The following is a 115,343-nucleotide window of genomic DNA, read 5'->3' as shown; positions in this document are numbered from 1 at the left end:
ATCGTCAGGCAGGTTCCCGGCGTCACTTCGGCGCTGGCCGAAAGGCTGGAAGGCGGCCGTTATGTTGATATTGATATCAACCGGCGTGAAGCTGCACGTTACGGTGTCACGGTTGCTGAACTGCAATCATTGGTCTCGACGCTGGTCGGCGGGGAAAATATCGGCGAAACGCTGGAAGGCCGCGAGCGTTATCCGATCAACCTGCGCTATCCGCGTGAATTGCGTGACAACGTGCAGGCGCTGCGCGATTTACCGGTGCTGACCGCTTCCGGTGCGCAGGTGCCACTGTCGGCGCTGGCTTCCGTCAACATCACTGACGGCCCGCCGATGCTGAAAAGCGAAAACGCCCGCCTCTCGGACTGGATCTATGTGGATTTGCGCGGCCGGGATTTGAAATCTGCCGTCGAAGACATGCAGCAGGCGGTGAATCAGCAGGTGACATTACCGGAAGGCGTCACGGTGAGCTGGTCGGGGCAATTCGAATATCTCGAACGCGCCACGGCAAAACTGAAAATCGTGCTGCCGGTGACATTGATGATCATCTTCGTGCTGCTGTACGTCACGTTCAGCAACGTGCGCGACGCATTGCTGATCATGGCGACCCTGCCGTTCGCCCTGACCGGCGGCGTCTGGCTGTTGTATTTACTCAGCTACAATCTGTCGGTCGCTGCCGCCGTCGGATTTATCGCCCTCGCCGGTGTCGCCGCCGAATTCGGGGTGATCATGGTGCTGTATCTGAATCAGGCCGTACAGCGCCAGCAGAAAACCGGTGATGCGCTGAGTGAAGCCGAACTGTGCGACGCCATACATCACGGCGCGGTGCTGCGCGTGCGTCCGAAAGCCATGACGGTCGCCACCATTATGGCGGGTTTGCTGCCGATCATGTGGGGCGGCGGAACCGGTTCGGAAGTGATGCAGCGCATCGCCGCACCGATGATCGGCGGCATGGTGAGCGCCCCGTTATTGTCGATGGTGGTGATCCCGGTGGTGTATTTGCTGATGCATCGGAGGCGAAGAAACAAAACGGGTTAAGGAAAAGCAGAATGGGGGTTGCTTTGCTCCTCCCCCTGCGAAGGGGGAGGACGGGAGGGGGTTTTAAGGGCTGACACCGGGTCAAAGCACACTTCAACCTATTGATTTTCCTTTAATACCCCACCCCAACCCTCCCCTTCGCAGGGGAGAGAGCCGACCGGATTATTCTTTGGGTTTTACTCCGCTACCGGAATCCCCCTCTCCCCCGGTTTCTCCAGAATCATCGTCTGTGTCTGGCTCAGACTGATCCCCGCTGCGCGCAGCATTTTGAGGATTTCGTACAGCAAGTCACTGCGTGTGGCGCTGACCATACGCGGGCTGTTGACGTAACCGGTGACGCTCAGCACGATCCCGGTCGGGCCGAGTTCTTTAAAACTGACCGACGGCGCAGGCGCTTCCAGAATGGATTCATGCAGGTTGTAGGCTTCCAGCAATAATGTGCGGACCTGCTCGGGGTCGATGTCCAGCGGGAACGTCAGGGTGATGGTTGCCACGCCCTGCGCATTCCCCATGGTGGCGTTGCGGACGTTCTGCGAAATCAGCTGTGAGTTCGGCACAATCACCGTCGATTTGTCACCCAGCTGAATTTCCGTTGCGCGGACGTTGATACGACGGATATCCCCTTCCACACCGCTGATGCTGATCAAATCGCCCACTTTCACCGGACGCTCCGTCAGCAGGATCAGGCCGGAGATAAAGTTCTTCACTATCTCCTGCAAGCCGAAACCGATACCGACCGACAAGGCGCTGACGATCCACGCCAGTTTGTTCCACTCGATGCCCAGCGACGACAGCGTCAGCAGGATCACCAGCACGTAACCGACGTTGGTGAACAGCGTCACCAGCGAGGCGCGCATACCGCGATCCATCATGGTTTTTGGCAGGAAATCGTTATCCAGCCAGCGGCGTGCGGAACGTAAAATATACCAGCCGACCACCAGACACAGCACCGCATTCACGGCATGTGCCGGAATGATGTTCATGCTTTCGAGGCCCTTTCCGCCCCAGATGTCGATGATTTTTGCCAGCAGTTCCAGCGGCGTGGTGGTTCCGAAAGTGCCGTTGAGCAGCGCCACGGCAGCCATCAGTAACAGCGCGGTTTTACCGATCGCCGAGAATAGCGTCGCGGCCAGCGATAAATGGCGGTCATTGACGCTCAGCGTGCTTTTGAGGATTTTGCCACTGTGGGTCGCCGGCGCAAACACGCTTTCACACAGGTCAACGACGAAGTGAATCAGCAGATACAGGCAACTGACCACCAGTCCAATCCACAGCAGTTCGAAGGTCACAAAGCGCGCCAGCGGAATATAACCAATCAGCAGCGCCATCAGGATCACGAACGCCGTCAGGCTGATCACCAGGTGAATCAGCCCGGCCAGCGTGGAACGGGCTTCGGTCTGCTCGCCCTCCGCCTTCATTTTACGGCGCATGCGGTTTATGCGCACCGGAGCAATCAGGCAATTGAGCGCAACCAGCAGGGCCGCTAATCCGTTACCAAACAGGGTGGCGGAAACGCTGGCTCCGACCAGATTGTTCAGCTGTTCGACAATACCGAACAGGAAAATAAAGCCCGCCAGCAGAACCGGGAAGGATGCCAGCGTTTTTGCCAGCGGATCGGCGATGCCCGGCAGACGCCATGACGGGTGATTATTGGAAAGCAAGGCGATACCGAGACCGGCGATCACTGCGCTGAAATAGGTCAGTTCAACCAGCTGTTCGGCAAATTCATTCACCCACGGCGAGGTATCCGGCAGGCGGGTAAAAATGTAGCCCAGCAGCTGCACGCTGATGCCGAGCGTAAAGGTGGTGCTCAGCGTGGTGAAACAGGCCAGGAAGCTGCGGCGGAAACGCCCCTGCGGCAACCAGCGCGGCAGGATCCAGTTCATCGGTTTGTCCAGCACACGGCGACCGAACAGACCAATCACCAGCGCCAGCAGCAGATAAATGCCGGTGCCGATGCGCCAGTCTTCGCTCCACGCCTGACTCCAGGCATCACTGACTTGTGAACCGAACTCCTCAAACCGCGCCGCGTCGTTGTCGTTTGGCGTGATCAGCGGCGACCAGAAATTACCGCCAAGAATGCTGCCGGTGTTCAGCGCAATCTGGGTTTTCAGCGCGTCACGGCGCAATCCGGAGATTTGCGACGACAGGTTTTGCGCGCCGACGGCGATGGCTTTGCTTTGCTCGATTTGCGTGGTGAGCAGCGTCTTGTTGTTGTTGAGCTTATTACGCTGGCTGATCACCTGCGGCGTTTCGGTCAGCGTGCCCGGCGCGGGGGCTGGCCCCAGCACATCGAGCTGCGCCTGAACCTGCGCAAGCTGAGGCGTCAGCGCGGCGGCCAGCTTGTCGGCTTCTTCCGACAGTTTCTGCGCGGCATCCGTCAGACCGGTAAATTTTTTGTCGGTTTTTGCCGAGGATACCTGCTGTTTCAGCTGGTCGAGACGTTTCTGCAATGCCGGTAAGGCCGTCGTGGCATTAACTTTAACCGGTTGTTCTGTCGTGTCAGGCTGACCTGTACTTTCATCCGCCTGACTCAGCGCAGGCGTTATCAGCAGACATGACAATAATGCCAGCAACAACGGCACTCTTAACATTTTTTGCATAGAAGGAGGTTTCCGGGAGTTCGGGAAATTAGTGTTTTAAAAATCCGGCTAAGAATACGCTTTCTCAGCCGGAAAAATAGCGTTTATCACTCCGAAAAGGGATTCGAATTCAGTTCTTCTGACCAAGCATCATTCTGAGTATAGCCGCCGAATCCGCTGGCTGGAGCGCCAGAATGCCGGAGTACAGGCTGATGGAGATTTCGCACACTTTCTCGCGATCCACATCCGGTTTGGTCAGGTCACTGAACATCTGCAACTGCTCGCCGTACATAGTGGCCAGCGCCTCACGCACCGGGGCCATCAGTTGCACCACTTTTTCGGTGCTGACCGGCGCGGGCTGAACGGTCTGGTTGCTGCCGGTCGCCAGCAGCAAATCGTTCATGGTGCTGAGGTCTTTCTGGAACAGCTGTGGCGGCAGCACTTCTGCGGTATTCACCCCGCCGCTGACCTGCGGATAGAGAAATTTAAAGCAACTGCCGTCTTTGCGCGCCTGCAAGGTTTGCATCTCTTCCAGATTGACCTGCATTGCCTCGTTCACATTGGCATCCGGCGCGTGCGTGATGCGCTGCGAAAGCAGCACCGACACCATCGGTTTCACGGTATCAATGGCTTCCTGCTGCGATTTACCCTCTTTCTTCATGTTCAGAATGTTGCTGCGGATCTGCGCATACAGCGCCGGTTCCTGCGCTTTGATGGTGTTGTACATCGGCAGCGCCGCCAGCGCCTGATCGATTTTCTGCTCTTCGCTGTTGCCTGCCAGACGCGGCTTGATCACGCCGCCCCACAGCAGGTTGCCGCCGATGATCACCACCAGAAATAAGATCACCGCCGGGATGCGGCCGATTTTGCCTTTTTTATGCAGCGCCGCGATCAGCGAGCCAGCCACCACGCCGATGACACCCCACACCATCACTTCAGTCCAGTTCATTTTCCAATGCCTTCCGTAAACAATTTAGTGACTTCCAATCTGTGCGACCGCATCGCGGCTGGCGTCAATGCGCGCCTGCCCGTGCAGTTCGTGTAATTTGCCCTGTCGCATTTCCAGCAGACGATCGGCGTGTTCAAAATAGTGATCATCGTGGCTGATTGCCAGCACGGTTTTGCCCATATCCCGCAATTGCGGCAACAGTTCGCGGTAGAAGGTACGGCGGAATTGCGGATCCTGATCGGCGGCCCATTCGTCGAGCAGCAGGAAATCGCGCCCCTCGGCGGTAGCCAGCAGCAGCGCCACGCGCTTACGCTGCCCGGCGGACAGTTGCAGGTTGGTCACTTCGTTGCCGCTGAAGGTCAGTTTTTCTTTCATTTTCAGGCGTTGCAGCCAGTCTTCCACCAGCAGCGGATCCGGCTGTTGCCCTTGCGGCCCCATCAGCTGGCCGAACAGATGGAAATCGGTGAACACCGCCGAGAACATCTGCCGGTATTGTTCGGCAGTGTCAGCGGTGACCGGCACGCCGTCGAGCAGGATTTGCCCGGCGCGCGGCTGATACAGGCCGGTCAGCAGCATCGCCATGGTTGATTTGCCGCTGCCGTTGCCGCCAATCAGAAACACCAGTTCGCCACGGGTGATCGTCAGGTTAAGCGGACCGACGCCAAAACCGGCGTCCTCTTCTTTGCCCGCATAACTGAAGCTCAGGTCGCGCAACTCAAGGGTTTGCCATTTTTTAGCGACAACCGCAGGCGTAAAGGCCTCGTGGTATTCCGCCAGTTTCAGGGCTTTCAGTTTGCCAAACGCTACCTGTGCGCTGAGCAATGTCGGCAGCGCCCCTACCGCCTGTAACATCGGCGTGCGCAGGAACAGCAACGTCAGGGAATAGGTCGCGGCGACGTCAGTATTCGACCAGCCGAGCGTATTCGCCATAAAGAACACCAGACCAATCGCGCCCAGCATCATGATATTCGACCAGTTCACGGCGCTCAGATGGAAGGTATCGGCGCGGATAATATGATGGCGATACTCTTCGGCATCTTTGCGGTAGACATCATCAAACAGATGGCGTGCGCGTTCGCGGTTCAGCGCCAGCTCCTTGCGCCCTTCGATCACTTTCTGATAATCGGTTTGCAGCTTGTCTTCCGCATCACGCACTTTCGCCAGATGGCGGTAAACATGCGACACCAGTTTGAAACCGCCGAATATGGTGATCAGCAGCCAGACAACCGTCACCAGCAGCATTTCCGGTGACAGCCATGCCAGATAACCCGCACAGCCAATGGTCAGGATAATCCCCTGCACCAGCTCCGGCAGGCGAACAAACGCCAGTGTGATGTTACGGATGTCGCTGCCGAGGCTGGCGAGCAGTTGCGCGTTACCGATTTGCTCGATGCGTTCGATGTCGGTATCGAGAATACGTTTGATGAACTGGCCGCGCAGGCGGTAAATGAAGTGGTGGCCGAGCACGGTCAGCGCCAGTTGCGAACCCAGCGTGACCGCCATCAGCAACAGCAGAAGCCCGAGGAATTGCGGCAGAACCATCAGGGAGCCTTGCGTGGTTTCAATCAGCTTAAGATTGATAAACGCGATCAGCCCGATACCCAGAACGGCGCTGAGCAGACTCAGCGCCATAACCCCTAAAAACGGCCAGCGATATTGCTTAAAGACAACGCGTAACAACTCCATGAATTTTTCTCGTTCTGAATGCAGGTAAATGATGCTGCACGCAGTTTAATGACACACATTGTCATATCAAGAACAATTCTCATTTTAGGCGCGTATCCGGGCGGATCACCATGCGTTCGAACTTTCCAGCCACCACCAGATAGCCAAACATGCCCAGCAGGCCGTGCGCGCCGACAAACCACAGCGCGAGGTTAAAGGAGCCGGTGGCCGCCACGATATAACCGATCACCACTGGCGTGATGATCCCGGCGACATTCCCGAGGCAGTTAAACACCCCGCCGCTCAGGCCGATCATTTTCTCCGGCGCGGTATCCGACATCACCGCCCAGCCGATGGCCGACAGCCCTTTACCGAAGAACGCCAGCGTCATCAGCGCAATCACCGCCGCATCGGTGGAGACAAAGTTCGCCATCGCCAGCATCGCCGCAAAGAACATGCCCAGCACAAACGGCGTTTTACGCGCTTTCGACGGGCTGATCCCGCGGCGGATCATGTAATCAGACATCACGCCGCCGAGCACACCGCCGGAAAAACCGCAGATGGCGGGCAGCGCCACCACCCACCCGGCTTCCATGACCGTCATCCCGCGCCCTTTGATCAGGTAAATCGGGAACCAGGTCATGAAGAAGTAACTCATCGACGTGATGCAATATTGCCCGATATAAATGCCCCACAGCGTGCGGCTCTGGAACAGTTGCATCACTTCACGGAAGGTGAATTTCTGGCGCGAGGCGCGGCGGTTCAGCTCCAGATCGACCAGCGCACCGTTGGCGCGGATGTGCTCGAGTTCAGCGGGTTTGATGTGCGGGCTGCTGTGCGGTTCTTTGTAGAAGGCGAACCACAAAATCCCGGCGATCAGCCCGACGCCGCCCATCCACAGGAAAACATGCTCCCAGCCGAGCGCGTGGGTCAGCCACGCCATGATCGGCGTGAACACGCCAATCGCCATGTACTGCGCCGAGTTAAACAGCGAGGTTGCCGTGCCGCGCTCATGGGTCGGGAACCAGCAGGCGACGATGCGCGCATTGGCCGGAAACGCCGGAGACTCCACCAGACCGAGCATAAAGCGCAGAAAAAACAGCATGATGGCCGCCGACAGCCCGCTGACACCAAACCAGCCCACGGTGCCCTGCAACATGGTGAACACCGACCACAGCACCAGACTGCACCCGTACACCCGCCGTGCGCCAAATTTATCCAGCAGCCAGCCGCCGGGGATTTGCCCGATCATATACGCCCAGGCAAACGCCGAAAAAACCATGCCCAGCATCACCGGATCCAGACTCAGCACCCGCGAGACTTCCGTACCGGCGATCGACAGCGTGGCGCGGTCGGCGTAGTTGATCACCGTGATGGCAAAAATCATCCCGAGCACCACGTAACGGAAGTGACCCGGTTTCGCCGCCTCTGCCGCCGTTTCACGACACTGCGGTTTCGCGTTATCTGACACATCTGTAGGGGACGTCATGTTTTCTCTCCAGACTTATGATTGCATTCCCTGCTTTTTGTGACCGGATGCACACTTTTTACCGTTCCGGCCACGCCATTGAGATCTAAAAAATCCAAATTAATTAACAGAGTAGAAACATTTGACGATACGGTCTAAGTTAAAAAGACAATGGAACAAGTCAAAAATTGAATGATTGAATTAAACCAGTTGCGCTGTTTTGTGGCGGTGGCAGAGGAATTACATTTTGGCCGGGCGGCCAAAAGATTGTTTATGACGCAGCCGCCGCTGAGCCGTCAGATCCAGCTCCTTGAGCACGCGCTGGGCGCCCGACTGTTCGAAAGAAGCAACCGCCATGTCAGCCTGACCGCCTCCGGCAAAACGTTTTTGCGCGATGCCAGACTGATCCTCGAATTCACCGGTCAGGCGCAGGAAACGGTAAAACGGGTGGAGAAAGGGGAAATTGGCCGGCTGATGCTCGGATTTACGGCCGTCAGCGGATACTGGCAAATTCCGCAGATCATCGCGCTCGCCGCAAAGACCCTGCCGGAAATCACTCTGGTGATGAAGGAAATGGTGTCGTCGGCGCAGCTGCAGGCACTGGCGGCGCGCACGCTGGATATCGGCTTTGTGCGTCAGCCGGTGGCGTTATTTCCGCTGGCTTATCATCGGGTATTGCGCGAACCGTTGTGCGTCGCCCTGCCCGCCGCCTCCGCGCTGGCGGCCAGACCGCGACTCCGTCTGCGTGATTTTGCCGGACAGCCCTTCATCATGTATTCCGCCACCGAGGGGAAATACTTTTACGACTGTATCGCCGGACTGTTTGCGCAGGCCAACGTCGTGCCGCATTACGTGCAACATTGCAGCCAGACTCACACCATTCTCGGGCTGGTGCGTGCCGGTGTCGGGCTGGCGATTGTGCCGGACAGCGCCCGCCAGCTGGGCTTTCCCGATATTGAATTTCGTCCGCTCAGCCACCCCGACGCCTTTGCTGAAATCTACATGGCCTGGCGACAGGACGGCGAAACCCCTGCCCTCGCGGCTTTCCGGGAGATGGTCAGGGAACATTGTTCAGCGACCGGCGCATCAGAAAGAAAAAAGCTGACAGGCCGCCGCACGCTTCCTAAACTGAGGTAATGGATAAAGAACAAGAACTTCGCCGAAGTAAACGTAACGCGCTGGGGCTGCTGCTGATTGCCGCCGCCCTGTTTGTCATCACCCTTTTCCTGCCGCCCAATTTCTGGGTGTCCGGGCTGAAAGCCATTTCTGAAGCCGCGATGGTCGGGGCAATGGCCGACTGGTTTGCCGTCGTGGCGCTGTTCCGCCGCGTGCCGGTGCCCTTTGTTGCCTCGCACACGGCGATCATCCCTAAAAACAAAGACAAAATTGCCGACAATCTGGCGGTGTTTGTGCAGGAAAAATTCCTCGCGCCTGCGACGCTCATCACCCTTATCCGCCAGCATGACCCGGCGCGGATGCTGACCGACTGGCTGAACACACCGGATAACGCCCAGCGGTTCGCAAAATATGCCGTCAAGATGATCCGTGGATTTCTGGATGTCACCGACGATCAGCGCATCGCGCAGCTGATGCGGCGTGCGCTGTATCGCGTGATCGACAAGATTGATCTGTCGGCGTCCATTGCGACCCTGCTGGAAAGCCTGACCAAAAATGGCCGCCATCAGGAACTGCTGGATCAGGCGATGGATCAGCTGGAAATCCTGCTGGCGAAAGACAGCACGCGGCAGTTTATCTCCACCCAGATCGTCGGCTGGATGAAACGCGAACATCCGCTCACCGCCAAACTGTTACCCACAGGCTGGCTGGGACGTAACGGCGCGGATCTGGTGTCTAATGCGGTGAATTCTGTGCTGGATGATATGGGCAACGACAAAACCCACGCTTTCCGCAAAGGCTTCGATCAGTCTGTTCAGCGTTTTATCTGGAAACTGCAAAACGACCCCGCAACCGCGCAGAAAGCGGAAGAGATCAAGCAGTACCTGAAGGATGACGAGAAGCTGAATATTTACGTCTTACAGCTGTGGAGCGACATGCGCAACTGGCTGAAAGAGGATCTGGAAAGCGAGGATTCGCGGGTGTTTGCCAAAGTCACCGAATCCGGCCAATGGCTGGGCAACGCGCTGGCGCAGGATGAAAAGCTGCGTATCTCGCTCAATCAGCAGCTGGAAAGTATTGCAGAAAGAGTCGCCCCGGAGTTCGCTGAATTCCTGACGCGCCACATCAGCGACACGGTAAAAGGCTGGGATGCGCGCGATATGTCACGACAAATCGAGCTGAATATCGGCAAGGATTTACAGTTTATCCGCATCAACGGCACACTGGTCGGCGCCTTTATCGGCCTGATGCTGTACCTGCTTTCACAACTGCCGGTGGCGCTCCCCTGGATAATGGCGCGGATTTAATATTTTAGCGCCTCCCCCTTCACAGCGGGAGGCGCTAAAAGCGAAAGCCAAAATAAGCAGCCGCACTTTTTAATCGGATAACCTGATTGCCCGATGAATTCTAAAAGAATAGAATCACCCGGCTTAAATATAACAAAACACTTTTATTCAGATTTTTATTATCAGCAAGGATGCGGAAATATGATGTATTCATTCAGGAAAGCCTTCCTGTTTGTCGCGATTATATTATCGGGATGCAGCTCGCAACCCAATTTATCGCAGCAAAAAGCATTACAGCCTTCTGTCAGCACCTCGACATTACAGATGCAAAGACTGTCCACGCTGGAGGGGCAGGATGCGATCGCGATCGGTGCGGAGCAGCTTCAGCCGGGGGATATCCTGCTTTCCTCCGCGACCGGCGTGACGTCACTGGGTATCCGTTTATTCAGCCTGACCGGCGTCAGTCATGCCTCGGTCTATCTGGGCAAGGGCGAAGTTGCTGAGGCCGTCGGCAGCGGCGTGCAGATTATTTCTTTAGAAGAGGCATTAACCCACAGTAATTCGATGGTGAGTTTACGTAATCAGAAATTAACGGACTTGCAGGCGGAGAAATTAAGAATTTTCTCTCAGAATAATCAGGGTAAGAAATATAATTATAAAGGCATTGTGATTATTGCGCCTTATACATTGACGCGAAGAGTGTGTGATTTACCCCTGTTTTTCGGCAAAGGACGTAATACCTGCTTTGATACGCTGGCGACCGTTCAAATCGGTGATACGCCAGCGCCACAGGAAACGTTTTTCTGCTCCCAGTTTGTCATTGAGGCGTTCAATTTTGCCGGCAACCCGATTACCGCCTCGAATGCCCTGTGGATATCACCGGCCGACCTGTTGCATATGCGCGAAGGCGATGTGTCTTCTTTCGCTCCGGTTCAGCCGCTGCAATATGTCGGTCATCTTAAAAAGTGGAATTTATACGACGCGGTGTTTGGTTAAGCATGATGGCTCCCCTTGTCAGGGGGAGCCGTGACAACCCTTACTTCACGGTTTTACTGAACGCATCCACGGCCAGAATGGCGTTCGCCACGTCTTCGGCGGACAGATTTTGGTTCAGGTTACCCAGCGTATCGCCCTCACCGCCTGCCAGCGCACCGACTTTCACCAGGTTGGCGAAAGATTCGTTTTCCAGATGCATCTCTTTCAGCGTGGTCGGCATTTTGATGGCGCGGTAGAAACGCACGTATTTCGCGATTTCTTCGTCAGGGCGCTGTTCCAGCACCATTTGCGTCAGCGTGCCGTACGCCACTTTTTCACCGTGGGTCAGGTGATGGATATCGCCGGAAATGGCGGTGAAACCGTTGTGGATCGCATGGGCGCCCGCCAGACCGGCATTCTCAAAGCCGAGACCGGAAAGCAGCGTGTTGGCTTCCACCACGGCTTCGACCGCTGGCGTCACCAGTTTCTGCTCAACCGAGGTGTAGGCGCTGTAGCCGTAAGTCAGCAAGGTCTTCTCGCAGGCTTCGGCAATCGCCATCCCGGCAATGGTCGGCGCGCCGCCTACCATGGATTGCGAATGGGAACGCAATACCGCCTGCGCTTCGACAAAGGTCGCCAGACCGTCGGCGATACCGGAAGCGAACAGACGTACCGGTGCCTGCGCGCAGACATGGGTATCGACCAGCACCAGATCCGGGTTTTTGTTATAGAAACGGTAGGATTCGAACACGCCTTCATCGGTGTAGATCACCGACAGTGCGCTGCATGGCGCATCGGTGGACGCGACGGTGGGCACGATCACCACATTCTGTTGCAGTTCATCGGCAATTGCCTTGACGGTATCGAGCGTCTTACCGCCCCCCAGACCGACCACCACCTGCGTTCCGGCTTGACGGGCGATACCTGCCAGACGAGTAATTTCGCTGGCGGAAGCCTCGCCGTTAAAGCGTTCGTAATGGAATTCTACATCGGCTTTGTTCAGTGACGCTTTTACGCGATCACCGATAATTCCCCAAACAACATCATCAGCAATCAGGAATGATTTTCCGCCCAGCGCAGGCAGATAATCCCCTAACTCATCCAGTACACCACTGCCCTGAACGTATTTCCTTGGCGAAGAGAAGATAAATTTACTCATGATAAAAGCCTCTTTTCGTTGATAATGCGAAAGTGAATCACTCATCCGAGGGTAACGCAGCACGACAGGAAGCCCAACCCCTTTCATTCACTTTAACAGCATGACGCGCAAAGAATTTTTTCAATCAGTGCGGAGGGTTAAAATAATATGGCCAGATATTTTCGTTCGATTTAATACCCCTTAATGATTATTAAAATCCGCATGATTCCAGCCTGATAGAAAATATCCAGACTGTTAGCTTTTAACTATTGAATACATCAATAAAAGCGACTTCCGCTTATCAGCGAAATCCGTAGAATTCATCGCATTGGCAGCACGTCGTAAGCAGTGGTCATTAGCCAGCTCGCTGTTAGCCATTCCATTAATATTTCTGAGATTAATAAGGAACAGCATGTACAACTTTCAGCGCTACAACGCCAAAGAACTGGCGCTTGCCTATATGAGCAGCAAACCACACGACTTTTCGCCACAAGAATTTTTACAACAGTTGAAAGAGGTCGAGAAATCTTTCGACGCGGCGCTGAGAAGCCCTCAGCAGCAACCGCAGAACGGCATGCTGGTTAAGGCGTTTTGATTGCCATCTTGGTCTTAGCCAGTTGAGTACCGTGCGTTACCCTTGCTTTACCCATGGAAGCAATTTGCAAGATCCTGTGTCTGGTTCATCTGCAAAAATAAAATAGAAAAAAAGCAAAAGCCCCGAATATTCGGGGCTTTTTGTCTTTATTAATGACAACTCCGCTAAAGCATTCACGTTGTAGGAAGGCGGCAAACGAACGAATCCCGATGCGCTGACTAAAGTCAGTGATTCGGGTGAGCGAATGCAGCCAACGCACCTGCGGCTTGAAGGATGACGGGGACTACTTCGTCATCTGACGGTCATCAATGTACTTGCGATTTTCCGGTGCTGGCGGGAAATACTGATACAGCCAGGTTTCAGACAGCGCGGTCTGGCCGGAGCGCAGGAACATCCGCAGCTCAACCGGCGCGACAGAATCGCTGTCCGGATACCAGTCGAACAGGATGCGGTACCCGTCGAACGGCTGCACATACAGAATTTCGATGTTTTTGATTTGTCCGTGAGAGACATTGATCACCGGCTCGATGCCTTTATCGGCAAAGGCTTTCAGCTCGCCGCCGACAAAATCAATGGCAAAACGACGCGCCCAGACCTGCGGATAATTCTCGCCCGGTGCCCAGCCTTCCGGGAAAGCGCCCATGCCGGTGCGGGTCGCCAGCACGTTAGCCAGCGGGCTGCGGTGCGGCGGCTCGGAACTCCAGTACAGTTTGTAGCTGAAGCTGAATTCTGCCCCCGATTTCACCGGTTTTTCCGGCTGCCAGAAGCACACCACGTTATCCAGCGTTTCACCCGTCGTCGGGATTTCCATCAGGTTAACGCTGCCCTTCCCCCAGTCGCCGACCGGTTCGACCCACAGGCTCGGACGCTTGTTGTACCAGCCAATCACGTCCTGATAATTATTGAACTCGTGATCGAGCTGCAACAGGCCAAACCCTTTCGGGCTGTTATCGCTGAAGGCATTGAACTGTAAACGTTGCGGATTGTTCAGCGGACGGCAGATCCATTCCCCCGTTCCGGTCCACATTTCCAGCCGGTCTGAGTCATGGATTTGCGGGTGAATGGTGTCGCAGCGGCCACGCTCGCTGGTGCCGCAGCTGAACATACTGGTCATCGGCGAAATGCCCAGCTGTTTGATGTCTTCACGGGCATGCAGATGGTTTTCGATTTCCATCACCACGCGGGTCGGCTCGCAGTGGATCACGAATTTATAAGCACCGGTGATGCTCATGCCATCCAGCAGGGCGTAAACCGTGAATGTGGTGTCGCCCGGTTTTGGCGTATCAAACCAGAACGCGGTGAAATCCGGGAATTCTTCCGGCTGATCGGTGAAGGTATCCACCGCCACGCCACGGGCTGACAGACCATACTGATAGGTGTCATCCACCGCACGGAAATAGCTGGCACCGAGGAAGGAAACCACATCGCGGCGGGTTAGTTCAGGCGCTTTGTTCACCTTAAAACCGGCAAAGCCGAGATTAGAGAAGCCTTCCAGCTGTTTGGTGTCCACACCGGCATCGTGATAGTTAAACAATTCCGGGCGAAAGTGAATTTCGCGCGCCATGTGTTTCACCGGATCGACGGAATACATGCGCACACGGCGTTTAAAGCCCATGCCGACGTGGAACAGTTCCACATCCAGCTGACGTTCCGGCAGGCCATTCCACAGGGAATGTGCGTGATCGTACTGAATCGCGTTGTAAGCCTGCGGTGTCAGTTCAGCCAGCGTTTTAGGTAAAGGTTGTGGCGCGCCGCCGTAAGGGTTGTCGGCGAGATCTTTCGCCATCTTTTTCAGCGCGTTGAAATCAAATGGCAGTTCGCCGCCGTCTGCCACATTCGCCTCTGCCGCCTCAGCGGAACGGGTGAACAGTGTGGACATAGCCGGCACACCACACCAGGCGGCGAGTGCCATTGATGCTTTAATAAATGCTCTTCGTTCCATGCCAGAATCGTTTCCTGTACTGGGCAAAAATCTGGAGACATCGTGCTGTGACGCCGTCCCCCGCGTATTCAGAGTTTTCGACCCTAAGGCTAACGTAAAATTCACAAGCCGAGTACAAGAAATTGAATGCATTCAGCTAATATTTTGCTTGAAAAAGTAAGCAAGCCTGACTGCGCTCATGCCCCGTATGACAGGGGCTGAGGCGGTTTTCAGAAACGAAGATTTTACCAGCAATTCCTGCCCCGTTTTGGGGCGCAACAGGCCGGGGACTTTAGGAGCATTCTGTTACCGGCAGGTTATTATTCTTCATAACCTGGCGTGTCATCTGCGCCGGGTTAACACGCCTTTGTGCCCGTCCTGCTATGCTGAAATCTTATTGTTTTATGCTTATTTATTTTACTGCATGGAGGTTTCTGCATGTCCGATGAACTGATTCAGGAGAAAGCGCGTGAGCTATACGCGCAGTTAACCGGCAAGCTTTCGCTTCCCTGCCTGCTGCATGTCAGCGGCGACGGCAACCTGCCCGCGTATTATCCGGTGACGCCGTTGATTGCGGCCTCGGTGGCGCTGGCCGGTATGGCGCTTTCGCGTCTGGTTGCGCTGCAAAGCGGCGTGCATGATGCCGTTACGGTCGATCGCCGTCTGGCCTCGCTGTGGTGTAAAACCAGTATCCGTCCCGGCGGCTGGGAAATACCGCCTGCGTGGGACAGTCTGGCTGGCGATTACGCCACTTCCGACGGCTGGATCCGTCTGCATACCAATGCGCCAGCGCACCGCAAGGTGGTGGAGACTCTGCTGGGGAAAGCAGACAACCGCGAAGCACTGGCGTTGCGGGTGGTGATGTGGAAGAAGGCCGGGCTGGAACAGGCCGTAGTGCAGGCTGGCGGGTGCGCGGCGCAGATGCTGAGCGCCGCCGAATGGCAGAACCATGTGCAGGGAAAATCACTGCTGACGGAACCGCTTTTTCAGTCCTCGCTGTCTCCTGAGGCGGCGGCACCGCAATGGAAATTATCCCCGGAACAACCGCTGGCGGGCGTGAAAGTCCTCGATCTGACGCGGATTATCGCCGGGCCGGTCGCGACCCGTTTTCTGGCCGGGCTGGGAGCGGACGTGCTGCGCATCGATCCTTTCGGCTGGGATGAAACCAGTCAGGAAGCGGATGTCACCCTGGGTAAACACTGTGCACGGCTCAACCTGCACAATCCGCAGGACCGCCACCGTTTTGAGGAACTGCTGCGTGACGCCGATGTGATCGTCCACGGTTACCGTGCCGGGGCGTTGCATAGACTGGGTTATGGCAGCGAACAACGCCGGGCGATTGCGCCGGGGCTGGTGGATGTGTGCCTTAATGCGTATGGCTGGAGCGGGCCGTGGCGCGAGCGGCGCGGTTTCGACAGTCTGGTGCAGATGAGCTGCGGTATTGCGGAACACGGGATGCAGAAATCCGGCAGCCAGAAACCCGTCCCGTTGCCGGTTCAGGCGCTGGATCACGTCACCGGTTATCTGATGGCGGCGGCCGTGCTTCAGGGGCTGGCGCAGCGCGTGGAAACCGGTCAGGGCAGCGAAACGCGGTTGTCGCTGGCGCGCACGGCCCGCGAGCTGACGGAAGATAACCCGCAGGCAGACAACGAACCGCCGATCGGTTCCGCCGGACAGGCCGATTATTCTGCTGAACCGGAACACACCGTCTGGGGAACCGGCTGGCGCTTACGGCCGCCGGTCTGGCTGGAGAACTCCCGGCTGGCGTGGGATCTCCCCGCCTCACCGCTCGGTTCCGCGCCCGCGAACTGGCGTTAAGCCGTCAGCGAAAACGCCGCCTTGCGATATTGCAGCGGCGTTTTACCGATCAGCTTTTTAAAACGGGTAATGAAATACGGCGCGTCGGCGAAGCCGCACTGCAGGCCGATCTCCTCCACTGACCGGTCGGTCGAGCGCAGTAATTCACAGGCCCGTTTTACCCGTCGGGTGGCGAGATAATCCTGGATCGAGCCGCCGGTTTCCTGCCCGAATACCCGCGAAATATAACTTTCCGATAAGCCGATGGCGGCAGCCAGTTCCGCCAGCGAAAATTTCTGCACGTAGTTTTCTTCAATCCACTGCATCACTTTTGAGGCCGTCGTGCGGCTGATGGTTTTGGTCTGCGCATTATCCGCAGGCATAAACGCCATCAGCTGCAAAATCAGCATGGCGATTTCTTCCCACTGATCGGCCAGCGGTTCGGGTAACTGATTGAACTGTTCGAGTATCACTTCAATGTGGCTGGCCTGTTCGCTGAGATCGAAAATGTGCGCGGCGCGGTCGGCATCCCACAGGCTGGCGAAACGGGCACGGCGCTGCGGAAAGGATTGCAGGCAGCCGTCGAGCAACTGGTGATCAAGATGAATGGTGGTGCGCAGGTAGAGATTTTTGTCGCCGGACTCAACAAACACTTTATGCAGTTTGAACGGCGGAAACACGAATAACCTTCCCGGCCGCAGCGTGTATTGCTGGTTATCGACAATCACAATGCCGTAGCCCTGGCTGACAAACAGTAATTCCAGACACTGATGCCAGTGAAAATAATTGGCACTGCCGCGACTCATCCGGTTAAAAGAAACCTGACGTTCATTAAGGGCAATACGTTCAAGATAATCCGATACCGGCATTGCTGTTTTTCTCCGTTCATTTTTACGCCGCTGACAGCCAGGACAACAAAACACAATTTTCGGTCTGCTTTTTATAATTTAAGCCGTTTTGCCGCCCGTTTAATAATCACAATGTTGAAAATCAGCTCATTCTGTGAGGCACATAACAATCAGCGTTTTTCAGTTCTCTATATTCCCTTCGCGGCACAGAGAATTGAAATACTATTTCAAATTATTCATTCCTTATTTTACTGGTTCCCACTCACGTCACCGGGAGAACTTTTATGACGCTGAAAAAAGTGAACACCCATAATCCGTTGCGAACCCGCGACGATGTGCAGCAACTGTTGAATGACATGCTCGCGGCGGTGTCGCCTTATACGGAAGAAGGCAAAAGCGGAATCGATCTCGGCAATTCCACCACCCACTACGGGAAAGAGATTGCCAAAATGGAAGCACTGTCACGCATGCTGTGGGGGATTTTCCCGCTGCTGGCCGGTGGCGGTGACTGCCCGGATTTGCCTTTCTATCTGAATGCCATTCGTTACGGCACCGACCCTGAACATCCGCAGTACTGGGGCAACATCCGCGATTTCGATCAGCGTTGTGTGGAAATGGCCGCGTTTGGCGTCGGGCTGACGTTGCTAAATCACCGTCTGCTCAGCCATTTCAGCGAACAGGAACAGCAAAATCTCGTCCGCTGGCTGGATCAGGGACGTAACGCCACCATTCCGAATAACAACTGGAATTTCTTCCCGGTCATGGTGCAGATGGGCTTTAAGACCGCCGGTCTGGCGTGGGACAAAGATGCCGTTGAAGCGCGGTTTGCGCTGATGGAAGACTATTATCTGGGCGATGGCTGGTATTCCGACGGTCCGGGAAGACCACGTGATTACTATATTTCGATGGCCTTCCATTATTACGGATTGCTGTATGCGCAGAATATGGCCGATGTCGATGCCCCGCGGGCGGCCATGCTGCGTGAGCGGGCGCAGCGTTTCGCCCAGGACTTTATCACGATGTTTTCCACCGGTGGCGCTGCCGTGCCTTTCGGCCGCAGCCTGACCTACCGTTTCGCTGAAGCCGCTTTCTGGAGCGCCGCCGCGTACAGCAAGCTGGACGTCTTCACGCCGGGCATCATTAAAGGGCTGATCCTGCGCCATCTGCGCCACTGGCTGAAAGAGCCGATTTTCGACCGCGACGGCGTGCTGAGCATTGGCTATCACACGCCGAATCTGGTGATGGCCGAGGATTACAACGCGCCCGGTTCGCCTTACTGGGCGTGCAAACTGTTTCTGGTGCTGGCACTGCCGCAGGACGATGCGTTCTGGCAGGCCGAAGAAGCGCCGCTTCCGGTACTGCCCGCCGCGCACTGTATTCCTCATGCTAACCAGATCCTGACCCGCGATGCCGAAGGCCAGCATGTGGTGATGCTCACCTCCGGTCAGCTTGAGCTGAATAACTTCGTCAATACCGAGGCCAAATACACCAAATTCGCCTATTCCAGTCAGTTCGGTTTCACCTTAGATCGCGGACGTTACGGACTGAACCACGCCGGTTGCGATTCGATGCTGATGTTCTCTGAAGGCGACGGTTATTTTCGCGGACGCCGCGACTGCGCCGACACCCGAATCACCGGCGAGATGATCTGTTCCCGCTGGCTGCCGTGGCATGACGTTGCCGTGCGTACCTGGCTGATCCCCTGCGGTGACTGGCATCTGCGGGTTCATCACATTGAGAATCAGCGTCCGCTGGATACCGCCGAAGGCGGATTTGCGGTGATGCAGGAACCGGCTACCCGGACGCAACACACCGCAGACAAGCGGGCAGTGACGGTAACGGCACGGAACGGCATCAGCCGGATTGTCAGTCTGGATGACAGTTCACCCCGCGAGGCCGCCACCGTTATCACGCCGCCAAACAGCAGCATCATGTTTGCTGAAACCGCATCCATTCCGCTGCTGAAGTCGTCACTGCCTGCCGGTTCTCACTGGCTGATAAGCGCCGTGTGTGCGTCTGCCACCCGTGATATCCGCGCGCTGGCCGTGCCGGAAGTCAGTCGTCAGGGGCAACAATTGCGCTGGCAATATCAGGGTAACAGCGGGCACATCACGTTAGGTTAATCCTCAGGATCCGTTTCAGGAGTCACTATGAAAGCCATAAAAACAGCCAGTAAAACGGCTTACTATAAAATGAGCAGCTTTATATTCCTGTATTTCTTCACCTGGTCATCGAGCTTCGGGCTTTACGCCTTGTGGCTCGGACAAAAAGCCGGGCTGGACAGCGTCAGCATTGGCACCGTGTTCGCCATTAATGGCGTATTTGCGGTGATCATGAAGCCGGTTTACGGCTATATCATGGACAAAATCGGCATGAGCAAATCACTGCTCTATTTTGTGGTGCTGGTTTCCGCCCTGATGGCGCCGTTCTTTATCTTCGTCTATCAGCCTCTGCTGGACAGCCATCTGATGGTCGGGATTGTGGTCGGGGCGCTGTATCTGAGTCTTGGCTGGTACGCCGGGGTCGCGGCATCAGAATCGTACGCCGACCGTTTCAGCCGTCTGTATCACATGGAATTTGGTCAGGTGCGCATGTGGGGATCGCTGGGCTGGGCGCTGGCCGCCTCGTTCTCAGGCGTGTTGTTTAATCTGTCTCCGGCCTGGAACTTCGGGCTAAGCAGCGCCACCTCGCTGGTGATGCTGGCGGTATTGCTGTCGCTGAAAATCGGCGATGAGCAACTGAGAAATAACGATGTGATCTCGCAACAAAAAATCGTCTTCAGCGATGTGATTTTGCTGCTCAAAAACCGCAAGTTCTGGATGTTCTCGCTGTATGTCGCCGGTGTGGCGTGGATGATGTTTGTTGCCGAACAGCAATTCTCACGCTACTTCGTCACCTTCTTCGCCACCAAAGAGCAAGGCAACGCCTGGTACGGCTATCTGAGCACCGTACAGTCCGGCCTTGAGTTTCTGATGATGATGGTGATCCCTTTCCTGGTGAACTATTTCGGTGCCAAGAAAAGCCTGTTGCTGGTCGGCGCGCTGGTGGGATTGCGGCTGATTGCGTCCGGGCTGACCAACGATCCGCTGCTGATTTCCATTATTAAGCCCTTCTACGGGCTAGAAATCGCGCTGCTGCTGGTGTCGGTGTTCAAGTACATCGCCGAGCATTTCAGTAAACGCGTCAACGCCACCATGTATCTGCTGGGCTATCAGGCGATGATTTACGTCGGCTCGATTGTCGTCGCGCCCCCAGCCGGTTACTTCTACGACCGCATCGGTTTTGAACACACGTATCTGATTATGGGCGGCATCGCACTGTGCTTTACGCTGATTTCCGCCTTCACCTTATCTGCCTGTCACAGTTTGCGCTCCGGCGTCCCCGCACCGGCGGAACAGGTTGACCTTGAGACTATTGGAATGGAAAGGGAGAAAGTATGACTATCACCATCGCGAAAGAGACGTTACTGCCCGTGGAACTGAATCAGCTGGACAGGATCGCCTTTGCGCAAAAAATGCAGCGGGCGCGCCAGACGGTACTGAGCAAAATTTCCCGTAATCTGGAGAAGTTCGGCGATAAGTTCCCGGCAGAAACCTGCGTGAACGGCCATTATCCGCTGACGGAAAATGTCGAGTGGACCACCAGTTTCTGGACCGGACAACTGTGGCTGGCGTGGGAAATGACCGGCGACGACCGGTATCGTCACGCGGCGGAAAAACAGGTGACCTCTTTTGGTAACCGCATCGCCAACCGCATTGATACCGCGACGCATGATCTGGGTTTTCTCTACAGCCTGTCGTGCGTCAGCGCCTTTAAACTGACCGGCAACCGTCAGGCCCGTGGCTTCGCGCTGCTGGCCGCCGAGGCGCTGATGGAGCGTTTCAATACCACCGCGAAAATCATTCAGGCATGGGGAGATTTGCAGGATCCGGAACAGGCCGGACGGATGATTATCGACTGTAATATGAACCTGCCGCTGCTGTACTGGGCGAGTGAGCAAACCGGTGAACCGCGTTTTGCTCAGGCGGCACGCGCACACGCTGAACAGGCGGCGAAATATATTGTCCGTCCTGACGCCTCGACCTATCACACCTATTACATGGACACCGTCACCGGCGAACCGCGCTTTGGCAATACCCATCAGGGATATGCCGATGATTCCTGCTGGTCACGCGGACAGGCCTGGGGTATTTACGGCTTTCTGCTCAGTTACCGTTATACCGGCGATGCGGATCACGTCGAGTTGTCCCGCCGTCTGGCGCATTACTTCCTCAACCGCTTGCCGGAAGATGATGTCTGCCACTGGGATTTAGCCCTGCTCGGCACTGACGCGGTTCGCGACAGTTCAGCGGCAGCCATCGCCGTGTGCGGCTTGCTGAGTCTGGCCACCACCCTGCCCGTCACCGATGACAAACGTGCCTGTTACGAGGAAATGGCGCTGCGCATTATGGATTCGCTGACTGAGAACTATCTGACGTCTGAGGAAGAAGATTGTGACGGTTTGCTTAAGCATTCGGTCTATCACATGGCCAGCGGCAAAGGCGTCGATGAGTGTTGCAGCTGGGGCGACTACTTTTATGTCGAAGCCCTGACACGCGTGACCCAGTGCTGGCAGTCTTACTGGTGATCGCTGTGACGCAGTGTTTACGCACTGCGTCCGTTTTTCCTGCCATTTTCATTCGTGAATTGTTTTTAAGGATAAGCAAGGTCATCATCGGAATGCTAAGTGTTCCAGCGTGTTACTGTAACATCCCACTCCATAAGCCTTTCTTCTATGTCCTTACATCCATTAAGAATAGTCTGAATTGTGGCGATTTCTTTGTACAGTCACAAAGTTAATCCTGACATAAACCAAATTAATCAAAATCCTCCATGCCCCGGAAGGGGTAAAAAAATCACTTCCAACCGGTCAATTTTCATGCAAAAAGTAGAGCCAGCACGCAGTTTGTGCTTTTTGTGCTGACACCTGAGAATCCAATCATTATGCAGAACAGGGACGTCCTATGGGGACTTACTATGCAAACGATAATCTTGGATCCATGCCGGTATACGCGTCTCGGCTTGCAACAATTTCTTGCCAGTGATCACGACGTCAGTTACGTCAACCATTTCGATCAGTTGCTCAATGGTTGCGCCAGACTGAATCCTTCCATTGTTTTTATTAATGAGGATTGCATATCGTCCCATTCGGGCCATAAAGAACGACTGGGAGAACTGATCAACGAACACCCGGAAACACTGTTTTTTATCTTCATGTCGCGCACACGTATTCATTTCGAAGAGTATATTTTCGTTCGTAAGAACGTGATTATCACCTCGAAATCAATTAAGGCGGGCACACTGAAACTGTTGATGAATCATCCGCTACTGCCGCAGGCGCAGGATCCTGCCATCAGCGGAGTGCTCGATACCCGGCCCGTCATGCTGAGCCGCTCTGAATCGGCGATGCTCAGAATGTGGATGTCCGGCAACGGCACCATTGAAATATCTGACAAGCTACAAATTAAGACCAAAACGGTGTCCTCTTATAAGGGAAATATTAAAAGGAAAATAAAATCACCGAATAAGCACATTATTTATCACGTCGTCCGCTTATGTGATCAGCTCACGAACGGCATCTATGTGAATTAATCCTCTCCCTTTTTGGGTTCCCGCTACAGGCTATGCGATCGCGTGGCCTGTAGTGATCCGGATTAATCTCTGAAAATGAGATCTGCGCCACAAATATAAACTGAATCCCTCCGCCTGAATGCCGATGACACCTTATGGCGTTTTTTTCGTCACGGCCGGACTTGCCCGCTGGCAATGCCTTTATCGCTGTCACTGATCGCCCGGAACAGGCGGTCTACAGGATCACCAGAGCGGAACAAAATAAAATGGATACTCCTACACTTTTAAATACCAGAACCTCTTTTATCAGCAATATTCGCCTTATCACCCTGATCAGCCTGATCCTCACCGGGATACTTTTCCTCTTTGCGGTTTCCATCGGCACCTCCGGTTTCTTCTTAAAGCAAAGTAACGCCGCCCTGGCCAACGCGACGCAGGAACTGCAAATCCGCCTGGCGCTGTCCAACAGCTCTAACCATCTGCGCACCGCGCGGTTACTGCTTATTCAGGCCGCTGCCGCCGCGCGTATCGGCGATCAGGATGTGTTTAAACAGAACCTGACTGACGCCGCCAGCCGCATCAAACAGTCGCAATCGTCCTTTGATACCTACATCAACCGGCCCAATAAAACCGATAAAGACCGGGCGCTGGATGAGCCGCTGAAAGTGGCCTACAGCGCGTACCTGACCAAAGGTATGACGCCGATGCTGGATTCCGCACAACAGGCCCATTTCGAGGAAGTGATTTCTCAGGAAGCCGAAACGGTGCGCGGTCTGGATCTGGCCAATAACGTGCCGTTGCTGGCGGCGATTGCCTATCGCACCGAAACCGCCAATGCCATCAATGATAAAGCGCAGCGTAACGCCGTTCTCGGTTATACCCTGATGGGCGGCGGTTTCCTGCTGGCGCTGGTGCTGACCTTCATTACTTATCTGGTGATGCGCAAAGTCATTATTAATCCGCTGAACAGGCTGGTGACCCGCATCCAGAAAATTGCCGAAGGCGACCTGACACAACCGGCGCAGAGCAATGGCCGCAATGAAATCGGCGTACTGAGCAGTAACGTGGAGCAAATGCAGACGTCGCTGGCTTCCACCGTGCTGACCGTGCGTGAAGGCGCAGTGTCGATCTATCAGGGTTCGACGGAGATTGCGTCGGGCAATACCGATCTTTCTTCCCGTACCGAGCAGCAGGCCGCCGCGCTGGAAGAAACCGCTGCCAGCATGGAACAGCTGACGGCGACGGTGAAACAGAACTCCGAAAACGCCCATCACGCCAGCAAACTGGCCGCTGACGCCTCCGGTAAAGCGCAGAAAGGCGGCAATATTGTGGCGAACGTTGTCACGACTATGGATAAGATTTCCCGCAGTTCGACCAAAATCGCCGAAATCACCAATGTGATTAACAGCATTGCTTTCCAGACCAATATTCTGGCGCTGAATGCCGCCGTGGAAGCCGCCCGCGCCGGGGAACAGGGTCGCGGATTTGCCGTCGTTGCCAGTGAAGTACGCAATCTGGCGCAACGCAGTGCGCAGGCCGCGAAAGAAATCGAAGCGCTGATCGAGGAATCCGTCGATTACGTCGGCGAAGGCAGCATTCTGGTCGGTGATGCGGGCGATACGATGTCTGAAATCGTCACCGCCGTCGGCCATGTGACCGACATTATGGGCGAAATCGCCTCGGCGTCGGACGAACAAAGTCGCGGGATCAGTCAGGTCAGCCAGGCGGTCTCAGAGATGGATGGCGTGACGCAACAAAACGCCTCGCTGGTGCAGGAAGCGTCAGCGGCAGCCGCGTCGCTGGAAGAACAGGCCGCACGTCTGACGCAGGCCGTGGCGGTATTCCGTCTGGACAACAGTACGCGAAGTGCCGCGCCACAGCGTCCGGCGGCATCACGTACCCTACCCGCGCCGGCATCCCGCTCACCCAAAGGTGTCAGCGGGCACCCTGACTGGGAAACCTTCTGATCCTTCATCACGCCTTTTTATCAGGTGACAGGCAAAAAAATACCGGTGGCAATCTGATTGCCCCGGTATTTTTTTATGCGCAGAGGGTGCGAAAACGTTACTCCGAACCTTCGCGCGGTTCGACGAAAGTGCCGTCTTTGGTGTCGCCTTCATTGAAGAACCAGATACCTGCCGGGTAGTCTTCCAGCGACACCAGATACATGACGCCTTCGTAAAATTCCTCTACGGCTAAGACTTTACCTTCGCGGCGTGGTCCGCCATCGGTTTTTACTGTCACAAGATCATTAACTTTCATCAGGTTATCCCATGGTTTTCAATTAGGTATAGTGTAGTACAGACCGCCGTACAAAGGCATGGCAGAAAGGAAAAGTTAACCCGAAAACCCTAAAATAACCCTGCGTGATGAATTTGCATTTTCTTAACACTTTGACGCCAGAATCCTGACTTTCATTTCTTTTATACTGACAGCGTGCTCACCCCCGAGGGAGTACAAAATGAATGTCATAAGAAATATTTTTGCCCGCCACTATGCGGGCTTTTTTTTGTCCTTTTGTCAGGTTCCGGGGGAAATCCGTCAGCCCCTCACAAAAGCACACCGGTCAGTTTGACAAACAACAGACGTAAAAAAACCCGCGCATGCGGGTTTTTGTCATCTTTACGTTTATCGCTGAAACAGCGGTAAAGCAAGATTAGATAGCGGTAACGTTAGCCGCAGACGGACCTTTAGCACCGTTCTCGATAGTGAACTGTACGTTCTGGCCTTCAGCCAGGGTCTTGAAACCTTGATCCTGGATAGCGGAGAAGTGTACGAACACATCTTTGCTGCCGTCAGCAGGAGTGATGAAGCCAAAGCCTTTAGACTCGTTAAACCACTTAACCTGACCTTTCATCATTGACATAGGAATTACCTTTTAAAAATAAATTTCGCCACCATGGGCATGTTATAGCCGGATTTCAGTCGTTACTTATGGAGGCACTAAGAAGGAAATTCGTCAGAGCAGGGTTATCATGGATAACGCTTTAAATTGGAACAACTTTACTCAGGATGTCGTGCATAAATAGGTCTGTACCACAGGCCGGTATGTATTTACTCATGACTGCCCTTTAATAGCAACTCTTTTTAACGCAAAGCCACGGTAAACACCAAAAATAGTCGAAATATGTACCAACCAGTACAATGAATGAGCAATTATCAGGCTATTTTTCAACAGGTTGGGAATTATCTGCCGCCAATACCGCGCCGCAATGCGCGCAAAATTTTGCATCTATTTCATGGCCGGAATGCAGACAAGTCTGACAAGAACGGGCAGCACGCCCTTTTTCTAACTCTTGTGACATATAAGCCGTCAAAATCCCGGTCGGTACCGCAATAATGGAATACCCCAGTAAAATGAGCACCGACGCCAGCATTCTCCCCAGCGCCGTATGCGGCGTAATATCGCCATAACCGACCGTGGTCAGTGTCACCACAGCCCAGTACACCGAGGCGCCCAGCGAGGTGAATCCGTCCTTGCCGCCTTCCACCGCAAACATCAGCCCGCCGAACAGACACAATATAATGGCCACAAAGCCGAAGAAGATGCCCAGTTTGCGCCGCGCACGCATCAGGCTGCGCCACAAAATCCCGGCGTCATTCATATAGCGCAGCAGCTTGAGTACCCGCAGCACGCGCAATACCCTCAGCAGACGCACCAGCACCACCAGGTCCGGCGACACGGCGACCGAAGGCAACAGCCAGATGATATACATCGGCAACACGGTACACAGGTCGATGATGCCGAAGAAACTCAGCGGATAGCGGATTTTTCGCGGCGAGGAAATAACCCGCAGCACATATTCCACTGTGAACAACACGGTGAAGGCCACTTCCATCAGGCCAAAGCGATACAGGATATCCGGTGTATCCGGGAAGAGATCGCTGGCGCTCGATTCGATGAACAAAAACAGCACGCTCAGCAGCGAGATCACAATCCAGAATGTTTCCATCCGGCGGCCGCTGCGGGTGCGGTGTTCAAATAAAAGGGCATAGCATTTGCGTCGTGCTGACGCGAAGAAGCGGTAATCCTGGGCCATATCCGGTACCGGCAGAAGAGAATACTGGCAAGAATAGACGCTTTTGGCCGCCGCGCCTACGGGGAAAAAGTCCATAAAAAAACACCGGTCACAGGGTGTATTCTGATACACGATGTGACCGGTGTTCACTGGCCGGAAGTCAGACTGAGCGGAGCGTTAATCCATTAACTCAGACACGGCGTGACGGACATAGGCCGTGATTTGCGCCACGTCATCAGCATCTGCGCTGCCGCCGCCAATCGACCGTACGGTATTTTCCAGATGGCCGATGTCCTGCTCAACTTTCTTCGCAATCTGCACTTTTACAATGGTGTCGACTGAAGAGATAAAAGCCCGCATGACGGCTTTCAGCGCGAAAATCTCGCCGAAAGAGTCGTACGCAGGTTTGTCAGCAGCCGTTGTCTGCGCTGCCCGTGGTGGCAAGTTTTTCAGGCTGTCCACATGTTCAATCATCAGATCCATGTCTCTGATGAGTTCATCAAAACTCTTAGCCACTGGTTTTCCTTCGCCCGGCGAAAGGCAGCAGGATACCACCGCGCTTTCAAGGGGAGAAGTCACAGAAACGTGTAAAGCACAAATTTCGGCTCAACACGCCCTGTCAGGCATTTTTCAGCGAAGCCATATCCACCACAAAGCGGTATTTCACGTCGCTTTTCAGCATACGTTCATACGCGCCGTTGATGTCCTGCATGTCGATCATTTCCACATCACAGGAAATGTCATGCTCAGCACAGAAATCCAGCATTTCCTGCGTTTCAGCGATACCGCCGATCAGGGAACCGGCAACGGTTTTACGGCCACCGACCAGTTTGCCACTGTGCAGCGCAGGTTCGATTGGCTCGATCAGACCGACCAGAATATGCGTACCGTCGCGTTTCAGGGTTTCCAGATACGGATTCAGGTCATGCGGATTTGGCACGGTGTCCAGAATAAAGTCGAAGTGGCTTTTCACGGCAGCCATTTGTTCCGGGTCGGTAGACAGCACAACGTGGTCAGCGCCCAGACGGTAAGCTTCCTGCTCTTTGCCTTTGGAACGGGTGAACAGTGTCACATCGGCGCCCAGTGCTTTCGCAAATTTCAGGCCCATGTGCCCTAACCCGCCCAGACCGACGATAGCCACTTTATGGCCTTTACCGACTTTCCAGTGTTTCAGCGGTGAGTACGTCGTGATACCGGCGCAAAGCAGCGGTGCGGCAGATTTGATGTCCAGTTTTTCAGAAACGCGCAGCACGAATTTTTCAGAAACCACGATTTGTTCGGAATAACCGCCGTAGGTCATCATGTTGTCATGACGATCGTGGCTGTTATAGGTCATGGTCGCGCCTTCTTCACAGTACTGTTCCAGGTTTTCCGCGCAGGACTCACAGTGCTGACAAGAATCGACCATACAGCCGACACCCACGGTATCGCCGACGTTAAAGCCGGTCACTTTCGCGCCAACCTGTTTCACGCGGCCAATGATTTCATGCCCCGGAACCATCGGATAAATACTCTGATGCCATTCATTACGCGCCTGATGGATGTCGGAGTGACACACACCGCAGTACAAAATGTCGATCACAACGTCGGTATCACGCGGGTCACGGCGAACAAAATTATGAGGCGCAAGAGGCGCATCCGCTGAAAGGGCAGCGAAACCACGAACGTTAAGCGTCATTTTTATCTCCTGATTGGTTTACGGAATACTTCATGCCCGCAAAAAGGCAGGCACCCGTAAAGTATGACGGCTTAAGATGACGAACAGATATAACGATTCTCGCGATTGCTTGCCTGAATCTGTTTTTTTCAGGATGTTTAAGGGAGATCGTACAGAGACCAGACAGTGGCGCCATGAACCTCACGGCGCCACATTTTCAGAAAGGATTAAATCAGACCTGCTTCTTTCAGTTCGCTTTTCAGATAGGCGTAATAGATAGGTGCAGCCACCACGCCAGGGATACCGAACGCCGCTTCAAAGACCAGCATCGCCAGCAAGACTTCCCAGGATTTCGCCTTGATACGGCTGCCGACAATCCGCGCATTGAGGAAGTATTCCACTTTATGAATGATGATCAGATAGGCCAGTACCAGCGCCCCGACCCACAGGGATAGCGACAAGCCGACAATGAAAATCAGCGTATTGGAAATCAGGTTACCAATCACCGGTAACAGCCCGCAGACAAACGTCACCACCACCAGTGTTTTCGCCAGCGGCAGATGAATGCCGAACAGCGGTAAAATGCCGAACAGGAAAATGCCCGACAGCACGGTGTTGATCAATGAAATCTGGAACTGGGCGAAAACCACATTGCGGAAGGCTTCGCCAAGCAGATGCATCCGCTGCAACAGCTCTTTTTTCAGCGGCGCGTGCAGCTCGCCTTTTCGCGGTTGCTGAAGCGAAATGATCGCCCCGAGGATCATACCGATGATCATCGTGAGGAAAACATGCGCGGCGTTCTTGCCCACGGCCTGAATCATCACGATATGCTCGCGCAGCCATTGCAGGAAACTGCGCTGCAACTCTTCAATATTGGCGGGCAGATAATGCAACAGCACCGGCGACAGGCGGCTTTGCGCATCCGTCAGTAACCGCGACACCATCGCATTAAAGGCCACCGGATTGCGCATATCTTCCATCAGGAAATCGGCAATACCGGCAATGGCCAGCGTCAGACAACTGATGACCAGCGTGCCGATAATCGCCACCACCAGCCAGCGGGCACGCTCGCCGCTGATAATTTTCTGAAAGTACGGTGTGAGCGCATTAATGAGTTCAAACACTAAAAAACCGGCGATAAAACATGCCAGTAAATGAAGAGGAAGAATCAGTAACAGCCCGCTCATCACAATCAAAACACTGAGCCAGCGAATTTGATTCGATCTCATAATCTGCATTGCCTGTATCCTTAAATCTCTGAGTACCAGGTCTTGCCCTGGCGCGGCTGACATCATAGCACCTAACCTCAGCGCGCAATCTCCCTGTCACCTAAACAGGTAAGAAAATTTTGACAGTGAGGCTGCGTCTTCTGACATCGCCGGTGAGCAGCGGATAAAGAAAATCCGAAAGTCTCGAAAAGAGTCTGTCTGAATTAAGCCGCGAGAAACTGAAGATGACGAATAAGCCGTCTTTGCTTATCTTTAATTGATCCGCTCAGATGGCCGGGTTATTTATTCTGATATTCCAGCCGCTGCCTGTCAGATTCACCACAAATATTTCCCGCACCAGTGAGATATATTGCCAGATTACACTCCGCCAAATTTAAAGAATAATTTCCTGTGACGCGCCATGTGTTTGCGTCTTGCGTTCACCGTTTACGCTTGTTACTTTCCGCCTCACACTTTTATTTATACGCATCTGTTCTATGTAATAACCCGCAGTTATTACCCGCGTATAGATAAACGTGAAATCCATAAAAAAATAAGACAAACGCAACATTATTGAGGGACAGACTATGTGGGTTTTAATTGGTATTCCGATCGTCGTGCTGGGTTTTGCACTGCGATTTAATCCATTATTAGTGGTCACCGTTGCCGGTATTTCTACCGGTCTGGCGGGCGGCATGCATACCATCGATATCATCAGTGCTTTCGGTAAAGCCTTTACCGATAACCGCTATATGGGGCTGATCTGGCTGACCCTGCCGGTGATCGCCATTCTCGAGCGCAGCGGCCTGAAAGAACAGGCGCGGCATCTGATCTCCAAAGTCCATGCCGCCACCACCGGCCGCGTGCTGATGCTGTACTTCTTCCTGCGTCAGATGACGGCAGCTCTGGGCCTCAACTCACTGGGCGGTCACGCGCAAATGGTACGCCCGCTGATCGCGCCGATGGCAGAGGCGGCGGCGACCACCAAATACGGTGATTTACCGAATGATGTGCGCCAGAAAATTCGTGCACATGCGGCTGCGGCAGATAACGTGGCGGTATTTTTCGGTGAAGATATTTTTATCGCCGTGCAATCCATTTTGCTGATTAAAGGTTTTCTGGAGCAATACGGTATTAATGTGGAGCCGTTGCACCTTTCTGTCTGGGCGATCCCGACCGCCATTGCCGCACTGATTATTCACTTTATTCGTCTGTGGTTGCTTGACCGCTCACTGGCTAAACGTTTTGACGTTCACCACGGGAGCGCCGCGAAATGATCACCTTACAAACAGTCTATATTCTGGCGGGCCTGATGTTCTGCGCCTACGCGTTCTTTAATGTGCGCGATAAATCTAATTCACGCCGTTATGTTAACGCGCTGTTCTGGGGGATTTACGGCGTGACTTTCCTGTTCGGCGCTGAGCTGCCGCATTTTGTCACCGGCTGCATGGCGATTTTACTGGCGATCATTGCCGGTACCGGAAAGCTGGGCAAAGGCAAAACCGACAGCGAACAGCCAGCGTTAGTGGAAAAACGTGAAGCGGGTGCCAAACGCTTTGGTAATAAGCTGTTTATTCCTGCGCTGATGATCCCGGTGGTCACCCTGATTGGCACCCTGACGCTGAAATACACGCCGCTGGTGGAAACCAAAAACGTCACCCTGATTTCACTGGTTCTCGGCACGCTGGTCGCCTTCTTCGTGGCGCTGATTATGCTGCGCGATTCGCCGGTCAAAGCCGTCAAAGCGGGCGGACAAACCATGGATACCGTCGGCTGGGCAGCGATTTTGCCGCAGATGCTGGCCGCCCTCGGCGCATTGTTCGCGCTGGCAGGCGTCGGTGGCGTGGTGTCGGATCTGGTCAAAAACATCATTCCGCTCGGTTCGCCGCTGGCGATTGTGATCGCCTACACCTTCGGCATGGCGCTGTTCACCATGATCATGGGTAACGGTTTTGCCGCGTTCCCGGTGATGACCGCCGGTATTGGTCTGCCGCTGATCGTCAATCAGCTTGGCGGAAACCCGGCGATCATGGGCGCGATCGGCATGTTGTCCGGTTTCTGCGGCACATTAATGACCCCGATGGCGGCCAACTTCAACATCGTGCCCGCCGCATTGCTGGAGTTACAGGATAAAAATGGCGTGATCAAGGCGCAGTGGAAAACCGGCGTCCTGCTGTTACTGGTTAACACCGCCTTTATGTATTTCTTTGTGTTCCGTTTCTGATAAGGAAAGCCGATGACGACGCAACAGAGCACCACCCTGACGCCGGAAATGGCGTCACGTTTTGCCTCACTGGCGCTGAACCATTTAACGCGGGAGTTTCCGAACAAGCTGATGCATGCCATGAGCAGCGCGGCTGACGCCCGGACACCGCGCCAGCTGCACCCGATTTTTTATGGCAGCTACGACTGGCATTCCTGCGTGCACGGCTACTGGCTGCTGCTGCGCCTGCTGGATCGTTTTCCGCAACTGCCGGAGGCGGAAAAAATCATGGCGGTGATCGGTCAGCATTTCACCCCAGACAATGTCGCCGGAGAAATGGCCTATCTGCAACAGCCGCAGCATGCCGGATTTGAAAGGCCATACGGCTGGGCATGGTTTCTGGCGCTGACGCAGCAACTGCATGAAATGGCCTTGCCGCAGGCAGCGGAATGGGCGAAAACGCTGGCACCGATGAGCCGGTTCTTTGAAAAAAGCATGGCGGAATTTTTGCCCAAAGCCACGTATCCGCTGCGCGTCGGCAGCCACTTTAATACGGCCTTTGCGCTGGCGTTAACGCATGATTACGCCCGCAGCGTAAAGCATCACACACTGACCGCGCTGATTGAAGAAACGGCCCTGCGCTGGCATCTCGGGGATGTACATTGTCAGGCGTGGGAACCGGGCGGCGATGAGTTCCTTTCGCCGTCGCTGATGGAGGCCGAACTGATGCGCCGCGTGTTGCCGGGCGAGGCTTTTGTGACCTGGTTCGGGCGCTTCCTGCCGGATCTGGCGCACAGCCAGCCTGCCACGCTGTTCACCCCCGCCACGGTCACCGACCGCAGCGACGGCAAAATCGGCCATCTCGACGGGCTGAACCTCAGCCGCGCCTGGTGTCAGCGTTCGCTGGCTTCGGCGCTGCCGGCGGGTGATCCGCGCGTTGCGCTGCTGCGTCAGGCCGCCGAAGCCCATCTGCACAGCGCGCTGGACCATCTCGACAGCACGTATATGGGCGAACACTGGCTGGCGACCTTTGCGCTGCTGGCGCTCGACGCCTGACCGCCAGCCCTTCCTCCTTCCGTCAGCGCACAATCCCGCGCGCGGAATGGAGGAAGAATTCATTGAAGTGGCACAGTAACGGGTATTCCACGCTGAGCCGCTCAATTTCCGCTTTGACCTCCTCCACCGCCGCCTGCTGGTGATACAGCAAATCGTACAGATAGCGGATCACATTTTGCTGCGCGGCATCTGCCTGCCGGAAAGCGGCGGCCTGTTCATTAATGCCTTTCGGCACGGCACGGTTGCCGCCCGCCAGCACAAACGGCGGCACATCCTGCACGGCACAGGTGCCGGTCAGCAAATGTGAACCGGCCCCGACGATACAAAACTGATGCACCGCGCACATCGCGTCAATCCGGGCATCATCCCCCAGCATCACATGCCCGGCCAGACCGCTGTTTTCACCGATTACTGTCGCGTTCCCTACCTGACAGTCATGGCCGATATGTACGCCGCGTGCAAAGACATTGCCGTGACCGATGCGGGTCATGCCACCGCCCTGCGCGGTGCCGCGATGCAGTGTGGCGTGGCGACCAATGCGGTTGCCGTCGCCGATTTCCAGCCCGGTCGGTTCTCCGGCGTATTTCAGATCCTGACTGACTTCGCCAATCGACGATCCCATATCGATCTGGTTATCTGCCCCTATTTTGGTGTTGCCGTTGATGACGACATGGGAGGCAATGCAACTGCCTTCGCCGATATGCACACCGGCGGAAATGAAACAGAAAGGCCCGATCACAACGTGCGGGCCGATAATGACGCCGGGTTCAATGATACTGCTGGCCGCAATTGTGGCCGAAGATGAAATCAACGCAGACATCCTTCTGACAACCGGCAGGCTGTCAGTGGTGAATTAACCGGTCAGGATTAATCAGGGGAAGGTCAAAATGAGCGGAGAAAAACGCACTCAGAGAGGTATAAACGATTGATGGTTTTTTGTTCACGGTCATCGCTATGCCGCACAGCATAAGGCTTCCGGCCCGCAAACCCTGCCTCTTATATTTTATTTATTTTCTGAACCTTTTCAGAACGCCGTGAGCACGAATCGCTAAGGCCAGACGCACTAAGGCTTTCTTAAGCTTCAGTCACTAGGATACCCAACAATTCATTTACCCCCGTTATGTTTACCTCTGCGTAACCCCGGTTATCGTCATCCTGTTGGGAGTCGTCATTGCGCTATTTATTCCCGAAAATCAGCTACTTTAAGCTGACTTTGCTCCTTAGCCTGTATTTCACTTTCGTTGTTAACCTGCCAATTTTGTTACATTTTTACCGCATCCTGCATGCGTTACCGGCGTACAACCTGGCCTTTGCCATGACCATTCCGGTGGTGCTGTTTGCGGCACTGAACTTTGTCTTCACCCCGTTCAGTTTCCGCCCGCTGCTTAAGCCTTTCTTTATGATTGTATTACCGGTCAGTGCGCTGGCCAGTTTTGCGATGATGACTTTTCAGGTGGTCTTTGATCGCGGCATGATTGAAAACATTCTTGAGACGCAGTCTGCGGAAGCCGGTTCGTATCTGAATATGAAAGTGGTGTTGTGGTTGGTGTTCACCGGCATCCTGCCAGCGATTTTGCTGTTTTTAACCCCGGTCAGCTACGATAAAACACCTTTGCGCCGCCTCGGTGTGCGTCTGGTTTCGATGGTGATTTCGCTGCTGGTGGTCGCTTCGGTGGCCGGTATTTTCTACAAAGACTACGCCTCCGTCGGCCGTAACAACCGCACCCTGAATCTGGAAGTCGTGCCGACCAACTATCTCTACAGCGCCTTCCAGTACATGAATCACCGGTATTTCACCGCTAAGATGCCGTTCCGCACCCTTGGCAACGATGCAAAGCAGGTGCAGCAACCGGGGCAGAAACCGAATCTGCTCTTTCTGGTGGTGGGTGAAACCGCGCGGGCGCAGAACCAGTCATCTGACGGCTATGCCAAACCGACCAATCAGTACACGCAGGCCATTCCCGATGTGGTGTTCTTCCATAAAATGACCTCGTGCGGCACGGCCACGGCGATTTCTGTGCCCTGCATGTTTTCCGACATGAAGCGCACGGATTACGATGCCAACCGGGCGCGTAACAGCGAAGGGTTACTGGATATCCTGCAAAAGGCCGGGGTTTCTGTCTTCTGGAAAGACAATGATGAAGGTTGCAAGGGCGTCTGCGACCGCGTGCCGAACGTGACGATTGATACCCAAAAAGACGGTAAGTATTGCGATGGCGAGACCTGTTATGACATGGCGCTGATGCAAAATATCGATGACGATATCAAGCCGGACGGCAAAAATACCCTGATCGCCCTGCACCTGATCGGCAGCCACGGCCCGACCTATTACAAACGTTATCCGCCGTCGTTTCGCAAGTTCACGCCGGACTGCCCGCGCAGCGACATCGAAAACTGCTCGCAGGAACAGCTGGTAAATACCTACGACAATACCCTGCTGTATACCGATTACATGGTGTCGCAGGTGATTGAGAAGGCGAAGCAGTATCAGGATAAGTACAACGTGGCGGTGATTTACCTGTCTGACCACGGTGAATCGCTGGGTGAAAATGGCCTGTATCTGCACGGCACGCCATACCGCGTGGCGCCGCCGCAGCAGACCCATGTGCCGATGCTGTTCTGGTTGTCCGAAGGGTATCTCAAGGCGCAGGGCATCGACCTGCCCTGCCTGAAAGCCAACGCCGCCACTAAGGATGTATCGCAGGACAATCTGTTCCACACCGTTCTGAGCGCGATGAATGTGCAGACGTCGGCTCGCGATCCGCTACTGGATATTCTGGCGGGCTGTCGCGCTGCGCAAGAAAACCTGAACAATTAAAAAAAGCTGTCCGCTTTTATTCCGCTTTTGCGGGCGTAAGTTAGTTTTACACCCGCTAACGCATGGAGAATAAAAATGGACAGTCTTGAAACAGACCTTAAAAACCTTGAAAAGATGTTTATCCGCAGCGATAAACAGGACAACACGCCAAAAACCGGTATACGCCGCTGGCTGTATATTCCGGTGGAAAAAAGGATGCAAATCCTCCGTGACCTGATGCAGCCTTATGCCCGCAAAAACTTATAAATGGGGTGTGCCGCACTCCGCCAGAATACTTTTTGACAGCGCGCTGACGGTTTTATCATACCGCTCTGATTCATTATCCATCACCATATACAGCGCCGTTTGCCTCACCGTCCGGGCTGATAATGCCAGACGGCTGAGCAAACCGCCCTCCAGCGCGTTTTCCACACTTTCCAGCGGGACCCAGCCGTAACCTACCCCGACCGCAATGGCTTCTGTCGCCGCGCCGACCGTGGTAAATGTCCAGCTGGCCATGGTGCCCGACCGGGGATTTTCACCGGGCGGGGAATGCCGGTCAGCCACGCTGATCAGCGGAAAACGCGCCAGATCCTCTGCAGTCAGCGGCACAGGAAGGCTCATCAGCTGATGATCACTTTTCGCCACCGGCACAAAATCCACATCCAGCAGAAAGCGTCCGTGGATGGCGTGTTCCGGCGCCAGCGTAGTGATATACAAATCCGCCGACCGTTCCCTGAGTTGCTCAATACTTTCTCCGCGCAGAATTTCCGTCAGATGCACGCGGGTATCCGGAAACTGACTCTGGAAATTTTTCAGCGCGCGGAACAAACGGTTTTTCGGAAACACGCTGTCGACCACCAGACTCATTTCGGTGCGCGTGCCGCCTTTCAGCCCGGCGGCGCGATGTTCCAGTTGCAGGAAAGCCGAGATCAGCGGCGCGGCCTGAGTCAGCAAAGCTCGCCCCTGTTCGGTGAGCGTGGCCTTGCGTCCGCTGATTTCCAGCAACGGCAGGCCGAGACGCGTCTGTAAGCTGCTCAGGGCATAACTGACCGAAGACTGACTGCGGTTCAGCACTGTCGCCGCCTGCGCGAAACTCCCCTCCTCAATCACCGTCTGTAATACGACCCATTGTTCCAGTGTGGTACGTGGCAGTGCCATAACGTCGGTTCTCCCGATAATTATCCCATCGGAATTTTAGATGATTTTCATCTGAAATCAGCGTTTTTTTATCCGTTTTTTAGCGCGTACTATTCTCTTTATCGAAACAACAGGTTTCACCCCACACTGAGTTAAGGAGAATAATAATGAGCAACTTTGATAAACATGACCTGAGCGGTTTCATCGGCAAACACGTGGTTTACACCTATGACAACGGCTGGAACTATGAAATCTACGTGAAAAACGCGCAGACCCTGGATTACCGTATTCACAGCGGCCTCGTCGGTAACCGCTGGGTGAAAGACCAGCAGGCGTATATCGTGCGTGTGGCCGCCGACGTCTACAAAATTTCGTGGACAGAACCGACCGGCACCGATGTCAGCCTGATTGTGAATCTGGCCGATAACGTTTTCCACGGCACCATCTTCTTCCCGCGCTGGATCATGAACAATCCGGAAAAAACCGTCTGCTTCCAGAACGATCACATTCCGCTGATGAATTCCTATCGCGATGCCGGACCGGCGTATCCGACCGAAGTGATCGACGAATTCGCCACCATCACTTTTGTGCGTGACTGCGGTGCGGATAACGACACCGTGATTGATTGCGCGGCCAGTGAATTACCGGCTAATTTCCCGGACAACCTGCGTTAATCGCATTACCGCATACATAAAAAAAACCGCAGTCCGACCAGGCTGCGGTTTTTTATGCTGCGGATTTCAGACGGAAAGACGTCTCAGTGTGCCAGCGTTTTCAGCAGCGCCGCATTGAATTTCTCCGGCTCTTCCATCTGCGGTGCGTGACCGAGACCTTTAAATTCAATCAGTTTCGCATGAGGGATCAGTTTTGCGGCCTGTTTACCCAGCACCTTGTAATGACCGATTTTGGCTTTCACCGCAGGTGGCGCAATGTCACTGCCAATCGCCGTGGTGTCTGACGTGCCAATCATCAGCGTGGTCGGCACACGCAGATTTTTGAATTCGTAGAAGACCGGCTGGGTGAAAATCATGTCGTAGATCAGCGCGGAGTTCCACGCCACCAGCTTATGCCCCGGCCCGTTATTCAGCCCCGCCAGCATATCCACCCAACGGTCATATTCCGGCTTCCACTTATTCACGTAATAGGTTTTCAGCTCGTATTGCTTAATGCTCTCCGCAGAGGTTTTCAGCTCACGGTCATACCACTGATCCACCGTGCGGTACGGCACGCCTTTGGCTTTCCAGTCTTCCAGCCCGATCGGGTTGACCAGCACCAGTTTTGAGACTTCCGGTGCGAACATCAGGCTGTAGCGCGTCGCCAGCATCCCGCCGGTGGAATGCCCGACAATCACGGCTTTGGTGATCTTCAGGCTTTTCAGCAAATCATGGGTATTGGTCGCCAGTTGCTGGAAGCTGTACTGGTAATGGGAAGGTTTAGTTGATGAACAAAACCCCACCTGATCCGGCGCGATCACGCGGTAACCGTGGCTGACCAGCGATTTGATGGTGCCCCCCCAGGTGGCGGCGCAGAAGTTTTTCCCGTGCATCAGCACCACCGTCTGGCCGTTTTTGCGACCAGCGGGTGAAACATCGAGATAACCCATTTGCAGCGGCGCGCCCTGCGAGTTAAAGGAAAATTGCTTCAGCGGATACGGATAGTCAAAACCCTGTAACTGCGGCCCGTACGTCGGGGCATCGGCAGCCACAGCAGCCTGACTGGCGGAAAAGGATAAAACAGCGGCACAGAGAAGCAGTTTAAAACGGGGAAGCATCGGATTGTCCTGGTGGTGTTCACTGAACAGACGGCGTAAAGCCTTATGCTACAAACTTTACGCCGTCAGGAAAACCACTTAACGCTGTCTGCGTCAGTCTTTCGATTGCAGAATGTAACGGTAAATCAGTCCCCCCACGACGCCACCCACCAGCGGCATCAGCCAGAACATCCACAACTGCTGGATTGCCCAGGTGCCCTGGAACAGCGCCACCGCCGTACTGCGCGCCGGGTTAACGGACGTATTGGTCACAGGAATGCTGATGAGGTGGATCAGGGTTAACGCCAGACCGATCGCAACCGGCGCAAAACCGGCCGGTGCGCGTTTGTCTGTCGCACCGTGGATCACGATCAGGAACACGGCGGTCAGCACGCCTTCAATGGTCATCGCCGCCGCGAGGCTGTAGCCCCCCGGGGAATGCTCGCCATAACCGTTTGAGGCAAAACCGCTGGCCGTGGCATCAAAACCGGCGTGACCGCTGGCGATCACATACAGCACAGCGGCCGCTGCGATACCGCCCAGCACCTGTGAAATGATGTAAGGCACCACATCCGCAGCAGGAATGCGTCCACCAGCGAATAAACCCAGCGTCACTGCCGGATTGAAATGACCACCGGAAATATGCCCGACCGCAAACGCCATGGTTAATACGGTCAGACCAAACGCCAGTGCCACACCGGCAAAACCGATGCCCAGCGCCGGGAATCCGGCAGCAAAAATCGCGCTACCGCACCCGCCAAAGACCAAAACGAACGTGCCGATGAACTCGGCAGATAATCTCTTCAACATAGTAAAACCCCTGCGTCATATATGGGAAATTTCCCTTTTAGCCACATTTAATTGCCATAGCAAAAGCTAAAAGCGGGATAATACGCCCACTATTTTTGATTAAAACCAAAAATAGTTGAACACTGAAATATTCATGATATGCATCAAAAATGAGATTATTTGAGGTGTGATTTTGGCCTTCTTATCGGGCTGTCGCAGTAGATAACTCTATTATAGGTTATATTAACTGGACGAAATTTCTTTCTCTCGCGCTCACTGGTGGATATCCCTTTGGCTTTAAACTGGTTAAACCGACCGCACATCCGGATTTGCCTCTCTGTACTGGCTTTCATTGTGGTCGCAGCCCTGGGGATATTGGCAATTTCATGGCAAACCTCTCAGGGCTTGCGCCGTGACACCCGCGCGAGCCTGCAACAATCCGTCAGACTGGTTGATATGACGCTCGATAACGCGGCCATCGCCTCCGGCGCGGTCGAACACCTGATCGGACAACCTTGCGACCCGACCACCCTGCAGGCATTGCGCTGGCAGGTCGCCAGGGTACCAAACATCCGCACCGTCAATCTGTACCGCCAGCACACCATTTATTGCACCTCCTTATTCGGCCCGCGCTCGGACAATATCTCGAACGATCGCTACACCGGCGGCCAGCTGATGCTGATGAGCGGCAACAGCGTCACGCCGGACCATCCGCTGATCGCCTACCGCCATGATGTGAACGACAGCGGCATTCTGATCGGCGTCGATGGATATTTTCTGCATAACATTCTCCGGCTGCTCAGCACGCACGCGTATCTGATATTGCAGGTCGGCGATCAGTGGATGGACAGCCAGGGCAAAATTCATCAGGGGACTGACTGGCCGGACGGCGAGAGAATGGCGCTGACGTCGCAGCGTTATCCTTATGAAGTGCGGCTGGTGATCCGCAAAAGTGACCACTGGAATTATATCTTCGATTACGCCAGCCTGAGTCTGGTGCTGTTTCCGCTGGTCAGCATTTTCATCGCATTTATGACCTACATCCTGCTGGGACGCTTTGGCAACCCGACCTCCGCGCTGAAAGCGGCGCTGGAGAAAAAACAGTTCATTCCGTATTTGCAGCCGGTGGTGGACGGCACCACTCATGAGATCACCGGTGCGGAAGTGCTGATGCGCTGGCAGCATCCGCAGTCGGGTCTGATCCCGCCTTACCAGTTTATTCCGCTGGCCGAAGAGAGCGGCCTGATTGTGCCGATGACCCGCTCGATCATGGCCCAGGTGCGGGAGCAGTTCGGTCCGATTGCCGCGCAGTTGCCTAAAAATTTCCATTTCGGCTTTAATATCTGCGCGGGACACTTCAAAGATCTGACGCTGGCGGAGGACTGCAAAGCCTTTATCGATGCGTTCCGGGAGAACCCGATCAATCTGGTTTTGGAACTGACTGAGCGGGAACTGATTGAACCCGGCGAGGTGACACACAGCCTGTTCCGCGCCCTGCGCAGAATGGGCGTGCTGATCGCCATGGATGACTTTGGCACCGGCCATTCCAGCCTGGCGTACCTGCAAAAATTCCATATCGACATATTAAAAATCGACCAGAGCTTTATTGGCCGTATCGGCACGGATGCGCTGGCCGGGCATATCGTCGATAACGTGATCGACCTCGCCAAACGCCTGCAAATGATCATTGTGGCAGAAGGCATCGAGACCCAGACACAGGTCAATTATCTCGCGCCTTACCGGCTCGAATTCCTGCAAGGCTACTTTTTCGGAAAGCCGGTCGCCCCCGATGACTTCATCGACAAATGGCTGACATAACGCTGCGGTGCGGACGCGGTAAATCCCGTCTGCGATCACAGTTCAGACGCCCGGTTCGCTGCACTATATTGTCACGACGGGCGGCGGTTAAATAAGCCCACAAAAACACCTGCAACTCTGTTTTCAATTATTCAGCTCAACGTCATGTTGTGAAGGATATCGATGATGAAAAACATTCCCCTTGAAGGTGAAAGCGTACAGATAGGTTTTAAGAACGGACTTTATGTTTCTTTTTCAGACTGTTACCACGACGGAAAAGTAGAACATATTGACCGGGATGCCTTTATTGCCTTACTGGCAAAAGAATTCAAAACCACCTCAGAGAATATCGAGACCCAGGTCAGCAACTATTTATAGTCCCTGCCTGCACTGTGAATAATAACGGCATTTTCCGGTCGGATTTTTCATAGTCATCAGCATAAGGAGCCTGACGTGCCCGCGCATTTCTCCCGTTGCGGGCACGTTGCGGACTCTGTGACTAGACTAATAACGTGAGCTACGTCTTATAAGATGCGCGCGCTTTTTGCTTAAAATCCGCCGATGTGTAACATCCACACAGTTTCCGTCTGATAGCGAAGCTAACTTGTTGAAGTTACTTGTATTGGAGTACTCTGGCGGGGAACCCTGCTGATAATCCGAATGATCACTTTGCGAGCAAGATGATGATTAAGTGGCCGTGGAAAGCGAATGACCTGAAAATTGAGAAATCAGAGGCGTGGAATGACGCTCTGAATATTCCGCTTTTATCTTCCCTGAACGAGGACGAGCAACAGCGTCTGGTGCAGGTTGCCAGCCAGCTGCTGCAACAAAAACGGCTGGTGCCGTTACAGGGCATTGTGCTGACAGAGCAGATGCAGGCGCGGATCGCATTGCTGTTTGCGCTGCCGGTGATGGAACTCGGCGCATCCTGGCTCGACGGTTTTCATGAGATTTTGCTCTACCCTTCCCCGTTTGTGGTCGATTCCCCGTGGCAGGACGAAAACGGTCTGGTCCATGCCGGTTCGCAAATACACGCCGGTCAAAGCTGGGATCAGGGGCCGATTGTGCTCAACTGGCAAGATATCGAGGACTCGTTTGATAACTCCGGTTTTAACCTGATCATCCACGAAGCCGCGCACAAACTGGATATGCGCAACGGCGGTGAAGTCAGTGGTATTCCCCCTATTCCTCTGCGCGAAGTGGTGTCATGGGAACACGATTTGCAGGCCGCCATGCAGAATCTGCAGGACGAGATCGACACCGTGGGCGAAGAGGCCGCCAGCATGGATGCCTACGCCGCCACCGATCCGGCAGAATGTTTTGCCGTCCTCTCGGAATACTTCTTTAGTGCGCCAGAATTGCTTTCAGAACGATTTCCGCTGGTATACGGTCATTTCACCCGTTTTTATCAGCAGGACCCGCTGGCAAGGCAACTTCGCGGCCACCGCTGCGACTGTTAATCAGCACAATCCCGGGGAATTTTGGCACGTATGAGGGCCTTTTATGGCGACATTGCTTAGTTGCTGAGCAGTCGGCGGGTTTTAGTGATTTTAGCGTTGACACTCCGCAGCCCTCTGGATATCATGCGCCCCGTTCACACGATTCCTCTGTAGTTCAGTCGGTAGAACGGCGGACTGTTAATCCGTATGTCACTGGTTCGAGTCCAGTCAGAGGAGCCAAATTTAGAGAAGCCCGCTTAAGGAAACTTAAGCGGGCTTTTTGTTTTTCTTGCATCGTTGCGATTATTTATATGATTCAGATTCAATAGTTTAGTGTGAAAAATCTTCCAGATGCATTTCTAGTTTATCCTCCGCATCGGGATAATTGGGTGGTCAGATTTGGGGTCATGTTGGTTCGATGACGTAGTGGCCCCCAAATGTCTCTTAAAGACTCAAAAATCCGCAACTTAAAATCATCCATAAAACCCTTCAAAGTTTCCGATTCTCACGGTCTGTATCTGTTGGCCAATCCAGGCGGTTCACGTCTCTGGTATCTCAAATATCGTATCAATAGAAAAGAATCTCGCCTTGGCTTAGGCGCCTACCCTGACGTGTCTTTGGCTGATGCTCGTCAACAGCGTGACGGCATCCGTAAATTGCTGGCGCAGAATATTAATCCAGCACATCAGCGTTGTGCTGAAAGAGCCACTTCCTCGCCAGAAAAAACCTTCAAGTATCTGGCACTAGATTGGCATAAAAGCAACAGAACGTGGTCAGAGAACCATGCAGCCCGTCTGCTTGCCAGTATGAACAATCATATATTCCCCGTGATTGGACACCTGCCGATAAGTGAACTTAAACCTCGTCACTTTATCGATCTTCTGAAAGGCATTGAGCAAAAAGGTTTGCTGGAAGTAGCGGCACGTACCCGGCAGCATATGTGCAACATCATGCGCCATGCCGTGCATCAGGAGTTGATAGATAACAATCCGGCGGCAAATCTGGACGGTATCATCGCCCCTCCCGTTAAACGCCACTACCCTGCCCTTCCACTGGAGCGACTATCGGAGCTGTTGGCTCGCATAGAGGACTATCAGCAAGGACGAGAACTAACCCGCCTGGCAGTATCACTCACCCTGCACCTGTTCATACGTTCCAGCGAACTGCGTTTCGCCCGTTGGTCTGAGATCGATTTCAAAAATAGAATCTGGACCATTCCTGCCACTCGCGAGTCCATCCCCGGTGTCCGCTACTCTGGGCGTGGTGCAAAAATGCGTACTCCACATATCGTTCCACTCTCCCGTCAGTCCATCACTATTCTGGAACAGATACGGGAAATATCAGGTCATCAGGTGCTGGTATTCCCCGGCGATCACAATCCTTATAAACCGATGTGTGAAAACACGGTCAACAAGGCGCTACGCCTGATGGGCTATGACACAAAAGATGAAATCTGCGGCCACGGATTTCGGGCAATGGCCTGTAGTGCCCTGATGGAGTCTGGTCTATGGGCACAGGATGCGGTTGAACGGCAGATGAGTCACCAGGAACGCAATAGCGTTCGAGCGGCTTACATCCATAAAGCAGAATATCTCGATGCCCGTAAAGCGATGATGCAATGGTGGTCGGATTATCTGGATGCATGCAGGGATGCTTTTCTGCCTCCTTATGTATGGAGCCGGGTGCAGAAAAGATAAATATCCTAATTAGGAATATCGGTAATTGACGAATACAATAAAAGCAGAACAGGTCGTTTAGTGTTCTGCTTTTTATATTAGCTAGCATCATGTCTTAAACAGAACTTCTTACATTGCTAAAACAAATTAGCCCGCAAAACTGTGGTTGAACCCCCCACATTTCAGTACATCACTACCGCATAACAAGCAGGTTACTTTAAGCAATAGACAGAGGCCTACTCTGGTAATTTCCTTTTTTGTTTGAGGGACTTGGTTCTGCTAATAAAACAAAGAACAAAGTTACATGTTGCGGATGTTAATGGAAAAAAATAATTTATCACAAATAATTAACTTAAACGGGTGAGAAAAATCACCCCAAAAAATGTTAAGGAGTGATGAAGTCAAATTTTCAATGGAGTAAAACAAATGAAATAATAAATTATTGGAGACTGTATGGCTAACGATGTTGTTATTGTATCAGCGGCAAGAACTGCTATTGGTTCTTTTGGGGGAAGTCTATCAAACTTTCCAGCAATTGACTTAGGGGCAGAAGTAATAAAGGGGCTAGTTGATAGAGTCAAAATATCTAAAGAAATTATTCAAGAAGTTGTTATGGGGAATGTCCTCACCGCAGGACTTGGACAAAACCCCGCCCGACAGGCAGCATTGAAAGCTGGACTACCTATTGAAACCTGTGCCTATACCATTAATGAAGTATGTGGTTCAGGTTTAAAAGCAATAGCGTTAGCATACGATGATATTAAATGCGGCAATGCCGATATTGTCATCGCCGGTGGTCAAGAAAATATGGACATGGCCGCTAGAATTCTGTCAGGTTCTCGTACAGGGAAAAGAATTGGCGACTTAAAACTAATTGACACACTTATTAACGATGGATTAAGTGATGCATATAGTAAATGTCATATGGGTGTAACCGCCGAAAATATAGCAAATCACTTTCATATAACAAGAGATGAACAAGACGAGTTTTCTTATGGTTCCCAACAAAAATGTCGAAAAGCTGTTGATGAAGGGAAATTTATTAATGAAATTGTTCCATTATTTTTGGAAAATAATGTTACAGATACAGTTTTTGATAAAGATGAGTTTCCAAGGCCAAATACGACACTAGAAAAACTTCATTCTTTAAAACCAGCATTTGATAAAAATGGCACCGTCACAGCAGGAAATTCGACTGGTATAAACAATGGGGCATCAGCAGTAATTTTAATGTCTGAAAAAAAAGCCAGTGAATTAATGTTGAATCCTATGGTTAGAATCATCGCCTGGGCAGAAGTAGGGGTTGAACCTAGTTTAATGGGGACTGGGCCAATAGAAGCATCTCTAAAAGTGCTTAAAAAAGCAAATTTAAAAATAGAAGATTTAGATTTAATAGAAGTCAATGAAGCTTTTGCAGCACAGGTGATTTGTATAAACAGAAAATTAGGGTGGGACGTTGAGAAAGTAAATGTCAATGGCGGTTCAATAGCATTAGGCCATCCAATTGGTGCTTCCGGTGCAAGGATCCTTACGACATTAATTTTCGAGATGATAAGAAGAAAATCTCATTATGGATTAGCAACATTATGTATTGGTGGAGGGATGGGAATCGCAATGATTGTCGAAAATATTAATAGTTAAATCTTATATTAATCGAGGTGGGCATGAAAGGAAAAATAGCTTTAGTTACTGGAGGAACCCGAGGCATCGGCTCTTCTATAGCTAAAATGCTACATAATGAAGGATTGAAAGTTATTGTTATATCAAAAAATAAATCATTGGGTGAAAAATGGATAAATGATTCTCATGCAGAAGGATATGATGATTTAATATATTTCCAATGTGATATAAATGACTATACCTCATGTAATAGCCTCATTTCACAAATAATCAATGAATATGGCTCTATAGATGTATTGATTAATAATGCAGGCATTACAAGGGATAGAACATTTAAAAAAATGTCCATTGAAGACTGGTCAATTGTATTAACAACAAATTTAGTTAGCCTATTTAACATCACTCAACCAATTGTAAGTAAGATGATAGAGAGTAAATATGGAAGAATAGTTAACATTTCGTCGGTTAATGCAGAAAAAGGACAGTTTGGTCAAACTAATTATTGCGCGGCTAAAGCTGGAGTTGTAGGTTTTACCAAAGCATTAGCATTAGAACTAGCAAGCAGCGGAATCACAGTAAATGTTGTATCCCCAGGATATACTGAGACCGATATGGTATTGGGGAAAATACCAACGACCACTCTGGGAAATATTTTAAAAGAAATACCAATTAAAAGACTCCTAAAACCTACTGAAATAGCCGAAGTTGTACGCCTACTGATACAAGAGGATTCTACCTACATCACGGGAGCAAATTTCAACATTAATGGGGGTTATTATATGTAGCAGGTGTTATTGAAAACCATTAAGGAGTTAATAATCATGAGCTGTGGAATTACAAGTATCGGGCTATATATACCCCCTCAAACAATAACATCATCCCAAATATCTAAAGAAACTGGGATTCCTGAAAGCATATTGATAAATAAATATGGAATTAGTAAAAAGCGAAGAGCTCGCAGTCATGAAACAAGTTATTTTATGGGAATTAAAGCGGCTGAAGATGCTTTGAAAAAATCCGAAATAACCGCTACAGACTTGGATGTAATAATTTGGGTCGGGAGCCAGAATACCGAGAAGTTTATGTGGGTTACGGCGATTAGTTTAGCTTCGGATCTAGGTGCTGATAATGCCTGGGCATTTGATATGACCGCTTTATGTGGATCAATGCTGGCAGGGATATCCATTGCAAAATCATTATTAGATTCGCACCAAGAGTACAGCAACATTCTTCTTGTTGGAGGATGTAGAGACATAGATTATTTAGATACAAACAACCCAAACACACACTTTCTATTAGATTTAAGTTCTGGGGCAGCGTCAGTTTTAATTAGCAATGAAAATTGTAGCAACACTATATTAGGGGATAGTTTCAAATGTGATGGCTCTCTATCTAATATGTGCTATGCAACGCGAGAAACAAAAAAAACACATGGCAATCGTGACATGCAAATAAGATTTCTCATGAATGATTCTGAGAAATTCAAAAACACGTTGAACATGACATCAATAAATAACTTTGAAACTGTAATAAAAAATGCATTGAAAAAATCCAATATGACTCCGAGTGATATTGACTATCTTGCAATTTTGCATATCAAGAGGTCAGCACATGAAGAAATATTAAAAAGAATAAACTTGGAAAATTCAAAATCATTATACCTGTCAAACTTTGGCCACATGGAGCAATTTGATCCCATTTTGTCATTATTTTTAGCAGAATCAAAAGGTTTAATTAATAAAGGAAGTAATGTGGTATTGGTTAGTGCTGGCCTTGGGTTTATTTGGGGAGCAATTGTAATCTATTATAAATAATTTAATAAAATATCGAGGCTCATATGAATAAAATATTTACTGCAAATGATGCTGTAGCAAGAGGCGCGTTTGAGTCAGGTGTTAAGGTCGCTACTGGTTATCCTGGTACACCATCAACATCAATCATCGATGATATTATGAGGGATTATAAAGATATTTATTGCGAATGGTCTGTAAATGAGAAGGTAGCATTAGAAGTCGCAATGGGGGCATCATTTTCTGGTGCTAGAAGTTTAGCGGTAATGAAGACCGTTGGTTTAAACGTAGCTCACGATGCCTTGATCTCAGCAGCACAATCACAGATAAACGGGGGCCTTGTTATTGTAGTTGCTGACGATGTCGGAAGAATAACCGATGATTATAATGATTGCCGTTATTACGGTAGAAGCGCCGGCGTTCCGATATTGGAACCAAGTGATAGTTTAGATGCACTAAAATTGACAAAACTTGCATTTAAATTAAGTGAATTATACAGTCTCCCTGTGATAATCAGACTTACTACTGTTACGTGTAAAACTAGTTCGCTTGTAAATATAGATGAAAACTATCAATATTCAGCGAGCAAAAACTTGAAATTTAAAAGTAGCTGCTATGCCGTATTAACCACTACAACGATCATGGGAATGAAAAACAGTGATAATCCGAAAGTTACAAGATTCAATAATGATTTTGTTCATTCGATGGATAGATTGACAGACAATTTATCAAATAATAGCAACATCAACCCTATTGAGTTAAAAGATAAAAAAATTGGTTTTATAACATCTGGCGCATCATACCTCTACTTGAAAGAAACGTTACCTGATGCCTCCATACTTAAACTTGGCGCTATACACCCCCTACCCATAGGATTGATAAAAAAAATATCCACCTATGTGGATAAATTATATGTAATTGAAGATGGGCAATCTGTCATCGAAAAAGAAATAAGATCCATGGGCATTAACATTGCTAAAGACGTTGATCTCAAAAAATTCCCAGATTTCACATTCTTCACCCCGGAAATAATAAAAAGCAAATTCCTAGTGAATAATATCGTTGCACAACCATTGCAAGACATTCCATTTAGGCTGCCAATGAATTGCGCTGGCTGCTCTCATCTGTTTGTATATTATATACTGAAAAAATATCACCTTAAGGCAACTACAGATGTAACTTGTGGCGGGTTAGGTATTTTTCCACACATCAATGCATTCACTAATGCTAAACATATGGGAAGTTCTATCGGAATAGCGCACGGTTTCAATTGCGCTAATGATGATAAAGAGAACTATATAGCCGTTATAGGGGATGGAGGTTTTTGGGCTACAGGTATAAATGGTTTAATAAATCTTACTTTCAATAAGGGTAATACAAAAGTAATCATCGTCGATAATCAATGTATCGCAATGACTGGTGGCCAGGATGTCCCATCCTCCAGACCTGAATATTCATCGTCACTCGATATAAAAGAGACTTGTCATGCTTTAGGCATTCAAGATGTAATAGAAGTCGATCCTTATAAAATTGATGATTTTGAAAAAGACGTAATTTCCTCACTCAATAGAGATGGGAACGGGGTAATTATCGTCAAAAAAGAATGCCTAGTTAAGTTCAGACCAGAAGTAAAAGGACAGTGTACAATAGATAACGAAGCCTGTTTGAAATGCAAAGCTTGTCTTCAAATCAGTTGTCCCGCTCTGGAAATATTAAAAGATAATGGTGAAGAGAAGATACATATTGATCCTGGTCTGTGCGTGGGATGTAAATTATGTCAAACAAACTGTAAAAATGGGGCAATAAATTATGAATCAATTCAATAAACTAAATATAATATTTTGTGGTATTGGTGGCCAAGGTATTGTCTCGCTTGCTAAACTAACTCATAAAATACTATTTATTGAAGGGTATGAAGTTAAATGCTTCGATGTCATGGGATTAGGGCAAAGAGGAGGAAGTGTTTCTTCTCATCTTCGGTTCTCTAAAGAAAAAATCTTATCACCTTTAATACCCGTAGGTCAGGTTGATTATCTAGTCGGCCTTGAACAAACAGAAGTACTGAGAAACATACATTATTTATCAACTGATGGATACTTAGTTGCGAGCGATTACAAGTTAACTTCGCCTAGCGTCAATGCTGGCTTGGAACGTGATACCCCTTACACCGTGAATGATGTATGTGCCACCAAAAAAATAAAAAAAACAATTTTTTATAAAAATATTCTAGAGAGTGAAAACATAAGTTACGTGAATCTTAATTTTTCCTTATTGTCTATATTATTATGCTTGCTAGATTATGATTTAGAGTCTGCAAAAGAGACTATAAAGACAATCATTCCACAAAATAGGATCCAAGAAAATATTCTTGCTTTTGAAAAAGGAATAGATTACTTCAAAAAGCAAGCCTAAGTTGAATCATATAACCCGGAGTTAGAAATGGAGCTTATGAAAGATCGATATTCATCTGTGACAATGTACCAAATAAAAACACTTATATTTGCAATTCCATTTTTAATGGGATTAGGAATTGATTTATATGTTCCCTCATTACCTGCAATAGCAAACTCATTTAACTCACCGAAAACTGCGGTACAACTATCTATTGCAACATATATGTTTGGCTATGGGATCGGTCAGTTTTTTTTAGGTATAATTTCCGATTCTTTAGGGAGACGATTAATTCTTAAAATTTGCAGCATAGTTTTTGTCTTATCAAGTTTACTTTGCATTTTTTTATCTCCATCAATTTACTGGTTAAATTTTTGGCGATTTATTCAAGGATTAAGTATTGCCGGACTTGCTGTTGTTGCGCGCGCTATGATTGTTGATGTCTTTTCTGGAAAAGATTTATTTAAATTTACGAATTACTTTGGGCTATGTTGGTCACTCGGCCCAATAATAGGCCCTAATATTGGCGGATATTTACAAAATTATTTTAACTGGCAAGCTAATTTCCTTTTCTTTGCTGTTTATGGTCTCGTTCTGGCCTTTGTATCTTTCAATAGATTCCCTGAGACCAATAATAATTTAAAAAAAATAGGTGAATCATTCAACACGGACAATATAAAAACAGTAGCTTTAGATAATCGCTTCTTGATTTATTGTTTTATAGGTGGTGTCGGGTATGGGGTTATTGTACTTTTTAATGTTGTGGGCCCATTTTTATTACAAAAAAAGTACTTAATTACTCCTATCCAATATGGGCACTATGCTCTATTGCTCGGGTTTGCATATTTTTTGGGTTCATTAACAAATAAAAAACTAGTTGACACACATAAAAATGGTGACATTTTGATGTTAGGGCTTAGTGCATGTGTTGCAATCAGCATTACATTTTCATTATGGTCACAATATTATGTCTCTTCTTTAAAAATCATCATTAGCGGTCTCTTCCTTATTTTCTTTTTCATAGGATTTATTGTCCCAAATACTTTAGCTAACTCAATGAAAATTTTCCCATCAAGAGCCGGCACTGCAAGTTCAATTTTCGGTACGCTAACAGGAGTCATAGTTTCGGTAATATCGTCTGTAGGCTCCGCCACCATATTACTGACGGCAAGCTCACTTTTCTTTAATTACATTTTTTACTTCCTCATTTCTCTTTTTCTTTTTTTAATAATAAAGATTAGATTTATTTCAATGAATGGAGATAACAATGAATAGAGAAGTATTTCAATTATCCATCTATGGAGCAACTTTTGTTGGCCTGCTGGATGGTGTTTTAGATTTAGCACAAATTAAAAAGTATGGCGATTTTGGAATTGGTGCAATAGAAAGATTAGAGGGCGAGCTAACTCTTTCTAATGGTATTTTTTATCACGCAAATTCTGACGGCGACATTCAAACTCCTGAACCACATTTTAAAACTCCAAAGATGACAGTGACGAAATATATTGCTGACAGAAAATTCACTATTGATGAAGAAATTACTTATCCAACTTTTAAAAAAATCCTGATGGGAAAACTACCTTCTTTAAATTACATATATGCAATTAGAGTAAAGGCAACTTATAAATGGGTGAAATTAATGTCTTATCCAAAACAGGTGAAACCTTATCCAACAATTGATGTAATCTCTGGTAACAAGATAATTAATACAATTAATAATATAGAAGGGAGCATGATCGGATTTTATACACCTTTACCACTAGTAGATTTATGTGGCCCTAGTTTACATTTTCATTTCTTTGATAGTGAACATAAGTTTGGAGGACATATTGTTGATTTTTGTTTTTCTGGCATCACAGTCGAATATCAATATAAAAACACGTTAAACATTCAACTTCCTGATAATGATGATTTTCATAAAAGTAATCTAGATGGAGTAAAAGAACAACTTGATAAAATAATTTCTTCTTTAGCTAACTCATAAGAAAATCGGAGGCAACATGCTTAATTCAAATGAAATTGATAGTTACACTCAAATATCCACAAGCCAAACATTGTGCAGCGGTTTGTTAGAAACCAATTTCAAAGTCAAAGACTTATTGAATTACGGTGATTTTGGATTTGGCGCTACGGCAGGAATGCAGCATAATATAATGATCTTGGATGGGGAAATAATATCCCCGACACTTGATTTTATTGATGAACATGTAGCTATTAGTTTTATATCACACTTTACACTAGATGGTAACTTACAGATAAATAATGCGATGGGCATTAAGGAACTGCGCAATAAAATTAAAGATAATTTCAATTCAACAAATATCATCAATTTAGTTAAAATTAAAGGTAATTTCGATTTTGTGAAAACTTCTTCATTTCCTAAGTTTTCAAGGCCATACCCTGTAATCACAGCTGACATTGTTAATCGATCAGTTAATAGCTGCCATTATTCAACATCAGGTACCCTACTGGCTTTCTGGCTTCCTGAATTTTGCAAATGCATTAATGCAGGAGCAGGAGGATTGCACATTCATTATATAAGTAATGATAAAATGATTTGCGGACATGTTTTGGATTGCAATATTTCGTCAGGAACTGCTGAGTTTTCATCCAAGCACACAATATCATTAAAACTACCTGAAAGCTCTGAATTTCAAAACCTAGAGTTAGGAAGTAATGATGAACTTATCGATAATAGAATAGAAGCCTGGGCCAAAGATGGTGTTGGTGGTAAAGAGCTTTGAGGATCTATATGAATACGGACATTGAAAATTCATTCTCTCGTGAAAAGTACTTTCACCCTCCATAATAATTATTTGTGATCCTTATATAATTTATTAGCATATAGAAATGTTTATTGTAACTTATTGAATTTATTGCATTTAAGTTGACATTTTTTTCGCCCTTGCTTTTAAAGGCTTAATGGTATTAATGTAAAGGAAATATATTGAACAATGTTAGGTATATAATGAATTACATACAGTTAAAGAATGGTTATTCATCTCTAGAAGTATCTGATGACAGGCCCAAGCTGCAGCTTTCGGATATGGAAACTCAGAACACTCTTAAAAGAAACAATCATCTAATTCAAAGTACGAAATCATTCTTAATTCATGTTCTTGACAACATTTTGGTAGAAGATAAATTCATTATTTTAAGTGACGAGACAGGAGCAATAATTAATATAATTAGTGACACCCCTATCATGCAACGTTTTTTTGAATGCGGCTTCAAATTGGGCACTAAAATGACTATCGATTCAATAGGAGAAAACGCTCTTGCTCGCTCACTAATAAGTAAAAATATAAATATATCCAGACCTGACCAACATCAAATCAATTTTTTAAAACAATGGACTGAAATTGGAACGCCAATTATTGTAAATGATGACATTGTAGGTGCAATTTCCATATACATAAAATTTGAAGAAGATATATCACACTGTAACCTAGTCATTGATTTAATATCAAGATACATTTCAGCTCTATTAGAAAAAGAAAGTTTATCTAAATATAAAACTGACAAAACCCGTTTTTTTGGATACCTGATATTAAACAATGAGTTCGGATTGACACCTAAGGAAATACAAATTTTATACGAATTATTTCGTGGTGAAAAGTTATCTTCGCTGCCAAAAAAATTATTCGTATCGACTAATACTATAAAAACGCATTTAAAAAACATTTATAGCAAATTAAATGTAAAAGGATATAAGGAATGTTTATCTCTGATTGATGGTGTAATCATGGATAAATTACGAAACTCATAGTAACCGTTTACCATAAAGGCTAATTATTAAATATATTATCGATCTCTTATCTATTATTTATCTGCGTTATGGCGTCATATTCAACTTCCGTCATGGCCGCTGATGCCTGTGAAGTTGTATTATGCATGTACGGTAAAGCAACCGGGAACAATGGGGGCAATGAATTCTATTCTGCTGAACGCGCATTCTTTAATATCTTCAAAAAGACCAAGCACAGTTTTCTTCCGAGCATACTGCCGATATCATAAAATCCTCTTTAATTGAATGTGATCCGGCAAACCCGGCAATTATCAGCAAGATTATCAATAAATTTTGCCGCATGCGTGGTTAATTAACGGAGGTTATCTTTATGACCAAACCGGGTTTTATTCAGCATCCCTGGACACGTCAGCGCGGAGATTCCATGCGCGCAGCCCGTGTTATTGAGCACATTGAAAATGAGGCAATGCACGGATGCGGCCTTTATTATGAAATTTATCACTATCGCGTTGTCTGCCGGTTATTGCAGTTGCTGCAAACGCTGAACGCCAGCGACAGAATAACGCTGACAGAGGAAGCTAACCGGCGTGGGTTTACGCTGGATGAAATCAGCATTAAAGAAAGTCGTCAGTGTTATTCCAACATCATCAGGGAAATCCGCGAGAGCCACTATTAATCCCTGCCTTAATTTTATTCGCAGGTCCCCTATAGCGCCAAAATATTTCAGCCGAGTCCGGCTTGAGGCGTGGCGGTTTTCAGGTTTTTACGGCCCAGCACATTTTTCGCGGATTAAGGCGTGAAGAAATGGGGCCGTAAAAATGAGGCAGCGGACAGAACTATTTTCGCGGGTTAAGGAGCGAAAATAGTTCAGGCACCGCGCCTCACCGGCAAACAGCCGCGCCCACGCGGATTTTGCAGGCCGGGGGGAGCCGAATAAATTTCGCCGCCCCAGCGAGCGGAAAGCTGTCGCCCACGACAGCGGTTTATTTGGGGGGCATCGCCCCGCACACCGTCGCAGCTAAGTCTCCGGCCAAAAGCCGGTCGCGCGTAGCGGGCGACGGTGTGCCGCCGTTGACGTCGGGGGTTTTGGCGCGGCGTCCAGCCGCGACATTACCCCCATGTGACATTACATAAGGGCGTCCAGCCCGCATGTACTGGCGCAGGCCGTTTCGAGCAGGGAAGCATGCTTTCCGGCACATGGCCGCATAGCGGCCACCTTCTTTACCCCATACGCTCGCCCCACCTTTTCGCCCGACACCGTGGGGCGAACTGATGGGGCGATGTCATGGGGCGAACCGCTGACGAAGGAGGCATCGTGATTTTGAATAAGCTGACGGTTTCACTGTCGCCGATAGTGAATGGCGCGCTGAGCTTCATTGGTTTTATGCAACAGCATCAGCTGATGCTGGCGCTGTTATCCGGGCTGATGATGCCGTTTTTCGCGTCAATGAAAAGCGATGAACGGCAAAAAGCCCCGTTGTGGCAAAAGCTGATTATTGCTTTCTCCATGGTCTGTTTTCTTTGCGGTACGATGGGGCCGGTTGTTATCTGGATTTTCCAGTGGCTTTATCGGGGCCGTGTTATCGCCAGCATTCCCGTTCTGGCATGGCCGGTGCTGATTACCTTTACCGTAACAGGTTTTATTTTCCATATTCTGCTGCGCAGGGTATTAACCCCTGAGTTAGACAACATAAAGAAACGCCTCGTCAGGAAAACCACGCTTGAACGGGAATTGCGCACCGATGTCCGCACGGTGAAATCCCTGCTGCCGGAAACACTGCATTATGACCCACTGGATTATATCGACCTGAACAACGGGTTATTTATCGGCATTGACCGCGATAAACAACCGATGTACCTGCCGTTAAAAGACTGGCAAAAACAACACGCGGATATTATCGGGACCACCGGAGCCGGTAAAGGCGTTGCTACCGGGATATTGCTTTATCAAAGCATTCTGGCCGGTGAAGGCGTATTTGTTATGGACCCCAAGGATGATGAATGGGCACCCCACCTTTACCGCAAGGCCTGTGAGGATGCCGGCAAACCTTTTGCCTTAATTGACCTGCGAAAACCCCAATACCAGTTAAACCTGATTGAAGAGATCACCGCCGAGGAACTGGAAGAGCTTTTTGTTGCCGGGTTCAGCCTGGCAGAAAAAGGTCAGGAGTCGGACTTTTACCGCATTGACGACCGGAAAGCGGCCCGGATAGCAGCACAATTTGTCACCCGTAATACTGCCTCAACCATCCGGGATGTTTATAACGGAGACTACGTTCAGGGTATTGCAGATAAGATAAAAGCCTTCTTCGGGAAAATTGAAGAGCTGGCCTTACTCAATGCCATCAATGCGCCGACAGGATTTTCGCTTAATACGATATTTGAGGAAGGCGGTTGCTGCTATGTGATTGGCTCAATGCGCAACAGCAAAATCATTACCGCCCAGCGCATGCTGCTGGTTCGCCTGTACCAGCTGGCAGAAAGGCGCGAGCGAGTGAGAGACGTGCCCCGCCCCATTGCTATTTATCTTTCCGAACTGAAATACCATTTATCCAGGCCCGCGCTGGAAGGTTTAGGCGCCGCACGCGATAAAGGCGTGCATATTATTATGGACCATCAGTCGATTGCCGATTTAAAAGACTGTCCGGCAGATTTGAAAGGCGACGCCGTTGTCGGCGCGGTCGTTGAAAATGCCAAATTCAAACTGGTTTATCGGGTCATGGACCCGGACACCGCTGAATGGGTAGCCAGAATGTCAGGCACTATATTAGTCGACGATGAGGTCCGCAAAGCGAAAACCGATGCCGTGCTGACAGAGACTATCGACAGTGAACGCACCATCAGGCAGGCCGAGCGTTTCTTTACCGACAGCAATATGATCCTGAACCTACCCGATTTTGTCAGCTTCATCTTCACGACAAAAACTCTCCCGGCTGCTTCTCTGATTTCGCCCATCAGGGTGAAAAAACGCGAACTGGAGATCTGTGCCGTGTCGCCCGCGATTGCCGCCAACACCGCAACGGTAAATATCACCCTGGATTTTAACGAGGAGGAAACTTCCCCCGGACCCGCATCAAAGACGGATATCACCACAACGCGACCCGATCTTTTTTTTGATAATACGGACGAAGAAGACACAACAACACCGAGCGCCGATAAAGAGGAAAACCCATCATTGTTGGATTTTTAAAGGGGGAATGATGCTGATAACCGCATATAGCGAACGCCAGACGCGACACCGCGAAAAAATACAACGACTGCTGAATTTCCTGAAAGAAGAAACGTACAGTGATTTTAAAACGCTGATGCTGCTGTTTGGCTTCAGGGATCATAAATCGCTGTATTCCCTGCTTTCAAAAGTCGAGGGTATGGGCTTAATACAAAAGCACATCCTGGTATCGCGCACGATGAAAATTTCATTATGGGGCATAACCAGTGACGGACTGGCCGTTGTGTTAACCCCAAACGATGCGCTTTTCCCGGCACGGTTTGAGCCTTCAAAAATCACCGGCTGGACGCTGGAACATCACCTTGATAATCAGACCGCCCGTATCATCCTTGAGCAAAAAGGCGCATCCGGATGGATAAACGGCGATCGCACAACCTTCCTCAGCCGTTATCAGGTCAGTCACCGCCCTGACGGGCTGATTACCCTGCCCGGCGGCACCGTGATCGCCATTGAGACCGAGCGTCGCCTGAAAACCAGAGCCCGTTACCAGTCGATCATCGCCAGCCATTTGCTGGCCCGGACCCGGAAGAACTGGATTTACGTTTTTTATATCGTGCCGGACCCGCAGAAAAAGCGCGGTCTTGAACGGCTATTTGACAGCATTAGGCACGTGATTGTTAACCATCAGCACATCCCGTTGGAAACCCGCCACCGAAATGTCTTCCGCATCTATACGATCGACGAGCTACACCGCCTTGATGTAGGCAGCTATATATAGTTCTTCTGTATTACCAACTTCCCCAACCCGCCCACCAGCAACGTAACGACCGGAAGTAATGCCCTTCCGAAATACTCCCCCAAAATCAGAACAGACAGGAGTCCAGAATGAACAGAGAAACTGACCGACTTTCGGACGTACTGACCGAAATGAGCGCAAAAGCGCTGGTGACATGGATGACACATTCCGCATTGCAGGACATACCGCGCGAAGCATTACTGGCTCGCGGCAACGATTTTGTGTATGCCCTGCACGCAAATTTTGTGCTGCTGCGTGACGTTCTGTCAGAAACTCTGCAGGATATTGAGCAACAGAGCCATGACCTCGAAGAAAGACTGAATAATCTGGAACAGTGGCTCCAGACACTCCAGACAGAGACTGATAATTTAGAATAACTACCTATTAATCTCTATTCGCGTAACTTCTTTATTCCGCTGGAGGGACATGACTGTTCGGTGCTCGCCTGGCTGCGCTCCGCCTCACTCGTGTCTCTACAGCGTTACTGTTTTAAGCGGCCCTACACGCAAAGCCGCATTCCGTTGCGACTCTTTCCTGCTCAGATTTTATCCATCAAATAACGATGCGCTTTGGATGCTGCACTAGCGGCCTTGAAAATATAGCGTTTGTCGTTCTTCAGTGCTTTCAGCCAGGAAGCGATGTAGCTTTCATGCTGAACCTCTCCAGCGATCCCCAGATCCGCCATCAGGAACGCGCTTCCCAGCTCGGCGATCAACTCCTCAAAAGCATATTCCTCACTGCCAAACTTCCCTTTCATCTCACGATTCAGGCGACTTTTTCCCCCGCTCCAGTGAACCAGCTCATGCAGGCCCGTAGTGTAGAAATTGGCGTCATCGCTAAAAAGACGACGGTCCGGTAAATGGATTTCGTCGGTTGATGGTGCGAAAAAGGCGTTCTGTCCCTTCTCAATGATGGTTGCACCACTGTTACGGAAAAGCGCTTCCGCCTGCGGTATCGGCTCAAAGGTCTCTGCCGGGAAAACTACTTCGTCACTCAGAGGCAACCCGTCAATTTGCTCAACATTAAACACGATGAACGTCTTCAGCATCGGGATATAGTCAGTTTCTCCTTCGTCATTTTCCCTTTCCAGCATGGTATAGAAAATGGCTGTTGTGCCGTGTTCTCCATTACGTACCTGCCCGCCTTCCGCTTTTGCCTGTTTGTAGGTCATCCAGCGCGAATCATTGAATCCCTGTTCTGACGCACTGCACCACAGCAACATGATATTCATCCCACTGTAAGCCGCTCCAGTTGAGTAATTTGAAGGCAATCCTGACATACCCGGTACGCGCTGCCACGGGCAGGACCACGGCTTAACACCTGCTTCAAGGGCAGAAATGATGCTGTCAGTTACTGACTGATAAATATCGGTTTTAGTTCTGGAAAATTTCGTTTTTGAGGAGCCTGACTGCTCCAGCGGGGATACGCTGGTCGCCGTTGCGGTGTTAGGGGCGCTAGTCTGGGTATGCAGGGAAATAGTCATGTTTTTTCTCCGTCAGTGATGTGACTTTCGTCTTCGTATCGCCTGACGGTTCACTTTCCCGGCATCGTTCCGGCATGCAAGGGCGCAGAATGCGTGCCATTTACCCTTGCGGGACGGGTTGTGTTGGGAAACGATTAGCCGGAAGCAGATACGGGAACGAAAAGCACACAGGAGAAAAAATCAGTCCCTGCAGATACGGATGTAGCGCCCCTTGCTCCGCAGCAGTGAAACAGGGTTAGGGCTAACAAGTAGCTATGAGCAGTAATTAGTTACATTTTTTAATATTTTAAGTATAAAATAAAACCAAAGCACAAATGATTGATTACGCATCTTTGCAACTGGAAAAATTTTGTGAATTGCTCTCTGCCTGTTTAGTTGATGGTTGATTCTGATTAGATAGTTACGAACATAAGAGCGTTAGCGAGCAGTGGCAACAGCTAATCGCCTGAATTCACAGTCATAAAAAATCCTAATGAATTGATATTAAACAAAATAAATAAATTATAAATGGGTGCAGATGAGGGGGGCTCATGCGTATTCATCAGGTTAAAATCAAGAATTTCCACTTTTTAGCTGATGCTGCGTTGGCTCTAGAAGATCATACAATTGTTATTGTCGGGCGAAGTAATAGTGGGAAAACGTTTCTGTCGGAGTGAATAGACCCTAGTTTCCTAGACGGTTCTGTGCCTCATGAACCAGGCACTTTCATAAACTGCAGGGGGCTGATCCTCACAGGCACTGTGGCGGCGTTTAGCATTATAAAACATCTCGATATAATCGAAGATATCCGCCTTCGCTTCTTCCCTATTTTTATAGATCCGTTTCTTTATGCGTTCCCGTTTTAGCAACTGGAAAAAGCTTTCTGCCACTGCGTTGTCATGGCAATTACCCCGACGACTCATGCTGCTTTTTAAATTGTGAGCTGTCATAAAATGCTGACATCTTTCGCTCGTATATTGAGAGCCCTGATCTGAATGGATTAATACTTCTGCCGTTGGTTTACGTCGCCATACCGCCATCAGTAATGCATCCATTACTAACTCAGCGGTCATTCGTCCGCCCATGCTCCAGCCGATAACCCTGCGTGAGAAGAGATCAAGAACAACAGCCAGATACAGCCAACCCTCATGCGTCCTTATATAAGTCATGTCACTCACCCAATGCGTATTTGGGGTAGGGACAACGAACTGGCGTTCAAGGTAATTTGGACTGGCAAAAGAAGGCTTTCCGCCACCGTAATAGCGTCGTTTTCGGTATCCAGTCTGAGATGCTAGTTCAGCGAGCCTCATCAGGCGCGCGATCCTGTTACGTCCGACGCATTCACCCAGATCTTTCATATCGAGCCAGATTTTTCGATAGCCGTAAACTTTACCGCTTTCAAGCCACAGTTGTTTAATCAAGCCTGTTTGTCGTTCATCTTGCCGTGTTCGCAAAGATTTAGGCCGCTTTAGCCACTGGTAATAACCGCTGTGATGGAGGCCAAGAACCAGACATAACCGGCGTACAGCATAAAAGGACAACATTTTTTTAATGAAGGCGTACTTCAGCCTGACGTTCTTGCAAAGTACGCGGCGGCCTTTTTTAAGATATCCCGCTCTTCAGTTACTCGCTTAAGTTCTTGCCTGAGGCGCTTTACTTCATGCTGAAGTGCATCGTCCTGCTTACGCTGCGACTCGGGCTTCTGGTAGCGCTTAACCCAGGCGTAAAGACTATTAGTGGATACACCAAGTCGAGAGGAGACCTCAGATACAGGGTACCCCTGCTCAGTAATCTGTTTTACGGCTTCAATTTTGAATTCTTCAGTGAACGTTTTGACTGACATAAACACTCCTTCATTAGGCCTCCATTATGAGGCAAAAAAGTGTCTACGAAACCCGGGTCTATTCACTACACTTGGAAGTTTCTATCAAAGTGGATACTATTCATGACTAAAAAGCAACATTAATACAGATTGTCAGCAGCCGTTATTGCAATCTTCGTTAACAAATATTATAAGCATTAGCATCATATAAGCGGCTAATGCTTAATTTTGAATTATTTCGCAATGGCAGCGGCGGGCAGATTTAGGGGGGCAGTACGATGATGCGTCGATTGTTCATAGTCGTAGGCTGCACTAAATAATACCGCCTCAGAGAATGGACGTCCTGCAATCTGCAGTCCTGTGGGCAAGTTCCCCCGAGTATTGCCCATCGGTACCGTGATTGCCGGAAGACCCGCTTGCGCGATCACCGGGTTATCATTCCCTCCGTCGCCGGTCATTTTTGTCAGCAGACGAGGGGGCTGAGTCCATGTCGGGTAAATAAGCACGCTTAAATTTTCGCGGTTCATTGCGCCTACGATGGCGGCGCGGAGTGCGGAAGTATTCTTCTCATCATTACGTTCTGCAGGGTTATCCTCCGGGTTTGGAACGCCGACCTGAGCTTTGAGGAACTGACTCAGTTCACCCAGATACTGCCCCGACTTCACCACTTCGGCAAAACTTTTGACAGAACGGTCAGCCCCTTCCGCTTGCAGATAAGTGTTCAGGTCATATTCCATCCGGTTAGGCCAGGGAATGTCTGTGAGTTTTTTAAAGTCCGGAAGATTAACTTCCACCACCACAGCACCCAGTGTACGCAGGTCATCTTCAGCCTGCTGGAAACGTTGCATCACCTCCGGGTCCGCATTTTTCGCATCAATAACCTGCCGCATCACACCAACACGCATACCGTTCAAGGCTCCACGTCTGAGGACTGCCGCGCTATCAAAAGAGGGAGCGGTCCTTGCCGCTTGAGTGGACGCATCTTTAGGATCGTAACCATAAGTGGCCTGATAGAGTAAGGCGGCATCCGATACCGAACGTGCGATTGGCCCGAGTGTATCTCGCGTTAACCAGATAGGAATGACGCCGTCTCGCGAACTCGCCCCCAGCGTAGGGCGCAGCCCGACGAGATTCTGCAATGCACTTGGCCCGCGAATAGAGGCACCCGTGTCAGTGCCCAGCCCAGCCACACCAAAATTAGCGGCAACGGCGGCAGCCGTACCACCGCTTGAGCCACCAGTGGTGCGTAAAGGGTCGTAAGGGTTGCGCGTCAACCCACCCAGCGAACTATTGCTGTAATCCGGCGTCCACGCAAACTCTGCCAAATTCGACTTTGCCAGCACAATCGCCCCGGCCTTCTCAAGACGTGTGACCTGAGTGGCATTATCAGCAGGAAGGTTGTTACGCATCGATTTTGACCCTGCAGTCGTCGGCATTCCTTTCACATCAATATTATCTTTCACAATGAGCGGTGTGCAGGCCAGCGGCAGATTTTTTTCTGTCGGGCTGCGATCTATTTCGCGTGCACGGTCAAGGGCTTTGGGGTTGGTGGCAATAATCGCGTTAATCGGAAGCATGCCGGCATGATCGAACGACGAAATGCGGCTGAGATAGGAAGAGACTATCGCTTCGCAGCTCACCTTGTTATCCAGCACAGCCTGCCGGATGGAACTGATTGTTGCCTCATTAAGCGTAAAACCGCTGTTTTGGCGGATCATCTCCTCTGCAGAGGAGGAATAACTCGTGAAATTTGCTAACAACAGACCGATGGTTATCACACTTCTTTTAACGGTAGACATCATATATCCCCTGAACACACTGTGAATTAATCTCGGTGGTTTGTCCTGCACAGGCCTCGCTAGTCTGACCTTTATCCACTGCAGTTTTTTTAAGACACCGCGATCGTTTGCCGTTCGTCGGAAGCGAACTCCGCTTCACTGGTTCCACCTTAGGGAAATAAAACGTTGAATGAACCTGTCAAAAATAACAGGCTGCCCTATAAAAACGGCATGTGGTAAGCATCATTTTTTTCAAAGTAAAAACTGGAATGCTTCTTGCTTGTTTAACCTGCCTGTGACCCGGTAGCCATCACGAAAGCAGCCAGTGGGAATCGTCTTAATGACGAGGGCAGATATTGCTTCAGCCCGGTGCAACTTACGCCGGGTGGTGCATCGATTAGTGACCGGGGAATCTAATGATATGCATTTATCGTCAAAACAACACCGCGCATTGAGTAAAATTTTGGCCCTCCAGTCCACGGCGACTCACCCTGATACTCTCAGGGAAAACATCGGACCACTGATTCTGGACGTTCTTAACGCGGACACCTATTCCTCCCTGGTGTGGAGTGAGCAGAAGGGAGTATTCGAAAAAGCGATTGGTGTGAATGAAACAGTGGACAGACTCAATGCCTGGAACCATTATTTTCGCCATATTGACCCAATCACCTTGCCTCTTATGCGCAGAAAAAGCGCAACAGCAGCCACCCAAATATTGCATCAGCGTGAGCTGATGCGGACTGAGTTTTATAATGATTTTCTGCGTCCCCAGCATCAGCACTGGGGCATCAACGTATATTTCTTTCACGAAGGTCAATGCGTCGGGGATTTTCGTATCTGGCGAAAGCGCGAACGGGGTGATTTCGTGAAGAACGATGCCGATATCCTGAACCTGCTGGCAGCATCGATGCCCGCCACATTGCATCGATTAAATCGCATGAAAGATCCCGCCCCCGAGGATTTTCTCCGGGCACCGCAGACGACTGAAGAAGTTCTTCAACGCGTCATGCAATTAAGTCGTCGTGAAGCAGAGATCGCCTGTTTGGTTGCTGAAGGTCTGGCTGATAAAAACATATCAGCCCAGTTGGGTATCGGCGTTACTACGGTACGCTATCACATGGGGAATATCTTTGAGAAATGCAAGGCACGAAACCGGTCGATGGTCGCCGCCAGGATTAAAACCATCGGCGCTTCCTGACAGAATTTATAGTAGAGGGTATTAAGGGGGTATAAGAGATAGAAATATCCTGCTGCGACCCGGAAATCTGAAGTAAAACTAAATTCAGACCTTATCCCTGCAATATGCCAGGCTAAGGTCTGATTTCTACATTTCCGTAGTGGGCGTCGAACGCAGATTTTTGTGCATGCACCACTTAACACACAGAATCATTATCAGTGACAATGCAGCAATGGCTGCTCCCGCCAGGACAACCGCCACGTATCCCCAGCCCGCAGCTATGACGCCGCCGCCCACTGCAGCCCCAGCTGCATTGCCTAGATTAAAAGCCCCAATGTTGACAGATGAAGCCAGATTCGGCGCATCAGCAGCAGCGGACATGACTTTCACCTGTAAGGCCGGGATCATCGCGAAACTGGTACATCCGCACAGGAAAATCAGTATCGCGGCGGGAATGCTGTATGGCAACGCAAACGCGAGGAGCACCAGTACGCATGACAGCGAAGCTAAGGAAACTATCAGCGTTCCTTCGACGGACCGGTCGGAGAACTTACCACCAATCCAGTTTCCGGCACACATCCCTACACCATAGGTTGTCAGCATTACAGTGATGAATTGTGCGGAAGCGCCATTTTCTGTCCGCAAAATGGGTGAGATGTAAGTTAATACCGTGAATTGCGCACTGGAAATCAGCGCCGTCAGCCCCATGGCTGCAAGCACCGGTCCGCGTTTGAGTACCGACAACTCTGCCAGTGCATTTCCCGTTTTTGATGGCGCAATGGCAGGCAATGTTGAGCGCAGTGCAACAATCGAGACGAGACCGACCACCACCATACTCCAGAATGTCGCCCGCCAGCTGACAGTTTCACCCAGCCAGGTCGCGGCCGGTACGCCCAGCACATTCGCGATCGTAAGCCCCATAAACATCGCGGCTACCGCACCGGCCTGTCGTCCTGGCGGCATCAGACTCCCCGCCACAACGGCACCGACCCCGAAATATGTTCCCTGACACAACGAAGCAATCAGTCTTGCTATCATCAACATGCCATAACCGGTCGCCAGCGCGGCAAGAAGGTTACCCAGAATATAAATGGTGATTAGGCCAATCAGTAAGCCACGTCGCGGGAAACGATTACTGGCTAACGTCACCAACGGAGCTCCCAGCGTGACGCCCAGCGCATAGGCGGTAATTAACAGGCCGGCTGCTGGTATCGATACGCCCACCCCGTCGGCCATCAGTGGCAAAATACCCATGGGTGAAAATTCCGTCAAACCAATGGCAAACGATCCCATTGCTAACGCAAGAAGAGGAAGTGTAGATTTCATTTTTTTCTCAGGTAAATACTGTGCAATGCAGTAAAAGGCAGGCCCGGTTCTCCGAAAAACCCGCCAGATGAATGGAGTGATTGCAAAGATATCAAAGGTGAAGAAGGACGGTTCCCGTAGCCTGACGCGAAGTCAATCGTTGATACGCATCTTCAAACTGCTCAAGCGGATAAACACTATCGATGGACGGCCGTAATAATCCCTGTTTGATAAACTCCTGTAAAACGTCAAGCACGCTGGCGACATCCTCATCTGTCTCAAGCCAGGCGTCATATCCCAATATCCGCTTTTCCTGAATGACGATATCGGCCACATCGACACTGGCTGTCGAACCGCCGACAAAACCAATTGAAACTACTGCACCACGCAAACGGACGGCGTGCAGCAGTTGTCCAAGCAGTTCGCCACCCACCGGATCAAAAGCACAATCAGCTCCCTGACCTTCTGTCATTGTCAGAACAGCGTCATAAAGGTCCTCAGATGACAAGTCGACCACCAGCTGCGCACCTGAATGTTTTGCCTGTTCCGCTTTAGCGGCGGTTGAAACGACCGCAATCGGGATCGCCCCCAGCGCAACCGACATCTGAATGAGAGCATGTCCGACGGAACCGGAAGCCCCTGAAATCAGGATTTTTTGCCCGCTCCGTACGTTACCAATCCTGGTCATAGACTGATAGGCCGTCACATAGTTAATCGGCAACGCCGCGCCTTCATCTAAGTCAAAATCATCAGGTAATACGATGATGCGTTTATCTTCGACCAGCACCCACTGCTGTTGCATTCCATCCTCGGTGATACCCAGCTGCGCGCCACCATAGATGGCAACCCGAGTGCCGGGGGAAAAACGCTCACTTTGTTCAACAATGCCCGAACCATCATTGCTCAACACGAGAGGAGCTTTTGCCATGGCGACAATCCCTGAACGAACCTGATGTGATAATGGATTAACGGTGGCGGCATGCATTTTAACCAGCGTAAAACCTTTTTTTTCAACGGGTTTAGCCCTTTCTTCAAGGTGCATTTCCGGCAGCGGGCCGAAGTGAGTTGATACCAGTGTTTTCATTAAAGCCTCCAGAAAATGAGTGTAGAAATATTTTATTTGTTTATCATGGTGAGATAAATAGGGGTATGATTTACGCTTTGTTGCATGAGATGAACATATGGATCGCTTAACTGCTGCATCGGTTTTACTGGAAACTGTTGCCAGAGGAAGTATCTCAGCTGCAGCCTCGCACCTTGAAATGTCGCGGGCAATGGCGACACGTTACATTCGTCTGATGGAGGAATGGGCCGGAGCCAGATTGTTACACCGTACCACCCGCAGGTTGAGCCTTACGGCAGCAGGAGAAGAAATTTTGCCGGTGTGCAAACAGATGCTGGCTCTGTCGGGCGATGTGAGCGCCTTTGGAAATCAGGCTGAGGATGTACCGAGGGGATTGCTAAGGTTGACGTCTTCGTCAATCTTCGCCGAGTACTGTTTGACGGATGTGCTGATGTCATTTCTCAGGCAATATCCTGCGGTTTCTGTCGATCTGCAAATTGCAGACCGCACATCGAATCTGGCGGAGGACGGAATAGACCTGGCCATTCGTGTGACAAAGCTCATCGATCCCGGTGTGATAGCACGCAAGCTAGGGGAGGTGCGATCGGTCGTATGTGCCAGCCCAGAGTACCTTGCAGCCCACGGTACACCAGGCGATGTGCGTGATCTCTGCGCACACAACTGTCTGTCTTATGCCCATTATGGGCGCAGTACCTGGAGTTTCCGCACGCAGGAAGAAACTATCATTGTCCCGGTATCCGGCAATTTCAGCTCTAACGAAGCCTCCGTTCTGGTTCGTGCAGTGCTGAGTGGGACCGGTATCGCCCTGCTCCCGCGATTTGCGGCTTCCCAGCTTATCTCTGCTGGAAAACTCATTCATCTTCTCCCTGAATTTGAAGTAGAAACGCTGTGCGTATTTGCCGTGTATTTATCCCGCCGGCATATGCCAAGCGCTTTACGTGTACTCATTGAATTCCTTACCGACAATATGTCTTCCCTCCCGGCCATTGCCCCAACAAACAGGTGAATAATTTCAAGCCTGATGTACGTTAAAAAGGGGCCTCAGCCCCTTATGGTTCAATAAATAGCGGCATAAATACGCGCGGGGAAGCTGGCCATCGGGGCTCTTGGTGGCACAGCAGTCAGGTAGGCATCTTTTCCGGCAACGGCCTCTAAATTGGTCATGTCTTCTGCGATAACAATCCCGTGCTTCAGCAAAATATCATGGACCGGGATCGTATCGTTTTTATTAAAATTGTCGACCAGCAAGGCATCAATCCCAACCAGTGCAGCCTGATTTCTGACTAACCAGTTTGCCGCTTCTGTGGTCATATAAGGCGGGTTTTTACTGTATTCCGCTGTACCAAATACTTTGCTTTTGCCCGTGTTCAGCAACACCGCTTTACCTTTTACATTCAGGTTGTGGAATGCAGACACGTCAAAAACATCACTGCCTGGTGCCAGTTTCACGACGATCACCGGGAGATTGACCAGCTTTTCAAGCGGATAATCAGAAATCTTCATGCCTTTCTCATCCGCATGATACGGCGAGTCAATATAGGTTGCAGAGATGCCCAGAAATTTAATCCCGTCAATCAATGCTCCATTTGCATATCGCGGCGCCGTTTTATAGATCTCCACATCACTCAACCCCGGATAAGTTTGCATTCCTGTTTCAAGAGGATGATTAAGATCAACATACTTTTCCGGCGTAGGAAGCGTCACGGCCAGTGCTGACTGGCAAAAGAGTAATGTTGATAAAGCGGTAATGACCCTGTTAGAAAAGAGTATTTTCATAGATAACGTCCTTAAATTTCACGAGGCAGGCGGGTAGCTGTCTTTTTTTTGAAAAGTTTAAATAAATCAACTTCTGAGAAAATAACGGAGAAAATAATTATTACTGTAGCAATCAGATCGGTGTGCTTAACCGCATCACCGAAGAATAATGCAGAACAGGCCATCGAGGCGACAGGCGTTAATGCAACACACATACCCGCAGACGCAGCAGAAATATGACCAATACCTTTAAAAAAGAACATATACGCCAGCGCCCAGACGAACACGCCGTAATACAGCAAGACCCCCGCCTGACCACGCGTAATGCTGAGCAAAGAGAAAGACTGACTTTCATGAACCGCCATCGGCAAGCTGAATACTGCACCTGCAAGGCAGACTCCCGCCGCCATCGTTAAAGGTTTAAGCGAGGTACTGACTTTGTTCGCCACAATAATATTGACAGCATTGGAAAGCGTAGATAAGGACAGAAACACTAATCCGGTTAACGTATTATTACTGCTTCCCTGACTGCCAGGCAGTGTCATCACCACCACGCTGATAATGGCGAGAATGACGGAAATACTGGCGTTTAATTTCAATTTTTCTTTAAAGAAAAGCACCGAAATCACCAGGACAACCGCAGGCGTTGCACTGGTTATCACTGAGGCTGAAATCGCCGTTGTTGTCGGTAGCCCGTATAACAAAAACACGGTGTAAAGGACGGCGCCCAGCAGAGCTAACACACTGATCATCAAACTGTCTTTCAGGCTGATATTGAACCAGTTAGTTTTTTCTCTGAACAGGGTAAATGGCAGAAGAAATATAAACCCTATGGCGAAACTGATGCAGGTGAACGTCCAGGTGGGAATAGAATCCATTGCTTCTTTCGCAACAGGATAGCTTGAACCAACAAGTATAAAGCACATTATGACCGACAGCAATCCGGATATTTTTGTGTACATGTCAAAGCCTTTTAGCAATAAGTGATACTGAGGTTTTTATAAATCCCAGTGAACTGTATTATAATTAAAGAAGTATCAGGTGAATGCGATAAATATGCATTTAACACAATGCAATAGTTGTGCCACATTAATAACCACTGAAATCAAGGCCTGCCTGAAAACAATTAAAAAGAATTCACCATCATAGTGCATGGGTATATTTATTTTGGTGCAATTGAAATTATTCAATATAAGTGGAATTTAATAAAAGATAACTCCATGCACTTCGAGTGGGAATAAATAAGGTATTTGAAGAGATTTTTAGAGGGTAATTCTAATTTTAAAAGGAGGCATGCACCCCCTCATAAAATATTGACTCATTCAGACTTTAATAAAGGAAGTGATGCCAGCATGGCTTTCATATTAATGGCATCCCAGGGTAAGTGCTCCGCTATTCCGAGACCTACAATGTTTGTTAATTTATCCACCTGGTTAATCAATGTCAAAACTTCGGATATTTCAAGCTGGCCGGTGCCAATACCATCAAAATCATGCTCACCTGCTGCCGGATTAGCAAAAAGCACCGAGCGGAAGTTTTTATAATTCAGCACATCCAGGTCAAAATGAATCGCGAGACAGGTGATCCCTTCCCGCTTAATCCACTCGCTCACAGCATTAGCCCCGTTTTTCACATCTTGTGGGGAACAGGTATTAATCCCCTTCTCAGCGATAAACTGTTTCTCATAGTCATTCGGCTGATTAATACCGGCTATCATGACTTTGTTTGCTGCAACCGGATAAGTCACCGGCGCTGTCAAATCTGCATCACCGTATCCCATAAGGGCACCAAGCACATGTGCGTGCGAATGGCTGAATTGTGCAGGCGTCATGACATCAGGATGGGCATCGATCCACAACACGCCAAGGCTGTCATTGTACTTCTGTGCAAGGTAAGCAAAGGGAGCAAGATCTACTAAGCAATCTCCACCAAGAACAACGACTTTCTCTGGTGAATACGCCTGCAACGCTGCCTGAGCCGCTTTCAGTTGGCTCACCACTTGCGTGCGGCCCATGATGCCGTTTTCATTGACCAGCGGCGTTTCCGACGGAGTGACAGGGATCCTGGCAACCGGAGATTGGCTCACCGGTGCCAGCCATTCCAGCAACTCAGCACCGAACTGGTAGGCCGGATTATTCCCACCCTGCCACTGTGGCATCACCAGGCGTATCATTTTTGTTTTGCTCATCAGAATCTTCCCTCCTCTCCGTCAATATTTTGAAATCTGCCTGCAATCATCACAGCATAGAAACCTAGTGAATGAACGATCATTCATTCACGCTACAGTAGTTCATTAAGCTTGTCTAGCCATGCTCCGTAGATGGCCGTAGAAATAGACAATTCGGGGGTTTTACGATACTTTGCTGCATTAGCGTTTATCTGGTTGATATTGATATGAATGATGATAAGAACTCTACCTACCACCGTTTAATCGTTGCAGCGGCAGAGTGTTTCTCAGAGAAAGGATTCAATGCGACAAGTATTGGAGAAATTGCGCGCAAGGCAAAAGTCAGCCAGGGCGCGATGTATACCTATTTCAAAGGGAAGTCAGAGCTTATTTCTGCCATTGTTTTAGAAGAAAAGAACACGGCGTTGAATAACTACACATTCTCCGTTATTACGCCTCCCTTTGACCATCTTTTAGATTTAGTCACCTCTTGTATTAATGAAGTGGGATATCCTGCCGATCATCGGTTATGGGTTGAAATTATTGCTGAAGCTGCCCGTAATCCGTTAGTAAAAGAAACCTTTATTGCCACCGATTGCATCATGCGTGATGGGATTAAAACGATTATTTCCCGGGGTATCCAGGCAGGCGATTTCTCTGCAGAGCTGAATCTGGAGGCCACCTCTATTGCTATATTTGCGCTTATTGACGGTCTGATATCCCGCAGTGCTATTAACCCCGCGTTTAATCTGGGGAATGACTTACCTGCTTTCCCTTCACTTCTGAAACACATTATTGGTTATCAGAAATAAATTTTAATAAAATTCATGGTGTTTATTTTCCCACCCCGCCACCCACATTTGGCATTATTATTTTCTATGCAAATGATATCACCTTGCTTAATATATTCCTGTAAGTTTTATTTTCATTTTTGCTAGTGAACTACTAGTTACCATTATTTATACAAATCTCCAGAAAACGATTATTCCTTCTTTGCCTGAATACCTCGGCGAATGTCGGATTTCAGGATGAGTATATTTAATTGTCATGTTGTTTCCTTGATAGCAAGTAACGAGCCTATTAGGTCTATTTATGCAACAAAGTGTAAACCATTGCGGTATTTTTCCTTCTCATACAATCCACTAGAATTGAGAATCTATTGTTTTCTGCATTAGGGGAGTAAAGCATGTCAAATTCACTGACGGGTAAACGAGTTTTAGTTACAGGTGCCAGCCGCGGCATTGGGAAAGCGATTGCCGAGTCATTTGCCGATGCTGGCGCTGATGTCGCCATCACTTTTCAGAATTCGAGGGAAAAGGCCCAGGAAGTTGTCAGAGAGATTGAAGCAAAAGGACAACGAGCAGTGGCCATTGCAGCAGACAGTGCCGACCCTGAAGCTGTGCAAAATTCAGTGATACAGGCTGCCACTTTTCTTGGCGGACTGGATATTCTGGTCAACAATGCAGGAGTCATCATTCATGGCCCTTTTGAAGAGGTAAAGTTGGATGAGCTTAACCATATTCTTAATGTGAACATACGATCAGTAGTGTTAGCTACCCAGTCGGCGTTGGCGATCATGAAAGATGGTGGACGAATTATAAATATAGGCAGTTGTCAGGCAGAACGAGTTCCGGGGCCAGGACTGAGTATTTATTCAATGACCAAATCCGCATTAACCTCGCTGACAAGAGGACTAGCCCGCGATCTTGGACCTCGCGGAATAACCGTGAATCTGGTCAACCCAGGACCAACAGACACCGATATGAATCCAGCGGATGGTGAAAATTCTGAGAACCAGCGTCTACTCACGGCCTTGGGCCACTTTGGAGCCACTGAAGATGTCGCAAATGCTGTCATTTTCCTGGCAGGGCCGGGCGCAAAACATATTACGGGTGTTGGCTTAGCCGTTGATGGTGGAATAAATGCTTAAGCGTGATCTGTAACAGATATGTAACCAACCGGGCACCTCGCCTTGTGAAAGACATTCCCTGCCAGCATGCTGATCTCACGCCATAAAATCGGTGTGAGATAAACAATGGCAAAACGTTTTTCCTTTATTGAACGACAGCAACATCTCGATGCCTGGCAACGCAGCGGCTTGACCAAACAAGAGTGTTGCCGGCAGCACTCCATAACCATTAGCGGCTTTAATTATTGGATCAAACTCCAATTGCTGATGCGTATATTGACAGCAAGAAAAGGCTTAGGTAATGTGCGCCTCAGACATTTCAGGTTCTCTGAATTGCGTAAGCGTTAACGTCAACCAACGCATAAATTACGATCATTTTAAAACATCGTATTTATTTGGTTGATGCAACATGCCTGTATTATCGGATAAAAGCCTCGTAGCAAAAAACACCCTTTTTTCACTGACCTTCATTGGTATCCTGCTTATAGCCTCTAACCTGAGAGCGCCAATAACCGCGCTGGGCCCTGTTATTCATGAAATTGCGGCCTCGTTTAATTTTTCAGGTGGTTACACTGGATTACTAAACGCGCTCCCGTTACTCATTTTTGGTCTTGGCTCCCCTTTTGCCGCCATGCTCACTCGCAGAACAGGCCTTGAGAAAGCTCTTCTCTCTGCGATTGCCTTGATCACGCTGGGATGTATTACGCGTGTATGCTTCGGAGTAATGGGGTTATGGATTGGGACACTTCTTATCGGTCTGGGGATAGCCTTTGCTAATGTCCTGGTTGTGCCATTAATCAAGCGGGATTTCCTGGATAATGCCGCGCGCTGCATAGGGCTATATGCTGCCACCATGGCTTTGACAGCAGCGCTATCGAGCGGGATCGCTGCTCCCCTTTCAGAACTCAGCAATGCGACCTGGAGGCTGTCAATTGGCATCTGGGTGATACCTGCAGCCATTGCTTTGTTAGTGTGGATGAAAGTAAGTACACGAGCGGATAAAAAGGCTGATTCAACCGCAAAAACTGTGGTGAAGGGTACGGGATCCATTTGGAAAAGCATTGTGGCATGGCAGGTTTCAATGTTCATGGCTATGCAGACTATGGTCTTTTATACGCTCATTGACTGGTATCCCTCTATAGCCAGTGAACACGGTGTTAGCTCATCTGCTGCAGGTTTCCATCTATTCATCTATCAGGCCGTTGCTGTCGTTGCCAATCTTTCCACTTCCGTATTTATTGCCCGTCTGAGAGATCAGCGTTTCCTGGGGCTGTTATGCTCATTGTTCATTTCCTTCGGCGTTGCTGGGCTCCTGATTATGCCTGAAGATTCATCGTTATGGCTCGTCCTTGCAGGCATCGGAGCGGGGATGTCCATGGTCACCTGTCTGACGCTCTTTGGGCTGAGAGCCCGGGAACACAGCCAGGCAGTGCAGTTGTCTGGAAAGGCGCAGTGCATTGGCTATCTGATTGGTGCTCTGGGGCCATATCTCGCAGGCATATTGCATAGTCATACCCGCTCATGGAGTTCCACACTCGTGTGCATGCTTATGATTTCGTTCTTTCAGGCTTATTTTGCATGGCAGGCAGGTCGGAAAAGATTTGTTTAGAGGATGCGTGCCCGGTTTGCATCGGGCACATTTTTAAATGTTAAATCAGCTTTGCTGAAGTACAACGCAGACAATATATCTTTGAGCCCTTACTGCCACTAGAATTCATTGCAAGCTTGTGGCCTAAGCGCGTGCCAGACAGTAAAGGTATAGACGACCAGACCGGTAATACCCAACATAACGCCAACATAGGCCGTTGAGATCCAACCGAAGCCTGAAGATACCGCCAGACCTCCCAGCCAGGCGCCCATCGCATTGGCAATGTTCAGGGCGGAATGGTTCATCGCGGCGGCCAGCGTTTGCGAATCATTGGCAACATCCATCAGGCGTATTTGTAATGACGGCAGTAAAATGGATGAGGTGCCAATCAGGAATGTGGCAATCATCCCTGTCGCAACATGCGTGGCCAGCAGAGGGAAAGCAGCCATGATTAGAATGTTCCATAGCAACGTCCACCCTATTACCTTAAGTACTGTCTTCTCCGCCAGGCGTCCGCCAACCAGATTGCCTGATATCATGCCCAGACCAAAGGCCGCCATGGCCCATGGGATCAATCTCGCAGGCATACCCGCCACGTTAATAAGTGTTGGTGCGATATAGCTAAAGACCGCAAACATTCCGCCAAATCCAATGGCTCCCACAAGCAATGTCAGCAGAACCTGGCTGTTCTTCAGGGCTTTCAGTTCACGTAAAGGATGGGCATCACTGTCGTTTGGCGTCATCGGGACAAAACGCATTATCAATACACAGGTCAGCAAGCCAATGGCGCCAACAAAACCGAACACCACGTGCCAGTTAAACACCTGCCCTATCCAGGATCCCAGCGGTACACCCACCAACGTGGCAATAGTCAGTCCGAGCATTAAAGCGCTCAACGCCCTGCCGCGTTTTTCTGGCGTTACCAGCGAGGCGGCAACCAGAGAAGCCACACCGAAGAAGGCACCGTGCGGTAATCCTGTCAGGAAACGGGCACCAATCAATTGATAGTAACTGCCCGAAAATGCACTGACGGTGTTGCCAATGAAAAACATCGCCATCAAGCAGAGTAGAAGTTTTTTCCGTGCCATCCGGGCCGCCAGAACTGCAATTACTGGTGCACCGACTACCACGCCCAGCGCATAACTGGCGATTGTGTTACCGGCCTGCGGCTCAGAGATATTAAGTGACTCTGCAACCCCGGGCAGAAGCCCCATGATAATGAACTCACCTGTACCGATGCCAAACCCGCCCAGCGCCAAAGCAAAAATGGCCCAACGTGCTGCGTCAGAACCTAAGGTGTAAAACAGCGTGCAAAAGTGAGCAGGTTTCCGGGGTGATCAGCGCCCAATTATGACCACCCCGGGTGCGTGTCACACTCCTCCTTTTTGGGGGAGTAACCTGGAATGCTTATCATGGAAACTATCGCCAAGATCCGTCGTCGTCATCTCGTCAACGGCGAAAGCATCAGTGCTATTGCCCGATCTCTCAACCTTTCTCGTAATACCGTCAAAAAATATATTAGTGCCGCCCATGAACCCCGCTACCAGCGGCAATACCAACACAAACCACAGTTAGGTCCTTTCCTCGATATCCTGGGAAAATGGTTAGAACATGACCAACTCCTGCCTAAACCCCGGCGGCGGACTTCGCGCCGATTATTCGAAGGACTGCAAAATGAGGGCTATCACGGGGCTTACGACAGCATCCAGCGACATGTCAAAATCTACAAGGCAAGCCGCAACCCCAGTAAACTGACCCAGGCTTTTATTCCGCTTTCTTTTGCACCCGGAGAGGTCGGACAGTTTGACTGGAGCTATGAATATGTTGTTCTCAGCGGCGTTTCCCACACCATTAAATTAGCTCATTTCCGCCTGGCCTATAGCCGTCAGATGTTTGTCATTGCTTATCCCCGTGAAACCCAGGAAATGGTGCTCGACGCCCATGTAAAAGCCTTTTCTTTCTTCGGCGGGGTTCCCCGCCAGATGATTTACGACAATCTCAAAACCGTCGTCCAGACCGTATTTGCCGGTAAATCACGCCGCTTCAACGGCCGTTTCATGACGCTGGCGAACCATTATTTGTTCGAGCCCGTGGCCTGTACTCCGGCATCGGGTTGGGAAAAGGGTCAGATTGAAAATCAGGTGGGCAATATCCGTGAGTGGCTGTTTACCCCAACGCCTCATTTTGATGATTTTGCCGGGCTTAATGCCTGGTTAGCTCAACGCTGTGCCGAACTTGCATCACGTCGCCATCCACAGCGGGCAGAAACTATCGCCGCCGCGATGCGCGATGAACGACCGGCCTTAAACCCGGTATCTATGCCGTTCGACAGCTATGTAGAACAGCTTCTGCGCGTCTCCAGCACCTGCTTAATCACGATAGACCGCAACCGCTACAGCGTACCGGCCGCGTGGGCAGGTATCAGATGAAATCGGCTCGTTTCCCACATCACCGTGATCTGACGAACTTCGAATGGCAGGAAAGTCCGTTGCTAGCGGAACACATCGCTCAATTGGCGGCAGGAGGATATCTGGAGTCAGCACACAATCTGATTTTGGTGGGTGGCACAGGAACGGGCAAAACCCATCTGGCGACGGCGCTAGGCGTTGCGGCGGTGGAACAGGGAAATCGTGTTCGCTTTTATAACGCGGTGGATCTGGTCAACCAATTAGAAAAAGAGAAACAGGCGGGAAAAGCAGGCAATCTGGCCCGACAGCTGATGGCGGTAGATGCGGTGATCCTGGATGAACTGGGCTACCTCCCTTTCCCTGGTTCAGGCGGGGCCCTGTTGTTCCACCTGATAAGTCAGCTGTACGAAAAGAGCTCACTGATCATCACGACGAACCTGAGCTTTGGCGAATGGGTGAGCGTGTTCGGGGATGCGAAGATGACAACGGCGCTGCTGGACCAGGTAACGCATCACTGTGAAATTCTGGAAACGGGGAATGACTCATACCGGTTTAAATCACGAAAAAAACGGCCTGAACCCTGCTCAATATTGGACGCTGTTTGCTGCTCAAAATTCAACGCTGATTGACACCTAAGGCATTGTTCGTCAGATTATGCAAAATCATACCTCTTCAAGAGTGTCTCTCTTTTAGTGTTAAAATACCTGACTGGCTGTAAATCACCCGAATAAGATGAATGCCGTCCCCGATTTGAGGTCCATCACATTTTCGCAAAAGTCAGCACAATTATAAAGTAATCGATTACTTTTTGTCGTAGCTTTGTAATCGATTACTTTTCATCATCCGGAGACCTTATGTTTACTCGAATACTGGCCAGTTCATTGCTGTTTGCTTCCGTCGCGCTCACCTCCTGCCCTGTCGCGGCGGCTGAGGCTGATAATGACATTGCTTTGCAAATGTATACCCTGCGCAACGTGGGTTCGGCGGATAAACAGTTCGCCATGGCGCACGAAGCGGGTTTCAAAAATGTCGAAATTGTCGGCACACACGACCTGAGCGCGAAGCAAATGCAGGCGCTGCTGGCAAAAAATCAGTTAAAGGTGACCTCGGCGCACGTTCAGCTGTCCGCCCTGGAAAGCGCCTACGCCCAGACCCTTGCCTTTAATAAAGCGGTGGGTAATAAAACCCTCATCGTGCCGTGGATTGAAGCGGAAGACCGCCCAACCGATAGCCAGGGCTGGATTGATTATGCCAAACGTCTGGATCGGCTCGGCGCAAAATTGCGCAAAGACGGCATGCAGTTGGGTTATCACAACCACAACTTTGAGATGAAAAAATATGATGGCGTGACGGCACTTGAAATTATCATGAATCACACCCAGCCCGAGAACCTGAAGCTGGAAATGGATGCTGCCTGGGTATCGCGTGGTGGCCAGGATCCGGTGCGTTTTTTGAAAGAATATCCCGGCAGGATTTATGCCATCCATGCCAAGGATAACGCCGCAATTGGTATCCGCGATGATGAAATGAACTTTGCGCCTTTAGGCGAAGGGTTACTGGACTGGCAGACCATTCTGCCGGCAGCGAAAGCCAGCGGCGTGAAATGGTTCATCATCGAGCACGACAAACCGAACGATCCCTGGAGCATTATCACCACCTCCCTGCGCAACTTACGGGCGGCACTCAGTCACTGATGACGGACTTATGCGCTGGCGCGTTCCGTTAAGTGCCAGCTCATCATTATCCGCTGCGCGGGTGACTCAGGATGTTCAATTTTCTGCAGTAACAGGCTGAACGCCTGGCGGCCAATGTCCTTCGACGGCTGCACGATGGTGGTCAGCGGCGGTGAAACCATTTCGGCCAGTTCGGTGCCATCGAATCCAGCCACCGCGATATCTTCCGGCACCCGCAACCCCGCCTGCTGAATGGCCGACATCGCCCCTGCTGCCAGCGTGTCCGAAACGGCAAATACCGCATCCGGACGTTCTTCTGCCGCCAGCAATTCTTCCATAGCCAGCTTGCCGGCGCTAAAACTCAGTTCGCTGGCATAGGTTATCGCCTGCCAGGCCTGTTTGCTGGTTTCCAACTGACGTGTATAGCCTGTCTGCCGCAGCTGCGCATATTTATAACTGAGGTCGTGGTTGATCAGCGCAATGCGCTGACGACCCTTTCCACTGAGATAACGCACCACTGCCTGCGACGCATCAGCATCATCAATGCCAACACAGGAAACCTCGCCCGCATCCGCATACTCGGCGCACTGCACCCATGGGGTCTCGCCAATTAACTGGGTCAGTTCGGGAAGTTTACTGAAGGCGTCCATGGTGATAATGCCATCCACCATTTTGCCTGCCAGCAACTGCAGGCTGGAGCGTGAACGTTCAATACTGGAGCCGGAGTTACACAGCAGAATACGGTAGCCATTTTTTTCGGCCTGTTCTTCAATGCCTTTCACCACATCGGCGCAGAACGGGTTGGATATGTCTGAGACTAGTACCAGAATCATTGAGCTGCGTGAGGTGCGTAACTGCCGCGCCAGCAGGTTGGGCTGGTAATTGCTTTGTCTGATCGCCTCGAGCACTCTCTCGCGATTTTTGTCTTTAACGCTGTCGCTGTTGTTTAACACCCGCGAGACCGTCGCGACAGAAACGCCCGCTAAACGGGCGATTTTTTGGATGGACATGGTAGCAACTCTTGCTCAGTCAGATGACACGCAGGTTACCATAAATCTGTCTGCACAATAAGTTAGCCCGGCCGGCGTCTGCCGACCGAGCCAGGCTTCAGTTACTGACGCGCACCCATCGCTGCTGCTGATGGCTTTTCAGGATCGCATCGACAATCGCCATCACCTGCGCGCCGTCGCTGAAGGTGGCAAACGACAATCCTGGCGAGGCCGGTTTGCCCTGCTCCACCGCCTGATAGAACTGCTGCATCATATTACGGAAAGCATCTGGCCATCCCTCAATGTGCCCGCCGGGAAAACGTGCCCGTGCCGCCACCTCCGGGTTCATCAGCGAAGGATCGTCGGACAACAGCTGATTGGCCTTGTGACGATGCCCAAGCCAAAGCTGCTGCGGTATTTCCTGATCCCAGGCTAATGAACTCAGGCTGCCGTTCACCTCGAGACTAAGACGGTTTTTGCGCCCGGCTGAAACCTGCGAAACGCTAAAGCTGCCTTTGCTGCCATCATCGAAGCGGAACAGCACAAAGCCCATATCTTCCGTGGTCACGTCGCGGGATTCGTACTGCATTTCTTCTTGCTGCGCCCCAAAGGTTGCCGACGTATTCAGGCTGGCTTTACGCGTGGGCCAGACGATCGACAAATCGGCCATCACCTCGACGATTTTCCGGCCGGTGACGAACTGAATGGTGTCGCACCAGTGCGAGCCGATATCCGCCACGGCGCGGGAAGCGCCTCCTTTTCCGGCATCAACGCGCCAGTTGTAATCAGTCTCTTCCAGCATCCAGTCCTGCAGATAGCTACCCTGCGCCGAGAACAACCGGCCCAGTTGCTTGTAACGCATCATGCTGGCGGCCTGCTGTACCATGGCGAACTGGCGATAAACAAAGCTGACGCCATGAACCACCCCCGCTTTTTCGGCAAGTTCGACCAGCTCACGGGCTTCCTCCATCGTCATGCACAGCGGCTTCTCAGAAAACACATGCTTGCCGGCGCGCAGGATCTGCCGGTTAATTTCTGCGTGCAGATGGTTTGGAGTACAGTTGTGAACCGCATCCAGCCCAACATGTTGTAAAAATGCCGCGACGTCGCTGTATGCGTGAGGCACGTTGAGTTCAGTGGCGCGCGTTTCTGCTGCCGTCTGAGTGGAATCACAAATCGCAACGACCTGAATATTGCCAAGGCGACGCAAGGCTTCAATATGCGCCGGACCAATAAATCCGGTGCCAATAATGCCGACATTGATCATCTAAGCTCCCCTGTCCAGACCAAGCTGCGCGCGTACGCTGGCGTGGTCGCCCTCCTGAGCGGCAAAGTCATCAAACGCACGATCGGCCACCGGAATAATGTGACGCTGGATAAATTCGGCCCCTTCGCGCGCGCCTGTTTCGCTGTCTTTTAAGCAGCATTCCCACTCCAGTACTGCCCAGCCGCCGTAATCGTACTGTGCCAGCTTGCTGAAAATACCTTTGAAATCGATCTGACCATCGCCCGGTGACCGGAAACGTCCGGCGCGATCAAGCCAGCGCTGATAACCGCCATACACGCCGCTGCGACCGTTTGGCAGATATTCCGCGTCCTTGACGTGGAAGGCCTTGATGCGTGAGTGGTAGATATCGATAAACTGCAGATAATCAATGTGCTGCAGATGCAGATGGCTGGGATCAAACAGGATATTGCAGCGCGGATGATTATTCACCCGCGCCAGAAAACGTTCAAAAGTCACGCCATCATGTAGGTCTTCGCCCGGATGAATTTCGTAGCAGACATCCACGCCATGACTATCGAATTCATCCAGCACCGGCTGCCAGCGTCGCGCCAGTTCCTCAAACGCTTCCTCCAGTAGCGCAGGATTATGCTGTGGCCACGGATAGAGATACGGCCAGGCCAGTGAACCTGAGAAGGTCGCATGGGCACTGAGCCCCAGCTTCGCCGAAGCCGCGGCGGCCAGCTTTACGGTGTTAATCGCCCAGGCGGTGCGTTTTGCATTGTCACCACGCACCTGTGCCGGGGCAAAGCTGTCGAAGGCCAGATCGTGCGCCGGATGCACCGCGATCAGCTGGCCTTCAAGATGGGTAGACAGTTCACTCACCACCAGACCGTAGCTGGCCAGCACCCCTGTCACCTCATCGCAATAGGTCTGGCTGGTTGCAGCGCGTTCAAGGTCGAAAATCGACGGGTGGTTACAGGGTATCTGCAGCGCCTTATAGCCCAGCGCGGATGCCCATTGTGCCAGCCCGTCCAGCGTATTAAAGGGCGTCTGTTGCCCGATAAACTGCGACAGAAAAATCCCGGGTCCTTTTAACGTTTTCACGTTTACCTCCAGTTAATTAAGCCGCTTCATCCCGATATTTAAAGGTGAAGAGGAAAAGTAAAGCGATCGCCGCCGCCGCAACGGCGGGGATCCACCAGAAAATTGCCCAGTTCTGCGCGGTGCCGTGGCCGGCAACCAGGCTGTTGTAAAGCACACCTGAGATTTGCGAGCCCAGCAGCATGCCAATGCCATAGGTGAACATCACGATCATGCTCTGCGCCTGTCCTTTCACCTTGTCGCCGGCAATGCGATCGGTATAGATAAAGCCCACGACAAAGAAGAAGTCATAGCAGACGCCGTGCAGCAAAATGCCGAGGTAGATCAGCGCGCGGCTTTCGTCACCCATACCCAACGCAAACAGCGCGTAACGGATAAACCAGGCGCACATTCCGGCCAGCAGCATGTATTTGACGCCGAGGCGTCGGAACAGCAGCGGGATCACCAGCATGAAGAAGATTTCGGACATCTGGCCAAACGACATCACGGTGCTGACGTTCTCTACGCCCGCGTCCACCAGCCATGAGGCCGTATAGGCGTAATAAGTGCCAAGGGGAATTGAAATCAGCGTGGCGCACAACGAGAAGATAAAGAAGTGGCGGATTTTCAGCAGCGCGAAGGCATCGGCGCAGAACAGATCGCGTAGCTGAAATGGCAGACCTTTAGCCGGCGCCGGGGTATGCGGCAGCGTCAGGCTGTAAATAGCCAGCGCCACCGAGCAGACCGCCGCCAGAGAGAAGATGGTGGTGCTGGACGAAATGCCGGTGACGCCAATAAATATGCCCGCCACTATCCAGCCGATGGTGCCGAACACCCGCACCACCGGGAAACTTTTGTCACTCCTGGCCAGGCTGTGAAACGCGATGTTGTTCGACAGCGCCAGCGTGGGCATAAAGCACAGCGTGTAACCGAACAGCAGTGCAATCAGCAGTGCGCCGTTCTCCGCCACCAGTGCTGCGGGAACAAACCACAGGATCACCGCACCCAGCATGTTCATCACCGCCATCACTTTTTGTGAAGGAAAGAAACGATCGACCAGCATTCCCAGCACGAAAGGAGACAGAATCGACGCGATGGGCCCCGCTGAAAACGCATCACCGATCAGCAGCGACATATTGTGCTGAGTCATCACCAGCCCGAGCGTGACCGACCAACTGCCCCAGATAAAGAACTGCATAAACATCATCAGCGACAGCCGGGGAACCAAAAGCCGGTGCTGCGGAATGACGACGTCAAAACGTTGTGAAGTAGACATAAGTAAACTTTCTCCAAGAAAGTAATCGATTACATTTCATTAAAACAAAATGTAATCGATTACAAAAAAACTAAATTTTAAATGGATCACATTTTTGAAGATCCATTTCAGTGCGGTTTCCGCCAAATCTGTTCAAAAGGTGCTTGAGGGACAAATTACTTAGAAAATAAATTGCAGTTTGCGGCCATAAACTTGCACAAAATTATCTTTTAATATTTGCGGAGTGGTAGTCGACTAAGAGTTGACCTGCTCCCCACCTATTAACATAGGCTGAAGTTCGAAACGCCCGCTCTGGCACGCAGCGGACAGGCTGGATGGTCATCAGGTCCGCTATGAGCTGTGAGTTCAGCCGACAGTTAAATCTCTTTGCACACAGTTTCACATAGGATAATACCTTTGACGTTACCTCTAATTACGCTTCATTTTCAGAGAGTAAAATAGTCATGTCCACTCATGCTGCGGAACGCTCATACCAGATTTATGGAACCCGCAACTATTGGTGGTCATTCTGGTGGTCTTGACAGAAAGGGATTTCAGGTTTAGCTTATTTATTAGCCAGTTACTGGCAAAGGTGATCCCAGTCAGAGGAGCCAAATTTAGAGAAGCCCGCTTAAGGAAACTTAAGCGGGCTTTTTGTTTGGCGTCAGGTGTGGGATGTGGGCGAGGAGCGGACGCTACCGGCTAAATTCCACTCCTCATTCTTCGCTCCTCAGATTGGATGCAAAAAAAGTGGTTATCACCACTCCGGCAAATCTATCTTCAGGGTCTCCATTAAATACGCCACAAACACCCGCACTTTGCTGTTCGCCATTTGCCTGGTCGCAAAGACCGCACTCACCGGCATCGCACCTCTCGTAAACTCCCGCAACAGGGGAACCAATGCCCCAGACGCTAAATCGGGTCCAGCCAGCCATGCGGGAATTTGCGCGATGCCCATTCCGGAAAGGGCGGCGGCGCGTTGCTGTTCGCCATCGTTGCTGCGAAAACGCCCCTGCGGAATATGAATTATCGGCTTACCTTGTTCATCGAGGAAGTGCCACGGGTGGACGCCACGGCCGCCATTAAACACAATGCACTGGTGATTGCCCAGTTCAGCAGGTGAGCTGGGAGCACCGTGTCTGGCCAGATAGCCCGGACTGCCTACGGTGATCAGAGGACTTTCCGCAAGCTTGCGTTGTGTTAAGGCAGAATCTTGCAATTCACCGTGGCGGATTGCGATGTCGATATTCTCCTCAATCAAATCAATATGTCGTTCGGAGACGCGCAGTTCAATGTTAAGCGCCGGATAGCGCTCAAACAGTGCAGGCAGGCGTGGAACGATATAGAAACGGCCAAAAACCGGTGCGACAGATATTCTCAACGTGCCCGCCGCTTCATCCGCGCCATATTTAACGCTGGATTCCAACTGGTCGTACTCATCAAGTAAACGCAATGCGCCGTCATAAAACTCTTTACCCGCGTCGGTCAATGCAATTCCGCGCGATGAACGTTTCAGCAACTGATGGTTGAACTGGTTCTCCAGCGCGGCGATTTGTTTGCTGACGGCAGATTGCCCAATACCTTCTTCTTTGGCCGCTGCGGAGAAACTCTCGCACTCCACTACGCGCATAAACAGCCGGATGGCATCAAGTCGATCCATTAGGTAGTCCAAAATAGAATAGATGGTATTCCATTAAGCCATCTGGTTGCTGAAATTGGAATGGTTTAACGTCTTCTCACACCCCCTATATGTGAGAACATCATGAACAAAACACATCATCCATTAACCGGGCATGACCGTCTGCACGTCGTGCAATCCCTGGCTGAACAACAAGACCTCCGAAACAATTTTTCCGGGACAATGCGCGAGTTTTATGACGCTATGTGCGAGCAAACGCCGCTGGCAGAAGGTGTGCACTGCGAACAAAACGATGCCTCGGGATATTGGCTGCACCCGCAAGCCACCCGCAGCGAATGCGTCATTGTCTTTATTCATGGCGGTGCCTATATGCTCGGAAGTGCGCGGGCGTATCGTGGATTAGCCAGCCAGTTAGCGGTGCGTACCGGCTATTCAACCTTTGTATTGGATTATCCACTGGCACCGGAACATCCCTTCCCTGCTGCACCAGATAAGGTGAACGAAGTGCTGATGGAGTTGATAAACAGCGGAGTTAACCAAATTGCGTTGGTTGGTGATTCGGCTGGCGGAGCGCTCTCGCTGGTGGCTATGCAAAATCCGCAGCTGGCGGAGAAGGTCCGGTCAGCGGTGGTGTTTTCGCCCTGGACCGATCTGACATTTAGCGGCGCATCTTTCAATGATCCCTCGATGCGTGACCCTATTTTCCAGCCGTCAATTTTGCAAGATGCTGCGCTTGAGTACCTGCAGGGCGGTATGGTTAAGGATGAACGTGCATCGCCACTGTTCGCCAGGTTCGACACACTGCCGCCGCTGGCGATTCAGGTAGGAAGCGAGGAGCTATTGCTTGATGACGCAATTCGCTTTGCGGAAAAAGCGGCAGAATTGGGGGGTGTGGTGCAACTGGATATCTATGAAGGAATGCATCACGTGTTCCAAAGTGATATTCGTTTGGATGCATCGCGCCATGCATTGGATGCGGCAGCAGAATTTATTTGCCAGCACCGTTAAATTGTGTGATTCAGATGGTCCCCAAATGAACATCATACTCAGCACTAAGGTCTGACATCAGGCAGGCTTTAGTGCCAGGCAGTGTTAGCTTTTTTATCAAGCAATAGAGGCCAGATTTGTTTACGGGCTCGGGGGGAACTCCTGAGTTCTGTGGACACAATCTCGCAAAGAACCGAATTTATGATTCTCTTTCTGGGTGCCTGATCAGGCCCGGGTAGCGCATGGCATTACTGGCGACATGCGCTGACTCTGTAAATCTCAGCAACAACCTGCCTGGTTGCCTCTTCGATCGTTCCTTCGTTACGGCACATAAACCAGCCGTGCTCAGCGATTTCCCGCCCGAACGCCACGGTACAGGCGACATGCTCCTCCAGCTGATGAATCACCGTACTACCCAGCCCACGCGATCGGGCTGCGGCCCTTGCCCACGAAATTTCAGGCGCAGTCACGACCCCGACATGCAGGTCTGGCGTTCGCACGTTTCGCTCAATGTTAAGCTGTAAAATCTCTGCAAACGGCACCATCCGGCGAAACGCGGCATCAGACGGGTACCAGCGGTCCATCAGGATAATGCTGTCCGCTGGCTGTTTAGTCAGCACGTGCCGGGAAATCCAGGCACGACTGTCAGCAAAGCGTTCACACACTTCACGTTCCAGATCCAGCGTGGGATTTCTGGCGAGTTGATTCACGAGAACCATGGTTTCCCCCCTGAAGGGATCGCTTTTTTTCTCGCTAAGCCGGATCACCTTCTTGTTATCGGCCCTTAGTACTTTCGTAATGGCCTCCAGCAAGGTGGTTTTACCGGCGCCCTTGGGGCCGTCCAGAGTAATAAACAGCTGACGACTCATCCCTGAAATGACGAGTGACAGTCTGTTTTTGTATTGCTCAAATCTGGCAAAAGCATCTAACTTCCTTCGAATTAGGGTCATTGCCCATGTTAAATGGGCTGTGCGGCGTAGTTTAAGGGATCCGACGGGAAAACGGAAAACGCCCGCGTTAAGGCTGTTATTTAAGCGGGCAAGTGCTGAGGGGTAGTTATGATCGGTGAAATCAGCGTGTCGATGTACCGCTACCCTGCTTTACATAAAATCAGACGCCTTCAATTAATACAAAGGTTCCGGTCACAGCACCTGCGCGGATTGCTCTGGCAGCCTGATAGCCGGGACTCTCATAAAAACGCTTTGCCTCGGCAAAGGAAGCAAACTCAAAAACGACGTGCCTTTCATACGATTCGCCCTCCAGATTTTCTGACTGACCGGTGCCGGCAATCAGCTCAGGACTGAATTCCTGCATTGCCTCTCCGGCGGCTTTGGCATATTCCGCATAAACAACGGGATCCGTAACATTAACATGAGCGATTAAATAACCTTTTTTCATTTTTATTTATCCTTCGTAAACGGGGGTGTATTTCAGCGTGAAGCACCTAAACAGGGTGTAAAGACAGTCTATTGCGTATTACATTAGGCATAAACACCCCAATAATGAACGCACTGTTATCCGGATGAGTAACAATGAAAAATCTTGATGCACTGACTATTTTCGTGCGCGTGGCAGAAATGAAAAGCTTTACGCTGGCAGCCGAAAGTCTGGGAATTCAGAAAGGACGCGCTTCAATGGTGGTGCGGGAGCTGGAGCAAGAGGTAGGCGCGACGCTTTTGCACCGCACCACGCGAAACGTGCAACTGACAGAAGATGGCCGCATTTTTTATTCGCGCGCACGCGACCTGCTGGCGGAAGCAGAGGAATTGCAGTCCATGTTTTCCCATGGCGGCGTGTCACTGCGCGGGCGTTTACGTGTTGATATGCCGGCTATTCTGGCACAAAGCGTCATTATCCCCGCACTGCCACAACTGCTGAATGCTCACCCGGAATTCGAACTTGAGCTTTCCAGTACAGACCGCCGTGTTGATCTGGTTCTGGAAGGATTTGATTGCGTAATTCGTCTGGGTCCCCTTGTGGATGAGACGCTGATTGCCCGGCCGCTGGGGCAACTCCGCATGATCAATGCGGCGAGTCCGGACTATCTGGAACGATTTGGTGTACCTCAGACGCTTGATGACCTTCTTCATCAGGGACACAAGATGGTGCATTACCTGCGCAATTTCGGTTCGAAACCTGACGGATGGGAATATCCGTCCGCAGAGGGTTACAAATCGCTGATGTTACCCGGCACGATGACGGTCAACAGCGTACCCGCCTACCATGAAGCGGGGCTTGCGGGGCTGGGCTTAATTCAGGGAGGTTATTCCGCACTCCTCCCCCATATAAAACGGGGAACATTGGTTGAAGTCCTTCCCCATCTGCGGCCCCGGCCGCTGAATGCCTCTTTCGTCGTTGCGCACCGGCGCAATCTGTCGCAGCGCGTGAGAGCCTTTATGAGCTGGACGGAAGAAGTACTGAAACCTTACTTTGACTCGTGTCAGTGAGGATTGCGGGCAGGAACGCCACCCGGCCGTAGAGTCATGACCTGTCAATAATAAAGCCCGCACACTGGCGGGCTATATTATGTTTATCACGTCATCACCTGTCAGGCATGGGCGATTTTTTTCGCATCCAGCGCTTTATGGATGGCGGCTTCCAGTTCGTTGATTTCAAACTTCGCCACGTAGCCGTCGGCACCGACTTTGCGCACGTGATCTTCGTTGGCGCTGCCGGATAATGAGGAGTGAATAATCACCGGAATATTTTTCAGGAATTCATCGCGCTTGATATTCAGCGTCAGGGTGAAGCCGTCCATTTCCGGCATTTCCAGATCGGTTAATACGAAGGAGATTTTATCGGCAATCGGAATCCCTTCGGCTTTGCATTCTTCGGCCAGTTTGCGGATTTTATTCCAGGCTTCCAGACCCGTCACATGCATCTGCGCCGGGATCTCCATCATGTTCAGACCTTTTTCCAGCATCTGACGGGCGACTTTCGAATCCTCGGCGACAATCGCCACCGTGCCCGGTTTCAGTTTAAACGCGCTGGTCCGCTTTTTATCCATGTCGATATTGCTGTTCGGAATAATGTCATGGAGGATTTGTTCCACGTCGAGCACCAGCGCCAGACGGGTGCTGGATTTATCGGTATCCAGACGCGCAATACTGGTGATGTTACGGCTTTTCACCCCGGCTTCGGCGGCCAGAACCTGGCTCCATTCCAGACGCACGATGTCGTCAACGGATTCCACAGCAAACGCCTGAGTGCTGCGCGCGTACTCCGTCACCAGCAGGATATTCAGACCGGTTTTCGGCACACAGCCGACGACGGCAGGCAGGTCGATGACCGGAATAATTTCGCCACGAATGTTCGCCATGCCCATCATCGGCGAGGCCATTCCGGCAGCCTTGGTCAGGGTTGGCATCGGCACGATTTCGCGCAATTTAAAGACGTTGATACCAAAAAGTTCAGACTGCTCGTCGTCAGGCGACGTCCCCAGACGGAACAGCAAAAGTTCAAACCGGTTTGATGAAGTGAGATTAGTTCTCTCATCAATTTCTTTCTGAAAATTATCCATACTTTCCCCATGGCTTTTGTTATTTGTTTTTGACTGTGTTTGCGCTGTACGTCATTCGGAAAATAAGGAATTCCATTCTCTTTTTTCTCAGAGGGACTGCTTATTTATCGGCTGGTCAGGGGAAATTCTTTATAGCGGGGGAAAAATTGAACGGGAAAAGATCCCGGTATCGCGAAGGATACCGGGTGAAACAGGTCAGCCGCCGATTTTCACCAGCGTGCGCCCCTGAATTTTGTTACTGAGGAAATCCGCCGCAACGGCCGGAGCCTGTTCCAGCGTAATTTCCGTTGCTGCCTGCTGATAGAAACTTTCCGGCAGCGTGTTCTGCAGACGTTCCCAGACCGCCGCACGGCGCTCCGCAGGCACGGAAACGGAATCCACGCCCTGCAGCCGGACATTACGCAGAATAAACGGCATCACGGTGGTCGGCAGGTTGAAGCCCCCCGCCAGACCGCAGGCCGCCACGCAGCCGCCGTAGTTGGTTTGTGCCAGCACTTTCGCCAGCACTTTATCCCCGACGGTATCCACCGCCCCCGCCCAGAGTTGTTTTTCCAGCGGACGGGTTTCGGCAAAATCATCCCGTGAGAGGATCTCGCTGGCACCGAGTTTACGCAGGTAATCATGAGTCGATTCGCGACCCGTCACCGCCGCCACGGTATAGCCGAGCGTATGCAATAACGCGACTGCCGTGCTGCCGACGCCGCCGCTGGCACCGGTGACCAGCACCGTGCCGCTTTCCGGCGTGACGCCCGCCTCTTCCAGCGCCATCACGCACAGCATGGCGGTGAAACCGGCTGTGCCGATAATCATCGCGTTACGTGCGGCCAGCCCTTCCGGCAATGCCACCAGCCAGTCGCCTTTAACACAGGCCTGCTCAGCCAGACCGCCCCAGTGCGTTTCGCCCACACCCCAGCCGGTCAGAATGACAGATTGCCCGACGGAAAAACGCGGGTCATTGCTGTGGCTCACGTGGCCGGCGAAATCAATGCCCGGCACCATCGGGAACTGGCGGATGATTTTGCCCTGACCGGTGATTGCCAGCGCATCTTTATAATTCAGACCTGACCAGCTGATATCCACCAGCACGTCGCCTTCCGCCATCTGCGGCAGTGCGATGTCTTTCACGGCGGCCAGGGTGGCCTTATCTTGTTGCTCGAGAACCAATGCTTTCATTTTTGTCCCTTTATGATTTCAGGCGTTTGACGTTTTTGTCGTGAGTGATGCGATGACTCACGTCATGATTGCAGGTGCTGTTTTTCGAATTTATGCGTAAGAAATTACTGAATGCTGTGGCGGAAATACGCCCAGAACTGATTAAGCGGGTCGGCAGAACGGAACAGTTTTGCGCGCATCACCGCCCCCTCCCAGCCGGACCAGAATATCTGCGCCAGTTGCGCGGTCTGAGTGGTGCTGGTGATATCTCCCGTCTGCCGGGCTTCCTCCAGGCACGCGGCGATGCGGATTTCCCACTCGCCTAAAATGGCTTTCAGCGTTTGCGGAAAATCGTCCGGCAGCAGCGGGGACTCCTGCAATAAATTGCCGACCAGACAGCCGCGTCTGAATTCAAACTTCGCCATTCCCTGCCCGGCATGCGCCACAAAATCATCGATGCGTTGCAGCGGCGGCAGCTCAGTATTGAGCAGAAATTTATCGAGTTTATGGGCGAAAAACGATCCGTAAGCCATCAGCACGGCCATGCCGAAATCCTGCTTACTTTTGAAATAGTGATAAAACGAGCCTTTCGGCACCGCGATATTTTTGATCACCGTGTCAATGCCCGCCGACAGGTAACCCGTTTCTGTGATGACTTCCAGACCCGAACGGATCAATGCCTCACGGGTATCCGTGAACTCGCGTTCCGTTCTTGGCGGACGCCCGCGACGGGGCCTGATATCAGTTGTAAGGGTCTCACTCATCATTTAGACCGATCGTTTTTTAATTGCGGAAAGCGTACGCCCAATTGTTCAGACAGGCAACCCCGCCGCGGTGTCTGCCGATAAAAACCTGCAAAACAAAAAGCCCGCACCGGGTCACCGGAGCGGGCTGAGACAAAAGCTAAAGTATGTTGTAACTATTTTATGCTCACCGCCTCGCGAACGGATCCCTGCACGCTGTAACGGTTGGTTTTGAACGGAATATCTAAACGCTCGCGTAGCGTCGTGGCTTCCGACGGATGCCAGTAGCCGCGTGCTGCCAGCACCGGTAACACCAGCCGGGTAATGTCGTCCAGCGCCTCGGTCAGCACCGGGCCGCTGATGATGAATCCGCTGGCACCGCCCTCTTCCACCCAGCGGATCAGCCGGTCGGCGACCTGCTCCGGCGTGCCGAAGAATTCGCCGCGCGGTAACGTGGCCTGATACGCCACTTCCCGCAGTGTGAGGTGCTCTTCCCGCGCCCGTTTCTTGATGCTGTCGGTGGTGGAGCGGAAGGTGTTTTGGCCCAGATCACCCAGTTCCGGGAACGGGCCGTCAGGCGGATACTGGCTGAAATCGTGGTGGTCGAAGAAACGGCCGAGATACGCCAGCGCATCGTCCAGTGACAACAGCGACAGCAGATACTGATATTTCGCCTCGGCTTCTTGTTCGGTTTTGCCGACAATCGGGCTGATACCGGGGAAGATGCCCACCGGATGACGGCCATTTTTGCTGACCTGCGCCTGTAATTTTGCCGCGTACTCCTGCGCTTCTTCCAGTGAGCGGGCATTGGTAAACACCGCATCGGCGGATTTACCTGCCAGCGCGATCCCGGCATCTGAAGCGCCTGCCTGGAAAATCACCGGCTGTCCCTGCGGCGAACGCTGAATATTCAGCGGCCCTTCCACCGAGAAAAACTGTCCCTGATGATTGAGTTTATGCAGCTTTGCGGCATCGAAGAACACGCCGCTTTCGCGATCCCGCACAAAGGCGCCGTCTTCCCACGAATCCCACAGCCCCTGCACCACGTTGATGTACTCCTCGGCAATCTGATAACGCAGTGCGTGTTCAGGATGATCTTTACCGAAGTTTTTCGCTGAACCGGCCAGCGGCGATGTCACCACATTCCAGCCCGCCCTTCCCTGACTGATATTGTCGATGGATGCCAGCTGACGCGCCACGGTAAAGGGATCGCTGTAGGAGGTCGAAATGGTGCCCGCCAGCCCGATGCTGTGCGTCGCTGACGCCAGCGCCGACAACAACGCCACCGGCTCGAAACGGTTAAGAAAATGCGGCAGCGATTTTTCATTGATATGCAGACCGTCGGCCACAAACAGGAAATCAAAACCTGCGGCTTCCGCGCGCAGCGCCAGATCGCGGAAATACGGGAAATTAACACTGGCATCCGCGGGCGCTTTTTCGTGACGCCACGAATTCATGTGCCCGCCTGCACCGTGCAACATCAGACCCAGCTTGATACTTTTTGAATGGCTCATGAAATCTCCTTACAGCTGGCCAGCCAGCAATTCGATGGATTTGAGACGCACATCGGCCTCGGTCAGTGGGGTATGAATGACAAATTCGTTCACGCACAGGCGGCGCTGGATATCGCGCAGTTGCTGATGGATATCGCCCGGCGTGCCGTGCAGCACGCTGATCTGCTGTTGTTCGATATGGTATTGCGTCGCACCGGACTGCCGCACAAAGGCTTCCGCCTGTTCGCGGGAGCCAACGGTGACATGGCGGTCGCCCACCGTGACGCGGAAATTATGTCGTTCGGCCACCTTTTCAGCGGCCAGCTCGCGGGTTTCAGCCGCCAGCACCGCCAGACTGACCAGCGCCTGCCCTTGTCCGGCGGAATATTCGTGGAAGGCCAGCACCGATTCGGTCATCGCTTCGGCGGAGGCATTGATAAAACCGGCGAACACAAAGTTCCAGCCCAGCGATGCCGCCAGACGGGCGCTTTCTTTGCTGGCACCGAGCAGAAATCGCTGCGGCGCAACCGGCGGACGTGGCAACGCACGGGCTTCGGTGCCCGCCAGATGATCATCAAGATGCGTCAGATAATGCGTCAGTTGCTGTAACTGCGCCGGGAAACCGGGCGCTGATTCGGCCGGTGCATGGGCGCGCAACGCTTTGGTCGACAGCGGTAAACCACCGGGCGCTTTGCCGATACCGATATCCACGCGATCCGGGGCCAGTGATGACAACAGATGGAAATTTTCCGCCACTTTATACGGGCTGTAATGTTGCAGCATCACCCCGCCGGAACCGATGCGCAGCCGGGAGGTGTGCGCCAGCAGCCAGGCAATCAGCACTTCCGGCGAACTGCCCGCCAGCTTTTCAGCGTCGTGATGTTCCGATACCCATAAACGGTGATAGCCCAGCCGTTCGGCGGCCTGCGCAAAGGTCAGCGTGGCATTCAGTGCCTGCGCCGCCGTCTGCCCATCATTAATCGGGCTTTGGTCTAATAAACTCAGTCGGTAATTCACCTGGGTATTCCTTTTTATCCGTCGTGATAAAAAGAGTTCCATGAAATAAGGGTAAAGCTAAATAATAAAAACACGTTTCTATAGTCAGTATTTTGCTATGCACCGCGCTGTGCAAAATGACTATAAATTATAGCGACTGAGTATTTAGTTATTCTCACCGTGCTGACTAGCATGAAATGACCTGCTACCTCTCCTGAACACGCATTATCAGACAATAGGGTTATTTCGCTATGAGCATTTCACTTGCAGAAGACACGAAAAATATCACCTCCGGCACTCCGTCAGGATTAGAAGAAACACTCATCGCTTATCGCCGTGAATTACATCAGCACCCTGAATTATCCAATCAGGAATTTGTGACCACGCAAAAAATAACGGAGTGGCTGAATGCCGCCGGGATCCGCATTTTATCACTTGGCCTGAAAACCGGCGTCGTTGCAGAAATCGGCCCGCAGACCGGACCGGTGGTGGCGTTGCGCGGTGACATCGATGCCCTGCCGATTGAAGAAGCCTCCGGCGTGCCGTTCAGTTCGCAACAGCCCGGCGTGATGCACGCCTGCGGCCATGATTTCCACACCTCGGTGATTCTCGGCGCGGCTTATTTACTTAAAGCACGCGAAGACCAGCTCCCCGGCCGCGTGCGGCTGTTTTTCCAGCCTGCCGAGGAACGGTTTGGCGGCGCATCGCAACTGATCAAAGCCGGTGCGCTGGTCAACGTCGATGCGATTTTCGGCCTGCACAATGCGCCGGAACTGCCGGTCGGAACTTTTGAAACCAAAGGCGGCGCATTTTATGCCAACGTTGACCGCTTCCAGATCACCGTCACCGGCAAAGGCGCGCACGCCGCTCATCCCGAAGAAGGCACTGACAGTATTGTCACCGCCAGCCATATCGTGACCGCGCTGCAAACCGTGGTCAGCCGCAACGTCAGTGCGCAGGATGCGGCGGTGGTCAGCGTCACCCGCATCGAAGGCGGCAATACCTGGAATGTGTTGCCGCAAACGGTCGAACTGGAAGGAACGGTGCGCACCTACAGCAGCGTTATCCGCGAACAGATCCCGCAGCGGATCCGCAAGGTGATCACCGGCGTGGCTGAGGCCCTGGGCGCGAAAGCGGAACTGCACTGGTTCGGCGGGCCGCCTGCTGTGGTGAATACGCCACGCTGGGCGGATTTTGCCTTACAGGCGGCCGCTGATTTTGGGTATAACGCGCAAGTGGCGCAGGCGCAGATGGGCGGTGAAGACTTTGCTTTTTATCTGCATCATGTGCCTGGGGCGTTTGTCAGCATCGGCTCGGCCAGCGATTTCGGATTGCATCATCCGCAATTTAATCCGGATGAATCGGCCATTTATCCGGCGGCGAATTATTTCCAGCAGTTAGCGGAAAAAGCACTGCGGGAATTAAGCGAAAAATAACCTTTTCATTCCTGATCTTATTCTCTCATGCCCGGTTATTCCGGGCATTTTTCGTGGTTATTTTATGCCGTCATGTATTTCTACTTTATCTCTTTGATTATTTAATTTTGTTGTTTTACATCCCTGTAACACTCGGGAATAGTGAAAACGTCACCACACGATAATCACCATAAACAATAAGAATGCAGGGTAAACAGAATAATGATGAAACATAGCGCCACTTTCACCGCGACCACCATCGCCGCATTATTGAGTTTTTCTGCGGTGGCACAGGCCGCGCCGGGAATAGATCTGATTGCCAATGAAACGCCAATTCATACGCCGAAAAGTGCTGAAGCCGCGGCCAAAATTCCGGCCAATTTTAAGTTTGTTGAACCCGGCACGCTGACCGTGGCGCTGGCGGTTCTCGGCAGCGCACCGCCGTTCGGCCTGTATGCCCGCGACAATAAAACCGTGATCGGCAGCGAAGCGGATATCGCCCGTCTGGTCGCCGACGGTTTGGGCCTGAAACTCAAGGTGGTGCCCGCCTCGTGGGAAGACTGGCCGCTCGGCGTCACTTCCGGAAAATACGATGCGGCGATCTATAACATCACCGTCACCAAAGACCGCAAAACCAAGTTTGATTTCGCGACCTATCGTCAGGACACGCTGGGCTTTTACGTGAAAAGTGACAGCAAAATCACGTCCATTACGTCTGCGCCGGACATCGCCGGTAAACGCATTATCGTCGGCTCCGGCACCAATCAGGAAGCGGTATTGCTGGCCTGGGACAAAGAAAATCAGGCCAAAGGATTACCGGCGCTCAAGCCGCAATATGTCACTGATGACGCCGCCGCGACGCTGGCGATCCAGTCCGGTCGTGCCGATGCCACCTTCGGCCCTAACGTCACCGGTGCGTATAAAGCCCTGCTGACCGGCAAAACCAAACTGGTCGGTACCGTGCCCGGCGGCTGGCCGAAAACGGCCAATATCGCTGTCACCCTGAAAAAAGGTAACGGACTGGTGGATGCCGTGCAGGCATCGCTGAACAGTGCCATCGCCAGCGGTGCTTATATCAAAGTACTGGATCGCTGGGGTGAAAGTGTCGAGAAAATTGACCATTCAGAAATTAATCCGCCGGGACTGGGCGACTGATCAGGAGCACGAACAATGAGCGAAGACGTTTTTATTCAGATTGCGCCGGAAGACCCGCTGATTGCGCCGGTGATTGAAGGATTATTCGGTGAATATCGCGACCGCTACGGCGATTTTTTCTCAAGCCAGCCACCGGAAGATAACAGTGTGTTCTCTGCGCCCGATGGCACGTTCATTGTTCTGCTGAGAAACGGCGCGCCCATTGCCATGGGCGCGTACAAACGCTACGACGAGCAGACCGCCGAGCTGAAGCGTATCTGGACTCACCGGTCGCTGCGCCGTCAGGGACTGGCGCAAAAAATCCTGCACGAGCTGGAACGCCGTGCCGCCGCGTACGGTTACCGGCAGGTGTTTCTGACCACCGGTTTCCGTCAGCCGGAAGCCGTCGGACTGTATTTATCCCACGGCTATCAGCCACAGTTTGATACCCGTCTGGATCCGGAAGTGTTTTCCCGTCCGCCGTATGACGGACGCCTGCCGTTTACCAAGGCGCTGACAGCTGACGTTCCCGTCACCTGAACTGCAACCTGACAGAAAGAGAACGTTATGAGCGAAAATGCCCCTTCATCTGTACGTCATCCCCCGCTGAAAGTGGTGCCCGCGCGTTATCCGTGGCGGCTGGCCGGTGCGGTGTTTTCCGTGTTCATTCTGCTGGGGATTATCCAGTCGATTGCGACGAATTCCCGCTGGGAATGGGGCGTGTTTCGTCAGTGGTTTTTTGATCCGGTGATTTTGTCAGGGCTGGGTAAAACGCTGTTGCTGACGCTGCTCGGCACGGTGTTTGGCGTGATTTTTGGCACCGTGCTGGCCCTCGCCCGCCTGTCGAAATCGTACCTGCTCAACGCCCTTGCCTGGGGGTATATCTGGCTGTTCCGTTCTCTGCCTCTGCTGCTGGTGCTGATCATCCTCTATAACTTTTCCTATCTGTACGACAACCTTTCCCTTGGCATTCCGTTCACCACGATTTCCTTTTTCAGCACGCCGACCGTCAATTTGCTGGATCAGTTTTCCGTCGCCGTACTCGGCTTGTCGCTGGTGCAGTCGGCCTATACCGCAGAAATCATTCGCGGCGGCATTTTGGGCGTAGAACACGGTCAGCATGAAGCGGCGGCGGCTTTAGGGTTACCGGCTTACCGCCGCACCTTCCGCATTATTTTGCCGCAGGCGCTGCGCTCCATTCTGCCGACCGGCTTTAACGAGGTGATCAGTCTGGCGAAAGGCACGTCGATCGTTTATGTGCTGTCGATGCCGGAGCTGTTTTACACCGTGCAGGTGATTTACAACCGCACGCAACAGGTCATTCCGCTGCTGATGGTCGCCACCATCTGGTATCTGCTGATCACCACCGTATTATCGGTATTGCAGTATTACGTCGAACGTTATTTCGCGCGTGGCACGGTGCGGCAGGTCGCGCCAACGCCTTTGCAACGCCTGCGTCTGTGGCGCACCGCCCGTTCTTAATAAAGGGAAAACCGAATGTCTGAAGCCTTTGATTTATTCGTTAACCGCCCGGCAGACGCCCCCGCAGAACGCCTGTTTTTGCATAAGCCGCAGGCCGCCACCGTCGGGCGCATCGATATCCATAATCTGAGCAAATACTACGGCGCACACAAAGCGCTGGATAATGTCAGCCTGAGTATTGAACCCGGCACCGTGACCGTGATCCTCGGCCCTTCCGGCTCGGGGAAATCCACGCTGCTGCGCACCATTAACCATCTGGAGCGGGTTGATGAAGGCTTTATCCAGATTGACGGCGATTACATTGGCTACCGCCGCAAAGGCGATACGCTGTATGAACTCAAGGAACGCGCCATTCTGAAACAGCGTACGCACGTCGGTTACGTGTTCCAGAATTTTAATCTTTTTCCGCACATGACCGTGCTGGATAACATCATTGAAGCGCCGGTGGTTCACGGTTTATTCCCGCGTAAACAGGCCATCGCCCGCGCCTATGAACTGCTCGATACCGTCGGATTGCGCGAAAAAGCCCATGCCTGGCCGCGCCACCTTTCCGGCGGCCAGCAGCAGCGAATCGCCATCGCCCGCGCACTGGCGCTCAACCCGAAAGTGATGTTGTTCGATGAACCCACTTCCGCGCTGGATCCGGAACTGGTGGGCGAGGTGCTGGATGTGATTAAAAAGCTGGCGCAGTCCGGCGTGACGCTGGTGGTGGTCACGCACGAAATCGGCTTCGCGCGGCAGGTGGCAGATCAGGTGGTGTTTATGGTCGATGGCGCCATCGTCGAAAGCGGAAGTGCTGAACAGGTGCTGGACCGGCCGCGCCATGAACGTACGCGGCGGTTTCTGGAGAAAGTGCTTTGACAGCACTCTTAAGGTGAATACGGTTTTGCTCCTCCCCCTGCGAAGGGGGAGGCGGGAGGGGGTTTTAAAGACAACACAAAAGCCAAAGCACACTTTAACCCATTGAATTGTCATTAATACCCCACCCCAACCCTCCCCTTCGCAGGGGAGGGAGTTGTCCTGCATATACCTTCCGGGTTAATGCCTCTTGCCCAACTAAAACCGTTATTTCACACTCGCCATCGGCGGATCCATCGCCACTTTGCCTTTCACCGCTTTGCTCTTCACTCTTCTTGACCACATGGCTGTCAGGATCGGCACCAGGATGGATGTCACAATCACCGAGGTGGCGACCAGCGCCGTGGCGGCCGGAGCAATCGGTTTGAACTGCGGCACCATTTCTGCAATCAGTACCGGCGTGGCGACCGCCGCACCGGCGGAACTGGAGGCGGCAATGCCTGCCGTTCCGTCGCCGCCACCGATGAATTTATCGGCAAGGATCAGCGGGATACCGGTGATGACGATCACCGCCACACCCAGCATTACGCCTAACAGTCCCGTTTGTGCGATCACGCTCAGGTTGATGGTGTTACCCAGTGCGAAGGCGAAGAACGGGATCAGCGTTTGTACCGCTTTGCTGAAGAACTCGCGCAGTTCCGGATCAAGATTACCTAAGCCAAAACCGACCAGGAACGGCAACACCGCACCGACGAAGACGTGTGGCTCGAATGACGCGATACCTGCCGTGCCGAGGATCACCATGGTCATCAGCGGGCCGGATTCCAGCGACATCAGCACAAATGCACCGGCTTCTTCTTTGGTGCCGTATTGCTGCATCACAGAGGCGTAAAGACCGCCGTTGGTCATGTCCATTGAGGCGACCAGCGCCAGCACGGAAAGCCCGGCAAAGAATCCGAACTCCACGCCATTCTCCGGCATAAACCGGGACGCCACCGCCGCCACAATCCACGCGACCGCAATTTTGGTGACCACTAAGGTGCCGGATTTACGCAACACCGTACCGGTCGCGCTGAGTTTGATGGAAGCGCCCATGCAGAAAAACCACACCGCCAGAATCGGTACGGTGCCGGTCATCAGTCCGTTGGTAAAGGAGCCAAAATATTTGCCCGAATCAGGCGCGAAGGTATGGCACAGCGCACCCAGGAAGAGAGGCACTAACATCATCCCACCAGGGATTTTTTCTATCGCTCGTTTAATGTGCATATTTTTTCACCTGATTTAAAAGTAACGGACTACCGAATGCCGCTACGTTATCCATTTATCAGAGTGATAAAAGTGATTCACTTCATAAATTGAAACGATGTTTCTATTTTTTAGATCGCTAGTTTTATAAATTTAATTCGTCAATATTTGATTGCGGAGGGAAATCACATTTTCGACTATTAATACGAAAATTCTTAACCCGCAGACGTAAAAAAACCCGCAGCAGAGGTCTGTGCGGGTAGGTTCATGCGCCGGACAATTAACTCAGCGTGGTGGTGCCAAACGCCTGCTGCCAGTCGGCTTCAAATTTTTCCACCGCTGCCTGTACCGCAGGCGTGTTGAGCAGTTGTTCGGCCACATCCACCGGCAAGGTGATGGACTGACATCCCGCCAGCAGACAATCCATTGCCTGGCGCGGCGTTCTGAAACTGGCAGCCAGCACTTTTGACTGCGGCGCGTGCAGACTGAGCAATGTCTGCAATTCTTTCACCATCGCGATGCCGTCACCACCCTGCGCATCCAGACGGTTCACATACGGCGCGACATATTCCGCCCCGGCCAGCGCCGAGAGCAACCCCTGACCGGCGCCGTACACCGCCGTGCCGAGCGTCGGGATGTTCATGCTTTTCAGTTTCTTAATGGCCGCCAGACCTTCACGGGTGACCGGCACTTTCACCACCAAACCGGAGACACGTTGCGACAATAACAGCGCTTCGGCAACCATCTGTTCGGCGTCGGATGCCATGACCTGCGCGAACAATTTGCCGTTACCGCCCAGAGCATCACGCAACGCGGGCAACACTTCCCACAGCGATTTTCCTTCTTTCGCCACGATGCTCGGATTGGTGGTAACCCCCTGCAACGGCAGGATGCGCGACAAACGTTTTACCGCAGTGACATCGGCAGTATCGAGATACAGCTCCATAACTTTCTCCCTGAAACTTGTGAGTGAATGCAAAGTTCAGAGAGTGTACGCCTGCAAGCAGAAGGTTTGTTGATCGTCATCAAAATCACTTTCGAATGAAAGCTTGTAAATTACGAAAGAATAAACCGGAACTCAGAGAGCGTCGAGATGATTTTCAATGTACAGCGTTATTCCACACACGATGGTCCGGGGATCCGCACGGTCATTTTTCTGAAAGGCTGTTCACTGAGCTGCACCTGGTGCCAAAACCCGGAAAGCCGTTCCGCCGCACCGGATGTGCTGTTCGATTCGCGCCTGTGCAGCGCAGGTTGCCAGCACTGTGCGACGGTCTTTCCTCATGCCATCCGCGTGGAAAAAGGTGACATTGCCGTGCGGCGTGAACAGTTTCAGGCTGACGATTTGAGCCAGATCGCTGACGTCTGCCCTTCCGGCGCGTTGAGCGTCTGCGGGGAAGAGGCGGCTATTGATGCCCTGATGCAGCAGATCCTGCGCGATAAACCTTTTTATACCCGCACCGGTGGCGGCGTCACGCTTTCCGGCGGTGAGCCTTTTATGCAGCCACAGACTGCGCTGACACTGCTGCAACGCTGCCGCCATGAAGGGCTGCACACCGCCGTGGAAAGCTGCCTGCATGTGCCGTGGAAATATATCGAGCCTTCACTGGGCGCGCTGGATCTGCTGCTGGCCGATCTCAAACATGTCGCCGACGAGCCTTTCCGGCGTCTGACCGGCGGGTCTGCCCGACGGGTGAAAGATAATTTCCGTCGGCTGGCGGCGGCCGGACAAAAACTGATCGTCCGGGTGCCGTTAATTCCTGATTTTAATGCTGACCGGGCATCCGTTCGCCAGATCGTCGATTTTGCCGCGGAAGAAACCGGCTGCGACGCCATCCACTTTTTGCCCTACCACACCCTCGGCATCAACAAATATGCCCTGCTGGGACAACCCTATCTGGCGCCACGCCAGCCGTTAAATGACCCTGACCTGCTGACGTTCGCTGAGCAATACGCCGCTGAAAAAGGGCTTTGTGCACAGTTAAGAGGATAAGAAAAATGACCCAACTGAATCTGAACACCCTTTCCGGCCGTATCCGCGCGCATAAAGACGCCCTGATCCACATCGTGAAGCCGCCGGTGTGTACCGAGCGCGCGCAACATTACACGCAGATTTATCAGCAACATGCCGACAAGCCGCTGGCGGTTCGTCGCGCACTGGCGCTGGCGGAACATCTGCGCCAGCGCACTATCTGGATCAAACACGACGAGCTGATCGTGGGGAATCAGGCCAGCGAAGTGCGCGCCGCACCGATTTTCCCGGAATACACTGTCGGCTGGATCGAAAGCGAAATTGACGCGCTGGCAGATCGCCCCGGCGCGGGTTTTGCGGTCAGTGAAGCCAACAAAAAAATTCTGCATGATATCTGCCCGTGGTGGCGCGGTCAGACCGTGCAGGACCGTTGCTATGGCATGTTTACTGATGAACAGAAAGCCCTGCTCGACAGCGGCATCGTGAAAGCCGAGGGCAATATGACTTCCGGCGATGCCCATCTGGCGGTGAATTTCCCGCTGCTGCTGGAATTGGGTCTGGACGGGTTGCGCAGTAAAGTGGACGAGCGCCGCAGCCGTATTCAGCTGACCGACTGGGAAGACCTGCATAAAGAACAACTGCTGAAAGCCATTGATATCACGCTGGCTGCGGTCAGCGATCACGTCGTGCGTTTCGCGCAACTGGCACGGGACATGGCCGCCACCGAAACCCGCGAGGCGCGCCGCAACGAGTTGCTGACGATCGCCGCTAACTGCGACGTCATCGCTCATCAGCCGCCGCAAAATTTCTGGCAGGCACTGCAACTGTGCTATTTCATTCAGCTGATTTTGCAGATCGAATCCAACGGCCATTCCGTGTCATTCGGTCGTATGGATCAGTATCTTTATCCGTTCTATCGCCGTGATGTCGAGCTGGAGCAGACGCTGGCGCGCGATCAGGCCATCGAATTGCTGCAAAGCTGCTGGCTGAAATTGCTGGAGGTGAACAAAATCCGTTCCGGTACGCACTCCAAAGCGTCAGCGGGCAGTCCGCTGTATCAGAATGTCACCATCGGCGGACAGAATCTGCATAACGGCGTGGCCTCTGATGCGGTTAATCCGCTGTCATACGCGGTGCTGGAATCCTGCGGTCAGCTGCGCTCCACCCAGCCGAATCTCAGCGTACGCTATCACGCAGGCATGAGCAGTGATTTCCTCGATGCCTGCGTACAGGTGATCCGCTGCGGATTCGGGATGCCGGCCTTTAATAACGACGAAATTGTCATTGCGGAATTCATTAAGCTGGGCGTCGAAAAACAGGATGCATACGATTATGCCGCCATCGGCTGCATCGAAACGGCCGTCGGCGGCAAATGGGGCTATCGTTGCACCGGCATGAGTTTCATCAACTTTGCCCGCGTGATGCTCGCCGCGATGGAACAGGGTCACGACGCAAAAAGTCATACCTGCTTCCTGCCGCAGGAACGCGGTTTGTCGCAGGGCAATTTTGATAACTTCGAACAGGTGTTTGCGCAGTGGGATCAGCAGATCCGTTATTACACCCGTAAATCCATCGAAATCGAATGTGTGGTCGATACGGTTCTGGAAGAGAACGCACAGGATATTCTGTGTTCGGCGCTGGTGGATGACTGCATCGAACGCGGAAAAACCATCAAGCAAGGCGGCGCAAAATACGACTGGGTGTCCGGTTTGCAGGTCGGGATCGCCAATCTGGGCAACAGCCTGGCCGCCGTGAAAAAACTGGTGTTTGATCAGGGCGTGATCGGCCAGCAGGAGCTGGCACAGGCGCTGGCCTCCGATTATGAAGGGCTGGACGGCGAGCGGCTGCGTCAGCGTCTGATTAACGGCGCAGAGAAATATGGCAACGATCATGACGACGTGGATCAGCTGCTGGTGCGCGCGTATCAGTGCTATATCGATGAACTGTCGAATTATCACAATACCCGTTTCGGACGCGGCCCGGTCGGCGGCACCTATTACGCGGGTACGTCGTCCATTTCGGCAAACGTGCCCTTTGGTGCGGCAACCACCGCCACACCGGATGGCCGCAAAGCCTTTACCCCGCTGGCAGAAGGCGCCAGCCCGGCCTCCGGCACCGACCATCTCGGGCCGACGGCGGTGTTTAACTCGCTGGGTAAATTGCCGACAGAAGCCATTCTCGGCGGCGTGTTACTCAATCAAAAACTGAATCCGGCATCGCTGGAAAATGGAACTGACCGCCAGACGTTGATGCTGATGCTGCGGACATTCTTTGAGGAACATCGCGGCTGGCATGTGCAGTACAACATCGTATCTCGCGAGACATTGCTGAAGGCGCGCGAGGAGCCGCAGAATTATCGCGACCTGGTAGTGCGCGTGGCGGGTTACTCCGCGTTCTTCACGGCCTTATCGCCGGAGGCTCAGGATGATATTATCGCCCGCACAGAACATTCACTTTAACGTTCTCATCTGAATTTTACTTTTTCCGGGCGGCGCAGGTCGCCCGTATTTTGGGCGGCTATGAACGACAGACAGCAAGTTATTTTGCAATGGGTAAACGACAAGCAACGCATCAGCGTTGGTGAGTTGTCACAGATTTGTCAGGTATCGGAAGTCACTATCCGCCATGACCTCACCTTGCTGGAACAGCGTCATTATCTGCGCCGCGCGCACGGTTATGCGGTGGCGATCCAGACCGATGACGTTGATACCCGCATGATGTCGAATTTTGCCCAGAAGCAGAAGCTGGCGAAGTTCGCGGCGTCGCTTATTCAGGACGGTGAAACGGTCTTTTTCGAAAGTGGCAGCAGCATTGCCCTGTTGGCGCAATATCTGGCCGATAAGAAGAACCTGACGGTGATCACCGTCAGCAGTTATGTGGCTTCGTTACTGAAAAGCATGCCGTGTGAAGTGGTGTTACTCGGCGGAATGTATCAGAAAACCAGTCAGACCGTGGTCGGCCCGCTGACCCGGCTCTGTCTGCAACAAATGAATTTCAGCAAAGCGTTTATGGGCATCGACGGCTTTACCGATACCACCGGTTTTACCGGCCGCGACATGCTGCGTGCTGACGTGGTGAATGCCGTGGTGGCGAAAGGCGCGGAAAATATCGTGCTGACCGATTCCTCGAAATTCGGCCAAATCAATCTCAACCCGCTGGGGCCGGTCAGCGCCTTCAGCCGGGTGATCACCGACGATAAACTGTCCGCTGAATATCAACAGCAGCTTTCTGCCGCAGGGATTAAGGTCAGCCTTGTCAGCTGACCCATCATTACTTATCCCCAAAATAAATTCGAGTTGCAGCAAGGCGGCAGGTGAAGGAATCCCGATGAGCTTACACAAGTAAGTGATTCGGGTGACGATGCGCAGCCAACGCATCTGCAATTCGACGTATGAAGGGGATTACTGACCGTAGTAGGCGTTTTTACCGTGCTTACGCAGGTAATGTTTATCTAAAAGCTGCGGCTGCATATCCGGCAATTGCGGGGTGAGCTGGCGGGAGAAAATGCCCATATAGGCCACCTCTTCCAGCACTACCGCATTGTGCACGGCATTATCCGCATCTTTCCCCCAGGTAAACGGCCCGTGGGAATGAACCAGCACCGCAGGAATATCTGCCGGTGAAAGATTTCTTTCCGCGAAGGTTTTGACTATCACTTCACCGGTTTCCCATTCATAACGCCCGGCGATTTCTTCTTCCGTCATCAGACGGGTGCAGGGAATGTTGCCGTAGAAATAATCCGCGTGCGTGGTGCCCCAGGCTGGAATGTCTAAACCGGCCTGCGCCCAGATGGTGGCGTGACGTGAATGGGTATGCACAATGCCGCCCGCTTCCGGGAAATTCAGGTACAGCACGCGGTGCGTGTCGGTGTCCGAAGATGGTTTTTTGCTGCCTTCGACGATTTTACCGGTCTCGAGTTCCACCACCACCATGTCGTCCACACCCATGTGATCGTATTCCACGCCCGACGGTTTGATCACCACCAGCCCCTGCTGGCGATCCACCGCGCTGACATTTCCCCAGGTAAAGGTCACCAGATGGTGGCGCGGCAGTGCCAGATTGGCTTCCAGTACCTGCTCTTTCAGTTGTTTAAGCATCTTGGTTCCCTCTTATTGCGATGCTTTATTGTCTGGTTGACGGCAAAACGCAGGTATGGGGCAAATCGCTAAAGAGTGCGTACAGATCTGCTGCAAACGTAAAAGTGCCTGCCAGGCGGGATTTGGATGAGAAGTGTCCGGGCTTTAGTCTTTTGTGCTCCGGTGAAGCGGTAAGCTGGTGAATTAAGATTATTCACCTAGTGAATGAATGGTAATTTCACTATTTTAATTCAACGGATGCAAAAGTGCGTCCGGATGATACGAATTATAAATAAAGGTTCGGAACAGCCAGAAAATTTGTAAGTACTGTGAAGGAATACAGGGTGAATTTCGGTGAGAATGCTGCCATTTACCTATACTTATAAATGATGCTGAACGTTAATCCTTTGAGGAAGATAACTATGATGCTCTTAAATAAACGCGTTGCCAGTATTGCACTGGTTCTGACTCTTGCGATGTCTGTTACCGCCTGCGGTAACTGGTCTAAACGTGACCGCAACACGGCAATTGGTGCCGGTGCCGGTGCACTGGGTGGTGCGGTTCTGACTGATGGCAGTACCTTAGGCACATTAGGTGGCGCAGCAGTCGGTGGTATTGTGGGGCATCAGGTCAGCAAATAAAGACAGCGCCAAAAAATTGAAAGATGCTGCGCTGTTAACAGGCGCAGCATCTTGTTCACATCAGCCGCCCGCCAGTTTCACTTTCATCCCTTTCGCTTCCAGCAGTTGTTTGAGCAGGTCACGTTTATCGCCCTGGATCTCAATCACGCCCTCTTTCACTGCACCGCCGCAGCCACATTTCTTTTTCAGCTCCGCCGCGAGTTTTTCCAGTGCCGCATCATCAAGATCCACGCCGGTGATCAGGCATACGCCTTTCCCTTTACGGCCACTGGTCTGACGCTGAATGCGCACGATGCCGTCACCTTTCGGACGCTCAGCCACCGCTTTCGGCTCATCGATTCTGCCGCTGTCGGTCGAATAGACTAAACGGCTGTTGCTGTCGTTGTTCATGCTTCTTCCTTCTTAAATCAGTGACGCGCGGATTTCACGTAAGGTGTGGGCCGGATCGGCAGACTGCGTGATCGGACGGCCAATCACCATGTAATCCACCCCTGCCGCCAGGGCTTCCTGCGGAGTCATCACGCGGCGCTGATCGTCGGCTTTGCTGCCTGCCGGGCGGATACCCGGTGTCACCAGTTTAAAGGTCTGCCCTAATGCCGATTTAAAGCGCGTCGCTTCCTGCGCGGAACACACGACGCCATCGAGGCCGCAATCGCGGGTCAGGCGGGCCAGACGCTCGGCGTAATCCGCCGGAGAAAGGTCGATGCCCAGATCTGCCAGATCGCTGCCTTCCATGCTGGTCAGCACCGTCACGGCAATCAGCAGCGGCGCATCTTTACCAAAGGGAGCCAGTGCTTCTTTCGCGGCGGTCATCATGCGCGCCCCGCCACTGGCATGGACATTCACCATCCACACGCCCAGATCGGCTGCAGCGGCCACTGCGCGCGCGGTGGTGTTTGGAATATCGTGGAATTTCAGATCCAGAAAGACGTCAAAACCGCGGGTTTGCAAATCTTTGACCATTTGCGGGCCAAAATGGGTAAACATCTCTTTGCCAATTTTCAGACGGCAATCACGGGGATCAATTTTATCGGCAAAGGCCAGCGCGGCGGCCTTATCGGCATAGTCAAGTGCGACAACAATAGGTGATGTATTTAAGTCGTTGTTGTTAATGTTATTTTCGGACTTCATATCGTCAGCCTCTTGTTAATATTCAAATCAGGAAGGGAAACTATTCATTTTGCCGCCCGCATTTTACATGGCAAGTCGCTGAATTCACAGCTACACATAATGTGACAGTTTTATTAAATTTTTGTTAAGCACTAGACGATGCGACAAGGCTGGCATAGCTTGTTATTTTTACTCTAAGGAAAGGCTGAAAAATGAGTGAGATAACGACCCTGACTGTGAAAATTCCGGTCGAATTAAAAGAACTGATTAAAAACGCCGCTGCTCAGGCAGAACATTCATTAAGTGCAGAAGTGGCAGCGCGTCTGGAAGAGAGTTTTAGCCCCGCCGCGCCGAAAGGCAAAAAAGCCGCAAAAGCCACCGAACATGACATTGATAACCAGCATCTCGCCGAAGAGACTGAACCCGCGCTGACCGCCAAAGAAATCAAGAAATTACGCACGTTGCTTAACGCACGTAAGACCAGCAGTAAGAAGAAGTAACACGAAGAATCAGCACGCGATAGCCGGAAGGACAGCGAGTCAAACGATCACTGTCCGTCCAGTCCCCGGATCGGTTTTATTGTCGCCCAGCCCCGGCAAGACGGGCAATGCCAGTAGAGTGAATGCGCGGTAAAGCCGCATTTATGGCAACGGTAACGGGGCTTCGTGCGGATCTGCTCACCCACCATATCCCGCAGTAAGACCAGACTTTCCTTCGCACGCCCTTCTTCCGCATCGGCCAGATGGTAATCCATCAGGTGATGGAACACGCGCATGGTCGGATGGCGCTGAAGCTGACGGTTGATATAGTTCTGCGCCGTCTCACGCCCTTCTTCATCATGGATGATTTCTGCCAGCATCAGTTCCGCAGTGGCACCGGTATTTTCATCGACGCAACGTTTGAGGAATTCCGCCCAGGCCAGCGTATCGCCAAGGTTCTGATAGCATTCTTGCAGCATCGGCAGCGCTTCGCTGACCAGCTCTTTGTCCTGCTCCAGCACCCGCTGTAACGCTTCGGTCGCCTTGCGATATTCGCCCTGCGCCAGCAAAATCCGCCCCTGCATGATCGACACGCGGGCGCAGAGTTTATCCGCCGATGCGGCTTTTTTCAGTAAGCCGGTCGCCTTGTCAAAATCATCTGACACCACAGCCTGAAGCGCCAGCTCACACCAGAAATGGGCAATTTCTTTACGGCGGTTTTCTTTGCCGAGCTTGACCAGACGTTCAGCCACATCGATGGCGTTCTGCCAGTCGCTGGTCGCCTGATGAATGATTAACAGTTGCTCAAGGGCAAACAGCTGGAAATCCTGCTCTTTCACCAGCTGATTAAACATGTCCTCCGCACGGTCATAGAAACCGGCCGCCATGTAATCCCGGCCCAGTTGCTGTACGGCAAGCAGGCGCTGTTCGAAGGTCAGCGAGGCACTTTCCATCAGAGACTGGTGAATGCGGATCGCGCGATCGACTTCACCACGGGAGCGGAAAAGGTTACCCAGAGTCAGGTGCGCTTCGACCGTACTGCTGTCCTCTTTCAACATTTCGAGGAACAGGTCGACCGCTTTGTCCTGCTGATTGGAAAGCAGGAAGTTAACGCCCGCGACGTATTCACGCGACAGGCGGTTAGCATTTTCCTGTTTGTCCTGCTGAGAACTTCTGCGCCCCATGTACCAGCCATAGGCGGCCGCAACGGGCAACAACAGAAACAGCAGTTCTAACATAGAGGGTTATTCCTTGCTGACATCGTAGGATGCTGCGGGCGGCGAAACGACAGCCGCGGGTTCAATTTGTTGTTCAAGACGTTTGATTTTACGCTGTGCGCGGCCCAGTGACAGACGGACACGGAGGTAGAACAAACCACAGATCACCCAGCCAAGAATGAAACCGGTCGCGAACAGTACGGCAAGCAGTGTTGAAACGCGATAGTCACCCTGCGCCAGCAAATAATTGAAGGTCACAGTCTGATCGTTATGGGCACCCAGGGTGATAGAAATCACCACGATGACCAGTAAAAATAAAAAAATCAGCAGATATTTCACATTCATTCCTGTAATGCCGGATGTACCGGATGAATTATGCCAAAAACTCTCGTCCCGACCTAATAAGTTAGCATTTCCGAACAAAGCAGGGAAACATTGCGCGGGGTTTAAATGCCGTCTGGATAAACTTCATGCGACTTTTGTGGGATGCAGCAAACACCACGGCAATTTGACCTATGGAGAAGATATGGGGATGAAAAGCGTGGAATTAAAGGGGGAATTTGCAAAGCCCCCCTTTCCGTAAACAGAACTACGAGGGATCGCGTTCTTCGATTTCGCGGTTTTCCGCCGGTGGCGGTGTCAGCGGACCGATGTAACGTTGCGTCAGCCAGCAGGCGACCGTGACCAGAAGCCAGCTGATCCCGACTGACGCTACCAGATCACGCGGCCAGTGCATTCCGAGCATCAGACGACTGCCCATCACCACCACGCCCCAGATCATCAGCGCCGTCACCGTTTTATAGTGCTTACGCCGCCATAACAGACCGACGCCCAGCAGTGCCCAGGTGGCGGCGAACATGGTGTGCCCGGAAGGGAACGCGTAACCGGTATCCTTCTGCCAGCTTTTGTTCAGCCAGTGCGGGACCTGCACGTTATCGCCGAGAATTTCCTTCACCTGCGCGCTGCGCGCTTTTCGCTTCTGCGCGTAAAATTCATCCACGTTCATCTGGTGATCGGTGCCCAGCCAGGCGACATACGGGCGCGGCTCGCGGACTTCACTCTTGATGTAATCTTTGGCGTACTGGCCGATCAGTAACGCCGCAATGATGATGGCCACCAGCCCGCTCGCGGCTTTAAGGCGAAAACGCAGACACCACAGAAACCAGCCACACAGCACCACGGTAGTGATAATGCCCCACGGCTGGCTCACGGTTTCCGTCACCCAGTAAAGCGGGCGCAACACGGCGGGATTGCCCCCCGGCGTCCATAACCAGCCGCTGATCCAAACCGCTGCGGGCATCACTAATAACATCACAGCCCCGATGGCGGTGCGTTTGGCGATATCATACATAGTCGTTCCTTCTGTCATGCGTAAAAAGAGTGGGAGTGTATCAACCTTGTCAACGCTTCACCTTCCTTTCGCTTCAGTTGTTGAGTAAGCGGTTATAATTCATAAGTTATGAACGAATCGTTCAAATATTCCCGCTAAAATGTGACCCGAAGTGTGGCAAAATAGCGCCCTGTTAGGATGGAAAGGCACCGATTCCCTATCCAGAGGCCGCATCAGAACGTAGGATGCGCATCAACAAGTAAAATACTCACTGTAAATAAAGACTATTTGTGGTTTTTTTGGAGCGTAAAATGCAGCTGAAACGGGTGGCAGAAGCCAATCTGCCAACACCTTGGGGCGATTTCCTGATGGTGGGTTTTGAAGAATTGGCCACCGGGCACGACCACCTGGCGTTAGTTTTTGGCGACATCAGCGGTGAAACGCCTGTCCTTGCGCGTGTTCACTCCGAATGCCTGACCGGTGATGCCTTATTCAGCCTGCGCTGTGACTGCGGATTCCAGCTCGAAGCCGCCCTCAATCATATCGCTGAAGAAGGCCGCGGCATTCTGATGTATCACCGTCAGGAAGGCCGTAACATCGGTTTGCTGAATAAGATCCGCGCTTACGCCTTGCAGGATAAAGGCTACGATACCGTCGAAGCCAACCATCAGCTCGGATTCGCCGCCGACGAACGTGACTTCACGCTGTGCGCCGATATGTTCAAATTACTTGGCGTTGATTCCGTCCGCCTGCTGACCAACAATCCGAAGAAAGTCGAAATCCTCACCGAAGCCGGTATCCATATTACCGAGCGCGTTCCGCTGATCGTTGGCCGCAATCCGGAAAACGAACGTTACCTGTCGACCAAAGCCGCCAAAATGGGCCATCTGCTCGATAAGTAAGGGTTTATAGTCCGATGAAAATATTAAGGGCACCTTAAGAAGGTGCCCTTTTTTTATTGGCAGGGATCCGGATTACAGCATTTTGCGGATCACGTAATGCAGAATACCGCCGTGACGGAAGTACGTCAGCTCATTGCCGGTATCAATACGACAGCGCGCATCGATAGTTTCAGTATGGCCGTCGGCGAACGTAATATGCACCGCGACGTCCTGCCCCGGCGTCAGGTTTTGCAGCCCGCTGATACTCAGTTGTTCGTCACCTGTCAGTTTCAGCGTTTTGCGGGTTACCCCCTGCGGGAATTCGAGCGGTAAAATCCCCATCCCGATCAGATTTGAGCGGTGAATACGTTCGAATGATTCGGCGATAACCACACGCACGCCCAGCAGACGCGGCCCTTTCGCTGCCCAGTCACGACTGGAACCGGAACCGTATTCTTTACCGGCAATGACCGCCGTCGGCACACTCTCATGCTGATAACGCATGGCCGCATCGTAAATCGCCAGCTGATCCTGCGACGGAATATGGCGCGTATAGCCGCCTTCCACGCCCGGCACCATTTCGTTTTTGATGCGGATATTGGCGAACGTCCCGCGCATCATCACTTCGTGGTTACCACGCCGCGAACCGTAGGAGTTAAACGCTTTCGGCTCAACCCCATGATGGGTCAGATAAAGCCCGGCCGGACTGTCAGCCTTGATGTTCCCGGCGGGCGAAATGTGGTCGGTGGTCACTGAGTCGGCCAGGATCGCCAGAATACGCGCGTCTTTGATGTCTTCCAGCGCGTCCGGTTCGACCTTCATATCACTGAAGAACGGCGGATGGCGGATATAGGTGGACTCTTCCTGCCAGGTGTAGGTCGGCGTGCCTTCCACCTGAATGGACTGCCAGCTGGCATCGCCGTTGAACACTTCGGCGTACTCTTTGTGGAACATGTCCGTCGTCACCTGCCCGACAGCATTGGCAATATCATTGGCCGACGGCCAGATATCTTTCAGGTAAACCGGTTCACCATCACTGCCCTCGCCCAGCGGATCGGTGGTCAGATCGACGTTCATATTTCCGGCCAGCGCATACGCCACAACCAGCGGCGGCGAGGCCAGCCAGTTGGTTTTGATCAGCGGATGGATGCGCCCTTCAAAGTTTCGGTTACCGGAAAGCACCGCACCGACGGTTAAATCACCGGCCTTGATCGCGGATTCAATCGGTTCCGGCAACGGCCCCGAGTTACCGATACAGGTGGTGCAGCCGTAGCCGACCAGATTGAAGCCCAGCTTTTCCAGATGCGGCATCAGTCCGGCTGCGTTCAGATAGTCGGTCACCACCTTGGAACCCGGCGCCAGCGAGGTTTTCACCCAGGGTTTGCTGGTCAGCCCTTTTTCAGCGGCATTCTTCGCCAGCAAACCTGCGGCCATCAGCACGCTCGGGTTTGAGGTGTTGGTACATGACGTGATCGCGGCAATGACCACCGCGCCGGTGGTCAGCGAATAATGCTGGCCTTCCAGCGTGAAACTCTCTTTATCGCTGCGCCCCGGCTTGCTGTTACCCAGCTCCAGCTCGGTCGCGGCCTGAAAGGCTTTCGGCACATTGGGCAGCGCCACGCGGTCCTGAGGGCGTTTCGGCCCTGCCAGACTGGGTTCCACATCGCCCATATCCAGCGACAGCGTACTGGTGAATACCGGCTCATCACCGGCATGACGCCATAACCCCTGCGCCTGCGAATAGGCTTTCACCAGTTCGATTTGATCATCGCTGCGGCCACTGAGTTTCATGTAGCTCAGCGTCACATCATCCACCGGGAAGAAGCCGCAGGTCGCGCCAAATTCCGGCGACATATTGGCGATGGTCGCGCGGTCGGCCAGCGGCAAATCGGCCAGCCCGTCACCGTAGAATTCAACAAATTTGCCCACCACGCCATGTTTGCGCAGCATCTGGGTAACGGTTAATACCAGATCCGTTGCGGTAATGCCTTCGCGCAATTTTCCGGTCAGTTTGAAACCGACAACGTCCGGGATCAGCATGGAAACCGGCTGGCCGAGCATCGCGGCCTCGGCTTCAATACCGCCGCAGCCCCAGCCTAAAATCCCCAGACCGTTGATCATCGTGGTATGTGAATCCGTGCCGACCAGCGTGTCGGGATAGGCCACGGTTTTGCCATCCTGCTCTTCGTACCAGACGGTTTGTCCGAGGTATTCCAGATTGACCTGATGACAAATCCCGGTGCCCGGCGGCACCACGCGGAAACGGTTAAAGGCTTTTTGCCCCCAGCGCAGGAACTGGTAGCGTTCGTTATTACGCTCCATTTCCAGACGCACGTTTTCATCGAAGGCCTGATCATCCCCAAATTCATCCACCGTCACCGAGTGGTCAATCACCAGATCGACCGGCGACAACGGGTTCACCTGTTCGACATTCCCGCCGAGGCGTTTTACCGCCTGACGCATGGCAGCCAGATCCACGACCGCGGGTACACCCGTGAAATCTTGCATCAGCACGCGCGCCGGACGGTAAGCAATTTCCCGATCGGCATGACCGGTTTTTTGCCAGCTGACCAGCTCTTGCAGGTCGCTTTCCGTGACAGTGTCACCATCTACGTGGCGCAGTAAATTTTCGAGTAAAACTTTGAGGGATTTTGGCAGGCGCTGAAGTTCACCCAGCGTTTTGGCAGCGAGCGGCAGGCTGTAGTAGTAAAATTCCTTCTCCCGGACTGCCAGCTTATCCAGACTGTTCTTGCGAATAGACGACATAGCTTCTCCTTTAGCGCTCAGCGTGGCCTTGAGGAATAACCCGCTGGCTTATAAGTGCATAGTTAAAGATAACACAAAATGCCGTTAACATTTTGATAACAGCTCAAACTGTTCATCAGGCAAAAAAAATCCCGCCGCATCTTGTGAGGAAGCAGCGGGATCGCAATGGAGAGTGAGCGTGACGACTTACTTGGTCGGCAACTTAATGTCTTTAAACATCTCTTCAATGTCTTCGTTCGAACGCAGGGAAATCGCGGTATCAACCACATCACGCGTCAGATGCGGTGCAAATCGCTGAATGAAATCGTACATGTAACTGCGCAGGAAGGTGCTGCGACGGAAGCCGATTTTCGTGGTGCTGTAGGTGAAAATATCACGCGCATCCACGGTCACTAAATCCGGATCCTGAACCGGGTCAACCGCCATGCTGGCGATAACCCCTACCCCTAACCCAAGGCGCACGTAGGTTTTGATGACGTCAGCATCCGTCGCGGTAAAGACAATACGTGGCGTCAGACCGGCGCGGTTAAACGCGGTGTCCAGCTCCGAGCGGCCGGTAAAGCCGAAGGTATAGGTGACTATCGGATACGCCGCCAGCTCTTCGATGGTGACTTTTTCTTTCCCTGCCAGCGGATGATCAGGCTGAACTACCACGGCGCGGTTCCAGTGATAGCAAGGCAGCATGATCAGATCGTCGTACAGATGCAGTGCTTCGGTGGCAATGGCGAAATCCGCATTGCCTTTTGAAACCGCTTCAGCAATCTGTGTCGGCGATCCCTGATGCATATGCAGCGAAACGCGCGGGTAACGCTCGATAAAGCCTTTAATCACATTAGGCAGGGCATAACGCGCCTGAGTGTGCGTGGTCGCCACATACAGCGATCCTTTGTCGGGATAGGTATGTTCACCGGCGACGGCTTTGATGGCATCGACTTTCGACAACACTTCACGGGCGATACGGATGATTTCCTGTCCGGCCGGTGTCACCTGTGTGAGATGTTTACCACTGCGGGAAAAAATCTGGATCCCGAGTTCATCTTCCAGCATACGGACTTGTTTGCTGATCCCCGGCTGCGACGTGTACAGGCCTTCTGCCGTCGAACTGACGTTCAGATTGTGATTAACAACCTCTACGATGTAGCGCAGTTGCTGCAATTTCATATCTCATACCACCCTGGTTTCAAACCCTGTCGCCATCCCTGTTCATCCAAAGGCTGAACAGTCTGGAAATGATTTTTTATCGAATACCGGAAGTCTGTGAACGCACCGTTTTATGCCCCAGACGCATTAGCTTATTACTTAAGTGCATAAGAATAAATTCTATATAACAATTATATCAATTATTAACGTCATGTATAGCCGGAGAACATAACGAAAATGGCAGGCAAACCTGCCCTGATAAGAAAAACAGCAAGAACCGGTCGATGATAGATCTTAATGCAATAAAAAAACCAGCCCAAAGGACTAATGCCAGTCAGTTAAGCAACAGACTGGCTTTTTTCTGAGCTTTAGGATACTTCCAGGGCCTTTCCTTTACCACTCGGGGAAAGGCTCTTTCCC

General features: G+C 51.6%; 106 protein-coding genes, 1 tRNA gene and 1 pseudogene (1 of these 108 running past the window's edge). 60 read left to right on the top strand and 48 right to left on the bottom strand.

Going from position 1 to position 115,343, the window contains the following annotated elements:
- Positions 1-1,032, top strand: the end of a protein-coding gene (locus EDF78_RS15570; protein WP_133823429.1) for an efflux RND transporter permease subunit. Its footprint begins 2,103 nt before the window's first position; 1,032 of the gene's 3,135 nt are visible here — the last part of the coding sequence; its start codon lies beyond the left edge, outside the window; its stop codon occupies positions 1,030-1,032.
- 176 nt (positions 1,033-1,208) lie between these two features.
- Here EDF78_RS15570 and EDF78_RS15565 read toward each other — a convergent pair whose 3' ends face one another.
- The 4 genes from EDF78_RS15565 to EDF78_RS15550 all read right to left on the bottom strand — a co-directional run bounded on the left by EDF78_RS15565 (position 1,209) and on the right by EDF78_RS15550 (position 7,717).
- Entirely contained in the window at positions 1,209-3,635 is a 2,427-nt protein-coding gene (locus tag EDF78_RS15565) for a DUF3772 domain-containing protein (protein WP_133823428.1), read from the bottom strand.
- A gap of 109 nt (positions 3,636-3,744) precedes the next feature.
- Positions 3,745-4,563, bottom strand: a complete 819-nt coding sequence (locus EDF78_RS15560; RefSeq protein WP_095921756.1) for a hypothetical protein — start codon at positions 4,561-4,563, stop codon at positions 3,745-3,747.
- Positions 4,564-4,587: 24 nt separating this feature from the next.
- Positions 4,588-6,249, bottom strand: coding sequence for a multidrug ABC transporter permease/ATP-binding protein (locus EDF78_RS15555; protein ID WP_133823427.1), 1,662 nt, complete (start codon positions 6,247-6,249; stop codon positions 4,588-4,590).
- Positions 6,250-6,328: 79 nt separating this feature from the next.
- Entirely contained in the window at positions 6,329-7,717 is a 1,389-nt protein-coding gene (locus EDF78_RS15550; RefSeq protein WP_095921754.1) for an MFS transporter, read from the bottom strand.
- Between the two features lie 171 nt (positions 7,718-7,888).
- On the opposite strand from EDF78_RS15550, the gene EDF78_RS15545 reads away from it, so the two are divergent.
- From EDF78_RS15545 to EDF78_RS15535, 3 genes are all read left to right on the top strand, one after another.
- Positions 7,889-8,833, top strand: a complete 945-nt coding sequence (locus EDF78_RS15545) for a LysR family transcriptional regulator (protein ID WP_133823426.1) — start codon at positions 7,889-7,891, stop codon at positions 8,831-8,833.
- Entirely contained in the window at positions 8,833-10,119 is a 1,287-nt protein-coding gene (locus EDF78_RS15540) for a DUF445 family protein (protein WP_133823425.1), read from the top strand. Before EDF78_RS15545 ends, EDF78_RS15540 begins: the two co-directional genes overlap by 1 nt.
- 180 nt (positions 10,120-10,299) lie before the next feature.
- A complete protein-coding gene (locus EDF78_RS15535; protein ID WP_229920958.1) occupies positions 10,300-11,094 on the top strand; it encodes a YaeF family permuted papain-like enzyme in 795 nt (264 codons plus the stop codon).
- A gap of 40 nt (positions 11,095-11,134) precedes the next feature.
- Here the strand turns inward: EDF78_RS15535 and EDF78_RS15530 are convergent, their stop codons facing one another.
- A complete protein-coding gene (locus tag EDF78_RS15530; protein ID WP_133823424.1) occupies positions 11,135-12,232 on the bottom strand; it encodes a glycerol dehydrogenase in 1,098 nt (365 codons plus the stop codon).
- Positions 12,233-12,623: 391 nt separating this feature from the next.
- Here EDF78_RS15530 and EDF78_RS15525 point away from each other — a divergent pair, with 391 nt between their 5' ends.
- Entirely contained in the window at positions 12,624-12,806 is a 183-nt protein-coding gene (locus tag EDF78_RS15525; protein WP_095921750.1) for a hypothetical protein, read from the top strand.
- Positions 12,807-13,089: 283 nt separating this feature from the next.
- Here the strand turns inward: EDF78_RS15525 and EDF78_RS15520 are convergent, their stop codons facing one another.
- Entirely contained in the window at positions 13,090-14,748 is a 1,659-nt protein-coding gene (locus tag EDF78_RS15520; RefSeq protein ID WP_133823423.1) for a glucan biosynthesis protein, read from the bottom strand.
- A 417-nt stretch (positions 14,749-15,165) separates the two neighbouring features.
- On the opposite strand from EDF78_RS15520, the gene EDF78_RS15515 reads away from it, so the two are divergent.
- Complete coding sequence (locus tag EDF78_RS15515) at positions 15,166-16,545, top strand: CoA transferase (RefSeq protein WP_133823422.1); 1,380 nt, start codon at positions 15,166-15,168, stop codon at positions 16,543-16,545.
- Here the strand turns inward: EDF78_RS15515 and EDF78_RS15510 are convergent.
- On the bottom strand, positions 16,542-17,393 hold the full coding sequence (locus EDF78_RS15510) for an AraC family transcriptional regulator (RefSeq protein ID WP_095921747.1): 852 nt from the start codon (positions 17,391-17,393) through the stop codon (positions 16,542-16,544). The two genes, EDF78_RS15515 and EDF78_RS15510, sit on opposite strands and share 4 nt — an antisense overlap.
- 263 nt (positions 17,394-17,656) lie before the next feature.
- Between EDF78_RS15510 and EDF78_RS15505 the strand changes: the two genes are divergently transcribed.
- From EDF78_RS15505 to EDF78_RS15485, 5 genes are all read left to right on the top strand, one after another.
- Complete coding sequence (locus EDF78_RS15505) at positions 17,657-19,495, top strand: DUF2264 domain-containing protein (RefSeq protein WP_131693351.1); 1,839 nt, start codon at positions 17,657-17,659, stop codon at positions 19,493-19,495.
- Positions 19,496-19,522: 27 nt separating this feature from the next.
- Positions 19,523-20,812, top strand: coding sequence for an oligosaccharide MFS transporter (locus tag EDF78_RS15500; protein ID WP_095921745.1), 1,290 nt, complete (start codon positions 19,523-19,525; stop codon positions 20,810-20,812).
- Positions 20,809-21,999: a glycoside hydrolase family 88 protein gene (locus tag EDF78_RS15495; protein WP_133823421.1), complete on the top strand. Its 1,191-nt coding sequence runs from the start codon at positions 20,809-20,811 to the stop codon at positions 21,997-21,999. The genes EDF78_RS15500 and EDF78_RS15495 overlap by 4 nt, the downstream gene beginning before the upstream one ends.
- Before the next feature lie 389 nt (positions 22,000-22,388).
- The gene (gene rcsA, locus EDF78_RS15490) at positions 22,389-23,003 is read left to right on the top strand and encodes a transcriptional regulator RcsA (protein WP_095921743.1); all 615 of its coding nucleotides are present in this window, start codon (positions 22,389-22,391) and stop codon (positions 23,001-23,003) included.
- 245 nt (positions 23,004-23,248) lie between these two features.
- The gene (locus tag EDF78_RS15485; protein ID WP_095925122.1) at positions 23,249-24,949 is read left to right on the top strand and encodes a methyl-accepting chemotaxis protein; all 1,701 of its coding nucleotides are present in this window, start codon (positions 23,249-23,251) and stop codon (positions 24,947-24,949) included.
- A gap of 97 nt (positions 24,950-25,046) precedes the next feature.
- Here the strand turns inward: EDF78_RS15485 and dsrB are convergent, their stop codons facing one another.
- The 6 genes from dsrB to EDF78_RS15455 form a co-directional block, all read right to left on the bottom strand.
- Positions 25,047-25,244 (bottom strand): protein DsrB, encoded by a 198-nt coding sequence (gene dsrB, locus EDF78_RS15480; RefSeq protein WP_015697634.1) that lies wholly within the window; start codon positions 25,242-25,244, stop codon positions 25,047-25,049.
- A 394-nt stretch (positions 25,245-25,638) separates the two neighbouring features.
- Complete coding sequence (gene cspE / locus EDF78_RS15475) at positions 25,639-25,848, bottom strand: transcription antiterminator/RNA stability regulator CspE (protein WP_013575246.1); 210 nt, start codon at positions 25,846-25,848, stop codon at positions 25,639-25,641.
- A gap of 298 nt (positions 25,849-26,146) precedes the next feature.
- Entirely contained in the window at positions 26,147-27,097 is a 951-nt protein-coding gene (locus EDF78_RS15470) for an ion transporter (protein WP_133823420.1), read from the bottom strand.
- An 81-nt stretch (positions 27,098-27,178) separates the two neighbouring features.
- Entirely contained in the window at positions 27,179-27,517 is a 339-nt protein-coding gene (locus tag EDF78_RS15465; protein WP_095921740.1) for a hypothetical protein, read from the bottom strand.
- Positions 27,518-27,620: 103 nt separating this feature from the next.
- On the bottom strand, positions 27,621-28,679 hold the full coding sequence (locus EDF78_RS15460; protein WP_095921739.1) for an NAD(P)-dependent alcohol dehydrogenase: 1,059 nt from the start codon (positions 28,677-28,679) through the stop codon (positions 27,621-27,623).
- A 206-nt stretch (positions 28,680-28,885) separates the two neighbouring features.
- Positions 28,886-29,896, bottom strand: coding sequence for an AI-2E family transporter (locus EDF78_RS15455; RefSeq protein ID WP_095921738.1), 1,011 nt, complete (start codon positions 29,894-29,896; stop codon positions 28,886-28,888).
- 557 nt (positions 29,897-30,453) lie between these two features.
- Between EDF78_RS15455 and EDF78_RS15450 the strand changes: the two genes are divergently transcribed.
- The 3 genes from EDF78_RS15450 to EDF78_RS15440 are packed head-to-tail and all read left to right on the top strand — an operon-like array spanning position 30,454 to position 33,125.
- Positions 30,454-31,143: a DUF969 family protein gene (locus EDF78_RS15450; protein ID WP_013575240.1), complete on the top strand. Its 690-nt coding sequence runs from the start codon at positions 30,454-30,456 to the stop codon at positions 31,141-31,143.
- Positions 31,140-32,090: a DUF979 domain-containing protein gene (locus EDF78_RS15445; RefSeq protein ID WP_133823419.1), complete on the top strand. Its 951-nt coding sequence runs from the start codon at positions 31,140-31,142 to the stop codon at positions 32,088-32,090. The genes EDF78_RS15450 and EDF78_RS15445 overlap by 4 nt, the downstream gene beginning before the upstream one ends.
- Positions 32,091-32,102: 12 nt before the next feature.
- Positions 32,103-33,125, top strand: coding sequence for a DUF2891 domain-containing protein (locus EDF78_RS15440; protein WP_119827282.1), 1,023 nt, complete (start codon positions 32,103-32,105; stop codon positions 33,123-33,125).
- Between the two features lie 22 nt (positions 33,126-33,147).
- Here EDF78_RS15440 and lpxA read toward each other — a convergent pair whose 3' ends face one another.
- Entirely contained in the window at positions 33,148-33,936 is a 789-nt protein-coding gene (gene lpxA, locus EDF78_RS15435; protein ID WP_229920957.1) for an acyl-ACP--UDP-N-acetylglucosamine O-acyltransferase, read from the bottom strand.
- Between the two features lie 360 nt (positions 33,937-34,296).
- Between lpxA and EDF78_RS15430 the strand changes: the two genes are divergently transcribed.
- Together EDF78_RS15430 and EDF78_RS25610 are read left to right on the top strand one after the other, a co-directional pair.
- Positions 34,297-35,943, top strand: coding sequence for a phosphoethanolamine--lipid A transferase (locus EDF78_RS15430; RefSeq protein WP_133823418.1), 1,647 nt, complete (start codon positions 34,297-34,299; stop codon positions 35,941-35,943).
- Between the two features lie 75 nt (positions 35,944-36,018).
- The gene (locus EDF78_RS25610) at positions 36,019-36,189 is read left to right on the top strand and encodes a hypothetical protein (RefSeq protein ID WP_162928684.1); all 171 of its coding nucleotides are present in this window, start codon (positions 36,019-36,021) and stop codon (positions 36,187-36,189) included.
- Here EDF78_RS25610 and EDF78_RS15425 read toward each other — a convergent pair.
- On the bottom strand, positions 36,184-37,083 hold the full coding sequence (locus EDF78_RS15425) for a LysR family transcriptional regulator (RefSeq protein ID WP_133823417.1): 900 nt from the start codon (positions 37,081-37,083) through the stop codon (positions 36,184-36,186). The two genes, EDF78_RS25610 and EDF78_RS15425, sit on opposite strands and share 6 nt — an antisense overlap.
- A gap of 143 nt (positions 37,084-37,226) precedes the next feature.
- Between EDF78_RS15425 and EDF78_RS15420 the strand changes: the two genes are divergently transcribed.
- On the top strand, positions 37,227-37,736 hold the full coding sequence (locus EDF78_RS15420; RefSeq protein WP_166654466.1) for a phenolic acid decarboxylase: 510 nt from the start codon (positions 37,227-37,229) through the stop codon (positions 37,734-37,736).
- Positions 37,737-37,819: 83 nt separating this feature from the next.
- Here EDF78_RS15420 and EDF78_RS15415 read toward each other — a convergent pair whose 3' ends face one another.
- Both EDF78_RS15415 and aqpZ read right to left on the bottom strand, forming a co-directional pair.
- Complete coding sequence (locus tag EDF78_RS15415) at positions 37,820-38,833, bottom strand: alpha/beta hydrolase (protein WP_133823415.1); 1,014 nt, start codon at positions 38,831-38,833, stop codon at positions 37,820-37,822.
- 93 nt (positions 38,834-38,926) lie between these two features.
- Complete coding sequence (aqpZ, locus tag EDF78_RS15410; protein ID WP_119827290.1) at positions 38,927-39,622, bottom strand: aquaporin Z; 696 nt, start codon at positions 39,620-39,622, stop codon at positions 38,927-38,929.
- A 354-nt stretch (positions 39,623-39,976) separates the two neighbouring features.
- On the opposite strand from aqpZ, the gene EDF78_RS15405 reads away from it, so the two are divergent.
- The 19 genes and pseudogenes from EDF78_RS15405 (at position 39,977) to EDF78_RS15315 (ending at position 58,404) form a co-directional block, all read left to right on the top strand.
- Positions 39,977-41,419 carry a cyclic diguanylate phosphodiesterase gene (locus EDF78_RS15405; RefSeq protein ID WP_233432838.1) on the top strand — a complete coding sequence of 481 codons (1,443 nt, stop codon included), beginning with the start codon at positions 39,977-39,979 and terminating at the stop codon, positions 41,417-41,419.
- Between the two features lie 162 nt (positions 41,420-41,581).
- Complete coding sequence (locus tag EDF78_RS15400) at positions 41,582-41,776, top strand: hypothetical protein (RefSeq protein WP_123902718.1); 195 nt, start codon at positions 41,582-41,584, stop codon at positions 41,774-41,776.
- Positions 41,777-42,081: 305 nt separating this feature from the next.
- Positions 42,082-42,858 carry a DgsA anti-repressor MtfA gene (gene mtfA, locus EDF78_RS15395; protein WP_133823493.1) on the top strand — a complete coding sequence of 259 codons (777 nt, stop codon included), beginning with the start codon at positions 42,082-42,084 and terminating at the stop codon, positions 42,856-42,858.
- 143 nt (positions 42,859-43,001) lie between these two features.
- A tRNA-Asn gene (locus EDF78_RS15390) sits at positions 43,002-43,077 on the top strand.
- A gap of 197 nt (positions 43,078-43,274) precedes the next feature.
- The gene (locus tag EDF78_RS15385; protein ID WP_133823414.1) at positions 43,275-44,534 is read left to right on the top strand and encodes an integrase arm-type DNA-binding domain-containing protein; all 1,260 of its coding nucleotides are present in this window, start codon (positions 43,275-43,277) and stop codon (positions 44,532-44,534) included.
- Positions 44,535-44,966: 432 nt separating this feature from the next.
- A complete protein-coding gene (locus tag EDF78_RS15380; protein ID WP_133823413.1) occupies positions 44,967-46,154 on the top strand; it encodes an acetyl-CoA C-acetyltransferase in 1,188 nt (395 codons plus the stop codon).
- 23 nt (positions 46,155-46,177) lie between these two features.
- Positions 46,178-46,918: an acetoacetyl-CoA reductase gene (gene phbB / locus EDF78_RS15375; RefSeq protein ID WP_133823412.1), complete on the top strand. Its 741-nt coding sequence runs from the start codon at positions 46,178-46,180 to the stop codon at positions 46,916-46,918.
- 36 nt (positions 46,919-46,954) lie between these two features.
- Entirely contained in the window at positions 46,955-47,947 is a 993-nt protein-coding gene (locus EDF78_RS15370) for a 3-oxoacyl-ACP synthase (protein WP_133823411.1), read from the top strand.
- A 23-nt stretch (positions 47,948-47,970) separates the two neighbouring features.
- The gene (locus EDF78_RS15365; RefSeq protein WP_133823410.1) at positions 47,971-49,749 is read left to right on the top strand and encodes an indolepyruvate ferredoxin oxidoreductase subunit alpha; all 1,779 of its coding nucleotides are present in this window, start codon (positions 47,971-47,973) and stop codon (positions 49,747-49,749) included.
- Entirely contained in the window at positions 49,733-50,335 is a 603-nt protein-coding gene (locus tag EDF78_RS15360; RefSeq protein ID WP_133823409.1) for a 2-oxoacid:acceptor oxidoreductase family protein, read from the top strand. Before EDF78_RS15365 ends, EDF78_RS15360 begins: the two co-directional genes overlap by 17 nt.
- A gap of 27 nt (positions 50,336-50,362) precedes the next feature.
- Positions 50,363-51,589 (top strand): multidrug effflux MFS transporter, encoded by a 1,227-nt coding sequence (locus EDF78_RS15355; RefSeq protein ID WP_133823408.1) that lies wholly within the window; start codon positions 50,363-50,365, stop codon positions 51,587-51,589.
- Positions 51,582-52,298 carry an acetolactate decarboxylase gene (locus tag EDF78_RS15350; RefSeq protein WP_166654462.1) on the top strand — a complete coding sequence of 239 codons (717 nt, stop codon included), beginning with the start codon at positions 51,582-51,584 and terminating at the stop codon, positions 52,296-52,298. Before EDF78_RS15355 ends, EDF78_RS15350 begins: the two co-directional genes overlap by 8 nt.
- Before the next feature lie 16 nt (positions 52,299-52,314).
- Positions 52,315-53,058 (top strand): acetolactate decarboxylase, encoded by a 744-nt coding sequence (locus EDF78_RS15345; protein ID WP_050917468.1) that lies wholly within the window; start codon positions 52,315-52,317, stop codon positions 53,056-53,058.
- A gap of 224 nt (positions 53,059-53,282) precedes the next feature.
- Positions 53,283-54,083: a LuxR C-terminal-related transcriptional regulator gene (locus EDF78_RS15340; RefSeq protein WP_133823406.1), complete on the top strand. Its 801-nt coding sequence runs from the start codon at positions 53,283-53,285 to the stop codon at positions 54,081-54,083.
- A gap of 68 nt (positions 54,084-54,151) precedes the next feature.
- A pseudogene (locus EDF78_RS25815) lies at positions 54,152-54,414 on the top strand (conjugal transfer protein).
- A gap of 18 nt (positions 54,415-54,432) precedes the next feature.
- The gene (locus tag EDF78_RS15330) at positions 54,433-54,738 is read left to right on the top strand and encodes a hypothetical protein (protein WP_133823405.1); all 306 of its coding nucleotides are present in this window, start codon (positions 54,433-54,435) and stop codon (positions 54,736-54,738) included.
- A 639-nt stretch (positions 54,739-55,377) separates the two neighbouring features.
- Positions 55,378-57,252 carry a type IV secretion system DNA-binding domain-containing protein gene (locus EDF78_RS15325; protein WP_133823404.1) on the top strand — a complete coding sequence of 625 codons (1,875 nt, stop codon included), beginning with the start codon at positions 55,378-55,380 and terminating at the stop codon, positions 57,250-57,252.
- Positions 57,253-57,262: 10 nt separating this feature from the next.
- Positions 57,263-58,009, top strand: coding sequence for a MobC family replication-relaxation protein (mobC, locus tag EDF78_RS15320; protein ID WP_133823403.1), 747 nt, complete (start codon positions 57,263-57,265; stop codon positions 58,007-58,009).
- Between the two features lie 107 nt (positions 58,010-58,116).
- Positions 58,117-58,404, top strand: coding sequence for a hypothetical protein (locus EDF78_RS15315; protein WP_133823402.1), 288 nt, complete (start codon positions 58,117-58,119; stop codon positions 58,402-58,404).
- A gap of 161 nt (positions 58,405-58,565) precedes the next feature.
- Here the strand turns inward: EDF78_RS15315 and EDF78_RS15310 are convergent, their stop codons facing one another.
- Positions 58,566-59,510, bottom strand: a complete 945-nt coding sequence (locus EDF78_RS15310) for a zincin-like metallopeptidase domain-containing protein (RefSeq protein WP_133823401.1) — start codon at positions 59,508-59,510, stop codon at positions 58,566-58,568.
- A 530-nt stretch (positions 59,511-60,040) separates the two neighbouring features.
- On the opposite strand from EDF78_RS15310, the gene EDF78_RS25965 reads away from it, so the two are divergent.
- A complete protein-coding gene (locus EDF78_RS25965; RefSeq protein WP_133823400.1) occupies positions 60,041-60,166 on the top strand; it encodes an AAA family ATPase in 126 nt (41 codons plus the stop codon).
- A 15-nt stretch (positions 60,167-60,181) separates the two neighbouring features.
- On the opposite strand, the gene EDF78_RS15300 is transcribed toward EDF78_RS25965, so the two are convergent.
- Both EDF78_RS15300 and EDF78_RS15295 read right to left on the bottom strand, forming a co-directional pair.
- A protein-coding gene (locus tag EDF78_RS15300; RefSeq protein ID WP_133823399.1) for an IS3 family transposase occupies positions 60,182-61,332 on the bottom strand; the annotation gives its coding sequence in 2 pieces (ribosomal slippage) (positions 60,182-61,098 and positions 61,098-61,332; 1,152 coding nt in all).
- 212 nt (positions 61,333-61,544) lie between these two features.
- A complete protein-coding gene (locus tag EDF78_RS15295; protein WP_166654461.1) occupies positions 61,545-63,110 on the bottom strand; it encodes an amidase in 1,566 nt (521 codons plus the stop codon).
- 400 nt (positions 63,111-63,510) lie between these two features.
- Here EDF78_RS15295 and EDF78_RS15290 point away from each other — a divergent pair, with 400 nt between their 5' ends.
- Positions 63,511-64,287 (top strand): helix-turn-helix transcriptional regulator, encoded by a 777-nt coding sequence (locus tag EDF78_RS15290; protein ID WP_165772324.1) that lies wholly within the window; start codon positions 63,511-63,513, stop codon positions 64,285-64,287.
- A gap of 126 nt (positions 64,288-64,413) precedes the next feature.
- Here the strand turns inward: EDF78_RS15290 and EDF78_RS15285 are convergent, their stop codons facing one another.
- Both EDF78_RS15285 and EDF78_RS15280 read right to left on the bottom strand, forming a co-directional pair.
- Positions 64,414-65,592: an MFS transporter gene (locus EDF78_RS15285; RefSeq protein WP_095921721.1), complete on the bottom strand. Its 1,179-nt coding sequence runs from the start codon at positions 65,590-65,592 to the stop codon at positions 64,414-64,416.
- Positions 65,593-65,683: 91 nt separating this feature from the next.
- Positions 65,684-66,655, bottom strand: a complete 972-nt coding sequence (locus tag EDF78_RS15280; protein ID WP_205948372.1) for a zinc-binding alcohol dehydrogenase family protein — start codon at positions 66,653-66,655, stop codon at positions 65,684-65,686.
- Between the two features lie 97 nt (positions 66,656-66,752).
- Between EDF78_RS15280 and EDF78_RS15275 the strand changes: the two genes are divergently transcribed.
- Positions 66,753-67,661 (top strand): LysR family transcriptional regulator, encoded by a 909-nt coding sequence (locus EDF78_RS15275; protein ID WP_095921720.1) that lies wholly within the window; start codon positions 66,753-66,755, stop codon positions 67,659-67,661.
- A 50-nt stretch (positions 67,662-67,711) separates the two neighbouring features.
- Here EDF78_RS15275 and EDF78_RS15270 read toward each other — a convergent pair whose 3' ends face one another.
- From EDF78_RS15270 to EDF78_RS15260, 3 genes are all read right to left on the bottom strand, one after another.
- Positions 67,712-68,431, bottom strand: coding sequence for a cyclase family protein (locus EDF78_RS15270; RefSeq protein WP_233432836.1), 720 nt, complete (start codon positions 68,429-68,431; stop codon positions 67,712-67,714).
- Positions 68,432-68,442: 11 nt separating this feature from the next.
- Positions 68,443-69,372: a DMT family transporter gene (locus EDF78_RS15265; protein WP_095921718.1), complete on the bottom strand. Its 930-nt coding sequence runs from the start codon at positions 69,370-69,372 to the stop codon at positions 68,443-68,445.
- Positions 69,373-69,728: 356 nt separating this feature from the next.
- The gene (locus EDF78_RS15260; RefSeq protein WP_243839459.1) at positions 69,729-70,598 is read right to left on the bottom strand and encodes an arginase family protein; all 870 of its coding nucleotides are present in this window, start codon (positions 70,596-70,598) and stop codon (positions 69,729-69,731) included.
- Positions 70,599-70,804: 206 nt separating this feature from the next.
- Here EDF78_RS15260 and EDF78_RS15255 point away from each other — a divergent pair, with 206 nt between their 5' ends.
- The 4 genes from EDF78_RS15255 to EDF78_RS15245 all read left to right on the top strand — a co-directional run bounded on the left by EDF78_RS15255 (position 70,805) and on the right by EDF78_RS15245 (position 74,095).
- Positions 70,805-71,389 carry a TetR/AcrR family transcriptional regulator gene (locus EDF78_RS15255; RefSeq protein ID WP_095921717.1) on the top strand — a complete coding sequence of 195 codons (585 nt, stop codon included), beginning with the start codon at positions 70,805-70,807 and terminating at the stop codon, positions 71,387-71,389.
- A gap of 374 nt (positions 71,390-71,763) precedes the next feature.
- A complete protein-coding gene (locus tag EDF78_RS15250) occupies positions 71,764-72,507 on the top strand; it encodes an SDR family oxidoreductase (protein ID WP_095921716.1) in 744 nt (247 codons plus the stop codon).
- A 105-nt stretch (positions 72,508-72,612) separates the two neighbouring features.
- Positions 72,613-72,834, top strand: coding sequence for a hypothetical protein (locus EDF78_RS25605; RefSeq protein WP_123902717.1), 222 nt, complete (start codon positions 72,613-72,615; stop codon positions 72,832-72,834).
- 61 nt (positions 72,835-72,895) lie between these two features.
- Positions 72,896-74,095, top strand: a complete 1,200-nt coding sequence (locus tag EDF78_RS15245; RefSeq protein WP_095921715.1) for an MFS transporter — start codon at positions 72,896-72,898, stop codon at positions 74,093-74,095.
- Positions 74,096-74,193: 98 nt separating this feature from the next.
- Here the strand turns inward: EDF78_RS15245 and EDF78_RS15240 are convergent, their stop codons facing one another.
- Positions 74,194-75,333: an MFS transporter gene (locus EDF78_RS15240; protein ID WP_243839458.1), complete on the bottom strand. Its 1,140-nt coding sequence runs from the start codon at positions 75,331-75,333 to the stop codon at positions 74,194-74,196.
- A gap of 153 nt (positions 75,334-75,486) precedes the next feature.
- Here EDF78_RS15240 and istA point away from each other — a divergent pair, with 153 nt between their 5' ends.
- From istA to EDF78_RS15225, 3 genes are all read left to right on the top strand, one after another.
- On the top strand, positions 75,487-76,503 hold the full coding sequence (istA, locus tag EDF78_RS15235) for an IS21 family transposase (RefSeq protein WP_208294479.1): 1,017 nt from the start codon (positions 75,487-75,489) through the stop codon (positions 76,501-76,503).
- Positions 76,440-77,111 (top strand): IS21-like element helper ATPase IstB, encoded by a 672-nt coding sequence (istB, locus tag EDF78_RS15230; RefSeq protein ID WP_243839462.1) that lies wholly within the window; start codon positions 76,440-76,442, stop codon positions 77,109-77,111. Before istA ends, istB begins: the two co-directional genes overlap by 64 nt.
- A gap of 225 nt (positions 77,112-77,336) precedes the next feature.
- A complete protein-coding gene (locus EDF78_RS15225) occupies positions 77,337-78,176 on the top strand; it encodes a sugar phosphate isomerase/epimerase (protein ID WP_095921713.1) in 840 nt (279 codons plus the stop codon).
- An 8-nt stretch (positions 78,177-78,184) separates the two neighbouring features.
- On the opposite strand, the gene EDF78_RS15220 is transcribed toward EDF78_RS15225, so the two are convergent.
- The 4 genes from EDF78_RS15220 to EDF78_RS15205 all read right to left on the bottom strand — a co-directional run bounded on the left by EDF78_RS15220 (position 78,185) and on the right by EDF78_RS15205 (position 82,728).
- Positions 78,185-79,165, bottom strand: a complete 981-nt coding sequence (locus EDF78_RS15220; RefSeq protein ID WP_095921712.1) for a LacI family DNA-binding transcriptional regulator — start codon at positions 79,163-79,165, stop codon at positions 78,185-78,187.
- Positions 79,166-79,262: 97 nt separating this feature from the next.
- Positions 79,263-80,411 carry a Gfo/Idh/MocA family oxidoreductase gene (locus EDF78_RS15215; protein WP_133823397.1) on the bottom strand — a complete coding sequence of 383 codons (1,149 nt, stop codon included), beginning with the start codon at positions 80,409-80,411 and terminating at the stop codon, positions 79,263-79,265.
- Positions 80,412-81,476, bottom strand: a complete 1,065-nt coding sequence (locus EDF78_RS15210; protein WP_133823396.1) for a sugar phosphate isomerase/epimerase — start codon at positions 81,474-81,476, stop codon at positions 80,412-80,414.
- Positions 81,477-81,492: 16 nt separating this feature from the next.
- Positions 81,493-82,728, bottom strand: a complete 1,236-nt coding sequence (locus EDF78_RS15205; RefSeq protein WP_133823395.1) for an MFS transporter — start codon at positions 82,726-82,728, stop codon at positions 81,493-81,495.
- Between the two features lie 496 nt (positions 82,729-83,224).
- Here EDF78_RS15205 and EDF78_RS25810 point away from each other — a divergent pair, with 496 nt between their 5' ends.
- Entirely contained in the window at positions 83,225-83,413 is a 189-nt protein-coding gene (locus tag EDF78_RS25810; RefSeq protein WP_243839457.1) for a hypothetical protein, read from the top strand.
- A 51-nt stretch (positions 83,414-83,464) separates the two neighbouring features.
- Here the strand turns inward: EDF78_RS25810 and EDF78_RS15195 are convergent, their stop codons facing one another.
- Positions 83,465-84,367, bottom strand: a complete 903-nt coding sequence (locus EDF78_RS15195) for a LysR family transcriptional regulator (RefSeq protein WP_133823394.1) — start codon at positions 84,365-84,367, stop codon at positions 83,465-83,467.
- Positions 84,368-84,469: 102 nt separating this feature from the next.
- On the opposite strand from EDF78_RS15195, the gene EDF78_RS15190 reads away from it, so the two are divergent.
- Positions 84,470-85,354: an alpha/beta hydrolase gene (locus EDF78_RS15190; protein ID WP_133823393.1), complete on the top strand. Its 885-nt coding sequence runs from the start codon at positions 84,470-84,472 to the stop codon at positions 85,352-85,354.
- 227 nt (positions 85,355-85,581) lie between these two features.
- Here the strand turns inward: EDF78_RS15190 and EDF78_RS15185 are convergent, their stop codons facing one another.
- Positions 85,582-86,202, bottom strand: a complete 621-nt coding sequence (locus EDF78_RS15185) for a dTMP kinase (protein ID WP_095925118.1) — start codon at positions 86,200-86,202, stop codon at positions 85,582-85,584.
- A gap of 241 nt (positions 86,203-86,443) precedes the next feature.
- Positions 86,444-86,731: a DUF1330 domain-containing protein gene (locus EDF78_RS15180; RefSeq protein ID WP_133823392.1), complete on the bottom strand. Its 288-nt coding sequence runs from the start codon at positions 86,729-86,731 to the stop codon at positions 86,444-86,446.
- Positions 86,732-86,865: 134 nt separating this feature from the next.
- Here EDF78_RS15180 and EDF78_RS15175 point away from each other — a divergent pair, with 134 nt between their 5' ends.
- Entirely contained in the window at positions 86,866-87,780 is a 915-nt protein-coding gene (locus tag EDF78_RS15175; RefSeq protein ID WP_133823391.1) for a LysR family transcriptional regulator, read from the top strand.
- 101 nt (positions 87,781-87,881) lie between these two features.
- Here the strand turns inward: EDF78_RS15175 and EDF78_RS15170 are convergent, their stop codons facing one another.
- From EDF78_RS15170 to EDF78_RS15150, 5 genes are all read right to left on the bottom strand, one after another.
- The gene (locus tag EDF78_RS15170) at positions 87,882-88,853 is read right to left on the bottom strand and encodes a chemotaxis protein (protein ID WP_133823390.1); all 972 of its coding nucleotides are present in this window, start codon (positions 88,851-88,853) and stop codon (positions 87,882-87,884) included.
- 195 nt (positions 88,854-89,048) lie between these two features.
- Complete coding sequence (locus EDF78_RS15165) at positions 89,049-90,026, bottom strand: MDR family oxidoreductase (RefSeq protein ID WP_131693333.1); 978 nt, start codon at positions 90,024-90,026, stop codon at positions 89,049-89,051.
- A 104-nt stretch (positions 90,027-90,130) separates the two neighbouring features.
- Positions 90,131-90,769, bottom strand: coding sequence for a TetR/AcrR family transcriptional regulator (locus EDF78_RS15160; RefSeq protein WP_229920955.1), 639 nt, complete (start codon positions 90,767-90,769; stop codon positions 90,131-90,133).
- Positions 90,770-90,924: 155 nt separating this feature from the next.
- A complete protein-coding gene (locus tag EDF78_RS15155; RefSeq protein WP_133823389.1) occupies positions 90,925-92,262 on the bottom strand; it encodes an LLM class flavin-dependent oxidoreductase in 1,338 nt (445 codons plus the stop codon).
- Between the two features lie 9 nt (positions 92,263-92,271).
- The gene (locus EDF78_RS15150; RefSeq protein ID WP_133823388.1) at positions 92,272-93,258 is read right to left on the bottom strand and encodes an MsnO8 family LLM class oxidoreductase; all 987 of its coding nucleotides are present in this window, start codon (positions 93,256-93,258) and stop codon (positions 92,272-92,274) included.
- Positions 93,259-93,488: 230 nt separating this feature from the next.
- Here EDF78_RS15150 and EDF78_RS15145 point away from each other — a divergent pair, with 230 nt between their 5' ends.
- From EDF78_RS15145 to EDF78_RS25650, 5 genes are all read left to right on the top strand, one after another.
- On the top strand, positions 93,489-94,673 hold the full coding sequence (locus EDF78_RS15145) for a M20 peptidase aminoacylase family protein (protein WP_095921692.1): 1,185 nt from the start codon (positions 93,489-93,491) through the stop codon (positions 94,671-94,673).
- Between the two features lie 204 nt (positions 94,674-94,877).
- On the top strand, positions 94,878-95,807 hold the full coding sequence (locus EDF78_RS15140) for an ABC transporter substrate-binding protein (RefSeq protein WP_195817031.1): 930 nt from the start codon (positions 94,878-94,880) through the stop codon (positions 95,805-95,807).
- 15 nt (positions 95,808-95,822) lie between these two features.
- Positions 95,823-96,326: a GNAT family N-acetyltransferase gene (locus EDF78_RS15135; RefSeq protein WP_095921690.1), complete on the top strand. Its 504-nt coding sequence runs from the start codon at positions 95,823-95,825 to the stop codon at positions 96,324-96,326.
- 27 nt (positions 96,327-96,353) lie between these two features.
- Positions 96,354-97,268 (top strand): amino acid ABC transporter permease, encoded by a 915-nt coding sequence (locus EDF78_RS25655; protein ID WP_095921689.1) that lies wholly within the window; start codon positions 96,354-96,356, stop codon positions 97,266-97,268.
- Positions 97,269-97,283: 15 nt separating this feature from the next.
- Positions 97,284-98,129: an amino acid ABC transporter ATP-binding protein gene (locus EDF78_RS25650; RefSeq protein WP_229920953.1), complete on the top strand. Its 846-nt coding sequence runs from the start codon at positions 97,284-97,286 to the stop codon at positions 98,127-98,129.
- Between the two features lie 204 nt (positions 98,130-98,333).
- On the opposite strand, the gene kdgT is transcribed toward EDF78_RS25650, so the two are convergent.
- Together kdgT and fsa are read right to left on the bottom strand one after the other, a co-directional pair.
- Entirely contained in the window at positions 98,334-99,332 is a 999-nt protein-coding gene (gene kdgT, locus EDF78_RS15120) for a 2-keto-3-deoxygluconate transporter (protein WP_095921688.1), read from the bottom strand.
- A gap of 259 nt (positions 99,333-99,591) precedes the next feature.
- The gene (fsa, locus tag EDF78_RS15115; protein ID WP_133823387.1) at positions 99,592-100,257 is read right to left on the bottom strand and encodes a fructose-6-phosphate aldolase; all 666 of its coding nucleotides are present in this window, start codon (positions 100,255-100,257) and stop codon (positions 99,592-99,594) included.
- Positions 100,258-100,404: 147 nt separating this feature from the next.
- Here fsa and EDF78_RS15110 point away from each other — a divergent pair, with 147 nt between their 5' ends.
- From EDF78_RS15110 to EDF78_RS15100, 3 genes are read left to right on the top strand one after another with little or no spacing between them, the layout of a single operon-like run.
- Positions 100,405-101,304 (top strand): glycyl-radical enzyme activating protein, encoded by a 900-nt coding sequence (locus EDF78_RS15110; RefSeq protein WP_133823386.1) that lies wholly within the window; start codon positions 100,405-100,407, stop codon positions 101,302-101,304.
- 5 nt (positions 101,305-101,309) lie between these two features.
- On the top strand, positions 101,310-103,742 hold the full coding sequence (locus EDF78_RS15105; protein ID WP_133823385.1) for a formate C-acetyltransferase/glycerol dehydratase family glycyl radical enzyme: 2,433 nt from the start codon (positions 101,310-101,312) through the stop codon (positions 103,740-103,742).
- 60 nt (positions 103,743-103,802) lie between these two features.
- Entirely contained in the window at positions 103,803-104,546 is a 744-nt protein-coding gene (locus EDF78_RS15100; RefSeq protein ID WP_131693330.1) for a DNA-binding transcriptional regulator YciT, read from the top strand.
- A gap of 138 nt (positions 104,547-104,684) precedes the next feature.
- On the opposite strand, the gene araD is transcribed toward EDF78_RS15100, so the two are convergent.
- Positions 104,685-105,380, bottom strand: a complete 696-nt coding sequence (gene araD / locus EDF78_RS15095; RefSeq protein WP_095921683.1) for an L-ribulose-5-phosphate 4-epimerase — start codon at positions 105,378-105,380, stop codon at positions 104,685-104,687.
- A 401-nt stretch (positions 105,381-105,781) separates the two neighbouring features.
- Here araD and osmB point away from each other — a divergent pair, with 401 nt between their 5' ends.
- On the top strand, positions 105,782-106,000 hold the full coding sequence (gene osmB / locus EDF78_RS15090; protein WP_095921682.1) for an osmotically-inducible lipoprotein OsmB: 219 nt from the start codon (positions 105,782-105,784) through the stop codon (positions 105,998-106,000).
- Positions 106,001-106,060: 60 nt separating this feature from the next.
- Here osmB and yciH read toward each other — a convergent pair whose 3' ends face one another.
- Complete coding sequence (gene yciH, locus EDF78_RS15085; protein ID WP_095921681.1) at positions 106,061-106,390, bottom strand: stress response translation initiation inhibitor YciH; 330 nt, start codon at positions 106,388-106,390, stop codon at positions 106,061-106,063.
- A 12-nt stretch (positions 106,391-106,402) separates the two neighbouring features.
- Complete coding sequence (pyrF, locus tag EDF78_RS15080) at positions 106,403-107,131, bottom strand: orotidine-5'-phosphate decarboxylase (protein WP_133823384.1); 729 nt, start codon at positions 107,129-107,131, stop codon at positions 106,403-106,405.
- 191 nt (positions 107,132-107,322) lie between these two features.
- Between pyrF and EDF78_RS15075 the strand changes: the two genes are divergently transcribed.
- Positions 107,323-107,610, top strand: a complete 288-nt coding sequence (locus EDF78_RS15075; protein WP_095921679.1) for an Arc family DNA-binding protein — start codon at positions 107,323-107,325, stop codon at positions 107,608-107,610.
- A 47-nt stretch (positions 107,611-107,657) separates the two neighbouring features.
- Here EDF78_RS15075 and lapB read toward each other — a convergent pair whose 3' ends face one another.
- The 3 genes from lapB to pgpB all read right to left on the bottom strand — a co-directional run bounded on the left by lapB (position 107,658) and on the right by pgpB (position 110,157).
- A complete protein-coding gene (gene lapB / locus EDF78_RS15070; protein ID WP_095921678.1) occupies positions 107,658-108,827 on the bottom strand; it encodes a lipopolysaccharide assembly protein LapB in 1,170 nt (389 codons plus the stop codon).
- Between the two features lie 6 nt (positions 108,828-108,833).
- Positions 108,834-109,145 (bottom strand): LapA family protein, encoded by a 312-nt coding sequence (locus EDF78_RS15065; RefSeq protein WP_133823383.1) that lies wholly within the window; start codon positions 109,143-109,145, stop codon positions 108,834-108,836.
- A gap of 250 nt (positions 109,146-109,395) precedes the next feature.
- Positions 109,396-110,157 carry a phosphatidylglycerophosphatase B gene (gene pgpB, locus EDF78_RS15060; protein WP_095921677.1) on the bottom strand — a complete coding sequence of 254 codons (762 nt, stop codon included), beginning with the start codon at positions 110,155-110,157 and terminating at the stop codon, positions 109,396-109,398.
- 290 nt (positions 110,158-110,447) lie between these two features.
- Here pgpB and ribA point away from each other — a divergent pair, with 290 nt between their 5' ends.
- Positions 110,448-111,038 (top strand): GTP cyclohydrolase II, encoded by a 591-nt coding sequence (gene ribA / locus EDF78_RS15055; RefSeq protein ID WP_095921676.1) that lies wholly within the window; start codon positions 110,448-110,450, stop codon positions 111,036-111,038.
- 72 nt (positions 111,039-111,110) lie between these two features.
- Here the strand turns inward: ribA and acnA are convergent, their stop codons facing one another.
- The gene (gene acnA / locus EDF78_RS15050; RefSeq protein ID WP_133823382.1) at positions 111,111-113,783 is read right to left on the bottom strand and encodes an aconitate hydratase AcnA; all 2,673 of its coding nucleotides are present in this window, start codon (positions 113,781-113,783) and stop codon (positions 111,111-111,113) included.
- Positions 113,784-113,969: 186 nt separating this feature from the next.
- Positions 113,970-114,944, bottom strand: coding sequence for an HTH-type transcriptional regulator CysB (gene cysB, locus EDF78_RS15045; protein ID WP_095921674.1), 975 nt, complete (start codon positions 114,942-114,944; stop codon positions 113,970-113,972).
- Between the last annotated feature and the right edge of the window lie 399 nt (positions 114,945-115,343).

Origin of the sequence: Rahnella sp. BIGb0236 (assembly GCF_004364755.1) — a bacterium.
Taxonomy (GTDB): domain Bacteria; phylum Pseudomonadota; class Gammaproteobacteria; order Enterobacterales; family Enterobacteriaceae; genus Rahnella; species Rahnella victoriana.
This window is presented reverse-complemented; position numbering and strand designations above follow the sequence as displayed.

Excerpts from the sequence above, each read along its gene's own strand:
- EDF78_RS15510 (WP_095921747.1), bottom strand. The coding sequence starts at position 17,393 with ATGCCGGTATCGGATTATCTTGAACGTATTGCCCTTAATGAACGTCAG.
- EDF78_RS15345 (WP_050917468.1), top strand. The coding sequence starts at position 52,315 with ATGCTTAATTCAAATGAAATTGATAGTTACACTCAAATATCCACAAGC.
- EDF78_RS15310 (WP_133823401.1), bottom strand. The coding sequence starts at position 59,510 with ATGACTATTTCCCTGCATACCCAGACTAGCGCCCCTAACACCGCAACG.
- EDF78_RS15515 (WP_133823422.1), top strand. The coding sequence starts at position 15,166 with ATGTCCGATGAACTGATTCAGGAGAAAGCGCGTGAGCTATACGCGCAG.
- EDF78_RS15220 (WP_095921712.1), bottom strand. The coding sequence starts at position 79,165 with ATGTCCATCCAAAAAATCGCCCGTTTAGCGGGCGTTTCTGTCGCGACG.
- EDF78_RS15075 (WP_095921679.1), top strand. The coding sequence starts at position 107,323 with ATGAGTGAGATAACGACCCTGACTGTGAAAATTCCGGTCGAATTAAAA.
- EDF78_RS15205 (WP_133823395.1), bottom strand. The coding sequence starts at position 82,728 with ATGTCTACTTCACAACGTTTTGACGTCGTCATTCCGCAGCACCGGCTT.
- phbB (WP_133823412.1), top strand. The coding sequence starts at position 46,178 with ATGAAAGGAAAAATAGCTTTAGTTACTGGAGGAACCCGAGGCATCGGC.
- EDF78_RS15355 (WP_133823408.1), top strand. The coding sequence starts at position 50,363 with ATGGAGCTTATGAAAGATCGATATTCATCTGTGACAATGTACCAAATA.
- mtfA (WP_133823493.1), top strand. The coding sequence starts at position 42,082 with ATGATTAAGTGGCCGTGGAAAGCGAATGACCTGAAAATTGAGAAATCA.
- kdgT (WP_095921688.1), bottom strand. The coding sequence starts at position 99,332 with ATGCACATTAAACGAGCGATAGAAAAAATCCCTGGTGGGATGATGTTA.
- EDF78_RS15165 (WP_131693333.1), bottom strand. The coding sequence starts at position 90,026 with ATGAAAGCATTGGTTCTCGAGCAACAAGATAAGGCCACCCTGGCCGCC.
- EDF78_RS15425 (WP_133823417.1), bottom strand. The coding sequence starts at position 37,083 with ATGGCACTGCCACGTACCACACTGGAACAATGGGTCGTATTACAGACG.
- mobC (WP_133823403.1), top strand. The coding sequence starts at position 57,263 with ATGCTGATAACCGCATATAGCGAACGCCAGACGCGACACCGCGAAAAA.
- EDF78_RS15180 (WP_133823392.1), bottom strand. The coding sequence starts at position 86,731 with ATGAAAAAAGGTTATTTAATCGCTCATGTTAATGTTACGGATCCCGTT.
- EDF78_RS15170 (WP_133823390.1), bottom strand. The coding sequence starts at position 88,853 with ATGGATAATTTTCAGAAAGAAATTGATGAGAGAACTAATCTCACTTCA.
- pyrF (WP_133823384.1), bottom strand. The coding sequence starts at position 107,131 with ATGAAGTCCGAAAATAACATTAACAACAACGACTTAAATACATCACCT.
- EDF78_RS15540 (WP_133823425.1), top strand. The coding sequence starts at position 8,833 with ATGGATAAAGAACAAGAACTTCGCCGAAGTAAACGTAACGCGCTGGGG.
- EDF78_RS15530 (WP_133823424.1), bottom strand. The coding sequence starts at position 12,232 with ATGAGTAAATTTATCTTCTCTTCGCCAAGGAAATACGTTCAGGGCAGT.
- EDF78_RS15315 (WP_133823402.1), top strand. The coding sequence starts at position 58,117 with ATGAACAGAGAAACTGACCGACTTTCGGACGTACTGACCGAAATGAGC.
- araD (WP_095921683.1), bottom strand. The coding sequence starts at position 105,380 with ATGCTTAAACAACTGAAAGAGCAGGTACTGGAAGCCAATCTGGCACTG.
- EDF78_RS15545 (WP_133823426.1), top strand. The coding sequence starts at position 7,889 with ATGATTGAATTAAACCAGTTGCGCTGTTTTGTGGCGGTGGCAGAGGAA.
- EDF78_RS15455 (WP_095921738.1), bottom strand. The coding sequence starts at position 29,896 with ATGCAGATTATGAGATCGAATCAAATTCGCTGGCTCAGTGTTTTGATT.
- EDF78_RS15500 (WP_095921745.1), top strand. The coding sequence starts at position 19,523 with ATGAAAGCCATAAAAACAGCCAGTAAAACGGCTTACTATAAAATGAGC.
- EDF78_RS15440 (WP_119827282.1), top strand. The coding sequence starts at position 32,103 with ATGACGACGCAACAGAGCACCACCCTGACGCCGGAAATGGCGTCACGT.
- EDF78_RS15555 (WP_133823427.1), bottom strand. The coding sequence starts at position 6,249 with ATGGAGTTGTTACGCGTTGTCTTTAAGCAATATCGCTGGCCGTTTTTA.
- EDF78_RS15280 (WP_205948372.1), bottom strand. The coding sequence starts at position 66,655 with ATGAAAACACTGGTATCAACTCACTTCGGCCCGCTGCCGGAAATGCAC.
- rcsA (WP_095921743.1), top strand. The coding sequence starts at position 22,389 with ATGCAAACGATAATCTTGGATCCATGCCGGTATACGCGTCTCGGCTTG.
- EDF78_RS15260 (WP_243839459.1), bottom strand. The coding sequence starts at position 70,598 with ATGAGCAAAACAAAAATGATACGCCTGGTGATGCCACAGTGGCAGGGT.
- EDF78_RS15340 (WP_133823406.1), top strand. The coding sequence starts at position 53,283 with ATGAATTACATACAGTTAAAGAATGGTTATTCATCTCTAGAAGTATCT.
- aqpZ (WP_119827290.1), bottom strand. The coding sequence starts at position 39,622 with ATGTTGAAGAGATTATCTGCCGAGTTCATCGGCACGTTCGTTTTGGTC.
- EDF78_RS15215 (WP_133823397.1), bottom strand. The coding sequence starts at position 80,411 with ATGATCAATGTCGGCATTATTGGCACCGGATTTATTGGTCCGGCGCAT.
- EDF78_RS25605 (WP_123902717.1), top strand. The coding sequence starts at position 72,613 with ATGGCAAAACGTTTTTCCTTTATTGAACGACAGCAACATCTCGATGCC.
- pgpB (WP_095921677.1), bottom strand. The coding sequence starts at position 110,157 with ATGTATGATATCGCCAAACGCACCGCCATCGGGGCTGTGATGTTATTA.
- ribA (WP_095921676.1), top strand. The coding sequence starts at position 110,448 with ATGCAGCTGAAACGGGTGGCAGAAGCCAATCTGCCAACACCTTGGGGC.
- yciH (WP_095921681.1), bottom strand. The coding sequence starts at position 106,390 with ATGAACAACGACAGCAACAGCCGTTTAGTCTATTCGACCGACAGCGGC.
- EDF78_RS15145 (WP_095921692.1), top strand. The coding sequence starts at position 93,489 with ATGAGCATTTCACTTGCAGAAGACACGAAAAATATCACCTCCGGCACT.
- EDF78_RS15250 (WP_095921716.1), top strand. The coding sequence starts at position 71,764 with ATGTCAAATTCACTGACGGGTAAACGAGTTTTAGTTACAGGTGCCAGC.
- EDF78_RS15550 (WP_095921754.1), bottom strand. The coding sequence starts at position 7,717 with ATGACGTCCCCTACAGATGTGTCAGATAACGCGAAACCGCAGTGTCGT.
- EDF78_RS25655 (WP_095921689.1), top strand. The coding sequence starts at position 96,354 with ATGAGCGAAAATGCCCCTTCATCTGTACGTCATCCCCCGCTGAAAGTG.
- EDF78_RS15295 (WP_166654461.1), bottom strand. The coding sequence starts at position 63,110 with ATGTCTACCGTTAAAAGAAGTGTGATAACCATCGGTCTGTTGTTAGCA.
- istA (WP_208294479.1), top strand. The coding sequence starts at position 75,487 with ATGGAAACTATCGCCAAGATCCGTCGTCGTCATCTCGTCAACGGCGAA.
- EDF78_RS15495 (WP_133823421.1), top strand. The coding sequence starts at position 20,809 with ATGACTATCACCATCGCGAAAGAGACGTTACTGCCCGTGGAACTGAAT.
- cysB (WP_095921674.1), bottom strand. The coding sequence starts at position 114,944 with ATGAAATTGCAGCAACTGCGCTACATCGTAGAGGTTGTTAATCACAAT.
- EDF78_RS15505 (WP_131693351.1), top strand. The coding sequence starts at position 17,657 with ATGACGCTGAAAAAAGTGAACACCCATAATCCGTTGCGAACCCGCGAC.
- EDF78_RS15140 (WP_195817031.1), top strand. The coding sequence starts at position 94,878 with ATGAAACATAGCGCCACTTTCACCGCGACCACCATCGCCGCATTATTG.
- EDF78_RS15135 (WP_095921690.1), top strand. The coding sequence starts at position 95,823 with ATGAGCGAAGACGTTTTTATTCAGATTGCGCCGGAAGACCCGCTGATT.
- EDF78_RS15225 (WP_095921713.1), top strand. The coding sequence starts at position 77,337 with ATGTTTACTCGAATACTGGCCAGTTCATTGCTGTTTGCTTCCGTCGCG.
- EDF78_RS15155 (WP_133823389.1), bottom strand. The coding sequence starts at position 92,262 with ATGAGCCATTCAAAAAGTATCAAGCTGGGTCTGATGTTGCACGGTGCA.
- EDF78_RS15560 (WP_095921756.1), bottom strand. The coding sequence starts at position 4,563 with ATGAACTGGACTGAAGTGATGGTGTGGGGTGTCATCGGCGTGGTGGCT.
- EDF78_RS15470 (WP_133823420.1), bottom strand. The coding sequence starts at position 27,097 with ATGGACTTTTTCCCCGTAGGCGCGGCGGCCAAAAGCGTCTATTCTTGC.
- EDF78_RS15330 (WP_133823405.1), top strand. The coding sequence starts at position 54,433 with ATGACCAAACCGGGTTTTATTCAGCATCCCTGGACACGTCAGCGCGGA.
- EDF78_RS15485 (WP_095925122.1), top strand. The coding sequence starts at position 23,249 with ATGGATACTCCTACACTTTTAAATACCAGAACCTCTTTTATCAGCAAT.
- EDF78_RS25965 (WP_133823400.1), top strand. The coding sequence starts at position 60,041 with ATGCGTATTCATCAGGTTAAAATCAAGAATTTCCACTTTTTAGCTGAT.
- EDF78_RS15445 (WP_133823419.1), top strand. The coding sequence starts at position 31,140 with ATGATCACCTTACAAACAGTCTATATTCTGGCGGGCCTGATGTTCTGC.
- lapB (WP_095921678.1), bottom strand. The coding sequence starts at position 108,827 with ATGTTAGAACTGCTGTTTCTGTTGTTGCCCGTTGCGGCCGCCTATGGC.
- EDF78_RS15160 (WP_229920955.1), bottom strand. The coding sequence starts at position 90,769 with ATGAGTGAGACCCTTACAACTGATATCAGGCCCCGTCGCGGGCGTCCG.
- cspE (WP_013575246.1), bottom strand. The coding sequence starts at position 25,848 with ATGTCAATGATGAAAGGTCAGGTTAAGTGGTTTAACGAGTCTAAAGGC.
- EDF78_RS15350 (WP_166654462.1), top strand. The coding sequence starts at position 51,582 with ATGAATAGAGAAGTATTTCAATTATCCATCTATGGAGCAACTTTTGTT.
- EDF78_RS15100 (WP_131693330.1), top strand. The coding sequence starts at position 103,803 with ATGAACGACAGACAGCAAGTTATTTTGCAATGGGTAAACGACAAGCAA.
- EDF78_RS15400 (WP_123902718.1), top strand. The coding sequence starts at position 41,582 with ATGATGAAAAACATTCCCCTTGAAGGTGAAAGCGTACAGATAGGTTTT.
- EDF78_RS15265 (WP_095921718.1), bottom strand. The coding sequence starts at position 69,372 with ATGTACACAAAAATATCCGGATTGCTGTCGGTCATAATGTGCTTTATA.
- EDF78_RS15360 (WP_133823409.1), top strand. The coding sequence starts at position 49,733 with ATGAATCAATTCAATAAACTAAATATAATATTTTGTGGTATTGGTGGC.
- EDF78_RS15385 (WP_133823414.1), top strand. The coding sequence starts at position 43,275 with ATGTCTCTTAAAGACTCAAAAATCCGCAACTTAAAATCATCCATAAAA.
- EDF78_RS25610 (WP_162928684.1), top strand. The coding sequence starts at position 36,019 with ATGGACAGTCTTGAAACAGACCTTAAAAACCTTGAAAAGATGTTTATC.
- osmB (WP_095921682.1), top strand. The coding sequence starts at position 105,782 with ATGATGCTCTTAAATAAACGCGTTGCCAGTATTGCACTGGTTCTGACT.
- EDF78_RS15520 (WP_133823423.1), bottom strand. The coding sequence starts at position 14,748 with ATGGAACGAAGAGCATTTATTAAAGCATCAATGGCACTCGCCGCCTGG.
- acnA (WP_133823382.1), bottom strand. The coding sequence starts at position 113,783 with ATGTCGTCTATTCGCAAGAACAGTCTGGATAAGCTGGCAGTCCGGGAG.
- EDF78_RS15185 (WP_095925118.1), bottom strand. The coding sequence starts at position 86,202 with ATGAGTCGTCAGCTGTTTATTACTCTGGACGGCCCCAAGGGCGCCGGT.
- EDF78_RS15450 (WP_013575240.1), top strand. The coding sequence starts at position 30,454 with ATGTGGGTTTTAATTGGTATTCCGATCGTCGTGCTGGGTTTTGCACTG.
- EDF78_RS15365 (WP_133823410.1), top strand. The coding sequence starts at position 47,971 with ATGAATAAAATATTTACTGCAAATGATGCTGTAGCAAGAGGCGCGTTT.
- EDF78_RS25650 (WP_229920953.1), top strand. The coding sequence starts at position 97,284 with ATGTCTGAAGCCTTTGATTTATTCGTTAACCGCCCGGCAGACGCCCCC.
- EDF78_RS15270 (WP_233432836.1), bottom strand. The coding sequence starts at position 68,431 with ATGAAAATACTCTTTTCTAACAGGGTCATTACCGCTTTATCAACATTA.
- EDF78_RS15245 (WP_095921715.1), top strand. The coding sequence starts at position 72,896 with ATGCCTGTATTATCGGATAAAAGCCTCGTAGCAAAAAACACCCTTTTT.
- EDF78_RS15380 (WP_133823413.1), top strand. The coding sequence starts at position 44,967 with ATGGCTAACGATGTTGTTATTGTATCAGCGGCAAGAACTGCTATTGGT.
- EDF78_RS15460 (WP_095921739.1), bottom strand. The coding sequence starts at position 28,679 with ATGACGCTTAACGTTCGTGGTTTCGCTGCCCTTTCAGCGGATGCGCCT.
- EDF78_RS15190 (WP_133823393.1), top strand. The coding sequence starts at position 84,470 with ATGAACAAAACACATCATCCATTAACCGGGCATGACCGTCTGCACGTC.
- dsrB (WP_015697634.1), bottom strand. The coding sequence starts at position 25,244 with ATGAAAGTTAATGATCTTGTGACAGTAAAAACCGATGGCGGACCACGC.
- EDF78_RS15110 (WP_133823386.1), top strand. The coding sequence starts at position 100,405 with ATGATTTTCAATGTACAGCGTTATTCCACACACGATGGTCCGGGGATC.
- EDF78_RS15565 (WP_133823428.1), bottom strand. The coding sequence starts at position 3,635 with ATGCAAAAAATGTTAAGAGTGCCGTTGTTGCTGGCATTATTGTCATGT.
- fsa (WP_133823387.1), bottom strand. The coding sequence starts at position 100,257 with ATGGAGCTGTATCTCGATACTGCCGATGTCACTGCGGTAAAACGTTTG.
- EDF78_RS15175 (WP_133823391.1), top strand. The coding sequence starts at position 86,866 with ATGAAAAATCTTGATGCACTGACTATTTTCGTGCGCGTGGCAGAAATG.
- EDF78_RS15370 (WP_133823411.1), top strand. The coding sequence starts at position 46,955 with ATGAGCTGTGGAATTACAAGTATCGGGCTATATATACCCCCTCAAACA.
- EDF78_RS15535 (WP_229920958.1), top strand. The coding sequence starts at position 10,300 with ATGATGTATTCATTCAGGAAAGCCTTCCTGTTTGTCGCGATTATATTA.
- EDF78_RS15525 (WP_095921750.1), top strand. The coding sequence starts at position 12,624 with ATGTACAACTTTCAGCGCTACAACGCCAAAGAACTGGCGCTTGCCTAT.
- EDF78_RS15195 (WP_133823394.1), bottom strand. The coding sequence starts at position 84,367 with ATGGATCGACTTGATGCCATCCGGCTGTTTATGCGCGTAGTGGAGTGC.
- EDF78_RS15290 (WP_165772324.1), top strand. The coding sequence starts at position 63,511 with ATGCATTTATCGTCAAAACAACACCGCGCATTGAGTAAAATTTTGGCC.
- EDF78_RS15105 (WP_133823385.1), top strand. The coding sequence starts at position 101,310 with ATGACCCAACTGAATCTGAACACCCTTTCCGGCCGTATCCGCGCGCAT.
- EDF78_RS15285 (WP_095921721.1), bottom strand. The coding sequence starts at position 65,592 with ATGAAATCTACACTTCCTCTTCTTGCGTTAGCAATGGGATCGTTTGCC.
- EDF78_RS15275 (WP_095921720.1), top strand. The coding sequence starts at position 66,753 with ATGGATCGCTTAACTGCTGCATCGGTTTTACTGGAAACTGTTGCCAGA.
- EDF78_RS15255 (WP_095921717.1), top strand. The coding sequence starts at position 70,805 with ATGAATGATGATAAGAACTCTACCTACCACCGTTTAATCGTTGCAGCG.
- EDF78_RS15415 (WP_133823415.1), bottom strand. The coding sequence starts at position 38,833 with ATGCTTCCCCGTTTTAAACTGCTTCTCTGTGCCGCTGTTTTATCCTTT.